The organism is Pantoea alhagi (genome assembly GCF_002101395.1).
GTDB lineage: Bacteria > Pseudomonadota > Gammaproteobacteria > Enterobacterales > Enterobacteriaceae > Mixta > Mixta alhagi.
The window spans coordinates 1,896,068-2,011,410 of record NZ_CP019706.1; the positions used below are offsets into that span (position 1 = coordinate 1,896,068).

The window sequence follows — 115,343 nt, forward strand, 5'->3', positions numbered from 1 at the left end:
CGAAAGAAGCTGAGCGTGTTTATCGCGCTGGCCTGGCCGAGCTGCATGCGCGCGTTAAAGTGCGTATCACTGAATACGAAAAAAATGAGCAGGGCGATTTCATCCCGAAAACCAGCATTATCGATACCACTATCGGTCGTGCGATTCTGTGGATGATCGTACCGCAAGGTCTGCCGTACTCCATCGTCAACCAGGCGCTGGGTAAAAAGGCGATCTCCAAAATGCTGAACACCTGTTACCGCATTCTGGGCCTGAAGCCGACCGTTATCTTTGCTGACCAGACCATGTACACCGGTTTTGCCTACGCAGCCCGTTCAGGCGCTTCCGTTGGTATCGATGATATGGTTATTCCAGCGAAGAAAGTGGAAATCATCACCGAAGCGGAAGCGGAAGTGGCTGAGATTCAGGAACAGTTCCAGTCTGGTCTGGTAACAGCTGGCGAGCGCTATAACAAGGTTATCGATATCTGGGCCGCGGCAAACGAACGTGTTGCTAAGGCGATGATGGAAAACCTCTCTACCGAAACGGTTATTAACCGTGACGGCGAAGAGGAAAAACAGGTTTCCTTTAACAGCATCTTTATGATGGCCGACTCTGGTGCGCGTGGTTCCGCCGCTCAGATTCGTCAGCTGGCTGGTATGCGTGGTCTGATGGCGAAGCCGGATGGCTCCATCATCGAAACGCCGATCACCGCGAACTTCCGTGAAGGTCTGAACGTACTCCAGTACTTCATCTCCACGCACGGTGCGCGTAAAGGTCTGGCGGATACCGCACTGAAAACGGCAAACTCCGGTTATCTGACCCGTCGTCTGGTTGACGTGGCGCAGGACCTGGTAGTAACCGAAGATGACTGTGGTACGCATGAAGGCATCATGATGACGCCGGTTATCGAAGGTGGCGACGTTAAAGAGCCGCTGCGTGAGCGCGTTCTTGGCCGTGTAACGGCAGAAGACGTACTGAAGCCGGGCACCGCTGACATTCTGGTATCACGTAACACGCTGCTTGATGAGCACTGGTGTGACGTACTGGAGCAGAACTCTGTCGACAGCGTTAAAGTTCGCTCTGTTGTTGCCTGTGAAACCGACTTCGGTGTGTGTGCACACTGCTACGGTCGTGACCTGGCGCGTGGCCACATCATCAACAACGGTGAGGCTATCGGCGTTATCGCGGCACAGTCAATCGGTGAGCCGGGTACACAGCTGACGATGCGTACCTTCCACATCGGTGGTGCGGCATCGCGTGCGGCTGCTGAATCCAGCATCCAGGTGAAGAACAAAGGTACTATCAAGCTGACCAACGCCAAGTCGGTTACCAACTCCGCTGGCAAGCTGGTTATTACCTCCCGTAACGTTGAACTGAAAATGATCGACGAATTCGGGCGCACCAAAGAAAGCTATAAAGTGCCTTACGGTGCGACCATGGCGAAAGGTGACGGTGAGCAGGTCAATGCCGGTGAAACGGTAGCGAACTGGGATCCACACACCATGCCGGTTATCACTGAAGTGAGCGGTTTCATCCGTTTCACCGACATGATCGACGGCCAGACCATTACCCGTCAAACTGACGAGCTGACCGGTCTGTCTTCGCTGGTGGTACTGGATACCGCAGAACGTACCACAGGTGGTAAAGATCTGCGTCCGGCACTGAAAATCGTTGATGCTAACGGTAACGATGTACTGATCCCGGGCACTGATATGCCGGCACAGTACTTCCTGCCGGGCAAAGCGATTGTTCAGCTGGAAGATGGTGTGAAGATCAGCTCTGGTGATACGCTGGCGCGTGTGCCGCAGGAATCTGGCGGTACTAAAGATATTACCGGTGGTCTGCCGCGCGTTGCTGACCTGTTTGAAGCGCGTCGTCCGAAAGAACCTGCGATTCTGGCTGAAATCAGCGGTATCGTCTCCTTCGGTAAAGAGACCAAAGGCAAGCGTCGTCTGGTGATCACGCCGATCGACGGTAGCGATCACTACGAAGAGATGATCCCGAAATGGCGTCAGCTCAACGTGTTTGAAGGTGAGCGCGTAGAACGTGGTGACGTTATCTCCGATGGTCCGGAATCACCGCATGACATTCTGCGTCTGCGTGGCGTTCAGGCTGTGACCCGTTATATCGTTAACGAAGTGCAGGACGTATACCGTCTGCAGGGCGTTAAGATTAACGATAAACACATCGAAGTTATCGTGCGTCAGATGCTGCGTAAAGCAACCATCGCTAACGCGGGCAGCTCCGAGTTCCTGGAAGGCGAGCAGGTAGAATACTCACGCGTGAAGATTGCCAACCGCGATCTGGAAACCAACGGCAAAGTGGGCGCAACTTACGCTCGCGATCTGTTGGGTATTACCAAAGCGTCACTGGCAACCGAATCGTTCATCTCTGCAGCATCGTTCCAGGAAACCACACGTGTCCTGACCGAAGCCGCAGTAGCAGGCAAGCGTGATGAACTGCGCGGCCTGAAAGAGAACGTGATCGTGGGTCGTCTGATCCCGGCTGGTACCGGTTACGCGTACCATCAGGATCGTATGCGTCGCCGCCAGTCTGGCGAGCCGACCGTGGCGCCTCAGGTGAGCGCGGAAGAAGCAACGGCCAGCCTGGCCGAGCTGCTGAACGCCGGTCTCGGTGGCAGCGACGACGAGTAATCGTCAGACGTAGCGCCATTAGAGCCATAAATAAAAAACCCTGCTTCGGCAGGGTTTTTTTATGGGCATTCAAATCACATATAAGCTTCTTTGGTAATATTTTTATCTGTGTGAAAAAGCGATATTGTGTGGGAAAGAATAAGATAGACGTGCGTAACGTTGTGGCCATCAGGCGCAGGCAAAAGTGCGCTTATCTATCCGCTTACTGCATATCAAGGGAATCCAGGCATGAACTTATCTGGCAAGGCTCTGCTGTTATTAATGCTGTCTGGTGGGCTACCCACCGCAATGGCTATCGCCGAGCCGCCGGGAGAGCCGGTACAGCGTTTTTTTAAAGGGTGGCAGGTAACCTGCAACAACCTTAACGATTGCGATATCCGTAACGTGGATGAAAATATGCGTATCGTGATCCGTCATCAGGCGGGACCTGAAGGTACTGCCTCGCTGGATATTATGAGCTTTGATGCCGGGAAAGCGGAGGGTGTCTGGCTGGATGGAAAACGTTGGAACCATGCCATAAACCTTTCAGATGCTGATGCGAATAATGATTACGCTAATGCACACAGCGACAGCTTAAGCGATATTCAGGCGCTGGTGACAGCGGCTAAAAATGCCATGACGATTTCCCTGACGTCTGATAATGAGATTACCGGTTCATTAAGCGGCCTGAATGCGGCGCTGCTGTTTGTTGATGAGCGGCAGGGGCGTCTCGGTAATCAAACGGCGCTGTTTAAAACCGGTACTGAGCCAGCCGGGAGCGTGCCATCGCGCGCCTCCGTAGTGCCTTCGTTACCACCTGTGCCGCCCGTTGTGCCATTAGATAACGCCCAGGCGCTGCTTCAAAAAGTGATCGCCAGCCAGCAGCCGGTACTGAAAAGGGAGGAGTGCGAACCTGCTGAAGAGGATATCGCACGCAGCGAGGCGCAACCGCTGGACGCGCAGCATGCTTTAGTGATGATTAACTGCGGCATGGGTGCCTATCAATCTTCCAGCGTACTGTTTATTACGCCGCGCGCCGCACCTGAAAAAGCGCAGCAGCTGGTGTTACCGTTACCGTTACATAACGCGGAAGGCAAGCCCAATAGCGTAAGCTGGTTTACCGAAGTCAGCTACGATCCGCACAGCGGCCAGCTGTTTCATGCTTCGCGTGGTCGCGGCATCGCTGATTGTGGTGAAAGCGCAGCCTGGCGCTATGACGGCAATATATTCCATTTGATGAGCTATAACAGTCAGCCGGGCTGCGACGGTGGTGAACCGGGAGACTGGCCTTCGGTATGGGCTACGCCAGGTTATACCGACAGCGAAAACAGCCGGTAATTGCCCTGTCTCATTGCCGGGTTAGGGAAGGGCAGGGTCAGCAGAGTGAATAAAAAACTGACCCTGGTCAGCGCGTTATTGCCTGACGCCATTACTGTAATTCGTGCAGCCAGCAAGGCAAAGCGCGCCCGTTTAACACTGGAGAATCTCTTCCAAAAAAGATCGGCAACGTGTCATCCGTTACCTTTTATTACGGCGAGCGTCCCAGCCAGCTGTCCCAGTCTTTCCATACCGGCTGTAATCCTGCCCGCGTAAGCGCCGTCGCCACTTCTTGCGGGGTACGGTGATCGTCTGGTGAAAACTGCTCCAGCTGCGGATCGTGATCGGCATAGCCGCCGGGCTGTGTTTTGGAAAAAGCGCTAATGCTGTTGATGGCCAGCGGTACCACACTGTCGCGAAACGCAGGAGATTCCCGCGTCGATAACGTAAGCTCTACTTCCGGCGCAAACAGGCGGAAAGCGCAAATAGTCTGTACCAGTTGGGCTTCGCTCATCAAGGATGCAGGCTCAATCCCGCCAGCACAGGGACGCAGACGCGGGAAAGCAATGGAATAACGGCTCTGCCAGTAAGTTTTTTGCAACCACAGCAAATGCTCCGCCAGCATAAAACAGTCAGTTCGCCAGCTGTCGGAAAGGCCGATCAGCGCGCCAAGTCCGATCTTGTCGATCCCGGCGCGGCCCAGCCGATCCGGTGTTTCCAGCCGAAAGAAAAAGTCCTGCTTATTTCCTTTCAAATGATGTTGCTGATAAATTTTTGGATGGTAGGTTTCCTGATAAACCAGCACGCCATCCAGCCCGATATGTTTCAGCCCCACATATTCCGCTTCCGATAAAGGCTGCACTTCCATCATCAGCGAACTGAAATGTCGCCGGATCTGCGGCAGGTGCTGGTGGAAGTATTCAACGCCTACTTTGGTCTGATGCTCGCCAGTAACCAGCAGCAGATGATCAAAGCCCATGGCGCGGATCGCCTGACATTCGCGTTCGATCTCATCCGCATCGAGCGTTTTACGCTTAATACGGTTACTCATTGAAAAACCGCAATAGGTACAGTCGTTAGCGCACAGATTCGAAAGATAAAGCGGTACGTAAAAACTGACCGTATTACCGAACCGCTGACGCGTCAGGCGTTGAGCTTTCTGCGCCATTGGCTCAAGAAAAGCCGCCGCCGCCGGAGAGAGCAATGCCATGAGATCGTCGCGATCCGGGCACGAGGCGTTTAGCGCCTGCTGCACATCGGCGGCGGTTTTGCTGTGAATACGCAGGCGGATATCATCCCAGTCAAGCTGTCGCCAGCGTTCGATAAAATCCTTCATTGGGCGCCCTCCGATTGACTGAGAAAAGCGGTCAGCGGACTGGATGGCGCTGCCTGTGGCTGGCTGGCACCAAGGCCGCTTTGGTGTGCAATGCGGCCGGCTTCAACAGCGAGACGAAATGCCCGCGCCATTTCTACCGGGGAACGCGCCACGGCAATCGCTGTATTTACCAACACCGCATCCGCACCCATTTCCAGCGCTTCACTGGCATGACTGGGCGCGCCGATTCCGGCATCAATAACCACTGGCACTTTCGCCTGTTCGATAATAATGGCCAGCAGGTCGCGGGTTTTTAACCCCTGATTGCTACCGATAGGTGCCCCCAGCGGCATGACAGCGGCGCATCCCACCTCTTCCAGCCTTTTGCACAACACCGGATCGGCGCTGCAGTAGGGCAGCACGGTAAAACCTTCTCTGACCAGCTGCTGCGCCGCCTTCAGCGTTTCAATCGCGTCCGGCAGCAGATAACGCGCATCGGGGTGGATTTCCAGCTTCAGCCAGTGGGTACCAAGCGCTTCGCGCGCCAGGCGGGCGGCAAATATGGCTTCTTCTGCGGTTTTCGCTCCTGAGGTATTTGGCAACAGCTGTACGCCCAGCGCCTGCAGCGGCGCAAGAATGCCATCATCGCCGCCGCGTAAGTCGAGACGTTTCATTGCCATGGTCACCAGCTGTGAGCCAGAGGCGCGAATTGCCTCAAGCATCAATGTGGGCGTGGCGAATTTTCCGGTACCGGTAAACAGGCGAGAAGAAAATTGTTTATCTGCTATCTGTAACATATCAGCCTCCGGCTATTGCCTGAAAAATCACCACAACATCCCCTTCGCATAACGTATGCTGTGACCAACTGCCACGCGGTATTATCTGTTGATTAACCGCCAGCGCAGTGCCAGCAGGCTGGCACGCCAGCTGATCCAACAGTTGATCCAGCGTAAGCGGGGAGTCCAGCGTCAGCGCCTCATCATTAACGACGATTTTCATTTATCGCCTCCGCAAACCGGACAATGCGGATCGGGAGTGAGGCTCAGGGTACGCCAGGTTTGTTGACGACCATCAAACAGACGCAGTTGCCCATCCAGCGCGGAGGAGAGGCCAGCCAGCATTTTCAGCGCCTCAAGCGCCTGTAACGTTCCGATTGTGCCCACGACCGGGCCAAGTACGCCGGCGGTACGGCAGTTACGCTGAGGTTCGCTGTTGTCTGGCCAGAGACAGCGATAGCAGCCATGTCGCCAGGGCGGTGAGATCACCAGCAGCTGTCCGCTGAAACCAACGGCGCTTCCGCTGATCAGCGGCGTATTGGCCGCGACGCAGGCGGCATTAACCGCATGACGGGTGGTCATATTATCACTACAGTCCAGCACCAGATTCACCTGCGGCACCCAGTGTGCCAGCTGTTCAGCATCCATTCTTTCCTGCAGGGCGATAGTTTCCACTTGTGGATTAAGGGATTGCAGTTGATACTGGGCCAGTGACGCTTTCGCTTTACCGCAGTCGGCGCTGCGATAGAGGATTTGTCGCTGTAAGTTGCTGATATGCAAAATATCATCATCAGCCAGCAGCAGCTTGCCAACGCCCGCCGCCGCCAGCCATAGCGCGGCAGGCGCGCCAAGACCGCCAAGGCCGACAATCAGTACGCTGGCCTGTTGCAGCTTCTGTTGGCCCTCTACGCCAAATTCTTCCAGCAAAAGCTGGCGGCTGTAACGCAGGAAATCGCGATCGTTAATCATCATCCTCGTCTCCCGCACCAGCCAGCGCCAGCAATTTTTGGGTGGCGTCGCGCCAGTCGGCAGCCTGTGTAATTGCGCTGACCACCGCTATGCTGCCGACGCCGCAGGCCAGCACAGCAGGCGCGCGTTCAAGGCTAATGCCGCCGATGGCGACGGTAGGGATGTTTTCCAGCCGTGCCAGATGGCGTTTTAACTGCTCCAGGCCCTGAGGAGAAGAGGGCATTAGCTTGGTTTGCGTTGGGAAAATATGGCCCAGGGCAATATAGGAGGGCTTCACGGCCAGTGCCCGATCGATTTCCTCGTCATCATGCGTAGAAATGCCAAGACGCAGGCCAGCGTGACGAATTGCCTGCAAATCGGCGACATCCAGATCTTCCTGTCCCAGATGAACGCCGTAAGCATGGTGTTTAATCGCCAACTGCCAGTAATCATTAATAAACAGCCGCGCCTGGTACGTTTTGCCTAACGCGATAGCCTGTTGCACAATTGGCTCTACTTCGGCGTCAGGCTGGTCTTTGATGCGTAGCTGTAAGGTACGCACGCCCGCATCCAACAGACGCGCTATCCATTCCAGACTATCGACAACAGGATAGAGACCAAGCCGGTGGGGCGTTGCAGGAAAAGGCTGGATCATGCTTTTTCCTCCGGGCGGAGCGCATCAGCAGGATGATAAAGCTCACTGCCACGCTGACGAAATGCCTGTGACATCTCAGCCATGCCCACTTCAATCGGCTGCGCCTCAGCCTGCTGTTTTGCCGCGTAATCGCGCACTTCCTGCGTGATTTTCATTGAGCAGAATTTCGGACCGCACATCGAACAGAAATGTGCGACCTTGCCCGATTCCTGCGGCAGTGTTTCATCGTGATAAGCGCGAGCGGTATGCGGATCGAGTGCAAGATTAAACTGATCTTCCCAACGGAATTCAAAACGCGCTTTTGACATGGCGTTATCGCGGATCTGCGCGCCGGGATGACCTTTCGCCAGATCGGCGGCGTGTGCGGCGATCTTATAGGTAATCAGGCCTTGCTTAACATCCTCTTTATTCGGCAGGCCCAGATGCTCTTTCGGCGTGACGTAGCAGAGCATCGCACAGCCAAACCAGCCAATCATGGCGGCGCCGATACCGGAGGTGAAATGGTCATAGCCGGGGGCGATATCGGTGGTCAACGGGCCGAGCGTGTAAAAAGGCGCTTCGTGGCAGTGCTCCAGCTGCTCGGTCATATTGCGTCGGATCATCTGCATTGGCACATGTCCCGGTCCTTCAATCATCACCTGAACGTCATACTCCCAGGCAATTTTGGTCAGCTCGCCCAGCGTATGCAGTTCGGCAAACTGCGCTTCATCATTGGCATCCTGGATCGAGCCGGGACGTAGCCCATCGCCCAGCGACAGAGAAACATCATAGGCGGCACAAATTTCACAGATTTCGCGGAAGTGCTCATACAGAAAGCTCTCCTGATGATGGGAGAGGCACCACTTAGCCATAATCGAGCCGCCGCGCGAAACGATACCGGTCAGACGTTTTGCCGTCATTGGCACATAGCGCAACAGCACCCCCGCGTGGATAGTAAAATAGTCCACGCCCTGTTCCGCCTGCTCCAGCAGGGTATCGCGGAACAGTTCCCAGGTCAGGTTTTCCGCAATGCCGTTGACCTTTTCCAGTGCCTGATAAATTGGAACCGTACCAATCGGCACCGGGCTGTTACGCAAGATCCATTCGCGCGTTTCATGAATATAACGTCCGGTAGAGAGATCCATCACGGTATCCGCGCCCCAGCGGGTGGACCAAACCAGCTTTTCAACCTCTTCTTCAATAGAGGAGCTGACGGCAGAGTTGCCGATATTGGCATTCACCTTAACCAAAAAGTTACGGCCAATAATCATTGGCTCTGCTTCGGGATGGTTGATATTGGCAGGGATAATCGCGCGGCCTGCGGCAACCTCCTGGCGCACAAATTCCGGTGTGATGTTTTCCGGCAGCTGAGCGCCAAAGCTGTGGCCAGGATGCTGCTGGAGCAGAACTTCGCTACGAATACGTTCGCGGCCCATGTTTTCCCGCAGGGCGATAAATTCCATTTCCGGCGTGATGATACCCTGACGGGCATAGTGCAGTTGGGTAACACGGCGGCCAGCTTGCGCGCGGCGCGGACGCGGCAGGTTATCAAAGCGCAAATGATCAAGCCCTTCATCTTTCAGGCGCAGCTGGCTGTAGCTGGAGCTAAGTTCTGTCTGTTCGGTATCAGCACGTTGCTCAATCCAGGCGCTGCGCAGGCGCGGCAACCCCTTGTGCACATCGATAGTTGCTTCGGGATCGCCATACGGGCCAGCCGTATCGTAAACCGGAACCGGCTCGTTATCTTCATAGACTGGCGCGGTTTTATCACCGCCGATCAACGTTGGGCTCAACTGGATTTCACGCATCGGTACGCGAATGTCGGGGCGGCTGCCCTGGATCCAGATACGCTTTGAATTAGGAAATGCGGTTCCCTGCAGAGAGGCAATAAATTGTTGCGCCTGGGCGCGCTGTTCACGACGGTTTGGTTTAGCAGACATAGCAAACTCCAGATAAAGGAACATTGCTTGTCCGGAGCTCGGAAGGAGTAACGACACGGCGTCAATACGGATTGACGCCGTGAGATGATCTGTACTCTTGTTCCCTTCGCAGGTTCTAACCTGATCAGGTTCCGCGGATCCCGAATTAACGGTCTCAGCCTAAAAGGCACTCCGACAAGAAGAAAATCGCGCTGCAGACAGGCTGCTGGCGACACCTCGCACGCGTTATGTTGCGACAAGGTTATAAAAAAGCCCCTTCAGCATAAAGGGGCGTTGGCAAAACTACAAGAGGTATACCCGTCATACTTCACGTTGCTGGTGCGTTGGCTTTCCTCGCTCGCCCCAGTCACTTACCGGTGTAAGCTTCTGGGGACTCACTGCGTCGCTACCTGCCCGCAACGCGAATTATTTAGGGTATACCCGTCATACTTCACGTTGCTGGTGCGTTGGCTTTCCTCGCTCACCCCAGTCACTTACCGGTGTAAGCTCCTGGGGACTCACTGCGTCGCTGCCTGCCCGCAACGCGAATTATTTAGGGTATAAAAAATGATTAACGGTTACGCCGGACGTGCCAGCGCCTGATCGTTAGCCGCAGCCAGCGCAGCTAAATTGTTCTCAAAGGCCAGTTGGATCAGTTTATCTTCCAGCGTGAAGCGCGCTTCCAGCGCTTCGCCCACTTCAGATAGCGCCTGCTGGAACTCCATGCAGTTATCATGATCGATAGCTGCTTCAAAATGGGTATCGTAAAGCTGCATGATTTGTTCAGTATTACCCTGCAGCGCAGGATAGATTTGTGCAGCAGCCAGCAACGGGCTGTCGCCAGTCATCTCTTCGATAATGCGTTCATAAACATTGAAATGGCCGGTAGAAAGATAGTCCACCAGATTCTGACAAAAATTGTCGAGCGCCTTTTCATCAAGGGCGGTGAGAGACTCTTTGTTCGGTTTGATGCCAACAACCTGATAATAAGCAACCAAAAGCTGCCTGCGCGCATTAAGCCAAAGGTCTACCAGTTCATTACTGCCACCTACGCGCTCGGTCAGAACGTCTAACTGGTTAAGCATGTTTGTCTCCGTGAGTTATAGTCTTACCGCTACTTATACTTAACATCAGTACAGAGGCTGTGTCCCGTATCCGTTCCACTTTTAAGAATAATTACGGCCCCAGTCACAAAAGTGCTGAAGCAAAGGATGACTTTTTTATGGAACGTGCGATCAAAAGCGTAGACGCTGGCTGGTGGGTTGTCAGCCACGAACAAAAAATTTGGTTGCCAAACGGTGAATTACCGTACGGTACGGCAGAAAATTGTGGTCTGGTGGGATCGCAGGGCGCGATTATCGGCGAATGGCAGGGCGACCCGGTCTGGTTGATCCGTGAGAACCGTCACGATCAGATGGGATCGATACGACAAATTATCGATATCGATAGCGGGCTGTTTCAGTTGGCAGGTCGCGGCGTACAGCTGGCTGAGTTTATTCGTTCACATCGTTATTGCGGCTACTGCGGTCATGAAATGCATCTCAGCAGTCGTGAAAATGCCTGCCTCTGCGGCCATTGCCGACAGCGTTACTATCCGCAAATCGCTCCCTGCATTATTGTCGCCATCCGGCGTGACGATAAAATTTTGCTGGCGCAGCATGCAAGCCATCGCAACAGTATTTACACCGTGCTGGCGGGGTTTGTTGAAGTTGGCGAAACGCTGGAGCAGGCGGTGGCGCGTGAAGTTATGGAGGAGAGCAGCGTGCGGGTGAAAAATCTGCGCTATGTCACCTCTCAGCCCTGGCCCTTTCCTCATTCGCTGATGATGGCGTTTATGGCGGAATATGAAGGAGGCGAACTGCAAATCGATAATAACGAGCTGATCGATGCCGACTGGTTTCGTTATGACGCTCTGCCGCAGTTGCCTCCAGCTGGCACCGTTGCCCGCCGCCTGATTGAAGATACGGTAGCGCTCTGTCGCGCAGCGGATGAATAGTTGTGTTTGATATCAATCAGGCAGGCGGAAACTTTACGCAGAAATTGTAAACGATGAACGTCCGCTATGAGCGAAAAGCGGACGTTGAATGCTCGAAGATTGATTGCATCCTTCTGGTTTACCTGTGCAGGCATACCGTAAACGAATTATCACAAGATGAGCCATTGCCAGATAAACATATCTGAATTAATGAATATATGATTGACTCACAGATTGCAGGCAGCGAGAATGTCTTCAATTCCGGACTCAGGAGTCATCATGCCTCAATTTCAGCCTCTTCAGCTTTTCAAAAATCTCTCTGATGAAACACGACTCAGTCTGGTGCTGCTGTTGCGCGAAAAAGGAGAGCTTTGCGTCTGTGAACTCACGTCAATGCTGAAAGAAAGTCAGCCTAAAATTTCCCGGCATCTGGCGTTACTCAGAGACGCCGGTCTGCTTATCGACAGGCGTGACGGCAAGTGGATTTATTATCGGTTATCACCACACATGCCCGCCTGGGCTGCTGCGGTGATTGAGCAGGCTTACCTGTGTCAGCGCGATGACATTCTGCAACTCAGTCAGCAGGCTGAAAGGAATAACGCGACCACCAACGGCAAGCCTGTCTGCATTTAAAAATTTACCCAAACACATATGATTTTTCATACTTGTTGGCAGGGCTATCTTTAGTCCGGTTTGCAGGCTTTATATCCAAAGGAGAAAGTATGTTTCTGGCAGGCGCTATATTCGTCCTGACACTGGTGCTGGTTATCTGGCAGCCAAAGGGACTCAGTATTGGCTGGAGTGCGGTTATCGGGGCCGCGCTGGCGCTGCTGACCGGCGTGGTGCATATCGGTGATATTCCGGTTGTCTGGCAGATTGTCTGGAACGCCACGGCCACGTTTATCGCGGTTATTATCATCAGCCTGCTGCTTGATGAGTCTGGCTTTTTTGAGTGGGCTGCACTGCACGTTTCCCACTGGGGAAGCGGCAGAGGCAGGCTGCTTTTTACGTATATTGTTCTGCTGGGCGCAACGGTAGCGGCACTGTTCGCCAATGATGGAGCGGCGCTTATCCTGACGCCAATCGTCATTGCTATGCTGCTGGCGTTGGGCTTTAGCCCCGGCGCCACGCTGGCGTTTGTGATGGCGGCAGGCTTTATCGCGGACACATCCAGCCTGCCGCTCATCGTATCGAACCTGGTCAACATCGTGACGGCGGACTTTTTTAAGTTGGGGTTCAGCGAATATGCATCTGTCATGGTGCCGGTAAATATCGCGTCCGTGGCGGTCACGCTGGTTATGCTTCACCTCTTCTTCCGTAAAGACCTCCCGGTCACTTATGACCTGGCGAAACTGAAGGTGCCACGGGAAGCCATTCGTGACATGCGAACTTTTAAAGCCGGATGGCTGGTCCTGCTCCTGCTGCTGGCCGGTTTTTTTGCCCTGGAGCCGCTCGGCGTTCCGGTCAGTCTGGTGGCTGCGGTGGCGGCATTTATTCTGTGGCTTGTTGCCCGGAAAGGGCACGTAATTGACACCCGTTAATTGACACCCGTAAAGTGCTGAAGGGCGCGCCCTGGCAGATCGTCATCTTCTCGCTGGGTATGTATCTCGTGGTGTATGGCCTGCGCAACGCCGGGCTGACGGATTACCTCTCAGCCATCCTGAACCGGTTTGCAGAGCACGGCGTCTGGGGTGCCACGCTCGGCACCGGTTTTTTGACGGCCTTTCTGTCATCGGTGATGAACAACATGCCTACCGTCCTGGTCGGTGCCCTGTCCATTGATGGCAGCACGGCTCAGGGCGCGGTGAAGGAGGCGATGATTTACGCCAACATCATCGGCTGCGATCTCGGCCCGAAAATCACACCCATCGGCAGCCTGGCGACCCTGCTGTGGCTGCACGTTCTGGCGCAGAAAAACATCACCGTCAGCTGGGGCTACTACTTCCGCGTGGGCATTGTGATGACCCTGCCGGTGCTTTTTGTGACGCTGGCCGCGCTGGCCCTGCGCCTGTCTGTTTAACCTTAACCCCGGGGCTGCGTCTGCGCAGCCCCGTAACGGAGTACCGTTTATGACTGATATCACTATTTACCACAACCCGGCCTGCGGAACGTCCCGTAATACTCTGGCGCTTATCCGCAACAGTGGCGTGGAGCCAACAGTGATTTTGTATCTGGAGACGCCACCATCCCGCGACGAGCTTAAAAAGCTGATAGCTGATATGGGTATCAGCGCACGCGCCCTGCTGCGTAAAAATACAGAGCCGTATGAGCATCTGGGGCTGGCAGAAGACCGGTTCAGCGATGATGAACTGCTGAATGCGATGCTGGCTCACCCCATCCTCATCAACCGCCCGGTGGTCGTGACGCCGCTCGGCACAAGGCTCTGTCGTCCGTCTGAAGCGGTTCTGGACATTCTGCCTGACCGGCAGCAGAAAGCGTTTACGAAAGAGGACGGCGAAAAAGTCATTGATGAACACGGAAACCGGATCAGCCACTAATTTTTCAGCGTGCTGCCGACAGGAAGGGAGACGCAAAAACAGAAGCCGGCAGATGCCGGCTTTTTTCATATACTGCGCTGATTAACCCGCTCAGACAGCTGCGCGGCACTCTCTTTCCTTTCGCTGTAGCGATCGGTCAGGTAGTCACTGCGCCCGCGCGTCAGCAGAGTGAACTTCATCAGCTCCTCCATTACGTCCACGATGCGGTCGTAGTAAGGCGAAGGCTTCATGCGACCATCTTCATCAAATTCGGCCCAGGCTTTTGCCACGGATGACTGATTCGGGATAGTGATCATACGCATCCAGCGCCCCAGAATGCGCATCTGGTTAACGGCGTTGAAAGACTGCGAGCCGCCGCTGACCTGCATGACGGCCAGGGTTTTCCCCTGCGTCGGGCGGACCGCCCCTGACGTCAGCGGTATCCAGTCAATCTGCGCCTTCATGATGCCGGTCATGGCGCCGTGACGCTCCGGTGAGCACCAGACCATGCCTTCCGACCAGAGAACCAGCTCGCGCAGCTCCTCAACTTTCGGGTGCGTCTCCGGAGCGTCGTCGGGCAGCGGCAGGCCGGACGGGTTAAAAATTTTCACTTCGGTACCCATTGCCGTCAGCAGCCGGGCCGCCTCTTCCGTGGTGAGACGGCTGTATGAGCGTTCCCGCAGCGAGCCGTAGAGCATCAGAATGCGGGGCGGGTGTGCTACTTCTTTGGCACGCAGTTTCTCTTCCGTCAGCGGCGCGTCCAGAAGCGCGAGGTCAATGTTTTTCAGGGTATCTTTGATGTTGTTCACAATGAGGTCTCTTCGTGAGTCGTCGCGGGTGACAGCCTGCAGCTGCCGCCTGCGCAGCATTCTTCTGTAAGAAAGGCCATCAGCTGTTCAAGCTGCGCATAGCACGGTCTGCAGAACAGGGTGCGGCTCTGCCGTTCCTGGTTGATCAGGCCGGCGGACATCAGCGCAGAAAGGTGATGGCTGAGCGTGGAGGCCGGAATGCCGAGGCGCTTCTGCAGTTCGCCGACCGGCAGGCCATCATGGCCCGCCTTAACCAGCTCCCGATAAATGCTCAGGCGCGTTGGGTGTCCTAACTCACGGAGTGCATTTGCTGCAGTGTTTAAATCCATATCTCCTCCAAAACTATACTTCCAGAATAATAGAAATAATGATGGAGTCAAACAGGCGCGAAATCTTTGTATTTGAGCAATCGTCAAGGCTGATTGTCCGCTTATGGCACATAGCGGACATTAGTATCAGTATCCTGATGGCCCCTCCGGCTCTCTGCCGTTACGGATCGTTGAGCCTCACTCCGCTAACCTGCAAAGTCGGTATCAACGTTGAATATTCCCTGACGTGGAGCCACCCGGCGGGAAAGGAACAATTGTAATTCCCCATCCTTTCCTGCTCAAAGAATAACCTCCCTCGCTTTCAGCGAAATATCAGAGACTGATGAGCGGCGGCGCCTGTGCGCGCGCCGTCGCCGACGGCAATGGCCACGTTGCCTGCGGCAACCGCCGCATCCCCGCAGGCAAATACGCCGGGAACGTTCGTTTCGCGCATCGCATCCACCTTAATAAACTCTCCGGTTGGCCCTGCTTCCAGCTCACATCCGAGCTGAACGGCTAAAGGAGAACTCAGGCGTGTCCGGGGCTGAATAAACAGCCCGGCAAGCCTGATTATTCGCCCGCTGGCGAGGGTGATATCAGCCTGATCTTCCCCGATGGACAAAACCGGCTCGGCTTCTACCGTTACGCCACGTCGGGCCAGCTGGGCGAGCTGCGCGGCATCCGGTGTGTAGGCCTCATTGAGGAACAGCGTGGTTGGCCCCCAGTCCGGCAGCATCAACGCCTGATGGATAGCCAGCGGCGATGATGCCAGCACGCCGATCATTCCGCCGTTCAGTTCATACCCGTGGCAATAGGGACAGTGAAAAACCTTCTTTCCCCACAGCGCGGTCAGGCCAGGGAGGGCCGGCAGCTCATCCTTCACACCCGTCGCCAGAATCAGGCGGCGCGCCGCAAAAGACTGCCCGGATCCGACAACGATGGCATAGCCCTCTTGCTCCGCTTTTGCATGGATGGCGGTGTCCGTCACCCATTCGACCGTGGGATAGGCCATCAGCTGCTCGCGCGCCTTACTGGCTATCGCGCCGGGATGCTCTCCGTCCTGCCCCAGAAAGCCGTGCGAGCTGTAAGCAAAGCGGTTGCGGCGTTGCCCTGCATCGATGATCAAAATCTGCCGGCGCGCCCGTGCGAGCTGCAGGCCTGCGGAAATACCGGCGTAGCTGCCGCCGACGATAATCGTGTCATAAACCATTTTGCTCTCCTGAGATCTGCAACGGCCGGGTGAGTTTCGATACAACATAAGTTACTTGATAATGGGGTGTCAATACTTTCGTAACTTATACTGTTTCGAGTTATGCTCATCGCCCGTTCTTCAGGAAGCGATCGACATGAGAAATGACACCCGTCTCTCCCGCATGCTGCACGTATTGATCCACATGTCCCGGCATGACCGGCCCGCCACGTCGGATACCATCGCGGAGATGCTTAATACCAACCCAGTGGTGGTGCGGCGCACCATGGCGCTGCTGAAAGAAAAGGGCTATGTGCGTTCGGAAAAAGGCCATCGGGGTGGCTGGACGCTAGCGAAGCCGCTGGCGGATATCACCCTGCTGGACATTCATAAGGCGCTGGGCTCCTCTTCACTGTTCGCGATCGGCTTGTCGACCGATCATCCGGAGTGCCTGGTCGAGCAGGCGGTGAACGCCGCGTTAACCGAAGCGTTCGACGCGGCGCAGGCGCTGCTGTTGAAACGACTCGAAAGCGTCACCCTGGCAGAGTTAGCCGGCGATTTTGAACGCCGCTATCTGACGCGTTGAGTGTGTCTGCGGGAGCGGGCTGAGGACCTGTTGATGTCTGCTCCTGACCTGAACCGGTCAGAACCCCTGTTTCCCCGTGCGCCAGCCGTTTTAACTGAACGCCGTGAATCAGGATCGATGGCCCTGGACAGCATCTGGCTGTACGGACGGGCCGGATCGCCAATCCGGCGAAAAAACCGTCCGCCGAGCAGGGCGGCGTGGCTGCCAGCGGCTGAAGATAACGGACTGAAACGCCGCCATGCAGGCTGCGGCTATCTGGCCAGGGGGCTTTTATCCACCAGCGCATCCGGCAGCGTGCTGCGCTGCCGGAACCACGCCGCGAAAAAGCCGATAATAATGCAGAATTCGGCGATATCGCCGCCGTAATACATCCACTGCGCGGCCGCCTGTATCTCTGCAAGGCTGGCAGCGGTGCCGTGCGGGTAGCCGTAGCCGTACATCAGTTTACCGAGAATGGCATGCGCGGCCGTGGCCAGGAAGATGACCAAAAGCCGTACCGATCTCGGCGGACGATGGGGCGCAGGATCAGGCCCGGCGACCGACCAGGTAAACAGGTAGCCAGAGAGGACAAAATGCAGATGAAGAAAAACAAACAGGACAGGACTGGCCATACTCAGCGCGTAAAAGGGGGTGAGATAAAGCAGATACATCCCGCCAATATCTAAAAAGGCAGCGGTAACCGGATGGATTAAAAATCGCACCGGCTGGGTACGCAGGATAGTCATGATGCTGCGTGCCCGCTGCGCGGATACGCTGCGCAGCAAAAGCGAGCCAGGTGCGCCAAATACCAGTCCAAGCGGCCCAAACATCCCCAGACAGAGATGCTGCAGCATGTGACCCCGTAAATCGTGATGCGCCCAGTCAGCCAGAGGCGGCAACACAGCTGCCACGATCACAAGTGTGCCGGCCGTAAAGCTGGCCAGGTGCCAGAGGCTCCATCGGGCGGTGCGGCGCAGCCGCACCGCGGCCAGCAGATAAAAGCAGAGCAGGATGAGAGGCAGGATGCCCAGAAGCAGCCACAGCGCGGCTGAAGGGTGTCCTCCTGAATGATGCATCATCGGATCCACTGGCTACCTTCCCGTCTCAAGACGCGCTGCCGCCCGCGCGCGGCGATAAAGGAGAATGCCCGCCGCGATGAACAGCAGACCAAACGCGTTCCAGACAAGGTCGTAGAGCCATAGGTTATCGACATAGCGGATCTGATGCAGTTTGAGCAGCTTATGGTCGACAATACCGTCAAACAGCTGAAAAGCGCCCAGGCCCAAAATGAAGCCCGCCCATGCTGCGGTGAGATCAAGTCGTCTGCGGCTGCGTAGATCGGCAAACATAAAAAAGCCGAGTACAAAAAAGATCAGCTCGCCTGAATGCAGCAGGCCGTCCGAAAGCAGGCTGAACGCTGGCGTGCCCCAGTCAAAAAAGTGATGCCAGGCAAGGATCTGATGAAAAATGATTTCATCAATCGCCGCCATCATGCCGATGCCAAGCGGAAGAGTGGCGATGAAAGAACGTTTCAGGTCGGACTGCGGAACGGGAATCGAAGGCGGCACGGTGCTCTCCTGAGAAAATCAAAACGCCGGAACAGGAAGCGTAGCTGAAATTCACCGATACCCGATCGGTTGCCCTGAGCCGCCACGCGGTTGCCGCTGGCGCAGGCTACGGCCAGGCACCTAATCTGGCCGACGATTAACTGACTGAATTGCAAAAGACGTGGCTAAATAAGGCATCATTCCTCCGCAGTAGGTTGAGTGATTTAATTTTAGGCTCAATTCAGTCTGGTTAATTAAGCTACTCTCGTTTGACTAATACAAAGGGATTAGGGACATGTCCGTTTCTGGCACGAAGCGGACATTAGCTCCAGTCCCCAGCACCAGTTGCAAGCATTCGTTTATAACGTCAATTTTTAAGGCGACAAAGATTCTGATTAAAGATCGGCTGCCCTAAGGTCTGCTCGGGTTGTAGCGCACAGCCGAAAGTACAGACATATACAACATTGAACGGATATCAGATCGACTGCCCCATATCATTTTGCGCCCGCTGAAACTCCCACTATCCCTGGAGTAAGGACATAACCTAATAAGAGCACTTATCTTACGACGATCAAGCGTTCCCGGTTCAGGCATCTGAGTCAGTAATGCGCCATGGCAAACTTGCTTAACCGGTGAGAATAACTGCTACACTAGGCGCCTGTATTTGAGAGAGCCTTATGATGAGCGAATTAAAAAACGATCGTTACCTGCGTGCCCTGTTACGCCAGCCGGTAGATGTAACGCCGGTATGGATGATGCGTCAGGCTGGACGCTATCTGCCGGAATACAAAGCCACGCGCGCGCAGGCTGGCGATTTTATGTCGCTGTGCAAGAATGCCGAGCTGGCCTGTGAAGTGACTCTGCAGCCGCTGCGTCGCTATCCTCTGGATGCGGCGATTCTCTTTTCTGACATCTTAACGATTCCCGATGCGATGGGGTTAGGGCTGTTTTTTGAAGCGGGCGAAGGTCCGCGCTTTGCCTCCCCGATCACCTGCCGTGCCGATGTGGATAAATTGCCGGTGCCCGATCCGGAACAGGAACTGGGCTATGTGATGAATGCGGTACGCACCATCCGTAAAAATCTACAGGGTGCGGTGCCATTGATCGGCTTCTCCGGCAGCCCGTGGACGCTGGCTACCTATATGGTGGAAGGCGGCAGCAGCAAAGCCTTTACGAAAATCAAAAAAATGATGTATGCCGAGCCGGCAACGCTGCATGCCATGCTGGATAAGCTGGCGGACAGCGTTACGCTCTACCTTAATGCGCAAATTCGTGCCGGTGCCCAGTCGGTAATGATTTTTGACTCCTGGGGCGGCGTATTGACCGGCGCGGATTACCAGGAATTTTCGCTGCACTACATGCATAAGATTGTTGACGGCCTGATCCGTGAAAATGACGGACGTCGCGTGCCGGTAACCCTGTTTACCAAGGGCGGCGGTCAATGGCTGGAAGCGATGGTGGCTACCGGCTGTGATGCGCTGGGACTGGACTGGACCATTGATATTGCCGATGCGCGTCGTCGCGTCGGAGACAAAGTGGCGCTGCAGGGCAATATGGATCCGTCTATGCTTTATGCATCGCCTGCACGTATTGAGCAGGAAGTGGCCGCAATCCTTGCTGGTTTTGGAGAGGGTAACGGGCACGTATTTAATTTAGGACATGGCATCCATCAGGATGTGCCGCCTGAGCATGCAGGCGCATTTGTGGAGGCGGTGCATCGGCTGTCACGTCCTTATCACAAGGAGTAGATATGGATATACAGGCATTACGAGCCGAACAGCTACAGCACGCCGCAGAAGTGGTGCGTCATGATGATTTCGATGTGATGCCGCCGCGCCTGATTGGCGGCGCGGACGTTGGGTTTGAGCAGGGTGGCGACGTTACGCGCGCTGCCATGGTTATACTTGAATATCCTTCGCTAAAGCTTATCGAATATAAGGTGGCGCGCATCGCCACCATCATGCCTTATATCCCAGGCTTCCTTTCTTTCCGCGAATATCCGGCGCTGCTGGCAGCATGGGAACTGCTGGAGCAGAAACCCGATCTGCTGTTTGTCGATGGTCATGGTATTTCGCATCCACGGCGGCTCGGCGTAGCCAGCCACTTCGGCATGCTGGTGGATGTACCGACCATCGGCGTGGCCAAACGTCGCCTGTGCGGACGCTTTGAGCCGCTCGATGAAGAACCGGGCTCGCAGCAGCCGCTAATGGATAAAGGCGAGAAAATTGGTTGGGTCTGGCGCAGTAAAAAACGCTGCAATCCGCTGTTTGTGTCTACCGGCCATCGCGTCAGCATCGATACCGCTTTGCAGTGGGTGCAAAACTGTATGGCTGGCTACCGTCTGCCGGAGCCGACGCGCTGGGCTGACGCCGTTGCATCAGAGCGCACGGCCTTTCTACGCTGGCAGGAGGGTTAGCCGTGCCGGAAGGTTTCTTTTGCGTTACACTGCCGCCAGAATGATGCTAAAGAGACCTTATCATGTTACGTAACCCCATCCATCTGCGCCTCGAAAAGCTGGAAAGCTGGCAGCATGTTACCTTTATGGCCTGCCTGTGCGAGCGCCTCTATCCCAACTACTGGGCTTTTTGCCAGCAGACCCAGTTTGCTGACGCGCAGCTTTACCGACGCATTCTCGATCTGATCTGGGAATCGCTGACGGTAAAGGATGCCAAAATCAATTTCGACAGCCAGCTGGAAAAACTCGAAGAAGCGATTCCGCTGGCGGACGATTTCGAGGTGTACGGTGTTTATCCTGCGATTGACGCTTGCGTCGCGTTAAGCGAGCTGCTGCATTCGCGTTTGAGTGGGGAGACGCTGGTGCATGCGATTGAAGTTAGCGAGACCTCCATTACCACGGTAGCGATGCTGGAAATGACCCATGCTGGTCGCGAAATGACCGATGAAGAGCTGGGCGCGCTCCCGGCGATTGAAGAAGAATGGGACGAGCAGTGGGAGATTTTTCGCCTGCTGGCAGCCTGTGAAGAGCGAGACCTGGATCTGATAAAAGGACTGCGTTCTGACCTGCGAGAAGCAGCGATTAGCAACATTGGTATAAAAATAGAGCAATAACGCGATAAAACGTGACTTCACGCCTGAATTGTCGTGCCTAAAGGCTTCACATCCGCCCCCTGTCTGGTCTACATTTGGGGGGCTGAAAAATGTGGCTATCGGTGCGTGCAGGCTGAAGGGTGTCAGAATCTGGCTATTCCCTCGCACTCGATGCTTAGCAAGCGATAAATACACTGTAAGGATAACTTATGAACAAGACTCAACTGATTGATGTAATTGCAGAGAAAGCGGATCTCTCCAAGTCCCAGGCTAAAGCTGCGCTGGAATCCACCCTGGCTGCAATTACCGAGTCTCTGAAAGATGGTGATGCTGTACAACTGGTTGGTTTTGGTACTTTTAAAGTTAACCACCGTGCTGAGCGCACTGGCCGCAACCCGCAGACTGGTAATGAAATCAAAATTGCTGCTGCTAACGTACCGGCATTCGTATCTGGTAAAGCACTGAAAGACGCCGTTAAGTAATCGCGTTGCAGTGAAAGGTTTAACGAGGGCGGCAATTATTGTCGCCCTTTTGTTTTTTTGTCGTCTGTTGTAAACACGGAGCATCATGAAGCGGCTATTTGCACTTCTGACGTTACTGCTGGCAGGCTGTAGCTCACAGCCCTCGCTGCCTGACTTTACCGCCAGCGGCTATCTGGCCGATCGCGGCGCGGTACGCATCTGGCGTAAGAATCATCAGGATAGTGTGCATATGCTGACGGTCTTTAAGCCGTTTCAGGAAGGCGCTACCGTCTTTACCCGCTATGGGTGGCAGGATGGCAATCTTATCAGTATTGAACGCCATCTTAAGGATGCCCGGCCAGATGATGTGACGTTGCGTTTTGACGGCGATGGCAGCCTGAGCTTTATGCAGCGACAGCTGGCGGGACGCCGCGAGGCGGTCAGCGAACAAGCCGTTGAACTCTATAAATTTGATGCGCAGCGCATGTTAAAGATTAGCGATGCGCTGCTGGCCGGGCGTGTACTGTTGAAGCAGGGACGCTGGCAGGGTAACGACACGCTGCAAACCTGTCAGGGCGAGCAGGTCAAGCCGATGCTGGATGAGAACGAATGGCGAAGAATAGAGCAGCTTCAGCATCAGACAGGAGCTAAGGTCAGCGTCGCCTGGCTGGAAGCGCCTGCGGGCACGCAGCTGTTGGAGGTGTCAACGGAGGATGACTGCCAGTGGGAACCGCAAGAAGCGGACTTTTAGTCAGGCGTGAAGCGCGGCTCCGCCGGAACAGCGGAACCGCAGCAGAGATTATTTCCGTCCGATAGCGCGATAGCCGATATCACGACGGCAGAAGCTACCATCCCATGAAACAGACGTTGCCAGCTCATAGGCGCGACGCTGTGCCGCAGCGACATCGGCACCAAGCGCCGTTACGCAAAGTACGCGCCCGCCGTTGGTGGTAACCAGATCATTTTCCAGACGCGTTCCGGCATGGAAAATTTTACCATCGGCTACTTCTTCCAATGGCAGGCCGTGGATCACATCGCCGGTGCGGTAGTCGCCAGGATAACCGCCAGCGGCCAATACCACGCCCAGCGCCGGACGCTCATCCCACAGCGACTCTGTTTCATCCAGTTTGCCTTCGCAGGCAGCCAGACAGAGCTCAACCAGGTCTGACTGCAGGCGCAGCATGATTGGCTGCGTTTCCGGATCGCCAAAGCGGCAGTTAAATTCAATGACTTTCGGCTGACCATCCTGGCCAATCATCAACCCGGCATACAGGAAACCGGTATAGACATTGCCTTCTGCAGCCATGCCGCGCACGGTTGGCCAGATAACCTCATCCATCACGCGCTGGTGGATGTCCGCCGTAACGACCGGAGCAGGGGAGTAAGCGCCCATGCCGCCAGTATTGGGGCCGGTATCGCCATCGCCTACACGTTTATGATCCTGGCTGGTCGCCATTGGCAAGACATGCTCACCATCCACCATCACGATAAAGCTGGCCTCTTCGCCATCAAGAAACTCTTCTACCACGATACGGTGCCCGGCATCGCCAAAGGCATTGCCCGCCAGCATATCCCGCACTGCGGCTTCCGCTTCTTCCAGCGTCATGGCAACGATCACGCCTTTACCGGCTGCCAGACCGTCCGCTTTAATCACAATCGGCGCGCCTTTAGCGTGGACATACTGCAGCGCCAGCTCAACGTCGGTAAAGTTTTGGTATTCCGCTGTAGGGATCTGGTGACGCGCCAGGAAATCTTTAGTAAAAGCTTTAGAGCCTTCCAGTTGGGCGGCCGCTTTCGTGGGGCCAAAAATTTTCAGTCCCGCTTTACGGAAAGCATCGACCACGCCTTTTACCAGCGGCGCTTCAGGGCCAACGATGGTTAAATCTATTTTTTCGCTCTGCGCGAAAGCGAGTAAGGCCGGGATATCGGTAGCTGCGATATCAATATTCTGTAGCGCAGGCTCCAAAGCGGTACCCGCGTTGCCCGGCGCGACAAAGACGCGATCCGCCAGGGGAGACTGAGCCGCTTTCCATGCCAGCGCATGCTCGCGGCCGCCGTTACCAATGATCAAGATATTCATTTATGACTCTCCAGGCGATTAATGACGGAAATGACGCATATCGGTAAAGATCATCGCGATACCGTGTTCGTCTGCGGCGGCAATCACTTCATCATCGCGAATTGAGCCGCCCGGCTGGATAACGCAACTAACGCCAACGGCGGCAGCGGCATCAATGCCGTCACGGAACGGGAAGAAAGCATCAGAGGCCATAGCGGAACCTTTTACTTCCAGCCCTTCGTCTCCAGCTTTGATACCGGCAATCCTGGCGGAATAGACGCGGCTCATCTGACCGGCGCCAATGCCGATGGTCATATTGTCGCGCGCATATACGATGGCGTTGGATTTAACAAACTTGGCGACTTTCCAGCAGAACAGGGCATCACGCAGCTCCTGTTCTGTTGGCTGACGTTTAGAGACCACGCGCAGCTGGCTACGGTCTACCATGCCTAAATCGCGATCCTGTACCAGCAGGCCGCCATTAACGCGTTTGAAATCCAGGCCGCCTACACGCTGCTGCCAGGTACCGCAGGTCAGTACACGAACGTTCTGTTTTGCCGCTGTGATCTGCAGGGCCGCGTCGCTGGCAGAAGGCGCAATAATCACTTCAACAAACTGACGGCTAATAATTGCCTGTGCAGTCGCTTCGTCCAGTTCGCGGTTAAAGGCGATAATGCCGCCAAAAGCGGAGGTAGGATCGGTTTTGAACGCGCGCTCGTAGGCTTCCAGCAGAGAGCCGCCGACCGCCACGCCACAGGGGTTGGCATGCTTAACGATAACGCAGGCAGGTTCGTCAAACTCTTTCACGCACTCCAGTGCGGCATCGGTATCGGCAATATTATTATAGGAGAGCGCTTTGCCCTGCAATTGATGAGCAGTAGCGACGGAAGCTTCCTTAATCTCTTCTTCAATATAGAAAGCGGCCTGCTGATGGCTGTTCTCGCCGTAGCGCATGTCCTGCTTTTTAATGAAGTTCAGATTTAAGGTGCGCGGGAAGCGGCCTGAAGGCGCATTGGTCTCGCCATGATAAGCCGGTACCAGGCAACCGAAGTAGTTAGCAATCATACTGTCATAGGCAGCGGTATGTTCAAATGCCTTGATAGCGAGATCGAAGCGGGTAGCAAAGGTTAATGCATTTTCGTTAGCATCCAGCTCGGCAACGATCGCCTGATAGTCGCTGCTTTTAACGACGATCGCCACGTCCTTATGGTTCTTGGCCGCCGAGCGCACCATGGTCGGCCCGCCAATATCGATATTTTCTACCGCATCTTCCAGCGTACAGCCTTCACGCGCGACGGTCTGAGCAAAGGGATAAAGATTAACCACGACCATATCAATTGGCGCGATCTGATGCTGACTCATGATCTCATCATCCTGCCCGCGACGTCCGAGAATGCCACCGTGTACTTTCGGATGCAGAGTTTTAACGCGTCCATCCATCATTTCCGGGAAACCGGTGTAATCAGAAACTTCGGTAACCGGCAGGCCAGCGTCAGCCAGCAGGCGAGCGGTGCCGCCAGTGGAGAGAAGCTCGACGCCTCTTTGAGAAAGAGCCTGAGCGAATTCGACGATACCGGCTTTATCAGACACGCTGAGCAGAGCGCGGCGTACAGGACGACGTTGTTGCATGGTGGTTTTATCCCTTGGCTTTGGTTCGCAAGTAAAGAGCGTTACATCAAGCTTAACAGGCCTTTTATAAAGGTAAGCTTCAGGTAACGCCCCATCAGGGGCATTAATAACGTCGGCTGGCATTGTAGCGAAAACGTTTGCGCGATGCTCGCCTAAATTAGAATCCAGCTGCTACGTGCATAAATCTGTGGATAACTGCGTATAAACCGGGCTTTTGCTGGGGATTGCAGCAAACAGTCATTTTTTTGCAATTTAGCGGTTGCAGGCAGCGGAGAACTCCCTATAATGCGCCTCCATCGACACGGCACAACGGCTTACGCCACGCGGTGTTGAGCGGTTCAGCGAAGTCTGAATCGCCGGAGAAAAACTTCTGAAAAAAGGGGTTGACTCTGAAAGAGGAAAGCGTAATATACGCCACCTCGCGACAACGGCACGAAGCGCCGGTCGCACTGCTCTTTAACAATTTATCAGACAATCTGTGTGGGCACTCACGGACGGGATATCGCAAAAACTATTGCAGTATCAAGTCTCAGAGTGAACACGTAATTCATTACGACGTTTTTCTTTGAGCATCAGACTTTTAAATTGAAGAGTTTGATCATGGCTCAGATTGAACGCTGGCGGCAGGCCTAACACATGCAAGTCGAACGGTAACAGAGAGCAGCTTGCTGCTCTGCTGACGAGTGGCGGACGGGTGAGTAATGTCTGGGGATCTGCCCGATGGAGGGGGATAACCACTGGAAACGGTGGCTAATACCGCATAACGTCGCAAGACCAAAGTGGGGGACCTTCGGGCCTCACACCATCGGATGAACCCAGATGGGATTAGCTAGTAGGTGGGGTAACGGCTCACCTAGGCGACGATCCCTAGCTGGTCTGAGAGGATGACCAGCCACACTGGAACTGAGACACGGTCCAGACTCCTACGGGAGGCAGCAGTGGGGAATATTGCACAATGGGCGCAAGCCTGATGCAGCCATGCCGCGTGTATGAAGAAGGCCTTCGGGTTGTAAAGTACTTTCAGCGGGGAGGAAGGGAGCGAGGTTAATAACCTGGTTCATTGACGTTACCCGCAGAAGAAGCACCGGCTAACTCCGTGCCAGCAGCCGCGGTAATACGGAGGGTGCAAGCGTTAATCGGAATTACTGGGCGTAAAGCGCACGCAGGCGGTCTGTCAAGTCGGATGTGAAATCCCCGGGCTCAACCCGGGAACTGCATTCGAAACTGGCAGGCTAGAGTCTTGTAGAGGGGGGTAGAATTCCAGGTGTAGCGGTGAAATGCGTAGAGATCTGGAGGAATACCGGTGGCGAAGGCGGCCCCCTGGACAAAGACTGACGCTCAGGTGCGAAAGCGTGGGGAGCAAACAGGATTAGATACCCTGGTAGTCCACGCCGTAAACGATGTCGACTTGGAGGCTGTGAGCTTGACTCGTGGCTTCCGGAGCTAACGCGTTAAGTCGACCGCCTGGGGAGTACGGCCGCAAGGTTAAAACTCAAATGAATTGACGGGGGCCCGCACAAGCGGTGGAGCATGTGGTTTAATTCGATGCAACGCGAAGAACCTTACCTGGCCTTGACATCCACGGAATTCTGCAGAGATGCGGAAGTGCCTTCGGGAACCGTGAGACAGGTGCTGCATGGCTGTCGTCAGCTCGTGTTGTGAAATGTTGGGTTAAGTCCCGCAACGAGCGCAACCCTTATCCTTTGTTGCCAGCGATTCGGTCGGGAACTCAAGGGAGACTGCCGGTGATAAACCGGAGGAAGGTGGGGATGACGTCAAGTCATCATGGCCCTTACGGCCAGGGCTACACACGTGCTACAATGGCGCATACAAAGAGAAGCGACCTCGCGAGAGCAAGCGGACCTCATAAAGTGCGTCGTAGTCCGGATCGGAGTCTGCAACTCGACTCCGTGAAGTCGGAATCGCTAGTAATCGTGGATCAGAATGCCACGGTGAATACGTTCCCGGGCCTTGTACACACCGCCCGTCACACCATGGGAGTGGGTTGCAAAAGAAGTAGGTAGCTTAACCTTCGGGAGGGCGCTTACCACTTTGTGATTCATGACTGGGGTGAAGTCGTAACAAGGTAACCGTAGGGGAACCTGCGGTTGGATCACCTCCTTACCATGCTGAATCCCGGCCGTGAAGTGCTCACACAGATTGTCTGATGAAATGTACGAGCAAGGCGTCTTGCGAAGCAGACTCAGTGTCCCCTTCGTCTAGAGGCCCAGGACACCGCCCTTTCACGGCGGTAACAGGGGTTCGAATCCCCTAGGGGACGCCACTTGCTGGTCTGTGAGTGAAAGTCACCTGCCAAATTATCTTAAAACTGACTTACGAGTCGGCTTTAAGATATTGCTCTTTAACAATCCGGAAACAAGCTGAAAATTGAAAACGGAACAACTTTAATCCAGTTGTTCACGATTCTCTCAATTCTCGCACTCACGAGTGTCGCAAGACGCTTGCGGGTTGTGAGGTTAAGCGAATAAGCGTACACGGTGGATGCCCTGGCAGTCAGAGGCGATGAAGGGCGTGCTAATCTGCGATAAGCGCCGGTAAGGTGATATGAACCGCTATTAACCGGCGATACCCGAATGGGGAAACCCAGTGCAATCCGTTGCACTATCATGTCATGAATACATAGTGGCATGAGGCGAACCGGGGGAACTGAAACATCTAAGTACCCCGAGGAAAAGAAATCAACCGAGATTCCCTGAGTAGCGGCGAGCGAACGGGGAACAGCCCAGAGCCTGAATCAGCATGTGTGTCAGTGGAAGCGTCTGGAAAGGCGCACGGTACAGGGTGACAGTCCCGTACACGAAGATGCATGTGTTGTGAGCTCGATGAGTAGGGCGGGACACGTGGTATCCTGTCTGAATATGGGGGGACCATCCTCCAAGGCTAAATACTCCTGACTGACCGATAGTGAACCAGTACCGTGAGGGAAAGGCGAAAAGAACCCCGGCGAGGGGAGTGAAACAGAACCTGAAACCGTGTACGTACAAGCAGTGGGAGCCTCTTTATGGGGTGACTGCGTACCTTTTGTATAATGGGTCAGCGACTTATATTCTGTAGCAAGGTTAACCGTATAGGGGAGCCGTAGGGAAACCGAGTCTTAACCGGGCGCTAAGTTGCAGGGTATAGACCCGAAACCCGGTGATCTAGCCATGGGCAGGTTGAAGGTTGGGTAACACTAACTGGAGGACCGAACCGACTAATGTTGAAAAATTAGCGGATGACCTGTGGCTGGGGGTGAAAGGCCAATCAAACCGGGAGATAGCTGGTTCTCCCCGAAAGCTATTTAGGTAGCGCCTCGTGAACTCATCTCCGGGGGTAGAGCACTGTTTCGGCTAGGGGGCCATCCCGGCTTACCAACCCGATGCAAACTGCGAATACCGGAGAATGTTATCACGGGAGACACACGGCGGGTGCTAACGTCCGTCGTGAAGAGGGAAACAACCCAGACCGCCAGCTAAGGTCCCAAAGTCATGGTTAAGTGGGAAACGATGTGGGAAGGCCCAGACAGCCAGGATGTTGGCTTAGAAGCAGCCATCATTTAAAGAAAGCGTAATAGCTCACTGGTCGAGTCGGCCTGCGCGGAAGATGTAACGGGGCTAAACCATGCACCGAAGCTGCGGCAGCGACACGTAAGTGTTGTTGGGTAGGGGAGCGTTCTGTAAGCCGCTGAAGGTGGACTGTGAGGTCTGCTGGAGGTATCAGAAGTGCGAATGCTGACATAAGTAACGATAAAGCGGGTGAAAAGCCCGCTCGCCGGAAGACCAAGGGTTCCTGTCCAACGTTAATCGGGGCAGGGTGAGTCGACCCCTAAGGCGAGGCCGAAAGGCGTAGTCGATGGGAAACGGGTTAATATTCCCGTACTCGGTGTTACTGCGAAGGGGGGACGGAGAAGGCTATGTTGGCCGGGCGACGGTTGTCCCGGTTTAAGCGTGTAGGCTGACTTTCCAGGCAAATCCGGAAAGTTAAGGCTGAGGCGTGATGACGAGGCACTACGGTGCTGAAGCAACAAATGCCCTGCTTCCAGGAAAAGCCTCTAAGCATCAGGTAACAACGAATCGTACCCCAAACCGACACAGGTGGTCAGGTAGAGAATACCAAGGCGCTTGAGAGAACTCGGGTGAAGGAACTAGGCAAAATGGTGCCGTAACTTCGGGAGAAGGCACGCTGGCGCGTAGGTGGAGGGACTTGCTCCCCGAGCCGAAGCCAGTCGAAGATACCAGCTGGCTGCAACTGTTTATTAAAAACACAGCACTGTGCAAACACGAAAGTGGACGTATACGGTGTGACGCCTGCCCGGTGCCGGAAGGTTAATTGATGGGGTTAAGGGCAACCTGAAGCTCCTGATCGAAGCCCCGGTAAACGGCGGCCGTAACTATAACGGTCCTAAGGTAGCGAAATTCCTTGTCGGGTAAGTTCCGACCTGCACGAATGGCGTAATGATGGCCAGGCTGTCTCCACCCGAGACTCAGTGAAATTGAACTCGCTGTGAAGATGCAGTGTACCCGCGGCAAGACGGAAAGACCCCGTGAACCTTTACTACAGCTTGACACTGAACATTGAGCCTTGATGTGCAGGATAGGTGGGAGGCAGTGAAGTGCGGACGCCAGTTCGCACGGAGCCATCCTTGAAATACCACCCTTTAATGTTTGATGTTCTAACCTGGCGCCATAATCTGGCGTGGGGACAGTGTCTGGTGGGTAGTTTGACTGGGGCGGTCTCCTCCCAAAGTGTAACGGAGGAGTACGAAGGTCAGCTAATCACGGTCGGACATCGTGAGGTTAGTGCAATGGCATAAGCTGGCTTGACTGCGAGAGTGACGGTTCGAGCAGGTGCGAAAGCAGGTCATAGTGATCCGGTGGTTCTGAATGGAAGGGCCATCGCTCAACGGATAAAAGGTACTCCGGGGATAACAGGCTGATACCGCCCAAGAGTTCATATCGACGGCGGTGTTTGGCACCTCGATGTCGGCTCATCACATCCTGGGGCTGAAGTAGGTCCCAAGGGTATGGCTGTTCGCCATTTAAAGTGGTACGCGAGCTGGGTTTAGAACGTCGTGAGACAGTTCGGTCCCTATCTGCCGTGGGCGCTGGAAGACTGAGAGGGGTTGCTCCTAGTACGAGAGGACCGGAGTGAACGCACCGCTGGTGTTCGGGTTGTCATGCCAATGGCACTGCCCGGTAGCTAAGTGCGGAAGAGATAAGTGCTGAAAGCATCTAAGCACGAAACTTGCCTCGAGATGAGTCTTCCCTGGGGCCCTGAGCCCCCTGAAGGGACGTTGAAGACGACGACGTTGATAGGCCGGGTGTGTAAGCGCAGCGATGCGTTGAGCTAACCGGTACTAATGACCCGTGAGGCTTAACCTTACAACGCCGGAAGCGTTTTGGGGAACTGAGAGTATTTTCAGCCTTGTTGACGGATACGCGTGCGTGGCCCTGCGGGCGGCGTGCGGAAACAGAATTTGCCTGGCGGCGAGAGCGCGGTGGTCCCACCTGACCCCATGCCGAACTCAGAAGTGAAACGCCGCAGCGCCGATGGTAGTGTGGGGCCTCCCCATGCGAGAGTAGGGAACTGCCAGGCATCAAAACAACGACGGAGCCTCAGCGAAAGCTGAGGCTTTTTCGCGTCTGGCGATCTCTTATTACCTGCTGTTGTACCTCACCTATCCCTTCTGCGTTATAACCATTTTTTATTTTTCCCTGTGCCTTCATAGTTTTTTTGATTTCCTGAATGAAACATTTTCAATTACTGGCTGAAGTCTCGACATTCTGGCTCTGGCACGCTATCTTCGGGCATCTGGATGTCTAAACGTATAAACGTATATAGTGAGGAAGAAAGGCTATGCCAATTCGGGTACCTGATGAATTACCAGCCGTAAACTGTTTACGCCAGGAGAATGTCTTTGTTATGACGCATTCTCGTGCCAGCGTTCAGGAAATCCGACCGCTTAAAGTGCTGGTACTGAATCTGATGCCAAAAAAGATCGAGACGGAAAATCAGTTTTTGCGTCTGCTCTCGAACTCCCCGCTACAAATAGATATTCAGCTGTTACGCATTGATAGCCGGGAATCCCGTAACACGCCGATGGAGCATCTCAATAATTTTTACTGCAACTTTGAAGACATAGAACATGATAACTATGATGGTTTGATTGTTACCGGTGCGCCGCTGGGGTTGGTCGATTTTCAGGATGTGGCTTACTGGCCGCAAATAGAGCGTGTATTGCACTGGGCGAAAGAGCATGTCACTTCCACCCTGTTTGTCTGTTGGGCGGTGCAGGCGGCACTTAATATTCTGTATGGCCTGCCAAAACAAACCCGTTCTACCAAACTGTCAGGCGTTTATGAACATCAAACTTTGCATCCGCATGCCTTATTAACGCGCGGTTTTGACGATACTTTCCTTGCGCCGCACTCCCGCTATGCCGACTTTCCCGCTCAGCTCATTCGTGACTACACCGATCTGGAGATCTTCGCAGAATCTGAGCAGGCCGGCCCCTATCTGCTGGGTAGTAAAGATAAGCGGCTGGCCTTTGTTACCGGCCACCCTGAATATGATGCGCTAACGCTGGCAGGAGAATTTCAACGCGATAGCGAAGCGGGATTAAACCCGGTGATCCCTTATAACTACTTTCCGCATAACGACCCGACGCAGACGCCACGCGCCAGCTGGCGCAGCCATGGAAACCTGCTGTTTTCCAACTGGCTCAACTATTACGTTTATCAAATAACGCCTTACGACTTACGCCATATGAACCCTACTCTGGAGTAATGGATATCAGCTGCCTTTGCATCAATTAAGAACGCGGCTGATCTGAATCCTGCTCCAGAGGCAGCTTTGAGTCGTACAAAAATTATGCCAGACTGTGCCGTAGACGGTATTAAAAATAATCAAAACAGGTGAAGCAAGAGTGACAGACAGAATCGACGCGCTGCATCGGCAGCTGGCACAGCGCATCATGGTGCTGGACGGCGGAATGGGCACTATGATCCAGAGCTACCGTCTGGAAGAGCAGGATTACCGGGGCGAGCGCTTCGCAGAGTGGCGTAGCGATCTGAAAGGCAACAACGATCTGTTGGTGCTGACGCAGCCGGAGATTATCCGCGCCATCCACAATGCCTACCTTGAAGCGGGCGCCGACATTCTGGAAACCAACACCTTTAACGCCACCACTATTGCGATGGCGGATTACCATATGGAAGCGCTGTCGGCAGAGATCAACTATGAAGCAGCCAGACTGGCTCGCGCCTGCGCCGATGAATGGAGTGCAAAAACGCCGGAGCGGCCACGCTATGTCGCCGGCGTGTTGGGCCCGACCAACCGTACCTGCTCAATTTCTCCTGATGTAAACGATCCTGCGTTCCGTAATGTTACTTTCAATGAACTGGTTATTGCCTACCGCGAATCAACACGCGCGCTGATTGAAGGTGGCGTAGATATCATCATGATCGAAACCATTTTCGACACGTTGAACGCAAAAGCCGCCGTATTTGCTATCCAGAGCGAGTTTGACGCGCTGGGTGTTTCATTGCCGCTGATGATCTCCGGCACCATCACTGATGCCTCAGGCCGTACCCTTTCCGGACAGACAACCGAAGCATTTTATAACTCGCTGCGCCATGCCGAACCGCTCTCTTTTGGGCTGAACTGCGCGTTGGGGCCGGACGAACTGCGTCAGTACGTAGCCGAAATGTCGCGTCTTGCCGAATGTTACGTCACCGCCCATCCGAATGCCGGTCTGCCTAACGCTTTTGGCGAATACGATCTGGATGCTGCGGTGATGGCGGAGCAGATTGCCGAGTGGGCGCATGCCGGTTTTTTAAATATCGTCGGCGGCTGCTGTGGAACCACGCCAGCGCATATCGCCGCGATGGCACAGGCGATCGAAGGCGTGGCGCCGCGCAAGCTGCCGACGTTGCCGGTTGCCTGTCGCCTGTCCGGTCTGGAACCGCTGAACATAGGTGCCGATTCGCTGTTTGTTAACGTGGGTGAACGTACTAACGTTACCGGATCAGCAAAATTTAAGCGATTAATTAAAGAAGAGAAATACAACGAGGCGCTGGATGTCGCACGTCAGCAGGTAGAGAGCGGTGCGCAAATCATCGATATCAATATGGATGAGGGAATGCTCGACGCTGAAGCGGCGATGGTGCGTTTCCTTAATCTGATTGCCGGTGAACCAGACATTGCGCGCGTGCCGATCATGATTGACTCCTCAAAATGGGATGTGATCGAAAAAGGGCTGCAATGCATCCAGGGCAAAGGCATCGTTAACTCTGTATCGATGAAAGAGGGTGAGGAAGCCTTTATCCATCATGCGCGACTGGTACGCCGTTACGGTGCGGCGGTGGTGGTAATGGCATTTGATGAGGTCGGGCAGGCGGATACGCGGGCGCGTAAGATCGAAATTTGTCGACGCGCTTATCGCATTCTGACGGAAGAGGTTGGCTTCCCGCCGGAAGATATCATCTTCGACCCAAATATTTTTGCCGTCGCGACCGGGATTGATGAACATAATAACTACGCGATGGACTTTATCGGTGCCTGTGAGGATATCAAACGGGAGTTGCCACACGCGCTAATCTCCGGCGGCGTCTCTAACGTTTCCTTCTCGTTTCGTGGCAACGATCCGGTACGTGAAGCGATTCACGCCGTATTCCTCTATTACGCTATCCGCAACGGCATGGATATGGGGATTGTTAACGCCGGTCAGCTGGCGATTTATGACGATCTGCCCGCCGAACTACGCGATGCGGTAGAAGATGTCGTTTTAAACCGCCGCGATGACGGTACCGAACGCCTGCTGGAGCTGGCGGAAAAATATCGCGGCAGCAAAGCGGCAGATGACAGCACCAAACCGCAGGCGGAATGGCGCAGCTGGGATGTGGCGAAGCGGCTAGAATATTCGCTGGTGAAGGGCATCACTGAATTTATCGAAGAAGATACCGAAGAGGCGCGTCTGCAGGCGGATCGTCCCATTGAGGTGATTGAAGGGCCGCTGATGGCCGGTATGAATGTGGTTGGCGATCTGTTTGGCGAAGGAAAGATGTTCCTGCCGCAGGTGGTGAAGTCGGCACGCGTTATGAAGCAGGCGGTGGCCTGGCTGGAACCTTATATTCAGGCCAGTAAGGCGGTCGGCAGCACCAACGGTAAAATTGTGCTGGCCACGGTAAAAGGCGATGTGCATGACATCGGTAAAAATATTGTTGGCGTAGTGCTGCAGTGCAATAACTACGAAATTATCGATCTTGGCGTCATGGTGCCGACGGAGAAAATCCTTAAAACCGCGCGTGAAGAACGGGCGGATATTATTGGCCTGTCAGGACTGATTACTCCGTCGCTGGATGAGATGGTCAACGTGGCGAAAGAGATGGAGCGTCAGGGCTTTACCCTGCCGCTGTTGATTGGCGGAGCCACCACCTCTAAAGCGCATACCGCAGTAAAAATCGAACAGAACTACAGCGGCCCGACGGTTTACGTGCAGAACGCCTCGCGTACCGTTGGCGTGGTTTCTGCGCTGCTGTCGCCTGAGCAGTATGATGGTTTTGTGGCCCGTACGCGTAAAGAGTATGAAACAGTGCGTATTCAGCACGGACGTAAAAAGCCGCGCACGCCGCCGGTTACCTTACAGGCCGCGCGCGATAATGATTTCGCCTTTGACTGGGAGCAATACACGCCGCCTGGTGCACACCGGTTGGGCGTCAGCGAGGTGAAAGCATCAATTGAGACTCTGCGCCACTACATTGACTGGACGCCATTCTTTATGACCTGGTCGCTGGCAGGAAAATATCCGCGCATCCTTGAGGATGAGGTAGTCGGCGAAGAGGCTCAGCGCCTGTTTGCCGATGCGAATGCCATGCTCGATCGGCTGAGTGCTGACGGCAGCCTGACGCCACGGGGCGTGGTGGGGATTTTTCCGGCGAACCGCGTCGGCGACGACATTGAAATCTATCAGGATGAGTCGCGATCGCATGTGATTGCCGTCAGCCACCATTTACGCCAGCAAACGGAGAAGGTGGGTTTCGCGAACTATTGTCTGGCAGATTTTGTTGCGCCGAAGGCGAGCGGAAAAGCGGACTACCTGGGAGCGTTTGCCGTGACCGGCGGGCTGGAAGAGGATGCGCTGGCGGAAGCCTGGGATCGCAAACATGACGACTACAACAAGATAATGGTTAAGGCACTGTCCGATCGTCTGGCCGAGGCCTTTGCTGAATATCTGCATGAACGGGTACGTAAGGTGATCTGGGGTTATGCCGCCAATGAAAACCTCAGCAATGAAGAGCTGATCCGTGAAAACTATCAGGGGATTCGACCTGCGCCAGGTTATCCGGCCTGCCCGGAACATACCGAGAAAGCCACCATCTGGCAGCTGCTGGATGTGGAGCGTCATACCGGCATGAAGCTGACCGAGTCCTTCGCCATGTGGCCTGGCGCTTCTGTCTCCGGCTGGTACTTTAGCCATCCTGACAGTCGTTACTTTGCCGTGGCGCAGCTGCAGCGCGATCAGATTGAAGATTACGCTGCACGTAAGGGGATGACGATAAGCGAAGTAGAGCGCTGGCTGGCACCCCATCTTGGTTACGACGCCGACTGATAAACAGATAGCCGGCCCTTCTCTGGGCCGGTAACTTCTGTAACGTTGCCCAGCCAGGGCGTATATCCCTGCATAACGCCCATTAACTTTCCCGCCTGCCCGTCCCGTCTGGTCTACATTTAATAGATTAATCCCCGCGTGTACCGCCTGAAAAATACCCTAAAAACAGGATCCTGCGGAGCGTGTAAGGAGACTTTTTTTCATTTACTGCATTCCCGCCGGGCGGGCTGTAAATGCGGTTGTAGCCCGGCATAAAGGAGTCAGATAGCCGTGTTAACCCTGCTTAATTTACTTTCTGCGGTGGCGCTGCTGGTATGGGGAACCCATATTGTGCGCACCGGCATTATGCGCGTTTACGGCGCCGATCTGCGGCGCGTGCTCAGCCGCAGCGTAGAAAAGAAACCTATGGCCTTTGTTGCCGGGATTGGCGTTACGGCGCTGGTGCAGAGCAGCAATGCCACCACGCTGCTGGTGACCTCATTTGTGGCGCAAAACCTGGTCGGCCTGACGCCGGCACTGGTGATTATTCTTGGTGCTGATGTGGGTACGGCAATCATGGCGCGCGTGCTGACCTTCGATCTCTCCTGGCTGTCGCCGCTGTTTATCTTTTTTGGCGTGGTTTTCTTTCTTGGTCGTAAGCAAACGCGCGCAGGCCAACTGGGGCGAGCCAGTATCGGTCTTGGCTTGATTTTGCTGGCGCTGCAGCTGGTGGTGGAGGCGGCCCGGCCAATCACGCAGGCTTCCGGCGTTCAGGTGCTGTTCTCGTCGCTGACCGGCGATATTATGTTGGATGCGCTGATCGGCGCGGTGTTCGCTATTATCAGCTACTCCAGCCTGGCAGCGGTTCTGTTAACAGCAACGCTGACGGCGACCGGCGTTATCTCGTTTCAGGTAGCTCTTTGCCTGGTGATCGGCGCTAACCTCGGCAGCGGGCTGTTGGCGATGCTGAATAACAGCGGCTCCAACGCAGCCGGTAAGCGGGTAGCGCTCGGCAGCCTGCTGTTTAAGGTCATTGGTTGTGTTTTAGTGCTGCCTTTTGTCCATGTGCTGTCGCCGTGGCTGGATAAATTGCCGGTGCCCGATGAAGAGCTGGTGATCTTCTTCCATGTTTTTTACAACCTGATCCGCTGTCTGGTTATGGTGCCTTTTGCCGATCCTATGGCGCGGCTCTGTAAGCGGATGATCCGCGATGATCAGGAAAACGATGCGCGTCTGAAACCAAAACATCTCGATCGCAGCGCGCTGGATACGCCAGCGCTGGCGCTGGCTAACGCCGCGCGTGAAACCCTGCGCATGGGCGATGTGCTGGAAATGATGATGGATAATTTCTATAAGGTGATGCACGGCGAGCCGCGCCAGGAGCGTGAAATTCGGCGACTCGATGATGATGTGGATGTGCTTTATACCGCCATCAAACTCTATCTGGCACGCATGCCGAAAGAGGATCTGCCAGAGGAAGATTCACGCCGCTGGGCCGAAATTATCGAAACGGCGCTAAACCTGGAGCAGGCGGGCGATATTATCGAACGCATGAGCGGCGACGTGGCGGATAAGTCGCTGGCCGCGCGCCGCGCTTTCTCGCCGGAAGGGTTAAGAGAGCTGGAGCAACTGCATGAACAGCTGCTGAATAATCTGCGGCTGGCGCTGTCGGTATTTCTGTCGCGTGATATCGCCAGCGCGAAACGTCTGCGCCGGGCTAAACACCGTTTTCGCATTATGAACCGCCGCTTTTCGCATGAGCATGTTGATCGCCTGCATCAGAAAAACGTGCAGAGCATTGAAACCAGCTCGCTGCATCTGGGATTGCTGGGTGATATGAAGCGGCTTAACTCGCTGTTTTGCGCGATAGCCTATAGCGTGCTGGAACAGCCGGACGACGAACGGGATAAAGAGTAAAGATATGCCAGCCTTTCAGGCTGGCATATCTCCCGGGCTTATTTTTTATTAACCGGTTTGCCGGACCAGTAACCCGCCAGCAGCGAACCGGAAAGGTTATGCCAGACGGAAAACAGCGCGCCGGGCAGGGCTGCCAGCGGCGAGAAATAAAGTTTGCCCAGCGTGGCCGCCAGCCCGGAGTTTTGCATTCCCACCTCCAGTGCCAGCGTACGGCAGGTTGACTCATCAAAGCCAAACAGCTTGCCACCCCAGTAGCCGCCTAACAGCCCGATGGCATTGTGCAGAATGACTGCCGCAATCACTACCAGGCCCACCGAACCGATAAAGCCCTGGCTACCGGCCACCACCGCACTGATGATCAGCAAAATGCATACCATGGAAAATGCGGGCAACCAAGGTTCCACGCGCTTTACCACGCGATTCATGGTGTGATGAACAATCAGACCGAGGCCGATAGGGATCACCACGATTTTTATAATGCTCAACAGCATGCCGACCACATCCACTTCAATATGCGTATCGACATAAAAACGCGTCAGCAGGGGTGTCGCAAACACGCCTACCAGCGCGGAAACGGAAGAAATAGTTACCGACAGCGCCACATCGCCTTTCGCCAGATAAATCATAACGTTAGACGCTGTTCCGCTGGCTACGCTGCCCACCAGAATCATGCCTGCGGCCAGATCGGGCGGCATCTGAAACAGCCTGGCCAGCAGCCAGGCAGCCAGCGGCATCACCAGATAATGTAAAAAGGTACCGGCGATAACCGGAGCCGGACGCACCAGCACACGCTTAAAATCATCGATATGCAAGGTAACGCCCATCCCGAACATAATCAGCATCAGCAAATAAGAAACCCAGGGGCCGATGCCGGTAAAGGTGCCGGGAGAAAAATAGGCGGCCACTGAAAGCAACATCGCCCACAGTGGGAACAGCCGAGTGATCCTGGTAAGCATAGCCAGATATCCTTATAAAAATGCCAGGCGTTTGCTGTCAGGTTACGTTTACCTTAAATCCGCGCGCTGACAGCATTAAACATTAGCTCTTAAACAGATTGCGATGCAGGGTGCGCACTATTTGCTCGGCATCGTTGCCTGGTACCAGGAAACAGAGGTTATAGCTGCTGGCGCCATAGCAGATCATGCGCAGGTTAAAAGGCTCCAGTACGCCGAAGACCTCTTTGCCAACGCCGCATGCCTGCGACAGCTTATTGCCAATCAGGGCGATAAGCGCCAGATTCTCTTCTACCTCTACCCGACAGAGTGAGGAGAGCTCGGTCAGCAGCGCCTGGGTTAACAGACTGTCGCCGGTAGAAGTTGAGCCAGTGGTATCCAGCGTTAGCGCCACGCTCACTTCGGAGGTGGTAATCAAATCGACAGAAATATGATGGCGCGCCAGAATAGCAAACACCTCAGCCAGGAAGCCGCGCGCATGAAGCATATTCAGGCTATGCAACGTCAGCAGCGTTTGCTTGCGACGCAACGCCAGCGCACGGAATAAAGGCGGGTTTTCGGTCTCATTGCAGACCAGCGTGCCGCCTGCGGCAGGATCTTTGCTGGAGCCGACAAAAACCGGGATATCATTGCGCACTGCAGGCATCAGCGTTGCCGGATGAAGTACTTTGGCGCCAAAGGTGGCCATTTCGGCCGCCTCTTCAAAGGTAATTTTATCGATACGCTGCGCCGTCGGAACGATACGCGGATCGGTGGTATAGATGCCGGGAACATCGGTCCAGATATCGATGCGCTGCGCCTGCAACGCCTCGCCCAGTAGCGCGGCAGTATAATCGCTGCCGCCCCGGCCCAGCGTAGTAGTGCGGCCTTTCGCTTCGCTGCCGATAAAGCCCTGGGTAATCACCAGTGCCTGTTCCAGCCTTGGGCGCAACAGCTGGTGGCTTAACTCAGCCAGTGTGCTGACATCCGGCTCGGCGCGGCCAAAGCGATCGTCGGTGCGCATGATCTTACGCACGTCAAACCATTCGGCATTCACTTCACGCTCCCGCAGGATTTCTACAAACAGCAGAGTGGAGATCAGCTCGCCGTGGCTCACCAGCTCATCGGTCAGCGCCGCCGAAGAGGCAAGTGCCGCCGCATCGGCCAGCATGGCAATATTCTCCAGCATGCGGTCGATCTCCTCGCGGATCACTTCCGGCTGCTGCAGCCGATCGACAATAGCGTATTGAATACGGCGAAGTTCATCCAGCAGCGCATAGCGCTGTGTGGGTTCATGGCCTTCGGCCAGGGCCACCAGCAGGTTGGTGACGCCGGCGGAAGCGGATAGCACCACCAGGCGCACATTAGCATCGCCCAGCACCACATCGGCGCTGCGGTTCATGGCGGTAAAATCCGCTACGCTGGTGCCGCCAAACTTGGCAACGATTAATTCAGATTGCAACATAGATACCCCGTGTCAGGTTCAATTCCATCAGCCTTGGCACAAGGGAAGAGCAGAAACGGGGCAGACGTAGAGGGGGAACAACTACGATCACCCAGAAGCGCCCCACCTTGCGGCGCGTCCGACTGTCGCACGCGCCTGGTGACAACCCAGAGGATTCAGCCTCTGCAGTCGACAACATCTCTGCCGTGGAGATATTGCCTCGGCGTCGCTCCCCCTGATGTGTCTTCACCGGATACGGCTCCTCTGACACACTGCCTGGGCGACGCGCCTCTTCTGGCTTGCGCATCGCTGCGCAACTAACCGTTTACAAATATCGGGTTCTGTCGCCGCTGTCAATCACTGCTATTTGAAGAATTCTCAACTTGTACCAGCGCAATCAGCGTACAGGGCACTTCCGGCGGCGCAGCGTTGCTTATAATCATCAGCTGTCCGTTCTCTTGTAGCGCAAAGAGTGGGATTGCGACCGGGTGCGTTGCCAGGTAATCCTGCCAACCGAAATTCTCCGTTAGCTGGGTTGCTTTGATGGTTGCGCCTTTCGCTAACAGTGCGCTGAGATGGCTCCAGGTTTGCTCCGCGCCAAAAAGCGTCTCATGCCGACGGAAGCGCGGACTTTCAGTATCACGACGACCTGTCAGCGACGATCCGGAACGCACCGAAGCCACCTTCGCCGCGCCGAAGATATGGCTAAAATGATAAACCGCCAGCGCGTTTTGATGCCGGTTGGGTGACAGCGCCAGTACCTGAGCAATATCACTAAGATCGAGGTAGTTCTCCGCATGTTCTGACCAGGCATTACCGTAATAGGCAGGGATGCCTTCCATTCTGGCCTGACGATAAGATTCCCAGCTGCTGTCGGTAAGCATCACCGGAATATCCAGCCGCTGCCGCGCCAGCGCTAACGCCCGTGCGACGGCGTTAGCGCCGATAATCAACACGCCGCGCGGACGCTGCTGCTGAACGCGCAGCCAGCGAGCAAGTGGGGCGCTGGTCAGGCTTTGCAAAACGACGGTGCCGATAATCACCGCAAATACTACTGTTACCAGCCGGTCGGCCTGGGCATACCCGCTGCGCGCCAGCGTCAGGGCAAAAAGCGCGCTGACCGCCGCGGCCACAATGCCGCGCGGCGCGATCCAGCTCAGCAGCACGCGATCGCGCCAGTGCAGGGAGGATCCCCAGGTAGAGAGCGCGATACAGAGCGGTCGGGCGATAAACTGAACCACCAGCAGCACCGCCACCAGCGGCCAGCCCAGCGTCAGCAGCGCGCCAATATCCAGCCGGGCGGCAAGGATAATAAACAGGCCGGAAATCAGCAGCGCCGACAACTCCTCTTTAAAGGCGATGATGTCGCGCAGATCCACATCCCGCATATTGGCCAGCCAGATGCCCATTACGGTCACGGTTAGCAGGCCCGACTCATCGGCCAGCGCGTTGGAAACGCCGAAGGCGGTTAACACTATCGCCAGTACGCCAAAGTTTTGCAGATAACCGGGTAGCCAGACGCGTTTCAGGGCGATACCCAGTAACCAGCCGGCCAGCGCGCCAATGCTCAGGCCCACCGCTGCGGTAACGCCCAGCGTCCAGAACAGATGCGATAACGATTCGGCATGCTGACGCAGCACAATGAATTCAAAGACCAGCAGAGTAAAAATAGCGCCTACCGGATCGATAACGATGCCTTCCCAGCGCAGCACCTGATTAATCGCGGTATTGGGACGCACCACGCGCATCAGCGGCGCAATCACCGTTGGACCGGTCACCACCGTGACCGCGCCGACCAGCGCCGCCAGTTCGGGCGGGAAGTTCAGCAGCAGCCAGCAGGCGAGGCTAATAACAGTAAACGTAACCGGCATGCCGATAACGATCAGATTACGTACCACGCCGCCGAGACCGCGAATTTCATCGACGCGCAGCGTAAGCGCGCCTTCAAACAGAATGATGGCGACCGACAGTGAAACCAGCGGAAACAACAGATCGCCAAACAGCGCATCAGGCTGCAAGACATGCGTTATCGGACCCAGTACGATTCCGAAAACCAACAGCGGTAAAATCGCTGGAAGCCGCAGTAACCAGGCGATCCACTGGGCCATCAGCGAACTGAAGCCAATGATCACCAGCAGTAATGGAGCAGAGAGCGGCATAAAAATTTTTCCTTTCAACGGTAAGAATCGTCATACTGAAATACCTTGCGGCTACGGTCACCGCAGCCTGAATTATAATGAGTCCCGGGCAAAGGGTGAGAAAAAGCTAGCGAGTGCTCACCGCTACAATAGTCGTAACCTGTTGCAGGAAAAGGAAAGTGAGTCACGGTCAACAGGTAAGATGACGTCCGGTCAGAATTACGGTTGTTAAAACATAAGAGTGTTGCCATGAAAAATATCAATCCGACGCAAACCGCTGCCTGGCAGGCCCTGCAGCAGCATTACCAACAGATGAAAGACGTACGCATTGCCGACCTGTTTGCCCAGGACAGCGATCGTTTTGCGAAATTCTCCGCTTCCTTTGATGACCAGATGCTGGTGGATTTCTCAAAAAACCGTATCACTACGGAAACCCTGGAAAAATTACAGGCGCTGGCAAAAGAGACCGATCTGGCAGGTGCGATTAAGTCGATGTTCTCGGGTGAGAAGATCAACCGCACTGAAGATCGCGCCGTGCTGCATGTTGCGCTGCGCAACCGCAGCAATACGCCGATCCTGGTAGATGGCAAAGATGTCATGCCGGAAGTGAATGCGGTGCTGGAGAAGATGAAATCTTTTTCTGAGCGCATCATCAGCGGCGAATGGAAAGGTTATACCGGCAAGCCTATCACCGATGTGGTTAACATCGGTATCGGCGGCTCCGACCTTGGTCCCTATATGGTGACCGAGGCGCTGCGTCCTTACAAAAATCATCTGAACATGCACTTTGTTTCCAACGTGGACGGCACGCACATCGCTGAAACGCTGAAAAAAGTGAGCCCGGAAACCACGCTGTTCCTGGTAGCATCAAAAACCTTTACCACCCAGGAAACCATGACCAACGCCCACAGCGCGCGTGACTGGTTCCTGAAAGCAGCGGGCGACGAGCAGCAGGTAGCGAAACACTTTGCCGCGCTCTCTACCAATGCCAAAGAAGTGACCAGGTTCGGTATCGATACCGCCAATATGTTTGAGTTCTGGGACTGGGTTGGCGGCCGCTACTCACTGTGGTCAGCGATTGGTCTCTCTATCATCCTGTCTGTGGGCTTCGATAATTTTGAGCAGCTGCTGAGCGGCGCCCATGCGATGGATAAGCACTTTGCGGAAACCCCGGCGGAGCAGAACCTGCCGGTACTGCTGGCGCTGATCGGCATCTGGTACAACAATTTCTTCGGCGCTGAAACCGAAGCTATCCTGCCGTATGACCAGTATATGCATCGCTTTGCGGCTTACTTCCAGCAGGGCAATATGGAGTCCAACGGTAAGTATGTCGATCGCAACGGTAATCCGGTTTCTTACCAGACAGGCCCAATTATCTGGGGCGAACCGGGCACCAACGGACAGCACGCGTTCTATCAGCTGATTCATCAGGGCACCAAGCTGGTTCCTTGCGACTTTATCGCACCGGCCATTACCCATAATCCGCTGGGCGACCATCACGCAAAACTGCTTTCTAACTTCTTTGCTCAGACCGAAGCGTTAGCCTTTGGTAAGTCACGTGAAGTGGTGGAAAAAGAGTTTGCCGATGCGGGCAAAGATGCGAAATCCGTGGAGCATGTCGCGCCGTTTAAAGTGTTTGAGGGCAACCGTCCGACAAACTCTATTTTGCTGCGTGAGATTACGCCGTACAGCCTGGGCGCGTTGATTGCGCTCTATGAGCATAAAATCTTTACCCAGGGCGTTATCCTTAATATCTTCACTTTCGATCAGTGGGGCGTTGAGCTGGGCAAACAGCTGGCTAACCGTATTCTGCCTGAGCTGGAAAATGGCGAGGAAGTAACCAGCCATGACAGCTCTACCAATGGCCTGATCAATCTGTATAAAGCCTGGCGTTAATCGCTGGCCTGAATCGCAAAGGCGCCCTGTACGGCGCCTTTTTTATTCTTCCGCGTGATTTCAGGCGTGAAAACGTATTTTTGCGATCGATACATCATTTCCTGACAGCAAAGATGGCGAAATTGGCTTTTTTGCTCTAAGCATTTTCTTAAAATATTGATTAGAGCCGAAAATTAACGCAGGATTAGTCCTAAACTGCTCTGGTTAAAAATGGTGCTAAACAGGCGCGGATATTCGCTTATTACGCTGAAATAAAAAGATTAATGTATAAGAGTTTATTAAAAAATAAATGAAGTTGACTGGTTTTTAATCAAATTAAGGCCTTTATTTAAATATCCTGGAACTTGGCTTTTAACTGGTTTTAACTGCTGTATGTTTCGTATTTAATTAATTTAAAATATCAAAAATGGCTTTTGTTCTGGCTTTTAATGCTATTTCCTCTGGCTGTTATCCTCAACCCGCCACGCCCTAATTTCTGGTAATTTGTTGCCCTATACTGGAGCCGCCTGGAACCATCCAGGCAAATCATCCATTCATTTCATGAAGGGAAATTCAGTATGAAAAAAATAGTATGTGCCACGGCAGTTGCGCTGTATCTGGCATCCGGTTCGGCCGCCTTTGCCGCTCCGGTTGAAGCCGGTGCGGCAGCAGGCGCTGAAGCGGGAGCCATTTCCGCAGGCAGCACCACTGCAGTAGGTATCGGTGCTCTGGGCGCGCTGGTAGGCGTTGGCCTGGCGGCATCCGGCGGTGGGGATGGAACCAATACCGGAACCACCACCACAACCACGACCAGCACGACCCGCTAACGCGGTTTTTAATCATAACCACACGCCCGTGTGGTTATTTTCTGACTTTGCCGAACTCACACAGGGATAGACAGGTGCGCCATATTCCATTGCTGTTTCTTTGTCTGTTGTTACAGGCGTGTACACAAACGCAACAGGGGCTGGTTGATACCGCGAAGCTGGCGGTAATGGGCCCGGACGATGTCACCGTATCGGATGAAAAAATAGAATCACTGCCTTACGCCAGCATGTATTTGCGTATCAACGGCGGTCAGCGCATCTTCCTGGTGCTGGGCTATGCCGAACAAGGCCAACAGAAATGGGTAACGCAGGATCGGGCGATGCTGGTCACGCAGCAGGGCCGTCTGGTGAAAACCCTGGGCCTGAGCGACAACCTGCTGGAAGTGGATAATTTACAGCAGGATCCTTTAGCGCATCCACTGCAGATTCGTGAGGGCGAAAGCTGGACGCGCATCATGAGCTGGACAGAGAACGGTCAGCTGCGCGCGAGTAGCGCGACTTCACGTTTTAGCCGTGGTCATGATGAAGTACTGACGCTGGCGGGTCAAAAGATCCCCTGCCGGGTCTGGCATGAAGAGGTGACCATCGCCGCGAACGGTACGGAATGGAAAAACACTTTCTGGGTTGATGCCATCAGCGGCGAGGTGCGTCAGAGCGCACAGCAGGTGGGAGCGGATACGCTGCCGGTCGAGATCACCATTCTGAAGCCAGCAAAATCATGAAAAACATCCTTGCCTTAGCCAGCCTGCTTGGCGGCCTCGCATTTAACGCGCTGGCGGATAGCCAGGTAACGATTTATTACCCCAACGCATCGCAAACCGCCGTGGTCAGTGATGCACAAACGCTTTCTCAATTACTTGCCAGTCCGGCGGTGAAGGATCGAAGCTGGTGGCCCGGTACGGTCATTGCGGAGTCGCTGGCAACGGCGGCGGCGCAGCAGCATTACCAACAGACGCTGGCAAGATTACAACGCTGGGCGGCAAGCGAAGAGGGCGAACGCGCTGCGGCGATCAATGCTGTGTTGCAACAATTAAAAACGGTGCGGGTAACCGGCAGACAATTCACCTCGCTCGATCCTGACTGGATACGGCTACGTCCGGAGGCCAACCGGCGTCTGGAAGGAGAGTACAGCCTCTACACCCTGCAACGCCCCACCAGCATTACGCTGGCCGGCGCCATTGCCGGCAGCGGCAAAGTGGTCTGGCAGCCGGGGCGCGATACGCGTGATTACCTTGTCGGTCATGCGCGCCTGAGCGGCGCAGAGCGCAATGTGGCAACGGTTATTGCTCCAGACGGCGCTACCCGGGAAGTGCCGGTAGCCTACTGGAATCATCGTCATGTCGAAGTCGCGCCGGGCAGCATCATCTATCTCGGCTTCTCTTCCTGGGCGCTGCCGGACGAATACCACGACCTTAACCAGCAAATCATCTCTGTTTTGACGCACCGGATCCCTGACTGATGAAAACAAACATGCTTCTCAGCCTGCTCGCTGTTTGCGTAGCGGCTGCCTGCCAGGCGCAGGCGGCAACGTGGGGCGAACCCATTGGCCCGTCACAGTCAGATTTCGGCGGCGTTGGCCTGATGCAGGTGCCAACGGCGCGAATGGCTAAAGAGGGCGAATTCAGCCTCAACTATCGGGATAACGATCAGTATCGCTTCTATTCCGCTTCGCTGATGCTGTTTCCCTGGCTGGAAACCACCGTACGCTACACCGATGTGCGCACGCGGCTATACAGCCGGGTGGAAGGCTTTAGCGGCGATCAAAGTTATAAAGATAAGGCTTTTGATATCAAGCTGCGGCTATGGCAGGAAGGTTTTTGGCTGCCGGAAGTGGCAGTGGGGACGCGCGATTTAGGCGGCACCGGGCTGTTCGACAGCGAATATCTGGTGGCGACCAAGGCCTGGGGACCGCTCGACTTTACCCTGGGCATTGGCTGGGGCTATCTCGGCAACAGCGGCAATATTAAAAACCCCTTCTGTTCCTATGACGATAAATTCTGCCATCGCCGTGAAGGCTTTGGCTCAGCAGGCTCGGTCAACGGCGACGAACTGTTTAAGGGACCGGCATCGATCTTCGGCGGCATTGAATATCAGACGCCGTGGCAGCCGCTACGTCTGAAGCTGGAGTATGAGGGCAACGACTATCAGGGCGACTATGCCGGACGGCTGGAGCAGCGCAGCAAAGTCAACGTCGGCGCTGTCTATCGTCTGACGGACTGGGCCGATATCAACGCCAGCTATGAGCGCGGCAACACCTTCACCTTTGGCTTTACCCTGCACAGCAATTTCAATGCGTTAAGCACGCGCCATCTCGACAGCCGCAAGCCGGGCTATCGTCCGCAGCCGCAGCCGGAAATCCTTCAGCATACGGCGGTAGCTAATCAGCTGACGCAGCTGAAATATAATGCCGGACTGGATGCGCCGAATCTGCAGGTGAAAGGGCGTACCCTCTATGTTACGGGCGAGCAGGTAAAATATCGGGATACGCAGCAGGGCGTCGATCGTGCCAACATTATTCTGATGAATGATTTGCCGGAAAATATCGATACGCTGCGCGTAACCCAAACGCGCTATAACCTGCCGCAGGTCACCACGGAAACCAACGTCAGTAGCCTGCGTCAGCAGCTGGAAGGCTACCCGCTGGGGCATGAGCAGCCGCTGGCGCAGCGCCGCGTGGATCCGGTCGATCCGGGTAAAACCGAGCAGGGGTACTATATTGAGAAAGGGCGCTTGAGCTATGGCCTTTCCCCGGTACTGAATCAGTCGGTTGGCGGTCCCGAGAGCTTTTATATGTATCAGGCGGGCATTAATGCCAACGCCGATTACTGGCTGACGCAGCATCTGCTGGTAGGCGGCGGCCTCTTTGCCAACCTCGCCAACAACTACAACAAGTTTAATTACGATGGTCGGCCGATCGACTCCTCGCTGCCGCGTGTGCGTACCCATATTCGCGACTATGTCGAAAACAACGTCTATGTTAATAACCTACAGGCGAACTGGTTCCAGTACTTTGGCAACGGCTTTTATGGCCAGATGTATGGCGGTTATCTGGAGACCATGTATGGCGGCGTAGGTGCAGAGGTACTCTATCGTCCACTTGATGCCAGTTGGGCGGTTGGCGTAGACGCGAACTACGTTAAACAGCGCGACTGGGACAACATGATGAAATTCACCGACTACAAAGCGCCGACCGGTCATCTGACCGCTTACTGGCAGCCGTGGTTTATGAATCATGTGCTGGTGAAAATGAGCGTGGGCGAATATCTGGCGAAGGATAAAGGCGGCACGATTGACGTCTCAAAACGCTTCGACAGCGGCGTGACGGTGGGCGCTTACGCTACCTTAACCAACGTCTCCGGTGACGAATATGGCGAGGGCGATTTCACCAAAGGGTTCTATATTTCTGTGCCGATGGATCTGTTTACCGTTACCCACAACCGTGGCCGCGCTCAGGTTAACTGGACGCCGCTGACGCGCGATGGCGGACAGATGCTGGGCCGTAAATATCAGCTGTATGACATGACCAGCGACCGTGATATTCACTTCCGCTGATTAGCGCTGCTGTTCAGCGTTGCTGATAACGCTCTGGCTCTGGTCAGGGCGTTTTTTTATGTGCGATATAATGTGATGTTGGTCACATTCTGTCATGATGTCAGCTCGGCAGATGCCGGTTACCACGCAAGTAAAAGGACATAACAATAAGTAGTGAGAAAATGATAGCCACCGTCCTGCAATGGATATTGAACATCGGTCTGCTGTTTCTGGGCCTTATTCTGATCGTCTTTCTGGGCAAAGAGACTATCCACCTGGCGAATGTATTACTGAATACCGGCGAAGCCGCCTCGGCCTACTTGCTGGTGGAAGGCATTGTCATCTGGTTTCTCTATTTCGAATTTATCGCCCTGATCGTTAAATATTTCCAGTCGGGCTACCATTTCCCGCTGCGCTACTTTATTTATATCGGTATAACGGCCATTATCCGGCTGATTGTGGTCGACCATAAAGATCCTTTCGACACGCTCTGCTATTCTGCCGCTATCCTGATTCTGGTTATTACGCTGTGGCTGGCTAACAGCAACCGGCTGAGGCGCGAATAAAAAAAAGGCGGCCAACAGGCCGCCTGAATATACACAGGACACAACTTAGCAGTGGCAATAACAACAAAGGCAACAGTGGCAATAAAAATCGTTAACCCTTCACGCCGCCAGCGGTCAAGCCGCTAACCAGCCAGCGCTGCGCCAGCAGGAACACCAGGGTAATCGGCAGTGCAGACAACACCGCTGCCGCGGCAAAATCTCCCCACAAATAGTTCTGCGGATTCAGATACTGCTGCATACCCACCGCCAGCGTATAGCTGTTTACATCACGCAACAGCAGCGAGGCGACGGGCACTTCCGTCACGGCAGCGATAAAAGACAGAATGAACACCACGGCAAGAATAGGCACAGAAAGCGGCAGTAAAATTAAGCGGAAAGCCTGCCATGGCGTTGCGCCGTCCAGCGCCGCTGCTTCTTCCAGCGAACCATCAATGGTTTCAAAATAGCCTTTAATCGTCCAGACGTGTAAGGCGATACCGCCGAGGTAGGCAAAAATCAGCCCGGCATGGGTATTCAGGCCGATAAAGGGAATATACTGTCCCAAACGGTCGAACAGAGCATAAAGCGCTACCAGCGAAAGTACAGCGGGAAACATCTGAAATATAAGCATTCCTTTCAGCAGCGTTGTCTTACCGCGGAATCGCATACGCGCAAAAGCATAGGCACAGGTTGTGGAAAGCGCAACAATCCCAACGGCAGTTATCGCGGCAACTTTTACTGAATTCCACAGCCACAACAGCACCGGAAAAGGCGGCGGGGTAACGCTGCCATTTTCGTGCGTGACGGTGAAACCCAGCGCCAGCTTCCAGTGGTCCCAGGAGATATGTTCCGGCAACAGACTGCCGATCGCATAGTTGCCGGGACGCAGCGAAATCGCCAGCACCATCATCAGCGGATACATAATCAGTACAATAAAGCCGAGCAGCAACAGATGCGTCAGCGCCAGCCGCAGCTTCTGTGATTTGGGTTGAACCATCGCCATCTCTCGCTCCTTAATCTGTCTTAATGCGGGTGAATCGCAGGTTAAACAGCGCCAGCGCGCCGACCAGCAGGAAAATCAGGGTGGCGATAGCGGCTGCCAGGCCGAAATCCTGACCGCCGCCGCCTTCAAAGGCGATGCGCCAGGTGTAGCTCACCAGCAGGTCGGTATAGCCTGCTGGCGTGGTCGTGCCGAGCCGGTCGGGGCCGCCGTCGGTAAGCAGCAAAATCAGCACGAAGTTATTAAAGTTAAAGGCGAAGCTGGCAATCATCAGCGGCGTCAGCGGCTTAACCAGCAGCGGCAGCGTAATGCGGAAAAAGTTTTGCATCGGCGTGGCGCCGTCCAGCGCTGAGGCTTCATACAGGTCGTCGGGAATCGCTTTGAGCAGCCCCATACACAGAATCATCATGTAGGGATAGCCAAGCCAGGTATTCACAATTACCAGCATGGTACGCGCCATTGCCGGATCGCTGAACCAGGCGGGTTTGATGCCGAACAGACCGTCAAGCATCATATTGATCTCGCCAAAGCTCTGGTTAAACAGCCCTTTGAAGATCAGAATGGAGATAAAGGCCGGAACCGCATAGGGCAGGATCAGCAGCAGACGATACACCGCACGTCCTTTTAACGCTTCCCACTGCATCAGGCAGGCCAGCACCATGCCTACCGCCACGGTCAGCAATACCGTGAGCGCGGCGAAAATTACCGTCCAGATAAAAATAGCGATAAAAGGCTGCTGAATTCCCTTATCGGTCAATACGCGCAGGAAGTTATCCCAGCCCACCGCCACCGTATAGCCGGGGCTGAGTTTTTCACTGGTCCACTGCTGACTGGCATCTTTGGTCTGCCAGAAGCCGGTATCGTCATTGGCATACCAGACTTTGCCGGTCTGTTTGTCGGTCAGCGAGTTATCTTCGCCGAGGCGGTAGCGCGGCTGAGTGCCAGAGAACTGACGCAGCGAACTCATACGCAGCTGCGTACCGTCCGGTAAATGTGCCGTTAGCTGTGAAAGTGCCTGACGATTTTGAGTGATATCACGCAGCATGGCGCGCTCACCTGCCGGTTCTTGCCGGGTTTCGGTAAGAGTAAGCGTTTGCTCACCTTTTCCAGAGAGGGAAAAGGGCGGGGTAATAAACTGTTTATTTTCCGGGCTTTTCAGCAGCAAGCGCCACGTTTTATCCGTGGTTGACCAGAGGGAGAATGCGTAGCTGTCACCCGCCTGGAACTGACGATCCAGCAGTACCTGACGCGCCCGCTCAAAAGAGAGCTGGTTAGTGCTGCTGTAGTTGGTAAACGCGATAGCGATGGTACAGGCCAGCGGAAACAGCACAAACAGCACCATGCCTGCCAGCCCGGGCCAGACATAGCGCCACGCCTGAGCCCGGCGGCGGAAGAAAATAATCAGGCCGCTGCTGAGCAGAATCAACGTGACAATAGCGAACAGGTATTCGCCCTGGGCATACATCAGAACAACCAGATAGCCGGTTATCATCACACACAGGGCAAGAACCAGCCACTTCAGGGCGTCACGCTGCCACCACAATGCGGATTTTGCCATTTCAGGTTCCTTCTGCAACTGATGAAAAGAGGGGCGAGCCGCAGCATCGGGCCACCTGACGAACAGAGCCGCAGGTGGCCGGGAGCAAAACGATAGCAAGCCCTTACTTGGTTAAGCGGTTTTCCGCATCTTTCAGCGCGGCTTCCACCGTCTGGCGACCATTGATCGCATTCAGCACCGCGTTACGCTCGGCGTACCAGAAGGCGGACATTTGCGGCACGTTCGGCATGATCTCGCCGTTCTGCGAGTTTTCCATGGTGGCGGCAATCTTTTCATCCTTTGCCAGCTTATCCTGATACGATTTCAGCGCCACGGCACCCAGCGGCTTGTCCGCGTTCATTTTCGCCAGGCCGTCATCGGTCAGCAGATAGTTTTCCAGGAACTCTTTCGCCAGCTCTTTGTTCGGGCTGGCAGCGTTAATGCCCGCGCTCAGGACGCCAACGAATGGCTTTGACGGCTGGCCTTTAAAGGTGGGAAGCAGGGTGACGCCATAATTGATTTTGGCGCTTTCGATATTATTCCATGCCCAGGGACCGTTAATGGTCATCGCGGTTTCGCCTTTATTAAAGGCCGCTTCGGCAATGGCGTAATCGGTATCCGCATTCAGATGTTTATTTTTAATCAGGTCGATCAGGAATTGCAGACCCTGCTGTGAGCCCTGATTATTAACGCCAACCTTTTTCACGTTATAGCTGCCGTTCTCTTTCTCGAAGGCGTAACCGCCGTTGGCAGCAATAAGCGGCCAGGTAAAATAGGGTTCCTGCAGGTTAAACATCAGCGCGCTTTTGCCTTTGGCGCGCAGCGCCTTGTCCAGTGCCGGGATCTCTTCCCAGCTTTTAGGCGGATTGGGCAGCAGATCTTTGTTATAAATCAACGATAGCGACTCTACCGCCACCGGATAACCGATCAACTTGCCGTTAAAACGCACCGCGTCCCAGGTAAAGGGATAGATTTTGTCCTGCAGCGCTTTGTCTGGTGACACTTCTGCCAGCAGGCCCGATTGCGCATAGCCGCCAAAGCGATCGTGCGCCCAGAAAATAATGTCCGGGCCATCGCCGGTGGCCGCAACCTGCGGATATTTCTCTTCCAGCTTATCAGGATGCTCAACGGTAACTTTAATGCCGGTATCCTGCTCAAACTTTTTGCCGACTTCCGCCAGGCCGTTGTAGCCCTTATCGCCATTAATCCAGATGACCAGCTTGCCTTCTTCGATCTTCGCCAGCGCAGCGCCCGGTAACAACGCGGCGCTCATGGCGCATAACAACAGCGTTTTGCTATTAAGTTTGAACTTTGACATTTCCCTTACCTCTAAACGTGAGTGGTTGTCGTTAGGCAGGAGTCTGCTGATAAGCGACGGCTGACTCATCCTCCCTGTTCCTACGCCCCACCGGCCAGAAGTGTGATCCCTTTAGCTTTTTTGTCGCTTTCTGCGTGCCAGCACACAAAAAACAGCCCCTTTTCCTGCCGTTTCGATCACGAAAAAGCGTGACGGGTCAGTCAGATCCCCCTTTCCGCTACAAACTCATCCTCCTGCCTCCTCCCCCGTAAAAAAGCGGATGGTGGAGGATTTTTCCTCCCCCGCCTTCGCGCACACTTCCTGCCATTCAAAGGAAGTCCTGGAGATGGGAGAGGCCAATGACGAATGTGGTGCTGAAAGAGGTCACCAAATCCTGGGGCGATGTGGTGGTATCAAAAGATATCAACCTGTCCATTGCCGAGGGGGAGTTCGTGGTGTTTGTCGGGCCGTCAGGCTGCGGCAAATCAACGCTGCTGCGCATGATTGCCGGACTGGAAGAGATCACTTCCGGCGAGCTGACTATTGGCGGTAAACGCATGAATGAAGTGCCGCCAGCCGAGCGCGGCGTGGGAATGGTCTTTCAGTCTTATGCGCTTTATCCCCATCTGACGGTGGCGGATAACATGTCATTCGGCCTCAAACTGGCCGGTACCCATAAAAAAGAGATCCAACAGCGCGTTTCGCAGGTAGCGGAAGTGCTACAGCTGGCGCACCTGCTGGATCGCCAGCCGAAGGCGCTCTCCGGCGGGCAGCGCCAGCGTGTGGCGATTGGCCGTACGCTGGTGGCGGAACCGCAGGTATTCCTGCTGGACGAACCGCTCTCTAACCTGGATGCCGCGCTGCGCGTGCAGATGCGCATCGAGATTTCCCGTCTGCATAAGCGCCTGAAGCGCACCATGATTTACGTCACTCATGACCAGGTCGAAGCGATGACGCTGGCAGACAAGATTGTGGTGCTGGAAGGTGGACGTATCGCCCAGATCGGCAAACCGCTGGAGCTGTATCACTATCCCGCTAACCGTTTTGTCGCCGGTTTTATCGGCTCGCCAAAAATGAACTTCCTGCCGGTAAAAGTTACCGCGACCGCCATCGATCAGGTGCAGGTAGAGCTGCCTAATCGTCAGCAAATCTGGCTGCCGGTAGACAGCACCGATGTAACGGTCGGCGCCAATATGTCGCTGGGCATTCGCCCCGAACACTTGCTGCCCAGCGAAGTGGCAGACGTCACGCTGCAGGGCACCGTGCAGGTTGTCGAGCAGCTCGGCCAGGAAACGCAAATCCATATCCAAATCCCTGCGCTGCGTCAGAACCTGGTTTACCGCCAGAACGACGTGGTGCTGGTTGAAGAAGGTGCCCAATACGCCATCGGATTGCCGCCACAGCGTTGCCATCTTTTCCGTGAAGATGGACGCGCCTGCCGTCGGTTACACAGCGAACCCGGCGTAGAAGCACACATAACAGTAAAATCATAACAGGAGAACAGCGATGTTAACGCGCTCTAAGTACCCTCTGGCCGTGGCAGTGGCCCTCGCAGTGGTAGCACCGCACGCCAGCGCGGTGGATTTCAAAGGTTATGCCCGTTCCGGCATCGGCTGGACCGGCAGCGGCGGTGAGCAGCAGTGCTTCCAGGCAACCGGCGCTAACTCTAAGTACCGTCTTGGCAACGAATGTGAAACCTATGCGGAAGTTGAACTCGGCCAGGAAGTGTGGAAAGAGGGCGAGAAAAGCTTCTATGTCGATACCATGATCGGCTACAGCGTATCGCAGCAGAACGACTATGAAGAAGATTCCCCTGCGGTACGTCAGATGAACGTGGTGGGTAAAAACCTGTTTGATGCGCTGCCGGGTGCCAATATCTGGGCCGGTAAACGTTACTACAAGCGCCATGATGTCCATATGATCGACTTCTACTACTGGGACATCTCCGGTCCTGGCGGCGGTATTGAAGATATCGATCTTGGCTTCGGTAAGCTGTCGCTGGCCGCTACCCGCAGCAGCGAAGCAGGCGGTTCCTCAGTCTTTGTTACTGGCAATACGCGCGGCACGGCTAAAGATCGCGCCAACGATATTTTTGACGTGCGTTTAGGCGGTATGGAAGTGAATCCTGGCGGCTCGCTGGAGCTGGGCTTTGACTACGGCAGCGCGAACGATACCGAAGGCTACAGCCCGAATGTTGAAGATGCCTCTGACGATGGCTGGATGGCCACTCTGGAGCATACCCAGACCTTCTACGGCACCAGTCTGAATAAATTCGTTGTGCAGTACGCCACCGACGCGATGACTCAGAACCGCAATGGCCGCCCGGGCACCGCTGAGAATAACAACGGCTCGATGATCCGTGTGATCGACCACGGCGCGATTGACTTCAACGATACCTGGAGCCTGATGTATGTGGGTATGTACCAGGACGTGGATCGCGATAACGATAACGGCACCACCTGGTACACCGTAGGCGTGCGCCCGATGTACAAATGGACGCCGATCATGAGCACCCTGCTGGAAGCGGGCTACGATAACGTGAAGTCCCAGCGCACCGGCGACCGCAACAGCCAGTACAAAATTACCCTGGCTCAGCAGTGGCAGGCAGGCAACAGCATTTGGTCACGTCCGGCGATTCGCGTGTTCGCTACCTACGCCAAGTGGGATGAGAAATGGGGTTACTCGTCCAGTGATACCAGCAGTGACAACTATGTTGCAGGCGTCGCTAACAATACCGCTTTTAGCGATACCAGCGCCCGTACCTTCAGCCGTGGCGACAATGATGAAGTTTCCTTCGGTATTCAGATGGAAGCCTGGTGGTAATAAGACAACCTGACAGGGCATAGTCAGCCCTGAGTCCTGCCTTAGCCCGCCTCCCTATTGCCTGAGAGAGGCGGGTTTCTCTTGAGGATAACAAAATGAAAAAACATCTACTCGCGCTCTGCCTGTTTCCGGCCCTGAGTTTTACCGTGCTGCCAGTTGTCGCCGCCAGCACCAGCCTTAATCCGCAGAATGTGGCTACCGCGCCGTCGATCGCCCCGGAAAAACTGCAGCGCCTCTCCTGGCTGCCGCTGGCACCGCCGGTGAGCCAGGACATTGCACTGAATACCGCCTCGGCCAGCCTGAATGAAGGCGATATCAGCGGGCCGGTTGCCGCCGTTGCGCTGCCCGCCGATCAGGGATCGCTGGAAGTCACACTGGCCAGCATCATGAAAGATCAACGTGTTTATGCGCCGAACGTACTGGTGCTGGATAGCCAGTTGCAGCCTGCGGCCTTTTTCCCCAGCAGCTATTTCACCTACCAAAAGCCAGGCATTGTTGCCACTAACCGGCTGGAAGGCACCATGAAGCTGACGCCGGTGCTGGGACAAAAACAGATTTACCTGTTGATCTACACTACCACGCGCGATCTGGCGCAAACCTCCACTATGATCAACCCGGCAAAACTTTATGCGGAAGGGGCAAGCAATGCCATTCCTGACGTGCCGGATCCGGTGGTACGGCACGTTAATACCGGCACGCTGTCGCTAAAAGTGAAAAGTGAGCAGAACAGCGGCAATATTATGATCGGCAAGTTGTTCGGCTCTGGTGAGTCGAAACCTGTGGTGGTGGGCAGCGCCAATGCCTCTACGGGATCGGCTCAGCCGACCATCAGCACGCCGGCACCGATGGCCGCGCCTGCGCCAGCCGCGCCGGCTGCGAAGTCTGAGCCGATGCTGAACGACACCGAAAAATATTTTAACGACGGTATCCGTAAGGCGGCAAAAGCGGGTGATATTGATAAAGCGCTGAAGCTAATGAACGAGGCGGAACGTCTTGGCTCCACATCGGCACGCGCAACATTTATCAGTAGTGTGAAAGGCAAGGGATAACATCCCCATATTGCTGATCTTGCTGGACGATTGGTGCGCCGACGGCGCACCCTTTTTTGCCAGGTTTCCTGTTTAACTCAGTTGCTCTGCGTTGTTAAGAGCAGTTTATTAATCCCTCTGTTTTTTCACCTATATTGTGTTAGACCATATTTAGATTTGCGTTAAATAATAATGCCCGTGCTAACTTATTTACCCGCTAATTATTAATGGTGAAGTTATAAATTATACTGCCTCATTAAATTATTTATGGTAATGAACTATTTTAAATGATCATTTTATGGAAAGTGCTTTAGTTTAATATGCATAACGACTCCGAAAATGATGACAAAGGCGCAGCACAGCATAGTTACGTTCCACAAGTAATAAAATGGTTGCATCCAGGTCGTTAAACTTTCATCCTTACCATTAAAAAAGTCATATAGTTCATTATTCTTTTCAACGAAAAGAATTTTCTTTTTTCTTTTTAATCCAAGAAAAAAATAGATAACAGGTACAGCTCCAAAAAATCCAACAAGGCAGTGAAATGAGTAGGGCGCAGGAAAAATAGCCACCTGTATGTGAGCCAACAGCTGCGCATATAACACCTCCCGCTCCCGCTGTGACTATACCAATAGCAGCGCAAGCGGCCAAACCAGCAGTTGCTCCTATAGCCCCGGAACCAATGCTTGTTGCTGTGCTTAATGTGAATTTCGTATATTCTTTAAAAGCGCTTCTTCCGCACTCGTTTTCTCTTCCTGTCGAGCAGGCCTTCATCACATCATTGGTTATCCGCGTTGAGTTTCATAAACATGCTTAGTGCGCGGGCTCGCACCACAGAATTGAGTCATCTGGGAAAAGAGCAGAACTCGCGCGACACCAGGGGATTCACGATGCAGCAATATTAATAGCGGGCATCGCGCCCGCCGGCAAAGCTGACAATCAACGTTTTCGTTTGAAAATCTTATCACTAATAATGAAAGCAACTATCAAGAATATGAACGTGGTTACATGTGCATAATCTTCCCAATAGTTTGCCGCAACAATGAAGAACAAGATGGTAATGCCAATAGGCAAATGGATTCTAAAGATTAACCTGTGTAAATCATTCCAAAATACCTTAAGGATTCTCTTCATCGCACTAGTCTTATAATATCAGACACAATGTCTTGATCGCTTTTCATATATTGGTTATGTACATCAACTCTATCAATAACTGGTTCAATCAACCAGTATAACATTTCCAGATTATGGTTATAGAGATCTCTATAGTAGCGGGAGTGCTTATGTAAGAGCCGTCCGGCGGCTTGGGAAGCAACTTGCAGATATCCATAGGCACCAATGATAGCAACCCCTCTGGTAGCCCAGGCCGTTAAAGCCCCCTCAACTGAAACTTTCATCCCGAGACTTGTGGCTACCAGGGCAGATACAGAGTAAGCGACAGATAATCGTGTTAGTGTTGAAGAAGTAACAAACGTACCAGACATAGCAAGGATTCGAATGATATTTCGCATTCGTTGGTCTGAGAGATTTTCAAACATATAGTTAATATATATTTCAATCATCTCCCTGATAATATCATTATGTTTAATAAGCCTAAACACTGCTTTTGCAAACCTAATATCTTCTTGTTTTAGCTTGGTACATACATCCTGATAATTATCCATAAAACAGGATGAATACCATGTTGCCCGGGTAAAGCCACTATTAATTAATTGTGCCTGTTTAAATGCTTCTTTTTTTGTCGGCGGGGTTGGCCCTCACCTTCCCCCTACCGGGTTTGAACCAGCGACCAGGCGATTAAAGGAACCATTGAGGCTTCACGCCGAACCGGTTCGAAAGCGCCTTGATGTGTGAGATCGTCAGGGAGCGCTGGCCGGAGAGGATTTGGCTCACCAGCGATTTTGAGCCGATCTCATTCTTCAGGTCGGAGTAGGACAGCTTATGCTGGTCAATCAGCGTGCGCAGCAGCGCAACGCCCACCGGCATTTCTGCGACTTCTTTGTTGAACTCCGCAAAGCGTTCGCTGTTGTCTTCATAATCGGCGATTTTGGCCGCCAGGAAGTCGAGCAGCGGGTTTTCGTCGTCGTGGTCAATCAGGTAGTCCACCAGCGCCAGCGCGTCACGGTAGTCTTTCTCTGAGGTGCTGCCCCCCAGCAGGGGGACGGCAGCTACCAGTAGTTTCGTTGCTTCGATAGCTTTAGTGGTGTCGGCGATCATTCTTTGTTCTCCCGATAGTAGCGAGTCAGCTTATCGTATTCAGCGTGGGTGGCGTTGTGCTTCACGTAGAAGAGCTTATTCACGAAGTTGATGTAGGCGATTACTCGCAAATTGTTGCCCCCTACATCTAAAACCCACCATTTGTTACGGTACTTAAAATTGTCCAGGCTTGGCACGGCGGCGCGCAGTTCATCGGGCGTTTTGAAGTTTGTTTCGCGTACCAGACGATACAGCGCCTTGATGGCCGTGGCATCGTTAGGAAATGACCGCGCCGCTTGCTCAAATGGCTCTTTTGAAATGACGTGCATTAAGTGATTCCGTTCAGGCGTTCACATTATGTAAACACTATGATGCACTATAGCCCTGGCTGCAACAGGGATTACTATGCTGGTGTGGATGGAGTTTCGCCCGCCGCAGCGGGCATGTTTTACAGGTCGAAGAGAATGCTGGACTCGTCGCGGGATCGCTTGCTGGTGGGGTCTTCAATGCCGTGTTTGGATAGCAGTCGGCGCAGCCGGTAGATGGTAAGCGAATCCTCGCGCCGCAGCTTCTCCAGCTCGTTAATCTTGGTGGCCTGCTGTGTGTTCAGGCGCAGATAGGCGCGCTGCTCCTGTAGGAGCGCGTCCGGATCGCCGACTCGATGCAGCATGTACGCCAGCAGCCCGCGCTCTGCATCCATATCGGCTTCGTGCTGCCAGGTACTGCCGGAGAGCGGGTATTTCTAAAAAGTTGCCGGGCCTGAAAATCCAGCGTACCGGGTTGTTCAACGACACAATATCCTGGCGCAACATGACGCTTCATGCCTCCATCTTCCGTTGATGTTATGTGGTTTTACCGCGTTAATAATATGTATGCGGAAAAAATATAAAACAATATCCGGGTAATCATGGCTAACCTTGTAGGCATGCTATTGATTTTGCCATGAATATTCTCCTGTGAAAACCAGACCTTAAGCCAGACTTAAAGAGAGGAAAACGATGCGGTGAAAGATGCATTGCCATCTGTTTTCCATGTTGTTTTTCTGCTGCGTTGCGTGTTCTGCGTAAGGCTCTGCGCTACACTATGACACCTGTTTTTTACCGGAGATGCCGAATGTCCGATAACGCGCTTTCCCTGCTGCGCGCCATTGCCTGGCTTCCCACCTCATCGCCTGCGCTGTCCGCACCGCTGCTCGACTGGCTGCTGGAAGAAGATTCGATGACGAAGCGCTTTGAGCGCCACTGCGGGAAAGTTACCGTGGAGCCACAGTTTGAAGGTTTCGTCACTGCTGATGATATCGCTGAAGAGCTGCCGTTCCTGCCGCTGGAGCCGCGCTACTGGCTGCGCGAGATCATCTTATCGGGTGACGGCGTGCCCTGGCTGGCTGGCCGCACGGTGGTGCCGGAATCGACGCTGGAAGGGCCGGAAATGATGCTCAGCCAGCTGGGCACACGTCCGCTGGGCCGCTATCTCTTCTCTTCCTCCACGCTCACGCGTGATTTTATCGATCCCGGTATCTCTGCCGCGCTGTGGGGACGTCGCTCGCGTCTGCGTTTATCGGGCAAACCGCTGTTATTAACCGAACTGTTTTTACCTGCTGCGCCGCTTTATCAAAGCCTGTCTGGAGAACCAAGTGAGTAATATAGAGAAAGGGCTGACGCGCAATAAGCTGCAGGCTTACAGCCGACTGATGCGCATTGATAAACCGATTGGTTCGCTACTGCTGCTGTGGCCGACATTATGGGCGCTGTGGCTGGCGGGCGAAGCCGTGCCGCCGTTGCAGGTGCTGATCGTGTTCGTGCTGGGCGTCTTTTTTATGCGTGCGGCGGGTTGCGTAGTGAATGATTTTGCCGATCGCAAAATTGATGGTCACGTAAAGCGTACGCAAACGAGGCCGCTGGCCAGCGGCATGGTCAGTGAGAAAGAGGCAAAGGTGCTGTTTGTGGCGCTGGCGCTGGTCTCTTTTGCGCTGGTACTGACGATGAACGCCATTACCATCTGGCTGTCGTTTGCCGGGCTGGCGCTGGCCTGGATCTATCCTTTTATGAAGCGTTATACCCATCTGCCGCAGGTGGTATTGGGTGCCGCCTTCGGCTGGGCTATCCCAATGGGCTGGGCGGCAGTCAGCGGTCACGTGCCGCTGAACGGCTGGCTGCTGTTTTTCGCCAACATTTGCTGGACGGTGGCCTACGACACACAGTACGCCATGGTAGACAGGGATGATGATGTAAAAATTGGCGTAAAATCAACGGCTATTCTGTTTGGGCGTTTTGATAAGCTGATCATTGGCCTGTTGCAGCTGGCGACCCTGCTGTTGCTGATAATTGTTGGTCAGCGCATGGCGCTGGACGGCGCTTTTTACTGGTCACTGTTGATGGCCGCCGCGCTGTTTGCACATCAGCAGAAGCTGATTGCTGAACGCCAGCGGGATCGCTGTTTTCAGGCTTTTTTGAATAATAACTATGTGGGTCTGGTGATATTTGTCGGCATTGCGCTGAATATGCCGCCGTTCAGCCAGTGGTAAAGAGCCCGGCCATTAATCAATTAAACAGAAGCGAATAAAAAAGCGGGCGCCACTGGCGCCCGCTCTGTTTTACGCTTTAGACAGCCTTTAGCTGGGTGTAACGGCATTTTCAATCGTCTGACGTACGTCGCTGGTGATCAGCTCCGCCAGCATATGATAAGTGTTCTGCGTCTGCTCCAGCGCGGCGTCGCCGGTATCGCTGATATAGCCTTCGTCACGTAGCGTCAGCACCAGCGTTGAGAACACCGCCTTATCGAAAAACTCCGGCGCGTTGATGCCATGCAGCACCGACAAACGCTGCGCCAGCGTACGGCTCTCTTTCTCCAGCGAACCGCGGTTAATTGCCGGGTTAGCGCTGAGAATAGAGAAGGTGATGGCGTAGCGCTGCAGCGTTTCCCGCATACCTGCAGCCAGCAGCTGCAACGTACGGAAACGCACCGCGTTCAGACGCATCACATCGTTTTCAATGGTGATCAACTGCTGACGAGCCAGTTCGGCAACCAGTTGTTGCAGCAGCTGTGGCAGTTCTTCTTTATCCCAACGCAGGAACAGCTCGCTTTTTAGCAACGGATAAAGCACCGAGACCTGACGCAGCAGCTCGGCGGCGGAGATTTCACGATGCTGCTGCACGATCGCGGCAATCAGCGACGGCATCACCAGCATATGGTGCACATTATTGCGATAGTAGGTCATCAGCACGGCCTGTTCGCGCGGCAGGATAATGATATCGCCAATATTGTCTTTTTCCGTCTCGAACTTATTCATATTCAGCGCATGTTCCAGCAGCGCTTCCGGCGTCATATCCGGCACGGTGGCATCCGGCGAATAGGGAACATGGCGCAACAGATCGAGGTAGCACTCCAGCTGCTCGATAAGCTGTTCACGGGTGAGCGAGCGCTGACGTGAGGCGAGCAGTGCGGTAACGCACAGGTTCATCGCATTGGCGGCGCTGGCGTTGTTAATACGCACCATAATCTGCTGGGCGATATCGTTTACCGCTGGCGTCAGCCACTGTGGACGCTGCGCGACGATGGGATCGATCGAATCGCGCCACTCCGGCACCTGCTTGTTAAGATAATTGACCAGCGGCAGCGGCTCGCCAAAGTTGACATAACCCTGGCCCAGATTACGCAGCTTGCTCAGGCCGCGCAGCATTTGCATAAAGCCTTCTTTCTCTTTAGCCGCGCCGCGCAGTTCCTTGGCGTAAGTGCCCACTTCCATTACGTGCTCATAGCCGATATATACCGGCACCACGGTAATCGGACGGTTACCGCCACGCAGCATCGCCTGAATTGTCATCGCCAGCGTACCGGTTTTCGGATCGAGCAGACGGCCGGTGCGTGAACGTCCGCCTTCGACAAAATATTCAACCGAATAGCCGCGGCTGAACAGCTCGCCCAGATATTCGCGGAACACCGTGGAGTAGAGCTTGTTGCCCTTAAAGGTACGACGAATAAAGAACGCGCCGAGACGACGGAAAATCGGCCCGGCCGGCCAGAAGTTAAGGTTGATGCCGGCAGCAATATGCGGCGGTACCAGCCCCTGATGATAAAGCACATAGGAGAGCAGCAGATAATCCATATGGCTGCGGTGGCAGGGCACATAAACCAGCCCGTGACCATCCAGTGCCAGCTGACGAATACGTTCGCCGCCGCTGACGTTGATGCCCTGGTAGATTTTGCTCCATGTCCAGCCAATCACGCGGTCGGTAAGGCGGATCATCTCATAGGAAAAGTCAGCTGCGATCTCTTCCATCAGCTCGATAGCATTCTGCTGCGCTTTCTCCTGAGAGATTTTTTTGCTGCGCGCTTCATCTTCTACCGCTTTGGCAATGGCCTTCGACTGCAGCAGCTTATTAAACAGATCGTGGCGTACCGGCAGGCGCGGGCCTACGGCAGCCAGACGCTGACGGGCAAAATGAATGCGCGCCACGCGCGCCAGCTTCTGGGCAATGGTTTTATCGGTGCCGTGTTCTGTCGCCATACGACGCAGAGAAACCATCGGTGAGAAACGCACAAAGCTATCGCGCCCCAGCCACAGCACAGCAATAAATTTCTGTACGCCATTCAGCTCGCGCAGGTGAGGGGTTTGTTCGCCCTGCACCTCACGGCCCGGCGCACGGCCAAACATCACCGAAACCGGTACCATCTGCACGTCGAGGTTCGGGTTATTACGGTGCAAATCGAGGTAGTCGTGAAACAGTTTCACTGATTCCTGATTCGGCACAAAATAGGGGAACACGCGTGGGCCGTCATGAATAAAGACGTAACGCGGCAACAGCGCGCCGTCTATCTCCAGCGGATCAAGCGGATCGGGCAGATCGTGCAGGCGACACTGGGTGCGCAGCGCAAGGAGATCGGCCTTTGAATCATAAGGCAGCACATACATAATGGGACGCGACGTATCGATTCCCAGTTCTGATACCGGATCGCCCGGAATTGCCTTACTCTTAACTAAAAATGTTAGTGGTAAATTCAGTAACTTATAATAAAGTTTACGCCAACCTGACATAGACAACATGAAGCCTCTTGTTAGCAAAGCGCCGCAAGCATACCAGAAAGCGCATTGAAGATCTGTGGTGTTGCAATTAGTGCTGCACCCTGACATTGACGTTAAACATTGCAAAGGGTTCCCTGAAGATGGCAAATAACGTAACGGGCCTTACCCGCATCATTAAGGCGGCCGGATATTCCTGGAAAGGCCTGCGGGCAGCATGGCAGCATGAAGCGGCGTTTCGCCAGGAAACGCTGCTGGCGCTGGCGGCGGTGCTCATCGCTTGCTGGCTTGATGTTGATGCCATCACGCGCGTTTTGCTGATTGGCTCTGTGTTTCTCATTATTATCGTCGAAATCCTTAACAGCGCTATCGAAGCGGTGGTGGACCGCATCGGCAGTGAGCTTCATCCGCTGTCCGGACGGGCTAAAGATATGGGGTCAGCGGCGGTACTGCTCAGCATCATAATGGCCCTTTTTGTTTGGGTAACCCTGCTGTGGTCATATATTCGATAGGGTTTCCATAATGGATAAAGAGTTGTTTTTTACACAGCTTTCGGTTTCCATTCCACCAATACCTGTATATACTCACAGCGACTGTATAAACAACCAGGGGGCGGGATGAAAACCTTAACGGCTCGGCAGCAACAGGTTTATGACCTGATTCGCGATCACATTAATCAGACAGGTATGCCGCCAACACGTGCGGAAATCGCCGCCCAGTTAGGCTTTCGCTCCCCTAACGCCGCAGAGGAACATCTGAAAGCGCTGGCGCGTAAAGGCGTGATTGAAATGGTGTCTGGCGCTTCGCGCGGTATCCGTCTGATGGCCGAAGAAGAAAACGGCCTGCCGCTGATTGGCCGCGTTGCCGCCGGTGAACCGCTGCTGGCGCAGGAGCATATCGAAAGCCGCTTCCAGGTTGACCCTAATCTGTTTAAGCCTCACGCAGACTTTCTGCTGCGTGTCAGCGGTATGTCGATGAAAGATATCGGTATTGTGGATGGCGATCTGCTGGCAGTACATAAAACGCAGGATGTCCGTAACGGCCAGGTGGTCGTGGCGCGCATTGATGATGAAGTCACTGTGAAACGTCTGAAGCGTCAGGGCAATACTGTGCAGCTGCTGCCAGAAAACAATGATTTCCAGCCGATTGTGGTCGATCTGCAACAGCAGACGCTGACGATCGAAGGTCTGGCCGTTGGCGTTATTCGTAACGGCGACTGGCTGTAATGACTCAGTGGCGGCCTGCTGGCTGCCACTTACTTCCCCTGTAGTCCTGATTCCGGCGATAACCGCTGTGGCTTGTCGCCATATTTTTTCTGCGGATTGCCATGCACTTCTTTTCTGTGACCGATAAACACCTCTGGCGGCTGGCGCTGCCGATGATCCTCTCAAATATTACCGTCCCCCTGCTGGGTCTGGTGGATACCGCCGTTATTGGTCATCTCGACAGCCCCGTTTATCTTGGCGGCGTTGCCGTAGGCACTACGGCTACCAGCTTTGTTTTTATGTTGCTGCTTTTCTTACGAATGAGTACCACCGGGCTGACCGCACAGGCGTTTGGCGCCAACGATAAGCAGGCACTGGCTCGCGCCCTGATACAACCCTTATTCATTGCCATTATCGCCGGGATAATGTTTATCCTGCTGCGTGGGCCGCTAAGCGCTCTGGCGGCGCAGTTGGTTGGCGGCAGTCCGGCGGTGCTGGAACAGGCTCAGCGCTTTATTCATATTCGCTGGCTCAGCGCGCCTGCAACGCTGGCAAACCTGGTAATACTTGGCTGGCTGCTTGGCGTCCAGTATGCGCGCGCGCCTGTTATTCTGCTGATTGTCGGCAATTTGGTTAATATTTTGCTGGATTTGTGGTTTGTTATCGGCCTTGGCTGGGGCGTGACTGGAGCGGCGGCGGCTACCGCAATTGCAGAAGCGATAACGCTGTTGGTGGGGCTGGGTCTGGTATGGCATGTGCTGCGCCTGCGTCAGATCACCTTTGCGCACCTGAAAAATGGACTGAAAGGCGATGCGCGCCGGTTACTGCGGCTGAACCGCGACATTATGCTGCGTTCGCTATTGCTGCAGCTGTGTTTTGCCTCGGTGACGATTCTGGGTGCGCGCATGGGCAGCGAGGTCGTGGCGGTCAACGCGGTATTGCTGATGTTCCTCTCCTTTACCGCTTATGCGCTGGATGGCTTTGCCTATGCGGTTGAGGCGGTTTCAGGCGAGGCTTTTGGCGCACGCAACAGCGCTAAGCTACGTCAGGTATGGATTGCAGCCTGTCGTCAGGCGGGGCTGGTAGCGCTGTTATTTGCCGTGGGATATGCCCTTTGGGGCAGGGAGATTGTTTCGCTGCTTACCTCTCTGCCCCAGCTGCAAGTGCTGGCGGATCGCTATTTACCGTGGCAAATGCTGTTACCCGTTGTGGGCGTCTGGTGCTATCTGCTGGATGGCATGTTTATTGGCGCAACGCGTGGACGAGAAATGCGCAACAGCATGGCGCTGGCGGCGTTGGGGTTTGGCCTGACGCTGTTAACTGTTCCGCAACTGGGCAATCATGGTCTCTGGCTGGCTGTCACCGTTTTTTTACTGCTACGTGGGTTAACGCTGGGGTGGGTATGGCATCGTTACCAGCGACGGGGCGACTGGTTCACCCTTTGAAACATTTCTTACGGTTACGCTTATTAACTGAATTCGCTGGCTTTTCAGCATAATTGACGGCTCCTGGGACGTTTTTAAAGCGCATGCCCCGCTGTTTAACAGCAAAATCATGTGGTTCTACTACTATTAAAAGTGTCAAACACAGGGAATCAGCGTTTTTACCGAAGATAATTCCGCTGATAGCCAAAAGCTGTTAACACCCAAGGTAGAGGACAAAACGATGAACAGAGACGAAGCCGGCGGTAACTGGAAACAGTTTAAAGGTAAAATGAAGGAAAAATGGGGCAAGCTGACCGATGATGACATGACCGTTATTGAAGGTAAACGCGATCAGCTGGTCGGTAAAATTCAGGAACGCTACGGCTATGCAAAAGACGAAGCGGAAAAAGAAGTAAGCGATTGGGAAACCAATAACCGCGACCATCGCTGGTAAGCGCTTTTTTCAGGATGATGCTCCCACCCGCAGGCACATGGAATGTGCCATCCATTCCACTTTCCCGCCACAAGTTTGTGCCTCGTTATCGCCCGCGTTTTTTCTCGGTTACGCTGTGATCGTGCGTACAGTTTTCCGGATGCTGACAGTTTTCCACATCTTTACAGCCAGCACACAGCCCGTGAGCTTCAATCACGCTATTACGTAGCGAAAAGCCGCTCTGCTGAGAGAGCAACTGGAGAACGGTTTCCACTCCCTGCGCATGTTGTTCGCTGACGGTACCGCAGCGATCGCAAATCAACATCGCTGAAGTATGTCGAGGTTCCTCAAAATGATGACAAACCACGTAGCTGTTATTGGATTCAACGCGGTGAATAAACCCCTGCTCCAGTAGAAAATCGAGCGCACGATAAATAGTGGGCGGCTTGGCCTGTGGCTCAGAGGCGCGTAGCAGATCGAGCAGATCATAGGCGCTGATAGCTGTGTTTTGTTCAGCCATCAGACGCAACACCTCCAGACGCTGCGGCGTCAGGCGCACGTTGCGTTGCAGACAAATTTTTTCAGCCTGCGACAGAATCTGTTGTGAAGGTGATACGCTCATAATCTTTCTCCGGGCGATTGAAATGTTATTTTATCACACGGGTGTTAACAGACAAAATGATTGCCAAATCGCCAACAGCGTTATTCATCGGCTGCTTACCAGACAAACATTAGCTGGATAAAAGAGTACCCTTTCAAGTCGGTACAATGAGTCCGCCGCTTATAATTTGCTTTAGCCCACTTTATTCTTTCTTTAGCTGTAAACAGCCAGGTGCCTTTCTGATTTGACGCCTGAAAGGTATCTAAAAGCGCCAAAAAAACATAGATCTCCGCTACAGCGGGCTAACAACAGCCTGATAATCCTGGCGACTGCGTTAGCTTTTTTGGTGGCATCTAAAAAAGCGCTGTTTCCAGTTTGCAGTAGGAAAAAGATCCAGCTAATGTTCAATCAGGCTTAATAACTGCAGAAAAGCTAAACTGCTAATAATTCTAAAAGACAAATTAAGCTACTGATTGCTCAAAAAAGCAGCAATCCTCTGATAAGCCGGGGAAAAAGGCCTGAGTTCAGGTTAATAAAACAGGCAATTACTGGTCATCATTCATCCAGCGATTTCCTTCTTACTTTCAGCTTATTTGGGTGGCGTCTGATAATGACAAAGAAAAACATTCATTCCTTGAAGCTTTCTCCTGCGGCGGTATTAGTGCCGTTAATCTTTACCTCTTTTTCTTCCCTGGCGGCTGGCAGTTACTTTGATGCCCGTAATGATGCGATGGGCGGTACCGGCGTTGCCTCATCCAACTACACGACCGCACCGCTAACTAACCCGGCGCTGCTTACCAAAGGCCGTGCGGAAGATAACGTAAGCGTTATCCTGCCATCTGTTGGGGTGCAGATCAGCGATAAAGACAAGATGGTCGATAAGATCGATGATGTGACCGATACCGTTGATCGCTACCAAAATGTCTTTGATGATTTTGACGCGGGGGATCTGCTGACGGATCCTGCAGGCGCGCTTGATGTGATCAACAATGTGCGTTCCGCCTCTGGTGATTTGGCCAATCAACTGCGCGACCTGCGTGGTAATAAAGCTGACGGCTCAGCCGGTGCCGCTATTGTAGTTGCGGTGCCTAATGAAACGTTGCCGTTTGCCTTCGTGGCGAAAGCCTACGGCACGGTACATCTGCATACTGATGTGGCACAAAGCGATATCGACTATCTTGACGCTGTAGCCAATGGTACACGCTTTCCTCAGGCGGGCGATCAGTATCTGCTGCGTTCCAGCGCCACCGGCGTGGCGGCGATTGTTGCGGATTACGGCATTGCGGTAGCGCATGAGTTTAAAATCGGCGAGCAGGCAGTCTCGGTAGGTATTACGCCAAAGCTGCAGCAAACTCGCCTGTATAACTATCGCGCCTCGGTTTATAACTTCGATAAAGATAAAGTCACTGACAGCGAGTACCGTACCAACGATACCGGCTTTAACCTGGATGCCGGTCTCTCTACCGACGTGGGCGAGAACTGGACCTTTGGTCTGAGTGCGCAAAACCTGATTTCACGCGATATTGAGACGAAAGAGGTAAACGGCTATCGCGATACTTACCAGATTCGCCCGCTGGTGACTGCCGGTGCAGCCTGGCATACCGAAAAGCTGACTGCCAGCCTGGATGTGGATGCTACCCGTACCAAACGCTTTAAATCCCAGGCTGATAGCCAGTACGCGGGCGTCGGGGTGGAGTATCGCGTTCTTGACTGGTTGCAGCTGCGCGGCGGCTATCATGCCGATATGAAGTCTAACGACGTCAATGTCGTCAGTGCAGGTTTTGGTATTTCGCCGTTTAATAACCGTGTTCACCTTGATCTTGCCGGTTCCGTAGGGGAAGACGATACCTGGGGCGCGATGGCGCAGCTGGGCTTCTCTTTCTGATAAAACCAAACGAGCCGCGTCGGAAACGGCGCGGCTGGCTGAGAAGGCAGGGCTGTGCTTTAAGGCAACCCTGACTTTATCTGCTACGCTCTGAAACACATTATATTCCCGCCTTTTAACGCCTTGATTATTGCTGAATAAAATTAACGTAAGCAGTTATCGGAAAGTGCGTCAGCCTGCCAGCGGTAAAAAAACCACTGCCAGAATAGAGATCAGGGCGGGGAATTATCAGCCCGAAAAAAATCAAAATCTGAAACTTACCTCTTATCTTATGAACCCTGTGACCTGGTATGAAGGTAAATATGCCACGATGGTAGGTTATCTATCACAGTGGAAAAAACCTATTCTGCCGGTGGGGATAAGCTTAATTCCGATACCTAAGTAAATAAAAGGCGACCTGGTTTAATTGCAAAAATCGTCTGAGGCAGCAGCCATTTTGTAAGGCTCTCAATAACAGGAGCTTTAATATATCTAACGGTCTGTTATTTCCCGTCGCGTACGAAAGGCTATTTTTTCTCGTTGCGATAATATCCGTGACACTGGAAAGCAGAGTTGCAGGCCGTGCACTGACTCTGCGCTATGTTATAATAGGCTATCTTTTATTCTACTCTTTCCTCCGTGCCTGCTGCAGACTGGCAGGGAACGGAAACATCAAAAAGTTAAAAAATGCCTCAAAATTCAGAAATATCAACGGCTCTGCCCGACAGCGTCGCTAAAAACAGCGCTCTTTTCTCCTCCCAGCGTTTTTCTATCGCGCCGATGCTCGACTGGACCGATCGTCACTGCCGTTATTTTCATCGTCAGCTGACGCGTAATACGCTGCTCTATACCGAAATGGTTACCACCGGCGCCATTATTCATGGCAAAGGCGACTATCTGGCCTATAACGAGGCAGAACATCCGGTTGCCCTGCAACTGGGCGGCAGCGATCCGGCGGCGCTGGCGCAGTGCGCGCAACTGGCGCAGGCGCGCGGCTACGACGAGATCAACCTGAACGTGGGTTGTCCTTCCGATCGCGTGCAGAACGGACGCTTCGGTGCCTGTTTGATGGGGGAGGCGGCGCTGGTTGCCGATTGTATTAAGGCGATGCGTGACGTGGTTTCTATCCCGGTCACGGTTAAAACCCGCATCGGTATTGACGATCGGGATAGCTATGAATTTCTCTGCGATTTTATCGGCACGGTAGCCCAGCAGGGCGGCTGCGATACTTTTATTATCCATGCGCGCAAAGCCTGGCTCTCTGGCCTTAGCCCGAAAGAGAACCGTGAAATTCCTCCGCTTGATTACCCGCGCGTGTATCAGCTCAAGCGTGACTTCCCCGGGCTAACAATGGCAATTAACGGCGGCGTGAAAACGCTGGAGGAAGCGCAGGAGCATTTACGTCATCTGGATGGCGTAATGATGGGGCGCGAAGCCTATCAGAACCCCGGTCTGCTGGCGCAGGTCGATCGCGTACTGTTTGGCAGCACCGCGCCGGATGCCGATCCGGTTGCTGTGGTCCGCGCCATGTATCCTTATATTGAGCACGAACTGGCGCAGGGAACTTATCTGGGTCATGTTACGCGCCATATGCTGGGTCTGTTCCAGGGGATTCCCGGCGCGCGACAGTGGCGTCGTTATTTAAGCGAGAATGCGCATAAGCCCGGAGCAGGGATAGAGGTCGTTGAAAAAGCGCTGTCGCTGGTCGCAGATAAGATGACCGCCGAGGTCTGATTTGTTTTGCTTATGTTAAAACCCGTGCGGCTGCCGTACGGGCTTTTTATTTCCACGCTTACGCGTGCTATCAGAATAAGACCTTTAGTGTGCTAATTATCAATAAGTTAGCTATATAAATACGACTAATATGAGGCATAGATCACAGAGTGACATTTTGCTTCGTTATTTTTCGCAATTAAACATATTTTTTACTTATGAATTCTGCGAGACTATTTCTCGTTGAGTCGAAACACATTATCGTTGCTGTACCCTACAACAGTGCGAACTAAAAAAAGCAAAAGGGCTTCCTTCGGGAAGCCCTTATTGTTTGTACTTCCGGCGGCTCAGGGGATCAGCAGGCTGGAACCTTGCGTTGCGCGGTTTTCCAGCTGCGTATGCGCGCGCTGCGCCTCGCGTAAGGGGAAGCGCTGGCTTTCCGGAACGTCCACCTTAATCGCGCCGCTGGCAAGCATCGAAAACAGATCGTTACTGGCGCGCTGCAGCTCATCCCGCGTGGTGATATAACCGTTAAGTGAAGGGCGCGTCAGGTAAAGCGACCCTTTCTGGTTCAGAATCGCCAGGTTAACGCCGGTCACCGGACCGGATGCATTACCGAAACTGACCATCAGGCCACGTCGCTGCAGGCAGTTAAGCGAGGCTTCCCAGGTTGCCTTGCCTACCGAATCGTAAACCACGCGTACCTTCTTACCATCGGTCAGCTCGCTAACGCGCTGCGCGATATCCTCTTCACGATAGTTGATTGTTGCCCAGGCCCCGCGATCTTTAGCCAGCCGCGCTTTTTCCGCAGAGCCAACCGTCCCGATCAAATGCGCGCCCAGCGCCTTTGCCCACTGACAGGCGATCAGTCCTACACCGCCAGCCGCTGCGTGAAACAGAAAGATCTCATCTGCCTGCACTTCATACGTTTGCCGTAGCAGATAGTGTACGGTAAGCCCCTTCAGAAACGAGGCCGCCGCTTGTTCAAAAGAGATGGCATCAGGCAACAGCGCAATCTTATCCTGATGCACATTATGAATTTCACTGTAGGCGCCCAGCGCAGACTGTGCGTAAACCACGCGATCGCCGGGCTTGATCGCCGTAACCCTGTTGCCAACTTTTGTTACCATGCCTGCGGCTTCGGTGCCGATACCGGAAGGCAGCTCAGGCACAGGATAAAGTCCGGAGCGTACGTAGGTATCGATATAATTGATGCCGATAGCTTTGTTCTCTACCTGCACTTCATCGTCATCAGGGTCGGAGGGATTGAAGTCGATCCATTGCAGCGTTTCCGGGCCGCCATACTGGGCGATTTGAATACGTTTTGCCATTACCACTCCTGCTGGTTTCCAGTTACGACATGACGTCAAGCAGGCGAAAAACGGGTATACTTGCGCGTCACTCACACACTCGGTATTGCATTCACTATGGCAGGAAATAAACCCACCAACAAATCCAACGAGGTTCGCGATCGCCAGGTAGAAGGGCTGAAATTGCCGCCCCATTCGCTGGAAGCGGAGCAGTCGGTGCTGGGCGGGTTGATGCTGGACAACGAGCGCTGGGATAACGTCTCAGAGCGCGTGGTGGCCGAAGACTTCTACAGTCGCCCTCATCGTCTGATATTCAGTGAAATGCAGCGGCTACTGGAAGCCAGCCAGCCCATCGACCTGATTACGCTTTCTGATTCGCTGGAGCAGCGCGGCGAGCTGGATATGGTCGGCGGCTTCGCCTATCTGGCGGAGCTGTCAAAAAATACCCCCAGCGCGGCAAACATCAATGCCTACGCCGATATTGTTCGCGAGCGAGCGGTGGTGCGCGAAATGATCGCGGTAGCGAACCAGATCGCCGATGCCGGTTATGATCCGCAGGGGCGCAGCAGCGAAGATCTGCTGGATTTCGCTGAGTCGAACGTCTTTAAAATCGCCGAACAGCGCGCGAATAAAGATGAAGGCCCGAAAAATATTGAGCAGATTCTTGAAGCGACCGTTTCACGCATCGAGTCGCTGTATCAGAAGCCGCATGACGGCGTAACCGGCGTAGATACCGGTTATCAGGATCTCAATAAAAAAACCGCCGGTTTGCAGGGTTCCGACCTGATTATCGTGGCGGCGCGTCCGTCAATGGGTAAAACCACCTTCGCCATGAACCTGTGCGAAAACGCCGCGATGCTGCATGAAAAACCGGTGTTGATCTTCAGCCTGGAGATGCCCAGCGAGCAGATTATGATGCGTATGCTGGCGTCGCTGTCACGCGTCGACCAGACACGCATTCGTACCGGCCAGCTGGATGATGAGGACTGGGCGCGTATTTCCGGCACCATGGGCATCCTGCTGGAGAAAAAGAACATCTATATTGATGACTCCTCTGGCCTGACGCCAACGGAAGTGCGCTCGCGTGCGCGACGCATATTCCGTGAGAATAACGGCTTAAGCCTGATTATGATCGATTACCTGCAGCTGATGCGCGTACCGTCACTTTCTGACAACCGTACGCTGGAGATCGCTGAGATTTCCCGCTCGCTGAAGGCGCTGGCAAAGGAGCTGAATGTGCCGGTGGTGGCGCTGTCGCAGCTTAACCGCTCGCTGGAACAGCGCGCGGATAAACGTCCGGTAAACTCCGATCTGCGTGAATCTGGCTCGATCGAGCAGGATGCTGACCTGATCATGTTTATCTATCGTGATGAGGTTTACCACGAGAACAGCGATATGAAAGGGATCGCTGAGATCATTATCGGTAAACAGCGTAACGGTCCGATCGGCACGGTACGTCTGACCTTTAATGGTCAGTGGTCGCGTTTTGACAACTATGCCGGGCCGCAATACGATGACGAATAGCATGCACGTTTTGTGCATCTCATTGGGTCATCAAAAAATTGTGTTGGACATTTGCCGCTTAATTGCGCTTATCTGTAACGATTTAAGCGCTAAGAGCGGCAAACCAAGATGGCACAGCTTGACGATTACGATCTGAAAATTCTGACCTTACTCCAGGCCAACGGACGCTTAACCAATCAGGAACTGAGCGACCTGGTCGGCCTGTCCGCCTCGCAGTGTTCCCGCCGCCGCATCATCCTTGAGCAGGGAAATCTTATTCTGGGCTACCATGCGCGCGTCTCACCTGACGCCGTTGGGTTGGGTATGATTGGCCTGATTGAGGTGCGCCTGATTAATCACACTTCCGATTACGTAGAGAGCTTTCACCGCATGGTGGCAGAGCAAAGCGCCATTGTGGACGCTTATAAAACCACTGGCGATGCGGATTATCTCCTGAAGGTAGCCGTTAACAGCCTGGCTGAGCTAAGCGCATTAATCAGCGAGCTGGTGGCGGGGCATCGCAGCGTATCGCACGTTAAAACCTCTGTGGTGCTAAACCGGCTGAAAGAGAACGGTCTGACCATTGCCGCGCCCGCGCCGCTGCACCAAAAAAGTGCCTGATGCACAGTTAGAGTGCATTCGGCGTAGTTAAGTGCGCAGCTTGTGCATAAATAGCGCTCAGGGTGCGTAACTTAAGCATCATAAGGCTAACGAGAGCATGTAACGTGCAGTTAAATTATTTATTTAATCAGGTGCTTACTGGCAAAGCATCAATTTATGCCGCTAAAGCCTGCCGTTATGGTGCGATTCTTGCTGGGCGTTATCTTTTTCTTCGGTAAACAGCCCTATGGATAATATCGTTCAACCCGCCCGCGTTCCGCACACGCTGCTGGAAGATGCGCTGGCGCTGCTGTTCGGCACGCTGATGGTATCGTTTGGTGTGGTCATGTTAAAGCAGGCCGGCGCACTGACCGGTAGTACGGCAGGCATCGCTTTCCTGATCAGCTATCTGACCTCTTTTTCCTTTGGCACGCTGTTTTTTGTTATTAACCTGCCGTTCTACTGGCTGGCGGTAAAGCGCATGGGGTGGGCATTTACCACCAAAACTTTCTGCGCCGTCGCGCTGGTTTCACTCTTTACCCGGCTGCATCCACTTTTCATTCATTTTGACGCGCTTAACCCGTTTTATGCGACAGTGTTCGGTAACATTATTATGGGCGTTGGGTTTATTGTGTTGTTTCGTCATAAGGCCAGCCTGGGCGGCATCAATATTCTTGCCCTGTGGTTGCAGGATCGCTTTGGCATTCGTGCCGGTAAGCTGCAAATGGCGGTAGACAGCTGCGTGGTTTTGGCCTCATTGTTTGTGGTTTCGCTGCCGATGCTGGCGGCGTCAATCGCTGGCGCGCTGATGCTGAATTTGATTATCGCGATGAACCATCGGCCCGGGCGTTATGAAGTTTGAGCTGATAAAAGAGACTATCACTAGGGAGATTTACCGTGTTTCAGAAAGTTGATGCCTACGCTGGCGATCCGATTCTTACGTTAATGGAGACCTTCAGGCAGGATCCGCGCCCGCATAAGGTTAACCTGAGTATTGGCCTCTATTACAATGAGCAGGGCATTATTCCGCAACTCCAGGCGGTAGCCGAAGCGGAAGCGCGTCTGAATGCCCAACCGCAACAGGCATCACTCTATCTGCCGATGGATGGGCTGGCCAGCTATCGCCAGGCGATTGCACCGTTGCTGTTTGGCGCGCAGCACGCGGCGCTACAGGAAAAACGCATTGCAACGATTCAAACCGTGGGCGGTTCCGGCGCACTGAAAGTGGGGGCGGATTTCCTGAAGCGCTATTTCCCGCAGTCGCAGGTTTGGGTCAGCGATCCGACATGGGAAAACCATGTGGCGATCTTCGCGGGTGCCGGTTTTGATGTGCATACCTATCCCTGGTATGACGCGCAAACCAACGGCGTTAAGTTTGATGATTTTCTTGCCACGCTGAAGTCGCTTCCCGCTCAGAGCGTGGTGCTGCTGCATCCCTGCTGCCATAACCCGACCGGTGCCGATCTGACCAATGCGCAGTGGGATCGCGTTGTTGAAGCGTTGCAGGCGCAGCAGCTGATCCCTTTCCTGGATATTGCCTATCAGGGCTTCGGGGCCGGTATGGAAGAGGATGCCTATGCTATTCGCGCCATCGCCGCTGCGGGGATTTCGGCGCTGGTCAGCAACTCTTTCTCAAAAATCTTTTCGCTATACGGCGAACGCGTCGGCGGCCTGTCGGTGGTCTGTGCGGATACGGAAGAGGCGGCGCGGGTTCAGGGGCAGCTTAAGGCCACGGTGCGCCGCAACTACTCTTCACCGCCAAACTTTGGCGCTCAGGTCGTGGCCTGTGTGTTGAATGACGAAGCGCTGAAGGCCAACTGGCTGGCGGAAGTGGAAGCGATGCGTCTGCGTATTCTGGATATGCGCCAGGCGCTGGTAACGGCACTGAGCGCCGCGCTGCCCGGCAAAAACTTCGATTATCTGCTGAAACAGCGCGGCATGTTCAGCTATACCGGACTGAGCGCTCAGCAGGTCGATCGTCTGCGTGAAGAATTTGGCATTTACCTGATTCACAGCGGACGCATGTGCGTAGCGGGCCTGAATCGTAACAATGTTCATCAGGTCGCAGAAGCTTTCGCGGCAGTGATGTAAGCGCAGTAGTAAAAGGCGGTGCCAGCCGCCTTTTATCATTATTCCGTTGCCAGACTCCCCGCTTACCCGGCCATCGGGAAATGTAGCCTCTTCAGTACAGCATATTCCTCTTAAACACGCGCAATAACGAGGCGGCTAAAGCGAACCGTAACGTCCAGGCCATTAATAATTTTTATCTTTTGCAGGTTTACCTTTGCGCCACATGCTGCACACTTAACGGAGTCTTTTAAAAAGGAGTATGGCGTTATGTGGCACCAACAGACCCTGTCGCTGAGCGCAAAAGCGCGCGGCTTTCACCTGATTACCGATGAGATTATCGAACAATTGCCGGTAATGCGTGAAATCAATACCGGGCTACTGCATCTGCTGCTACAGCATACTTCCGCCTCACTAACGTTAAATGAGAATTGCGACCCCACAGTACGCAGCGATATGGAGCAGCATTTTATGCGGCAGGTGCCGGAAAATGCGCCTTACCAGCATGACTATGAGGGCGTGGATGATATGCCTGCGCACATTAAATCATCGCTGCTTGGCGTTTCGCTATTGCTGCCGGTTAACCGTGGGCGCCTGGTGTTAGGTACGTGGCAGGGCATCTGGCTGGGGGAACATCGCATACAGGGCGGTTCACGCCGCATTATCGCCACGCTGCAAGGAGAGTAAAAATGAATACGTCAGATCTGCTGTCATATTGTATGAGTAAAGCGGGCGCGGAACAGCGCGTCCACAGCGACTGGAAGGCAACGCAAATCCTGGCGGACGGCGTGCTATTTGCCATGGTGCATGAGCCAGAAGGGCGGCCGGCCGTATCGCTAAAAACCTCTCCGGCGCTGGCCGATCTACTGCGGCAGCAGCATGCCGACGTTTTTCCCAGTGCGCATTTGAACAAATCTCACTGGAGCACGCTTTATCTGGATGGCGGTTTGAAAGATTCGCAAATTTACTATCTGGTGGATGCGTCGCTACAGCAGGCGCTGGCGACCAAAGCGGCGGGAAATCATTAAACTGTCGCTGCGGACTGGCCGCAGCGACAAGATTTTTAGGCGGCAGATTCCTGACGCAGCGTATCAATATCGATAACAAAGCGGTATTTCACATCGCTTTTCAGCATACGTTCATAGGCTTCGTTAATCTGGTTCATGGCAATCAGCTCAATATCGGAAGTGATATTGTGCTTGCCGCAGAAATCGAGCATCTCCTGAGTTTCAGCGATGCCGCCAATCAGTGAGCCCGCCACGCTGCGACGTTTGAAAATCAGATCAAACACGTGTGGTGCCGGATGATCGTTTTCCGGTGCGCCAACCAGCGTCATATTACCATCGCGCTTCAGCAGGTTGATAAACGGATTAAGGTCGTGCTGCGCCGCAACGGTGTTCAGAATAAAGTCGAAGCTGTTAGCGTGCTGCGCCATCTGCTGTGGATCTTTAGAAATCACCACCTCATCAGCGCCCAGACGCTTGCCGTCTTCGATTTTAGACGGCGAAGTGGTAAACAGCACCACATGCGCGCCCAGGGCATGTGCCAGCTTTACGCCCATATGACCCAGACCGCCAAGGCCAACGATACCGACTTTTTTACCCGGACCCACGTTCCAGTGGCGCAGCGGGGACCAGGTGGTAATGCCAGCACACAGCAGTGGTGCTACGCCTGCCGGATCGAGGTTTTCCGGTACGCGCAGCACGAAATCTTCATGCACAACGAGGCTGGTGGAGTAACCGCCGTAGGTCACTTCCTGCGTTTCGCGGTCCTGGCCGTTATAGGTAGGCACCATACCGTTTTCGCAATACTGCTCCAGACCTTCCTGGCAGCTGGGACAGGTGCGGCAGGAATCAACCATACAGCCCACGCCAACCAGATCGCCTACGCGATATTTTTGCGTATGAGCGCCTGTTGCGGTAACACGTCCGACAATTTCATGACCCGGCACGACGGGGAAAATGGTGTTATGCCATTCATCGCGCGCCTGATGCAGGTCTGAATGGCAAACGCCGCAGAATAACACTTCAATTTGTACATCATGTGCGCGCAGTTCACGCGGCTTATAGTCAAAAGGCGCGAGTCTGGATTTCGCATCCTGGGCAGCATAAGCGTGCGTAATATTCATGGTGTCTCCTGTTATTGAAGCCGTTGTAAAACTGGGGAAAAGCAGTCCGCTCCGGTTAAACCGGGCGTTTCGCAGCAAGTGCGATAAGAGCTAATAAGGATAGCAGCGTGGGGAAGAGCAACCAGACCTGAAAGTGTCTAAATCTTGCCTGATCCTGCATGAATGCCCGGGAAAGAGGCAAGGCGAGTGAAAAGCCCCTGAGACAGAGCGCATCAGGGGCGGAGAACATCCGTTTAGCGCTGTTCTAACAGCGGCTTCAGGAAGCGGGCGGTATGTGACTCTTCACATTTGGCGACGGTTTCCGGTGTACCGGCTACCAGAATCTGTCCGCCTCCGCTGCCACCTTCCGGGCCAAGATCGACAATCCAGTCGGCGGTTTTCACCACATCAAGGTTATGTTCAATCACCACGATGGTATTGCCCTGATCGCGCAACTGATGCAGCACCGTCAGCAACAGCTGAATATCAGCAAAGTGCAGGCCGGTAGTCGGCTCATCAAGAATATAGAGCGTCTGACCGGTGCCGCGTTTCGACAGCTCGCGCGCCAGCTTCACGCGTTGCGCCTCACCGCCTGACAGCGTTGTCGCAGACTGACCCAGACGAATATAGGAGAGGCCCACATCCATCAGCGTTTGCAGCTTACGCGCCAGCGCAGGCACGGCATCAAAAAATTCACGTGCCTCTTCGATGGTCATATCCAGCACTTCGTGAATGTTTTTGCCTTTATATTTAATCTCCAGCGTCTCGCGGTTATAGCGCTTGCCTTTACACTGATCGCACGGCACATAAATATCGGGCAGGAAGTGCATCTCTACGCGCAGCACGCCGTCGCCCTGACAGGCTTCGCAGCGTCCACCGCGCACGTTGAAGCTGAATCGGCCCGGATTATAACCGCGTGAACGCGACTCCGGCACGCCAGCAAACAGCTCACGAATCGGCGTAAAAATGCCGGTGTAGGTGGCCGGGTTAGAGCGCGGCGTACGACCAATCGGACTTTGATCGATATCGATGACCTTATCGAAGTTCTCCATGCCGGTAACTTCACGATAAGGCGCAGGCTCGGCAATGGTCGCTCCGTTCAGCTGGCGCTGAGCAATAGGGAACAGCGTATCGTTGATCAGCGTGGATTTACCGGAGCCGGACACACCGGTGATGCAGGTAAACAGCCCGACCGGCAGCGTTAGCGTCACATCTTTCAGGTTATTGCCACGCGCGCCGCTCAGCTTCAGCACTTTAGTGGGATCGGCCGGTACGCGCTGCTCCGGCACGGCGATTTTTCGCTTGCCGCTCAGATACTGACCGGTGAGCGAGGCTTCTACCTGCATAATCTCTTCGGCGGTGCCTTCCGCCACTATCTGACCACCATGCACGCCTGCGCCTGGGCCGATATCGATAATATGGTCAGCGGCGCGAATGGCATCCTCGTCGTGCTCAACCACAATCACCGTATTGCCGAGATCACGCAGATGAATCAGCGTGTCCAGCAGGCGTTCGTTATCACGCTGATGCAGACCGATAGAAGGCTCATCCAGCACATACATCACGCCAACCAGCCCTGCGCCGATCTGACTGGCCAGACGAATACGCTGTGCCTCGCCGCCGGAGAGGGTCTCCGCCGAGCGCGACATAGAAAGATAGTTCAGGCCGACGTTCACCAGGAAGCTCAGGCGATCGCCAATCTCTTTCAGCACTTTTTCAGCAATTTTTGCCCGCTGACCGCTTAACTTCAGGTTGCGGAAGAAATCCATCGCATGGCCAATGCTCATATCAGAAATGGTCGGCAACGTGGTGTTTTCTACGTAAACGTGGCGCGCTTCGCGACGCAGACGCGTACCTTCACAGGTGGCACAGGCGCGGTTACTGATAAATTTCGCCAGATCTTCACGTACCGCACTCGACTCCGTCTCTTTATAGCGACGCTCCATATTATGCAGCACGCCTTCAAACGGATGACGGCGCACCGAGGTATCGCCACGATCGTTAATATATTTAAATTCGATGCTCTCTTTGCCGGAGCCATACAGGATCACCTGTTGTGCTTTCTCGCTCAGGGTATTAAAGGGCGCTTCGACATCGAACTTCAGGTGTTCCGCCAGTGACCGGAGCATCTGGAAATAGTAAAAATTACGGCGATCCCAGCCGCGGATCGCACCGCCAGCCAGCGACAGCTCCGCATTTTGCACCACGCGATCCGGATCGAAATATTGCTGTACGCCGAGGCCGTCGCAGGTAGGGCATGCGCCCGCCGGATTGTTGAATGAGAACAGGCGCGGCTCCAGCTCGCTCATGCTGTAGCCGCAAACCGGACAGGCGAAGTTGGCAGAGAACAGCAGTTCCTCTGCATCAGCATCATCCATATCGGCCACGATCGCCGTACCGCCGGAAAGCTCCAGCGCGGTCTCAAACGATTCCGCCAGCCGCGTCGCCAGATCTTCACGTACCTTAAAGCGATCGATAACCACTTCGATGGTATGTTTCTTTTGCAGTTCCAGCTTCGGCGGATCGGAGAGATCGCACACTTCGCCGTCGATACGGGCGCGGATATAACCCTGCGTTGCCAGATTCTCCAGCGTTTTGGTGTGCTCGCCTTTACGATCTTTCACTACCGGCGCCAGCAGCATCAGACGTGTGCCTTCCGGCTGAGCCAGCACATTATCGACCATCTGGCTAACGGTTTGCGCCGCCAGCGTTACGTCATGATCGGGACAGCGCGGCTCGCCAACGCGTGCGAACAGCAGGCGCAGGTAGTCATGAATTTCGGTGATGGTGCCCACGGTCGATCGCGGGTTATGGGAGGTTGATTTCTGCTCGATCGAAATCGCTGGCGACAGGCCTTCGATATGATCGACATCCGGTTTTTCCATCAGCGAAAGAAACTGACGCGCGTAAGCGGAAAGCGATTCCACATAGCGGCGTTGACCCTCAGCATAGAGCGTATCGAACGCCAGTGAGGATTTACCGGAACCTGACAGGCCGGTGACAACGATCAGTTTGTCGCGAGGGATGATCAGGTTGATGTTTTTCAGGTTGTGGGTGCGAGCACCCCGGACTTCAATCTTATCCATTCACATTTCCCGGATTAGCGCAGACTCACCATGCCCGTAACGATACGGCAGGACTAAACAGGTCATTATGGCACAAAAAATAACTGAATGTATATCCAGTAGTCAGTTGCAACCCTGCAAAAAGATCTTCATTATTGGAAGCTTGCTCGGAAGTATGATCGGGCAGCCTGGCGTGATAGAATTTACCGTTTAGACTTAATGAATACTCATCGGGAGACGCGAACATGGCCAGCAGAGGCGTTAACAAAGTGATTCTTGTCGGGAATCTGGGTCAGGATCCGGAAGTGCGTTATATGCCTAATGGTGGAGCCGTAGCGAATATTACGCTGGCTACCTCCGAAAGCTGGCGTGACAAGCAGACCGGAGAGACCAAAGAGAAAACGGAATGGCACCGTGTCGTGCTGTTCGGCAAACTGGCGGAAGTGGCGGGCGAATACCTGCGTAAAGGTTCTCAGGTTTATATCGAAGGTTCTCTGCAAACGCGTAAATGGCAGGACCAGGGCGGCCAGGAGCGTTATACCACGGAAGTGGTGGTTAACGTTGGCGGCACCATGCAAATGCTGGGCGGTCGTCAGGGCGGCGGTGCAGGCGGCGCTATGGGCGGCAACAGCAACAATAATGGTTGGGGCCAGCCTCAGCAGCCGCAGGGCGGTAGCCAGTTCAGTGGCGGCGGTCAGGCGCCTGCGCGTCCGCAGCAGCAAAGCGCTCCGGCTAACAATGAACCGCCGATGGATTTCGACGACGACATTCCGTTCTGAGTCTGTGGTCCGTTTGCTATTAGTGATATTAAGCCCCGCGTTAGCGCTGAGGAATCCCCAGTAGCGGGCGGGTAAAAAAAGACAGGCATAGAGTTTTGTGATCTACTGATTGTTCCACCAATTCAATGGGATCACCTCTATGCCTGCCCGCTCAGTATGCCAGAAGTTTTCCGCAACGCTTTAGCCCCATTCCATCAGTCCCGACAAAATGCTTTGATTGATACCACCGCCGCGCTGATGCAGGGAGCTTCCCTGATCCTGACCAGTATTGGACGTTATCTTCCCGACCCCGCCCAGGTTAAAAACAAAATAAAGCGGGTCGCTCGCCTGCTGGGTAAAGTGGCACGGCAGGGCGGCTTCTGGTACTGAGCCTGCTGACGACGCTGGCAACGGCAGTGCTGTGGCTGCTGGGGTATCACGCTGAAAATAAAGGATTACATCTGCGGCATCAGGCAAACAGCCTGAAATCACGGCGGGTTATATCTTATCTGACATTAGCGGAGAATGTCTTACGACACTCCCCGCTAATTTTAAAACGAACGGAGCTAAGCACCGTTCTTAATCACCTCGCCAAAACCTACCGAAATATGGTGTTGGTTTATTAGCACTGATTTAGTGGGGATCCCTCAGGGCCTAAGCCGGTTTACGTGGGGATATTATCTGGCAGCCAACCTGTCTGGTTGTACTCATGGCAACGTTTGAAACGGTATAATGGTCAGCGCTGTTCCATAAGAGACTGGCAAACCCTAAATCAGCCAAAAGGTCAGGCCGATAACGATAAGAGCAAAAATGGCCGTTGATCCCCAGGCTACAGACGGCCAGAACGTCACCGCCAGCATTCCGAAGCCGATGATTAGCACCGCAGGAATGAGGGTACTGGCAAAAAATCGGAGCTGCCGGCGCAGCCAGGTTCTGAAATAATTACTCATCTGATTATCCGCATGATGGCGTCAGCGATCTCATCTTCTGATGACGGGAAGGTATGGAGGTGGGCATTTCTGGTGATAAGTGGCTCGATGATGAAATAGAGCATTTCCAGCTTGATGGCGTAAAGTGCCTGGTAGAAAACGGGGATCTGCTGCCTGAGCCTGTGCGCTGCATCAGCCGCTTCCTGAACATAGCCGTAGTAGCTGACAATGGTTACGGACGCCGCTGAAATCTTGGCAAGCTTCGTATCCATCGCAATGGTAGCCCCAAAGCTGTAGCCTATGGCGGCGACTATGGCCGAACTGAAAGCCTGACTCGTCAGGGAAGAGGTGGCGATGTTCGCGCCTTTCTTTATGAGTGCCTGCTGAATGTGCCGGATACGATTCTGCTCCTGGCTGTTGCGCAGCAGCAGATCCACGTAAATCTTCAGCATCCTTTCGATGACGTGAGGATGTTTTACCAACTGCACCAGCGCTTCCAGAAAGCGCACGTCTTCGGTTTTCTGGCCTGAGCATACGCCCTGATAGTTGACGGTGAAACAGGAAGTGTAATACACAAGCCGCGTTGCACCTTGCTGCATACGGGTTGCCTGCTCCAGTATCGCGTCTTTTACGCCACCGAGCGCCTTCTCCATCCGCACGGCCAGCAACTGATCGGCCTGCATTTTAGTGATAAGGGTAGTATTGGTGATCATCTCTTCGGGTGTCCTTTTCCTGCCGGATAACGGCATCATCCTCATTAATACACGGTGCAAGACTACCTGATAATACCTGCACGGAAAACCGGCCTGTGCCCTGAGGAATGCCCAGTAACGGGCGGGTAAAAAAAGACAGATATAGAGTTTTGTGATCTACTGATTGTTCCACCAATTCAATGGGATCACCTCTATGCCTGCCCGCTCAGTATGCCAGAAGTTTTCCGCAACGCTTTAGCCCCATTCCATCAGTCCCGACAAAATGCTTTGATTGATACCACCGCCGCGCTGATGCAGGGAGCTTCCCTGATCCTGACCAGTATTGGACGTTATCTTCCCGACCCCGCCCAGGTTAAAAACAAAATAAAGCGGGTCGATCGCCTGCTCGCCAAAACCTACCGAAATATGGTGTTGGTTTATTAGCGCTGATTTAGTGGGGATCCCTCAGCGCGTTAGCAGGTTTTTTATAGTTTGAATTTGTCCGGCAACCCCTTTGTTGCGTGGAAGGCGCTACGGCATTAGTCTTGTAGTTCGAGGAAGCGATGTTTCCAGCCAGTGATATTATGGATGAATTTATGCTTTATATTGCGGTTATTAACGTTACACTAGCTGACTGAAACAAAACCTATATCAATAGAAAAACATTTGGTAAATCAGTATCCTGCGCGCCGTTTAAATAAGCACAAGGTATTTTATTAAGGACGATTATGCATAAAGTACATCCTTACTTTTTTCTAATAAATAGTCGCTTTCAGGAAAAGATAGTTAATAAGCTTAGCCAGCATGAACAACAGCAATTACTTGAGCTGGGGATAGGACTTATTCAGCATGATGAATCATTAAGTAAAAAGGCGCATAGCTATGATAACGTAAAGGAGCTTTTATCCTATATCTCCTTTATCTGTTCTTCAGATGATGCGCTTTCAGAACAAATTATCGAGCGGTTTATAGTAGGTAAAGTACCTGAAGAAAACAGTCCTGGCCCGGTAATGTCGCAGAATAAAACTATAACCAGACGGAAGGCAACCAGAAAAACGCGCTCCAAAATACCGGGTCTTGCTATAAATCCTGATAATCAACAGACGGAAATTATTAACCACTGTCATCAAGGAATTCAGGTTGATGCTTTTGCCGGTGCGGGTAAATCTACCGTTTCAAAGTTGATGATTGATGAGTTGGGTAATAATAAAACTCTCTATACCGCTTTTTTGCGTGAAAATATCACCGAGGCGAAACTGAGGATTACCGAACAAGCCTATACACAGGATGCATTAGCCCATCGATATGCTTTAAAATACGCTCCCTTTAAATCCATTTTTAATAATAAGCATGCTCCGGATCCCTATTCACTGCAACATATTGTGGGGTTTGATGCTTCGCTGGATCTGGGACGCAATAAGGTCAAGCTTCATACTGTTGCACGGTTGATTACCCAAACGATAAGTCGATTCTGTACCTCAACGGATCTACAACTGGCTGAAGTACACCTTCCTGTTGCGATATTTTCTCCTGTCGCCCGGAAAAAGGTTTTAGCCTGGGCGACAAGCTACTGGGACTACCTTACTTCAGGACGCGCAACTCTGGAACAGGGGGCTACCTATGAGCATCTGATGAAATATTGGTCGTTAACGGCCTCGATCACTTTACCTGACGACTATGAAAATATTATCGTCGATGAGGCTCAGGATATAAGCGGCGCATTTTTTAATGTATTACGTAATCATACCGATCGTAATATTGTTATTGTAGGAGATACCTACCAGCAGTTGTTCAAATGGCGCGGCGCAGTTAATTCCATGGGGCTGTTCGATAAGCCGCGTTTTCCTTTAACTACCAGCTACCGTTTTGGTGAAGCGATCGGCGATTGCTCAAATCGGGTGCTTGCCAGGCACAGCCAACCGCCGCAGCATCTATTGTGTGGTCAGCAAAACCTGCGCTCGCAGGTAATTTTTTATGATGAGTCCCAAAACCTGCCGGATATGACCGGTGCTATTTTAACCAGAACCCGAAGCCAGATAATTTTTATCGCCGATAATGAGCTACGTGCCGGACATAAAATACATATCAAAACTGAAATAAACGCTTTAAAATTTATCATTAATAATATCATATGCTTATCTCGGGGTGAGTTAGATAAAATAACGCATCCCTATATTTTAAAATGCCCAAACGTTGCTTTTTTGGAAAGCGACCTGATAGATAATCCAGAGCCAGACATCTATTTTGCATGGAAATTATTCAAGAAATATGGTGCTCACACCTCCGATGTCATTGATAAAATTGCACAAAATAATTACCCAGTGGAACAGGCGGTTAAGGTAATATCAACCACCCATGCTATTAAAGGACAGGAATGGGATAATATTGTTATTGCCCCCGACTATGCTGTCGTGCTTGATAACCCTAACGCAGATATAGATAGTGAGCTTTCGGTGCTTTATGTTGCGATCACCCGCGCAAAACATAGAGTATTTATACCTGAAAGTTTGAAAAACTATTTTTAGTTTTTGGCAAAGGCTTAACTCAGATGTGGCCAAATCCTTTCTTAATCATAGCGTCCTGCATGTACGTAGTGGGCTTTCAATATAAGTTGCTTTAAACCGGTGCTGGAAGCGCAGCTGGCGAAGTCCGTTGCGGCGATTCTGTAATGCAGCAGGGCGGCCACTGGCCGCCCTGTTTTGCTCTGTCAGCGGTTAACAATTTTCCTGATAATGTTGTTCGCAGCGCTCTTTTGCCTCCTGGCGTAAATCACGCAGGTCCGGCATGCTGTCGCCAGAGCCATAACCCATCGTGCCGCTTGTGGCTTCCTGCTTCTCTTCCGCTACTGCAAACTCAAGTTTGCCATCCTGTTGCCAGTCATCGCTATCGCTCTGACGGATAAAGATAAGCGCATATTCCGGCGTCGATTCATCAGCGCCATAAATTTCATATTTATAGGCCGCAGCATCTTCATCGCCCAGTTCCAGCGTATCAATCAGTTGTAAGTCCGCCATCGGTGCCTCCTGTTAACTAAAAGCAAAGTATAGATAATTTATCGTTATCTGAAGGAAAGGAACCGCACTGACGATGCACTGGCCTGCCGGGACCGTACGCTAAAGGTGTATAAACAGCATAAACAACAGGGCGGAAATCAAAATTGAGACCGGCAGCGTCAGCACCCAGGCGATCAGCAGATTGCGCAACGTCGCCATTTGCAGACCGGAGCGGTTAGCCGCCATGGTGCCTGCCACGCCGGACGACAGAACATGCGTGGTAGAGACCGGCAGACCAAAGGCGTCAGCTGCGCCGATGGTGGCGACCGTGACCAGCTCTGCGCTGGCGCCCTGTGCATAGCTCAAATGGGTTTTGCCGATCCGCTCGCCGACGGTAATCACAATGCGGCGCCAGCCCACCATGGTGCCCAGGCCAAGCGCCAGCGCCACCACGACTTTTACCCAAAGTGGAATAAAGCGGGTCGCATTATCCAGCTCGCTTTTCATCGCGTTAAGGTTGTTCTGCATCTCCGCCGGGAACGGCGCTTTTGCCGCCTTTAGCTGCTTAATGCTTTCCGCCGCCAGATACATATCATTACGGGTATTGGCCACCAGCTGTGCCGGAATATTCTCCATCGAACCATATTGCTTGATCTGTCGGCCAATTTTATCCAGCAGCGCGCCCAGCGCTGGCGCAACCTGCGGGCTGTTTTCGCCGCTGCGCATAAACTCCATCAGCACGTCACGCGGCGCATACTGCGGCGGCAGCGTATGCTCTGCCGTCAGCTGCTGACTGGTAATCTGCGCCAGTGCCGCCACGCGCGGGATCTGATCGGGCGGGACAGAGCGGTTAAGAGCGTAGGCAATCGGCATCGCGCCCACCAGAATCAACATAATCAGCCCCATGCCTTTTTGTCCGTCGTTAGATCCATGGGCAAAAGAGACGCCGGTGCAGGTGAGGATCAACAACGCGCGGATCCAGCCCGGCGGCGGCTGCTGTCCTTCTGGCGCGCTGTAGAGCTGGCGATTGCGCAGCCATTTTTTCATCACCAGCAACAGCAGCGCAGCGCTGGCAAAGCCAACAAGCGGCGAAAACAGCAGCGCGTAAGCAACATTAAGCGCCTGATCCCAGTTAACGCCTTCCATGCCGCTACGCCCGTTATTGATAGCGTTAGCCACCCCGACGCCAATAATTGAGCCAATCAGCGTATGGGAAGAAGAGGAGGGCAAACCCAGATACCAGGTGCCGAGATTCCAGGTTATCGCAGAAAAGAGCAGGGCATAGATCATGGCGAAGCCATTACCGCTGCTGGCCTGTAGCATTAACTCCATGGGTAGCAATGAAATAATGCCGAAGGCCACCGCGCCGCTGGAAAGCAGCACGCCGCTGAAGTTACATAAGCCGGACCAGAGGATCGCCGCGCCGGGCGGTAGTGAATGGGTATAAATCACTGTGGCTACCGCATTGGCGGTGTCATGAAAGCCGTTAACAAACTCGAACGCCAGCGCAATCACCAGCGCCAGGCCTAACAGCACAAAAGGAAAGTAGCTGGTAACGACTTGCCCGGACTCTTCCACATCGGCAAACAGGTTTACCCCGGCAAAAACAAGTCCGGCAATGATCAGTACGATCACGGCCAGGGCGGTTTTTTTACTGTGTTTACTGCTCAGATCGGGACGCGCCGACGCAGGCGATGACGCGGCGTGCCAGGTTTGATTCTCGCTCATGACGGGCCTCGCTAAAGAAGTAATATCGCAGCTCTGGAGTGTTACTTGCCTGATATGACAGTGCGATGACCCTAACGGTAAAAAGCCTCTATTACAGATAATGCCTGGCGACGCGCGATCAGGCGCTGCGCCATTTCAGCCGTGCCGGCAGATGGCGCTGCAGATTTTCCGGTGTTTCGCCTTCCATTAAGGCTGATACGATTTCGAAGCAGTTCCACGCCAGCATTCGCTCATCCTGTACCACCGTATCGATTTTCACCGACAGCGCATCATAGAGATAGTGATCGTCAAAGCTGCACAGGCGGATTGGCTGATCCAGCAGGCCATGCTGGCTAAGATAGCGCAGCACGCCCTCCTGCAGACCGCAGGCGGCACAGAACAGCGCCTGCGGCACGCGGCCCAGACGCATATAAAGCTCGGCGAACATCTCATAACCGGAGCTGGCATGGTAATGACCGTGAATAATCCACTCCGGCTTTAACGCCATGCCGGCCCGCGCCAGCCCCTGACGGAAACCCTCCAGCCGATCGCGGGTTGGTGAAATACGCGGCTGGCCGCCGAAGAAATAGAATTCGTCAAAGCCTTCCCGGGCAACGCTTTCAACCAGACTGGCAGTGGGCTCCACCGCCTCGGTAATCACCAGCGGCAGTGAAGATTCGCCCAGATGACGGTCGAACAGCACCACTGGGATCTGCTGATTAATCTTCTGGTATTCCGCATCGTTCAGCATGCTGGATGCCACGATTAAACCATCGACCTGGCGCTGGATCAGGTTATTCACCGCCAGCGTTTCCTGACTGGCGTTCTCATCGGTACAGGCGATCAGCAGCTGTAGTCCGGCATCGCGGCACAGGGTTTCCAGCGCATGGGAAAAGGTGGCAAAGCCCTGGTTGGTCATTTCCGGCACGACCAGACCCACGGTATGGCTGCGGGAAGAGTTTAATGCGCGGGCATGAATGCTGGGCTGATAATGTGCCTGGCGAGCAATATCCATTACCCGCTCGCGCGTCGCTTCCGACACACGCAGTTCCTTGCCTCGTCCGCTGAGAACCAGGCTGGCGGTAGACTTGGAGACGCCCGCCAGCTGGGCGATATCTTTAATCGTGACGCGTTTTGGTTTATTCACTGTCGGCTACATCAGGATGATTTGATGGCGGTTATACTATCATGCCCGCTTCCAGTCGCCAGTAATGCAGCCTGACATTCGTCTCGCCTTCCAGCCGCAACTGCGGCGTTACCGTGGGAAAATAGCGGCTGGACATCACCGCCTCACCATCGTTGATAAAAATCTCGATGCTGGAGCGGTCGCAAAAAATATGCAGGCGGGCAAGGCTGCCGTGCCAGTAACGATGCTCTTCAACGCCGCTACGCGGGTTGCGCCGCGACAGTTGTAGTTCTTTTCCATCCCAGCTTAAGCGGAGCGCATCGGCGAAATGCAGCGTTAGCACGCCCTCTGGCTGTATCAACAGTTCGGCGCTGCTGATATCAAGCGGCTCCAGCTGTTGCGCTGCGCCCTGTAATGTCAGCGGTGAACGGCGCAGCTGCTGCAGCTCACGCGCCGGGCGTTGCCGCAGGCTGCCCTGTTCCAGCGTCAGCTCGCGTGGGCAGGTCATTTGATGGATCCAGCCGTAAGCGAGGGTGGGCTGGTAAAACTCATCGCCATCGGGAATGCCCATCCAGCCAAACAGCAGCCTTCTTCCGTCACTGCTGGCGGTGGTTTGCGGAGCATAAAACTCAAAGCCAAGGTCGAGTTCATGGAATTCGCCATGCGGGAAACGGGCATGCTGATAATCCAGTTCACCAATAAAATAGCCGCTCTGAAAGGTATTGAGCCAGCGTTTCGGCTGAGGGGCCAGTCCCTGCGGGCAGGTAATCAGAATATCATGGTTGCCCAGACGGAAGAGATCCGGGCACTCCCACATATAGCCAAAATCGCCCAGCCCGTTAAGCTGGCTGCCGGCGATTTCGCCCAGTAGTTGCCAGCTATGCAGATCCCCGCTGCGCAGCAGCAGCACTTTGCCTTCGCCTGCCAGGTTTTGCGCGCCCAGTACCATATACCACTGCCCGTCGTCATGCCGCCATACTTTCGGGTCACGCACATGGCCGCTGTAACCCTCAGGCAGAGCCAGAACCGGGCCCAGCTTACGACAACTGCCATCTTCTTCCAGCGTGGCCAGGCATTGCCAGGCGGTGCGGCCTTCCGCAAACTTGACGTTGCCGGTATAGATCAGCGTCAGCACGCCATCATTATCTACCGCAGAACCCGAGTAACAGCCGTGGCTTTCATACTCTTCCGACGGCACCAGCGCGATCGGCTCATGCTGCCAGTGGACCAAATCGGCGGAACGCCAGTGACCCCAAAATTTTGCGCCGTGCGCGCAGGCCAGCGGGTTCCATTGATAAAAAAGATGAAAATCGCCATCAAACTGAATAAAGCCGTTTGGGTCATTCAGCAGGCCCACCGATGGGGCCAGATGCCAGGCCGGGCGATGAGGATCCTGAGCGGCGCGGAGCTGTCCCTGCATCAGCGCCTTTACGGTTTGTTTCAGAAGTGCTGCCTCTTTCATGCGCTGGCCTCAACTTTATATTTCAGCATCAGGGAGAGCAGGAAGCCGATGCCAAAGGCGATCGCCATACCGATAATGTAGTTCACCAGCGAGCTGGCCTGCACAATGGCCATGCCCGGTAGCGCCGTCAGCCCAACCGCCGTCATATTAACGTGACTCATTACCACCCAGGCTCCTGCCGCCGCACCGCCAACGATACCGGCGATAAAGGGTTTCATATAACGCAGATTCACACCGAAAATGGCCGCTTCAGTAATACCGAGCATGCCGGAAAAAGCAGAGGGCAGCACAATACTGCGCACCTTAACATCACGGGTTTTAAACCAGACTGCCAGACAGGCACCCGCCTGCGCCACGTTGGCCATCGACCAGATCGGTAAAAGGAAGTTAACGCCGATCGAGGGATTGCCCAACAGACCTGCTTCGATGGCATGGAAGCTGTGATGAATACCGGTGACCACAATCACTGAATAGAGTCCGCCGAACAGCAACCCTGCCAGCCAGCCCGCATGAGCGATCAGCGTACTCAGCACCAGAGAAATGCCATCGCCCAGCGCCCGTCCCGCCGGACCGATGATCAGCATGGCGACAAAACCGGAAATGATTACCGTCAGGAATGGTGTCAGAATAATATCCAGCGCGTCCGGAATAACCCGACGCAGACGCTTCTCCAGCAGGCTCATAAACCAGACGGCCAGCAGCACCGGGAATACCGTGCCCTGATAACCGATCATTGCCACGTCCAGACCAAAAAAATCCATGGTTTTAAAACCGCCCGCCACGCCCCAGGCGTTGGTCAGCGCCGGATGGGTAAGAATCCCGCCCAGCGTTGCGCCAAGATAAGGGTTGCCGCCAAATTCGCGTGCGGCGGTAAAGCCAATCAGGATCGGTAAAATAATAAAGGCCGCCGAACTGAACATATCCAGCATGACAAACAGTGCGCTGTCCGGATTGACCCAGCCGTAGGTCTTCATCATGCCGAGCAGGCCCATAAGCACGCCCGATGCGACAATCGCCGGGATAATCGGCACAAAAATGTTCGACAGCAGTCGGGCGACGCGCTGCGCCGGATTCAGTTTTTGCGTTGCTGCCTGCGCCGTTTCGCCTTTGCTGGCTTCGCTGATGCCTGCCGCCTGAATAAAGGCGGCATAAACCTTATTCACCACGCCGGTGCCGAAAATAATCTGCATTTGTCCGGCATTACGAAAGCAGCCCTTTACGCCATCCAGTTTATCGATAGCATCTTTATCTGCCTTAGCGTCATCCACCAGTACCAGACGCAGACGCGTGGCGCAGTGCGCGGCCGATGCAATATTTTCCCTGCCGCCCAATAGCGGTAAAAGCTGCTGTGCAACCTTATTAAAATCCATACTGCCCCCTGTCAGGTTTTTTTTGTCTGGTATCAGAACCAGGTTTCCATCTGCACGCCAATATTCCACTCGCCGCCGGAAGAGAAGCCGCTGCTGCCAAAGGCGTCGTCGCTGGCATAGTTATCCAGCGAGCTGTCCCAGTTCATCCAGCTGGCGAAAAAACGAATTTCCGGTCGGGTAAAGAAGTCGCCGATATCGCCGACCTTGAAGGTTGGTGCCAGCGTCAGCTTGTAAAAACCACCGCTAACGCTCTGACGATTTTTAAAGCCCTGCGGATCGAGATCCATATATTGATAGCTGCCCTCCCAGGCCAGCGCGAAGTTCTGATTAATTTCCTGGATAAAGCGGGCATTGAACGTCAGCCAGCGATAGTCATCGCCCCGCACATAGCGGTCGCGGCTTTGCTGCGCCAGCAGCGCCGGAGCAAAGCTCCAGGTGCTATTAATCGCGGTGGTGCCGTAGCTGGCCAGACGCCAGGTGTTGGCGTTTTGCGTCAGGTTGCCATCCGAACCAATGCCTTTGACCTCTGCGCCCAGACCGTGGCCGTACAACAGGGCGCTTTTAGCCTGACCGGCACGCAGTCCGTAAAAGCTGTCGTTATGCAGCGCCGCCATGGCATGAAAACCGCTATCACCGGCATTATCATTGCGAACGCCATTATTGACGCGCTCTTCATTGTCTTTGGCGCGCAGCCCGCTGAGCATAAACTGGAACGGTCCGACAAAGTTATTGGCGGTCACGATATAGTTTTGGATGGTGTTATCCACCGTTTCAATATCGCCAAAGTTGCGGCCGTAAAGAGAAAAGTTGCTGCGTAGCCGATCGTTCCAGCGCACGTCATAAATTCCGCCGCCGGTTCCGGCAAGAAACACCACATCCGAGTCCAGCCAGTGAATATCAAAGTTATCGCGATCGAAGCGCTTGCCCGCCCATAGCGTGCTGTTATGGAAGGCGCCGGTAAAGGTCGGCAGACTGCCTAACTCAACGAAAGCCTGACGCAGATTCAGGCTGCTGGTATCTGCCGTCCAGTCGTTATAGCTTTGCTGACCATCTGCCAGCATCGCTTTAAAACGGGTTGTAGCGCCGTTAGCCAGGCGGGTTTTATGTTCCAGGTTAAGTTCGACATAGGTGTTATTTTCATTGCCGAGCCTTCCTACTGCGCCGCCGGTTTCGCCCGCGGGCGTCAGATAAGGACCGCTTTGCGTGCTGGTGGCGGCATCATTCATGATCAGGCCGGACCGTGCATAGCCGTGAAATTCAAACCCTTCGGCGAGCTCTGGCGTTTGCGCCGGCACGCTGACCGGCGTGCCTGGCACGGCAGCGGTGGTCATTGGTGATGAAGAAGGCGATGGTGAGGCGGCTGAGGACGCCGAAGAGGCAGATACAGAGTTTGCTGCAGCTGGCGGCGCAGTGTTCGTCAATGCTACCTGCTGAGACTTGTCACGCTGCTGTTCAATTCCGGCAACGCGCAGTTCTGCCTGGCGGGCGCGTTTTTCTGCATCGGCTGCGCGCTGTTCAGCAGCCTGCAGACGCGCTTCCATGGCGGCAAGACGAGCGGCAAGTTGATCTACGCTGGTATCGGCAAAGGCTAACGGCGTGGTGATCAGGGTAAAAGCAGCAACGCCAGCCAAAGGGGTCAGGATGTTCAATGAGGTTATTCTCCAGAGGATTAACAATTATGCTAAACCGGTTCGACAGGAGGATATTGAAATTGGATCCAATAGATCAATAAAACTTGCTAACCCGGTTTAGTAATTGTGACCAGGCCAGCAATTTTCTGTTTTTAGTGGGGATCCTGATAAGGCAGGGCGGTCATGGCACCGCGCGCCGTGGTCGCCAGTGCGCCGCAGCGCTGGGCGCTGGCGATCGCCTGCGGAAGATCAACAGGTGAAAGGGGATTAGGATCGCGGATCAGAGCGGCCAGCAGACCGGCAACAAACGCATCGCCTGCGCCGGTGGTATCAACTACTTTAACCTGCGGGGCTGAATAGTGACTCAGTTCGCCATTCTGCCAGAGCGTCACGCCCGCCTTGCCCTGGGTAACCAACAGCAGAGCGGGACGATAATGCGCGCTGAAGCGGGCAATGCCGTCATGCAGCTCGTTGCTGTCGGTGAGAAAATAAAGCTCTTCCAGCGAAAGCTTTATCACATCTGCCTTCAGCAGCGCCTGAGCGACAACGTCGCGCATTTCCTGTGGATCTGACCAGAGGTCTTGCCGCAGGTTAGGATCGAAACTCACCCAGCCGCCAGCCTGATGGATACAATCGATGGCGCTGAAAGCTGCGCTGCGTGATGGCTCGGCGCTGAGGGCAATCGAACAAAGATGCAGACCTTCGCCTTTCTGAAACACAGGGAGATCGGCCGGGGTCAAAAACAGATCGGCACCCGGACGTACCATAAAGGTAAAAGTGCGTTCACCTTCGTCGTCCAGGCCGACCAGCACCGTTGAGGTGCGTTGGTCTGGCAGTGCACGCATATAACCGGTATCCACATTTTCCTGCTGAAGCGTTTTCCGCAGCAGCTGACCAAAGGGATCCTCTCCTGTACAGCCAATAAAGGCGCTGTTTCCGCCCAGTCGGGCGATGCCGACCGCCACATTTGCCGGCGCGCCGCCGGGACAGACGATCAAACGCTGCTCGCCTTCCGGTAGCAGATCCACTACGGCGTCACCCAATACCCAGATACGTTTTGTCATCGCTTCCTCTTAGCTAATCATGCTAAACCGATTTAGCTAATCATGGCACATTTTTCAATGCGAGTGATAGCCCTGCGTAAACGAGCTTTAAAGGAAAAAGAATTGCGTAGCGCCAGTCAGCACGGTTTGCATACTGGTAATTCTGGCTGCCTGCGCATCACCGGGCAAAGTTGTTGCGGATGATGCCTGCGGGAACAGGCGTACGGCAGATAGTGCCCGGCACGCCGTATAAGTTACGTTTAAGCTTTTCGTGCGAAGGATCAATGAAAAGCGCAATAAAGAGAGAAAAACAGTGCATTGCACGCATGAACATATAAGAGATTTCTGACTATGGCCGATAAAGAGTACACCGCTTTTATTCTGAGATCCCTTTAATGACTATCAAACGTTCTTCGCTTGTTATTCTGATCGCCTTACTGGCCATTTTTCTGTTCAGTTCCGTGACTAATGCTTTCCTGTTTGTACGCAGCAATAACTCGCTCGACAGTGTAAATAAGGAAATTCGCGTGGTGTTGTCCATCATCGATCCCATCAATCACAGCCGTAACCTCCGTGTGCATCTGATGGAGTATATGAAGCAGCTGGAGAAAGGCGATATTGAGAGTGCCAACGCCAGAATGGCGGGTGTGGAAACGCTGGTGCAAAAAATGGATGATGCCTTTGCCGCCTATGTAAAAGCGCCGCGCCTGAAAGATGAAGATGTGCTGCTGGCCGAGTATCAGCGTGCCTGGCTGGCCTATAAGCAACAGGGGATCGAACCGCTGATCGCCGCCGCACATAGCGGCGACCAGGCCGGATTCACCAGCCAGCTCACCCAGGTAGCTAAACTGGACCGCCAGTATGAAATTGCGCTGGATCAGGTGCTGGCGTTGCACGAAGCCTACGCGAAACAGCTCAACGCTACCGCTCAGCAGAACTTTAACTTCTCAGTGATCATGCTGGTGCTGTTTGCCGTGGTGTTTGTTTTCATTATTGGCCTGATCTATTTCCTGTTGAAAAAATACCTGCTTGATTCACTGCTGGCAGCGAAAGAGCAGTGCAGCAAAATTGCCGAGGGGCAGCTGCAGCATACTGTGCCGGTTAGCGCGACTTCACGCACTGAAATTTCTGAAGTGATGCGCTCTATTGAGCAGATGCGTCTGGCACTGATTCAGATCATTAGCCAGGTACGCGACTCTTGTCACTCAGTGGCCAACGCGTCGCAGGAAATTGCCGCCGGTAATATCGATCTCTCTTCGCGTACTGAGCAACAGGCGTCAGCGCTGACGCAAACCGCAGCCAGCATGGAAGAGCTGAGTGCAACGGTAAAACAGAATACCGATAACGTTTATCAGGCAACGCGCCTGACGCAGGAAGCGGTAAAGGCGGCTCAAAGCGGTGACGAAGTCTCGAAAGCCGTGATCACCACCATGAGCGGCATCACGCAGAGCTCACGGAAAATTGAAGAAATCACCACCGTGATTAACAGCATCGCCTTCCAGACTAACATTCTGGCATTGAACGCTGCGGTAGAAGCAGCACGAGCCGGGGAGCAGGGACGGGGCTTCGCGGTAGTGGCCGGTGAAGTGCGTAATCTGGCAAGCCGTAGCGCCGCCGCCGCGCGCGAAATCGAAGAGTTGATTAAAGATTCCGTTACCAGTATCAGCCAGGGATCGCAGCAGGTTACCAAAACCGGCGAGGCGATCGCGAATATCATCGATTCCGTTACGCGCGTTAATGCACTGATGCAGGAGGTTTCTACCGCGTCCGATGAGCAGAGCCGTGGCATTATGCAGATTGAACAGGCGGTAACGGAGATGGATGGCGTGACGCAGCAAAACGCCGCGTTAGTGCAGGAATCTGCTTCTGCGGCTTCTTCACTGGAAGAACAGGTTAACTACCTGAAAAATACCGTTTCGGCGTTCCAGCTACCCGCGCATTAATCAGGCCAACAAGGGCGATAACGTAGCGTCGCCCTTTTCCAGCCTGTTTCACAGAAATTGCTGGCAGATCATAGCCATCTTTTGCGTTATTCACACGTAGCTGCCATGCTCTGCTTTCTCTCTTCTTCCTCTCAGGAGTTTAGTGTGCAAGGTGTGCCGCAACAGTTTCCCAGTGAAAAGGATCGCGCCCAGTTTCTTCAGCTTAGCGAACTGCCCGGCGTCGAACTTTATCAGGCGCATATATCACGCTATGCCTTTGAGCCTCATACCCATGAAGCATTTGGGATCGGCGCGATTGATTTCGGCGCGGAGCGCTTTCGTTATCGCGGCGCCAGCCATATTGCGGCGGCACAATCGCTGGTAATGATGAATCCGGACGAACTCCATACCGGCGAATCGCTGGGAGAAGAGGGCTGGCGTTACCGTATGATCTATATCGATCCTGAAACGCTGGAGACGCTGACGGGCGAGCGCGGCTGGTGGTTTACCGAGGTAGTAAAAGAGGATCCTGTGATTGCTTGCCAGCTTTCGCAGGCGATAGCCGCGCTGTGGCAGGCACCTGATGCACTGACCGCCCACGGTCAGATGCTACAGATTGTGGATCTGTTCCGGCCTTACGCCCGTATCGCGGATAAAGCACCGCAGGAGAAGATGCACCGTTTTGATAAGGTGCGCGACTATTTGCGTGCCAGCTATGCCCAGTCGGTCAATCTGGCGGAACTGGCGGAACTGGTTTCGCTCAGTCCTTTTCATTTTTTGCGTCAGTTTAAACATCACTTTCATGTCACGCCGCACCAGATGCTGATGGCTTTTCGTCTGTTTGAGGCCAAGCGCCTGTTGGCGCAGGGTTACAGCGCCGCCGATGTTGCTCTTAGCGTGGGGTTAACCGATCAGGCGCATCTGACACGCGCGTTTGCTCATCGTTATGGCATAACCCCCGTTCGCTATCAGAAGCAGATAGCTGGCTGCTAAAGGTAGCCGGCCAGCGCCGGTGATACTCTCCAGCGCCGATCGCAATCTCCTACAATATTTTCCGCACAACCTGCGCCACAATGGTCGCCCATATACTTGTTAATGAGACAGCTATGCTTGCAGGAGTACTTTTTGCGCTGGCCGCTGGCCTGCTGTGGGGCCTGATTTTTGTTAGCCCGCTACTGGTGCCGGAATATCCCGCCACAATGCTTTCCGCTGGCCGCTATCTGGCTTTCGGAATGATCGCCCTGGCGTTAGCCTGGCACGATCGGCACCGTTTGAAACGGTTATCACGAGGCGACTGGGCAGAAGCTTTCCGTCTGACGCTGATAGGCAATCTTCTTTATTACAGCTGTCTCGCCGCCGCTATTCAGCGTACCGGCGCACCCGTATCAACCATGCTGATCGGAACGCTGCCGGTGGTGATAACCATCACTTCAAACTTGTTATATGGTCGTGAGGAGGGGCGCTTAGCCTGGGGCAAGTTGATGCCTGCACTGCTGCTGATCATTGTCGGTTTAGCCTGCGTAAATGTGGCTGAGTTACGCGGCGCGCCGCAACACATTGAATGGGATCGTTATCTGAGCGGTATTGCCCTGGCGATTATGGCGGTGATCTGTTGGACCTGGTATCCGCTGCGCAACGCCCGCTGGCTACGCGCTAACCCCGATAAAAAACCGGGGACCTGGGCTACGGCACAGGGCGTGGCAACGCTGCCGCTGGCACTGCTGGCCTGGCTGCTGGTAGCCCTGATGATGAACTGGACCATACCGGGCTTTGTATTGCCTTTCGGCCCCCGGCCTGAGGTCTTTATTCCCCTGATGCTGGCGATTGGGCTGTTTTGTTCATGGATAGGGGCACTGTGCTGGAATGAAGCCTGTCAGCGTTTGCCGACGGTGCTGGTTGGGCCGCTGATCGTTTTCGAAACGCTGGCGGGGCTGGCCTATACTTTCATGCTGCGCCAGAGCTGGCCGCCGCTGCTCACGCTGACGGGAATTGCCTGTTTAATTATTGGCGTATTGATTGCTATTCGCATTAAACCCGAGCCAATAGTCGCCCCATTGGATATTTCTCCATAATTTCCTTAGAAAAAGCGTCCGGTTTAAATAGCTGACCGGACGTTTTTAAGAAAACCCTCAGCGGCTTTTCACCGTTTTTGTTTTGATTTGCGTTAAGTGGCAACGTTTACGTAAAAAAAGCCCGTCCGGGAAATAAAAATTTTGCTGAAAGAGAGCTAATATTGCAGTAGATAAAAATTGGCCCTGATATTAAGATAATACTTAACCTGATAACGGCGATAACCTGGGTCATTTCTCAACTAACTATCTGATTGTCTTGCCATAAGTGTCCCCCCTGGCGCTATCGGATTTTTCGCTAAAACGTTTCAACCCAGACGCATAAATGTCAAAGTTTACTACTGTATCGCTAATGTGTTGTACATCACATTATGGTAAAAATCGCGATCCAAAAATTGCTTGAGTTACCCTCAGTAAGCGAAGCGGTAAGTAAAGATCCTCTTACAAAATTCATTAGAAATCTGAAAGTGAAACCGGCAAAGACCATCTTTTGAGCGCATTATAACGTGCTAAGCATTAACCCTGCTTAATGACTGCGCGGCGATACTGCTATGAGTAGGGTACGGCAAGGAGGTAAATCAGCCCCCGATTTGCCATAAAAGGCATGGACAAACCGATACAGATTTATCTGGAAAATATAAGGCAGATTGAAGGGATTTGGACCGCTACAGAGAAGATTATTAAGAGGGATGAAGTGCTTCCCGGCCACCTTTCCTGCATAAGTAAAGAAAGGTAAGCCGGGAAATACCTGAAATAAAGGGTTTTAATGTGAGTGTGATAAAAGAAAGCCTAAAAAACAATCGTGCCCAAACTGAAACAGTTCAGGAAAAAATGGTACGAATGGCTTATTCTTAAAATTTTAATTAATTTCACACATCTTTGCTTATCAGATTTATCCTGAGCGTATGCATTATTATTTAATCAGTGATTATCACACTGCCCGGATGGATAGTGATAAACGCTGCGGCTAATATCAAGCAGACGGCAGCTACGGCGCGTACCTATCTCGAAAGTATCCTGTAAATAATTAACTGCTTGCCGCTTATCATTGGTCGTAAAGAAGTTTTTGACCACGCTTTGCAGCATCGCTTTATCAGAACTCAGGATTTGCAGTTCGCGGTTTAGTGCCTGTAGTCTCTCCTCTAACTCTTTGATTTTTCTACCTTCCTCAGAAGATAACCCAGCGTACTTCTTCTTCCAGCTATAAAAGGTCGCTTCAGAAATCCCCAAATCTTCACAGATATCTTTGACCTTAACGCCACACTCAGAAGCTTTAATCGCATTGGTGATTTGCTCTTCGGTGTATCGTGACTTTCTCATAAATGCTGTTACCTTTCTAATCAATTAATGGATGAGAAAAGCTGCAATAATAAATGGATCTAATCCCCTGGAATATTAAAGCAGCGTTTTAAAGTGCGCGATTTGAATGGCAAGCAATAAGTTAAGTTATCCTGTAGAAATATCATCATGGGATTTCTCTTATTTTATCTTTGGCTTAAACCCATACCTTTCTCAGCACCCAGTTTTGTTATAAATTCACTTCCCGTCAGGTGAACGATTTTGACAATGCTGGCACTCCACTGGAAACTTGCGTAACGGTAAATTTGTGCCAGGGTAGCTTTCAAAAAAAATAATTTTTATGAAATCGTTTACACGAAATTGAAAAGACCATTTTCTACCAGATAGCCTATGAGAAAAATCTCATGAAAAGGCAAGTGACCGTTATTTAGATAACCGGTATTAAGATGTGGTTTTTAATCTTGTGTCGCCAGAGTTCACTGTGCGTAATTGTACGTTTAAAACACGGACGTCTTTTTCATATGTGAGAAGTGAGAAATACAAAGGATGCGTCGATGAAATACAGTGTGATGTCCAACGCCGCCTGGATGATATCTGAAAAATTTGTTTCCATATTTGGCGTAATTTTTGTCACGTCTTATGTAGCAAAATCTTTTGGACCCACGGTATTTGGTCAGATGTCTTTTTCAACATCGCTGTTCTCAGTGGTACAAACTATTGCAATTTTTGGCACTGAAACCCTTCTGTTCAAGCGCATCAGTAAAAGCGCACAGAAAGGGATGCGTCTGATGACCATCGCCAAAAAGCTGCGTTTGGCTTTACTGTTGCTGCTTTCCTTGCCGCTTTTGGTTTGGATGTACTACCACATGCGCGAGAACTATCTCGCCTTTGCGTTGGCTTCGTTTGTAGCAGCGCTGTTTGTTACGCAGGACACCTTTAGCGTTTTTAACAATGCCCAACTGGCGTCGCGCTTTAATACGATTGCCAATACTGTGGGCATGTTGCTGGGCTTTGCTATTAGCTTTAGCGTTGCCTGGCTGAAGTTAAGCCCGCTGTGGTTGACGTTGTCGATTGTCGCCGTCACGCTGGTACCATACATGATTAAACGGTATAGCTTTTATCAGCGTTACAGCGATGAAGAACCGCCGCGAGGTAAAAGCGGCAGTTATCTGCGTTACTTAATATATGCCGGACTGCCTTTAGCGATTTCGAGCATATTTATTTCAATTCAGATAAAAATGGCGCAATTCTTCCTGGTCAGCGTAGGGACGGCAAGGGATGTTGGGTTATTTAACGCAGCGAATATCATTTCTGCATCATGGATATTTATTCCTGCGGCAATTATTACCTCAAGCTTTACTGAAATATTCAGAGAGCAGTCAGAAAAAGCTTTAAAGCTGACTGCACGGTTGAATGGCTATGTCATGGTTATTTCACTATTGATGCTGCTTATCGTATCCCTTTACGGTGAGAAGATCATTATTACCCTGTATGGGGAAGATTACACACAATCAGGAAGTATCGTTACGTTGTTGTCATTAGCAACTTGCTTTTCGTCAATGGGGACGGTCGCATATCGTTATATGGTCAAAGAAGGAGGTTTTAATTATCTGTTGAAGAAAATTCTCTGTCTGATGTTAATCAGCATACCGCTGGCATGGTTATTAATAACCTGCTTTGGTTTGGTTGGCGCAGCCTGGAGCGTTTTAATCACAGAAATTCTGTCCCTGACCGTAATGAATTACTTCTTTAAGCATGGCGTCATTCGCAAGATCCACGTTTCCTCACTCAACTACAAAACTTACAAATGAGGTTAAAATGTCTAAGTTTAAAGATGAATTAAGAAGAAGCGTTCTTTATTTTGTTAAGAAAATGCCGTGGGCATATCAGGACCGCATTCACTATTTTCGTAAATTTAAAAGACTACCCAACATCCGTGAACCCAAGCTGTTTAATGAGAAGGTTCTGTATCGTAAGTTTGTCAACGGCGACTATGCCCGTTACGGCAAGCTTTCCGATAAGTTCACGGTACGCGATTATATTGCTGAAGCGATTGGCGAAGAGTATCTGATCCCACTGGTGCATGAGACCAGCGATCCGACGACGCTGCTGAGTTTGCCTGGCCTGAAGAACACGGTGGTTAAGCCTAACCACGGCTCTAACATGGTAGAAATTTTGTTAGAAGAGCCTGACAGCCTGCAAAAGCAGCTGATCATTAATCGTTGCCAGGAATGGCTGCGTAAAGACTTTTCTGAAGAAGCGCGTGAAATTCATTACCGTTATATTAAACCGCGCATTCTGGTTGAGCAGTATATCGGCGATGGGAAAAGTGCGCCGATCGATTATAAGTTCCACATGTTCAATAAAAAGGACGGTAATTTTGAATATGTGCTGCAGGTGATCTACAACCGCGGCAATCCGGCGTTGTCGATGAACTTTTACGTTAACAACCTAAAAGAAGCCTGGTACAAAATTCGCGATACCGGACTTGACCTTAATGGAGTGATGCCGAAGCTGGAGCACGCATTAGCGTTAAGTAAAACCCTGGCGAAAGATTTCGATTATGTTCGTGTGGACTGGTATATCCATGAAGAGCAGGTGTGGTTTGGTGAATTAACCTTTACGCCAGGTGCAGGATTGGTTACCGGCCTCGACCGTGGACTGAATCGGATGATGGGTGAAATGTGGTTGCAGGATCATATCACGCAGCCAACGCCTGGCGCTTCGCCGGATGTGACCGACGTAACGCTGCCGGCGATACTAAAAAAAGTATAGCGGTATTCGGCTGGGTGAATAATAAAAAAGCGAGCCAGCCAGCTCGCTTTTTTATCAGGCAATTAATCAGGGCATCGGCCATGCAGGTGGCGTCTGGCTCATGATATTAATAAATGCCTCTTTGGTGATGTTCAGGAAATTATTGAAATTTTCCATACTGAACGTCATCCCCAGTAGACCGGCAACAAACCAGCAGGTCAGGCCCACGCCAATGCCGCTAAAAACAAAGGCCATTACCGGATGGCTTGTCTGACGACATTTTGTTTTAAAAGTGCTGGCGAAAAACATCAGTACGGCGCTCAGCAATTCCCAACGCATTACAACAAGGCTGGCGGTAAGCGTAGCCATAATATGCAACCCCTGTGTCTTATCAACCCTGACGTCTGGAAGGAAAAGACGGCGATAAAGATGTCAGGAAGTCTTTATCGGTCATGAATGTAAAGCAATAAAGTGTGACTTGAGTCACATTATATCATTAGTTTTTAAAATTTGAACAAAATTTACACCGGCAAAAACGGCTGTTAGCCGTTTAAAAATTAATCGCAGACCAGCATAAGCGGCACCCAGGATGAGTCCTAATCAGACACATTATTAACGGGCATAAAGAATATAAATAATTGTTTTATCGGCGAATTAAAGACAGCACACCTGCTTTGAGATGAATCTGACCGTCCGCCTTATTGTACCGGGCATGGCATTCAGTCAGTCTTTTTCGAAAATGCGGATGCTTCCGCTTCGCCCTTTTTATGCACGTCGCTAGTGCTGCGTCTGCCCTTATTATTCAGGACCTATTTATGACCAGGTTGCTTTCTGCTGCTGACATCGGTCTCAGGCATCGCCCGCAGCCCAGCTCATCGTTTCCCTGCCTCTGTTACGGAGGACGATGTGATTAAATCTCACCCTCACTTTTCTGAGGCCGTTCCGGCGATCGCGCGTCCGACACTGCGCAAATCGTTGCAGCGTATTCATTTGATTATTATCGTTGTTTCCATGACGATTTCCTGTATCTCTTTATCCACGCTTTCCCTTATTGCGTTACGTAACTATGCGGAAAATAACCTGGAGCTATTGGCCTCAACGTTAAGCTATACGGTGCAGTCGGCAGTAATAAAAGGCGACGGAGAGATTATCCGCGAAGCGCTGGCGGAAATTGGCGGGCGTGGCTGTCTGGCCGACGGGCGGGTGTATGACGGACAGGGGCGGTTATTAGCCAGCTGGCATGAAGCTTCGCATCAGAACAAAAACAGCCTGGAACGCCTGATTGCGCGCTGGTTTTTTCCGCAGCCGATGAGTATACCGGTGATGCATGGTGAGAAAGAGATTGGACAGATCTGGCTTATCGGTAACGCCAGCCAGGTTATCCAGTATATCTATAAAACGCTCGCCTGGCTGGCTGCCAGCCTGCTGACCACGGCGACGCTGGCTTCACTGCTGTCGCGGCGGATGCATGCCGGGATTATACAGGCGCTGCAAAGTATTACTCTGGTAACCCAGGATGTACGGCAGCGTCGCGCTTTTGGTCGCCGGGTTCCTGCCGCTGAAATCGCTGAGCTACAGGCGCTCAGTCATGATTTTAACTGCCTGCTGGCGGAGCTGGACGAATGGCAAAGCCATATGAAGCGTGAACATGACTATCTGACGCATCAGGCCAGTCATGACAGCCTGACCGGCTTAATGAATCGTATCGCATTTGAACGGGCCCTGACTCAGGCTTTTGCCGATAACGCGCAGCGACAAAGGCTGGCAGTGCTGTTTATTGATGGCGATCGCTTTAAGCAGATCAATGATACATGGGGACATGCGGCAGGCGATGCCATTATTACCGCCACCGCACAGCGGCTGCGCGCGCAGGTAAGAAAAACGGATATCGTGGCGCGCCTCGGCGGCGATGAATTTGCGGTTCTGCTGCGTAATATCACTGAGCCGGAGGAGATAGCCACGGTAGTTGAGCATCTGATGATCAGCATGGAAAGTCCGCTGCTTTTGCCGGACGGCGAGCCAATTATCTGGTCGGTGAGCATTGGCGCAGCGATGGGGAAAAATGCGCGATCCACAGAAGGATTACTGGCTCAGGCAGATGCCGCTATGTATCACATCAAATCGCTGGGCGGCGGATGGTACTTATCGCCGCTGCTACAAAGCCATCCACGGGCTGAAATAGCCTGAAAGCGGCCCGGCAAACGCGCCGGGCTTACGCTTTTAACCGCTGACCGGGCAGCAGATGCCGGTGGTACGCTGGGCATAACTGCCGCTAACATCGTTACGAGCATAATTAACGGAACGCTGACGCAGCGCGCTTTGACGACGCATGCTGTGGCGATAGGCCGTGGGCGTTTGCGAAAACTGACGACGGAATACGCGCGAAAAAGTTTGCTGCGAGTCAAAACCATACTGCATCGCAATATCAAATACCGGACGCTGCGTCAGAGTGAGAGCTTCCGCCGCCAGCGTCAGCCGACGCTCGCGAATATAGCTGCCCAACGTCTGTTTCGTTACGGTACGGAACATACGTTGCAGGTGCCATTTTGAGTAGCCTGCTTTGGCGGCGACTTCATCGATGGACAAGTTTTTATCTAAGTTCTGATCAATCCAGTCAGTCAGAGAATGAATAATGTCGTTATGCATCATGACTACGTCCTTCTGATGAGATTTTAAGCGTTGCGGGTTAATGGGGTGGGAGTATAATTCCTCAAGTTAACTTGAGGTAAAGCGCAAAATGAAAAAAAACAGTTCTCCCAAACCGGTGCTGACGCCAGGCGAAGTGGCGAAACGTAGTGGGGTAGCGGTTTCCGCGCTGCATTTTTATGAGGCGAAAGGGCTGATTGCCAGCACGCGCAATGGTGGAAATCAGCGGCGCTACAGCCGCGATGTGCTGCGTCGCGTGGCAATCATTAAAATTGCCCAGCGCATCGGCATCCCTCTGGCAACGGTCAGCGAAAGCCTGGCGCATATGCCGGTCGAAAAGCGTATTTCTCCTAAAGCCTGGGAAGAACTCACAGAGCAGTGGCGCGCCGAGCTAACGAAACGGATCGAGACCCTCACGCACCTGCGTGACGATCTTGATGGTTGCATCGGCTGCGGCTGTTTATCGATGCGCGACTGTCCGCTGCGTAATCCGGGCGACCGGCTGGCAGAGAAGGGCACCGGCGCGATCCTGCTTGATCCGCAGCGCGAAGAGGAGTAGCCGCTATACTGGAGGCTGGCGCTTAACCACAGGAATCGGTCATGATCGTTGTCCATCATCTCAACAACTCCCGTTCTCAGCGCATCCTCTGGTTACTGGAAGAGCTGGAGCTGCCCTATGAAATCCGGCGCTATCAGCGCCAGGCAAATATGCTGGCACCGGAGGCGCTGAAGCAGGTGCATCCGTTGGGGAAAGCGCCGGTTATCAGCGACGGCGTTCGCGTAGTGGCTGAATCGGGCGCGATTCTGGAATATCTGGCGGGCCGCTACGATGCCCAACAGCGGTTAACGCCGCAGAATGAAGAGCAAGCGTTGCAGAGCCGTTACTGGCTGCACTATGCGGAAGGGTCGCTGATGCCGCTGGTGGTTATGCGTCTGATCTTCAGCAGAATGGGCAAGCCGCCGGTGCCCTGGCTGTTGCGTCCCATCGGCGCAGCCTTCGGTAACGGCGTGCGCAAAGGCTTTATTGATAAGCAGCTGGCCACGCATCGTCAGTTTATCGAGCGACATCTGACCACCCATAGCTGGTTCGCTGGCGAACGGCTTACGCTGGCGGATTTTCAAATGAGCTTTCCTGTTCAGGGGCTGGCGGCGCGCGGCGGGTTGAATAATATGCCGGCAACGCAGGCCTGGCTGGCTAACGTTATGCGTCGTCCCGCCTGGCAGCGCGCCATTCAGCAGGGCGGCGAGCTCGATCTGGCGGCGGAATAGCCGGATAAAGAAGCCGTAACGCCTCTTCTCTGGGAATTATCCTGGTTCAGGCATAAACAGCAGTTGAAAATATGCCCGTAAAGGCAGGATAATCGTTTGCCTTTTTACAGGCCACTATTGCGGCCTAATTCGCGCGGCGAAGTAATCGTTTGCTTTTTTTTTACTGGCGTCTTCTGTTCATTTCACGCCAGCATCGATCCAGGGATATAAAAAACGGTGCGTTTTGTCGCCGCGCAGGCTGTTATCCAAAAATAATGAGGTTTTTCATGTCGACTCCAACACAACCCGCGCGTCGCTCGCTTGATAGCTGGTTCCAAATTTCTGCGCGCGGCAGCAGCGTACGTCAGGAGATCCTGGCGGGTTTAACCACCTTCCTGGCGATGGTCTATTCGGTGATCGTGGTACCGGGAATGCTGGGTAAGGCGGGCTTTCCGCCCGCTGCGGTGTTCGTTTCCACCTGTCTGGTGGCCAGTTTTGGTTCCATTATTATGGGGCTGTGGGCAAACCTGCCGATGGCTATCGGCTGCGCCATCTCGCTGACCGCGTTTACCGCGTTTAGCCTGGTACTGGGGCAGCAAATCACCATTCCGGTTGCGCTGGGCGCCGTTTTCCTGATGGGCGTGCTGTTTACCCTGATCTCCGCCACCGGCATTCGCGCCTGGATTTTGCGTAATCTGCCCATGGGCGTGGCGCACGGTACCGGCGTTGGTATTGGCCTGTTTTTGCTGTTAATCGCTGCGGACGGCGTTGGTCTGGTGGTAAAAAATCCTGCTCCCGGCCTGCCGGTGGCGCTGGGAGATTTTACCTCCTTCCCGGTTATGATGAGCCTGCTGGGTCTGGCGGTGATTTTCGGTCTGGAAAAACGCCGTGTGCCGGGCGGCATTCTGCTGACAATCATTGCCATCTCTTTGATTGGTCTGGCGGTGGATCCGGCGGTCAGCTTTAAAGGGTTGTTTGCCATGCCCAGCCTGCGCGACGCAAATGGTCAGTCGCTGCTGTTTAGCCTGGATATTGGCGGCGCGTTGCAGGCGGCGGTACTGCCAAGCGTACTGGCGCTGGTGATGACGGCGGTATTCGATGCCACCGGCACGATCCGCGCCGTAGCCGGACAGGCTAACCTGCTGGACAAAGACGGGCAGATCATCAGCGGCGGCAAAGCGCTTACCACCGATTCGGTTAGCAGTATTTTTGCCGGTCTGGTCGGGGCGTCACCGGCGGCGGTTTATATCGAATCGGCAGCCGGAACCGCAGCGGGCGGTAAAACCGGCCTGACGGCGATTGTGGTCGGTCTGCTGTTCTTGTTGATCCTGTTTATGTCGCCGCTGGCCTATCTGGTTCCGGCCTACGCCACCGCTCCGGCGCTGATGTATGTCGGGCTGTTGATGTTAAGCAACGTTGCGAAAATCGACTTTAATGATTTTGTCGATGCGATGTCCGGCCTGCTGACGGCCGTGTTTATCGTGCTGACCTGTAACATTGTCACCGGCATTATGCTGGGCTTCGGCGCGTTGGTGATTGGTCGTATATTTGCTGGCGAATGGCGTCGGCTGAATATCGGCACCGTGATTATCGCTATCGCTCTGGTGATCTTCTATGCCGGAGGTTGGGCGCTTTGATCGTCCTGGCGCGGCCGCAGTGCCGCGCTTTCCTTTCTCTTTCCGTCACTTTCCCCTGATTTCTTTCATCTACAGAGAAATATCCTGAAGTGTAAACGATCGCACGCCATGTTTTTAACAGCCCAATCGTTTTGTTTTACACTGCTACGGGGTAACCCCCAGGGTAATCGATTCACATATGCCTGTTGGAAGAGGCTATAAGGAAAGCATGGAAATCTTTTTTACTATTCTCATTATGACGCTGGTGGTGTCGCTATCCGGCGTTGCCGCCCGTATTATCCCGTTCCAGATCCCTCTGCCGCTGGTGCAAATCGCCGCCGGTGCGCTATTGGCATGGCCAACCTTTGGCCTGCATGTGGATTTCGATCCGGAACTGTTCCTGGTACTGTTTATTCCGCCGCTGCTGTTTGCCGACGGCTGGAAAACGCCGGTCAATGAGTTCCTGCAGCATGGTCGGGAAATCATGGGGCTGGCCTTAATGCTGGTACTGATTACGGTTGTGGGTATTGGCTATCTGATCTACTGGATGGTGCCAGGCATTCCGTTAGTGCCCGCCTTTGCGCTGGCAGCGGTGCTGTCGCCGACCGATGCCGTGGCCCTTTCCGGTATTGTTGGCGAAGGCCGTATTCCCAAGAAGATTATGTCGATACTGCAGGGTGAAGCGCTAATGAATGACGCTTCCGGCCTGGTATCGCTGAAATTTGCCGTCGCGGTGGCGATGGGAACCATGGTCTTTACCGTCTCCGGCGCGACAGTGGAATTTTTTAAAGTCGCGATCGGTGGCCTGCTGGCGGGCGCTGCGGTCTGCTGGATATTCGGTAAATCGCTGCGTCTGTTCAGCCGCCTGAGCGGTGACGATCCCGCAACGCAAACCGTACTGCTGCTGCTGCTGCCGTTTGCCTCTTATCTGATTGCGGAGCATCTGGGCGTATCGGGTATTCTGGCGGCTGTGGCGGCCGGTATGATGATCACCCGTTCCGGTATTATGCGCCGTGCGCCGCTGGCGATGCGTCTGCGCGCCAACAGCGTCTGGCAGATGCTGGAATTTGTGTTTAACGGCATGGTGTTTTTGATGCTGGGCCTGCAGTTGCCGGGCATTCTGGAAACCTCCATTACCGAAGCCAACGCCGATCCTAACGTTGAGCTGTGGATGCTGTTTACCGACATCCTGCTGGTTTACGCCGCCTTGATGCTGGTGCGTTTCGGCTGGCTGTGGGTCATGCAGCGCATCAGCAAGCGTTTCCTGAGCAAAAAGCCAATGGAGTTCAGCAATTACAGCTCGCGTGAACTGCTGATCGCCTCCGTAGCGGGAGTTCGCGGTGCGATTACGCTGGCTGGCGTGCTGTCGATTCCGCTATTTCTGCCTAACGGCGAGGCGTTTCCGGGACGTTATGAACTGGTATTCCTCGCAACCGGCGTTATTCTGTTCTCGCTGTTCGTGGGTGTGATTGTTCTGCCATTGCTGCTGCGCGGGATTGATGGCATCGACAAGTCCGTACATCGCCGTGAGCTACAGCAGGCGCGGGCGATCATGGCGGGCGTGGCGATTGACAGCCTGTATAAGATGGAAGAGCGGCTGGCGCACGACACGGAAGAAAACGTGGATAACGAGCTGCTTAAAGAGGTGAGCTCGCGCGTGATCGGTAATCTGCGTCGTCGTGCTGACGGGCAGGGCGATCTGGATAATGCCCATATCGCCGAAGAGCTGGAACGCCGCTTCCGTCTTACTGCGCTGCGCGCCGAACGCGCCGAGCTTTATCATCTGCGCGCCACGCAGCAGATCAGCAATGAAACCATGCAACAACTGTTGCGCGATCTGGATCTGCTGGAAGCGCTGCTGGTAGAGAAAGATCATTAAAAGCGGCAGGCGGGCACCTTTGCCCGCCTATACCCACAGGGTCGGCGCATCGCCCGGCCAGTATTCACGGCAGCAGTCAATCCACGCCTGCGCGCTGCGGGAAAGATAGCTGCCTTCTCGCCAGATCAATCCCAGCGTCCACGCCAGTTCCGACTCCAGCGGCAGCCACAGCAGCGATTGCTTATCCAGCCGCTGACAGATCGGCTCCGGTAAAATCGCCACGCCCATTCCCGCCTGCACCATCGATGCCAGAAAATCCCATTGTCCACTGCGTACTGCGATATGCGGCGTCAGGCCTTCTCGCTGAAAAGCCTGCTTTAGCTGCCGGTTAAGCGAAAACTCTTCGTTAAAAATCAGCAGCGGATGCCGGGTGATCTCCGCCAGCGAGACGCTGGTACGCTCCAGCCAGAGCGCGGCGTGCGGCACCAGTACGCACAGCGGATGGCGCATCAGCGTCAGCGTGTTGAGCGGTAGCTGATCATCTATCGGCAGGGCGGTAAGCGCTAAATCCAGGCTGCCGGAGAGAACCGCTTCCTGCACCGTCAGCCCGCCGGACTCAACGATTTTTAACGTGATGCCGGGATAACGCTGACGAAATGCAGAGACAGAACCGGCAATTTGCATACCCACCATAGGCGGCACGCCCAGCCGCAGCTCACCGGTTTTCAGCTGATTGATATCGCCAATTTCCTGCTCCAGCTGTTTGAACTCCTGCAATATCATCAGGCCGCGTTGATAAACCACCTGACCGCTGTCGGTCAGGTGCAGCCGACGGCCTTCGCGCAGCAGCAGCGTGCAGTTCAGCTCATCCTCCAGCTGACGTACCATTTTGCTGATGGTCGGCTGCGTCACGAATAGCGCTTCAGCCGCGCGGGTAAAGCTTTGCTGACGCACCACCTCAACAAAGTAGCGTAACGCCCGAACATCCATCAACTATTCCTTTTATGCATACTTTGAATAATTTTAATTCATTTTTTTCACCCTTTGCCAGCGCCGTATACTGACAGCTATCACAGAAACAGGGGAGAAAACCACTATGGCTCTGGCCTTAAGCCCGCAGAAAACGGGATGGTTGCAACGTTTACAGGTGCCTGTACAGGTCGCTATTTATGTCGGCCTGTTTATTTGCGCGCAGCAGCTGGTGAGTTGGCTGCATCTGCCGCTACCCGCCAATATTGTTGGCATGCTGCTGCTGCTGGCGTTACTGGCGTTGCGCATTATGCCGTTGAAATGGGTCAGGGCGGGCGGCAACTGGCTGCTGGCAGAGATGCTGCTGTTCTTTGTCCCGGCGGTGGTCGCGGTGGTCAACTATGGCGATCTGCTAAAAACGGAAGGCTGGCGTATCTGCGTAGTGATTGCGCTAAGCACCCTGATGGTGTTAGCGGCGACGGCGCTGGTGGTGGACAGAGTTTACCGGCTGGAGATCTGGCTGGCGCAACGTAAGCAGGCGCGCCATGAATAATTTTATTATTAGCCTGCTCTGTTTTATCGCCACGCTATGCATCTACTTTCTTAATAAACGACTCTACCGCCGCTGGCGCAAACTGCTGCTGATGCCGCTGGTGCTGACGCCGCTGCTGCTGGTAGGCATGCTGCTGGTGATGCATATCTCCTGGCAAAACTATATCAGCGAGAGCCGCTGGCTGCTGTGGTTACTTGGCCCGGCGACCCTGGCCTTTGCGGTGCCGGTCTATGAAAACCAGAACATTATCCGCCAGCACTGGCTTTCGCTGTCGGTTGGCGTGGTAACCGCCACGCTGGTGGCCGTATGCAGTTCCGTCTGGCTGGCGCGTCTGCTGGCGCTGCCGGAAATTATCCAGCGCAGCCTGGCGATACGCTCCATCACTACCCCTTTTGCGCTGGCGGCGGCAAAGCAGGTAGGCGGACAGCCCGATCTGGTGGCGCTGTTTGTGGTGCTGACCGGCGTATTCGGTATGGCGGTCGGCGACGTACTATTTCTGCGGCTGGCGGTAAAGCAGGGCATGGCCAAAGGTGCAGGTTTTGGTGCCGCATCACACGGTGCCGGTACCGCGCGTGCTTATGAACTGGGGCAGCAGGAAGGCGTGGTCTCCAGCCTGGTCATGATGCTCTCTGGCGTGGTAACGGTGCTCATCGCGCCGCTAATGGGTCAACTGATGTGGGCCGCAGCCCGGTAGCAGACGGGCGTAACGGCGAGGCCGAATAAAAACAGGGCCCGCAGGCCCTGTTGTAAAGGATGATAAAGTTGGAGCGTGACGATCAGTGCGCCTTGCCCTGATCGATACCCAGCCCGGTTTGTGAACGAACAAACTGCGAGTGGAAAAGCTGACGCTCCTGCGCGCCTTGCGCCGAATGGTCGGTGACAGAGAACAGCCAGGTGCCGATAAAGGCCGCCAGCATCGAGAACAGCGCCGGATACTCATACGGGAACACCGGAGATTCATGTCCCATCACCTGAACCCACACGGTAGGGCCGAGGATCATTAATATCACCGCCGTCAGCAGACCCAGCCAGCCGCCCACCATCGCACCGCGCGTGGTTAGCTTCGACCAGTACATCGAAAGCAGGATAATCGGGAAGTTACAGCTGGCGGCGATAGAAAAGGCCAGCCCCACCATAAAGGCGATATTCTGCTTCTCAAACAAAATACCCAGGGCAATAGCCACTACACCCAGCACCAGCACGGTGATTTTCGATACGCGTAGCTCCTCGCGTTCGTTGGCCTGCCCCTTACGCCATACGCTGGCATAAAGATCGTGCGAAACCGCAGAGGCGCCTGCCAGCGTCAGCCCGGCGACCACCGCCAGAATAGTGGCGAACGCCACCGCAGAAATAAAGCCAAGGAAGGTGTTGCCGCCGACCGCATTCGCCAGATGCACTGCTGCCATGTTGTTGCCGCCAATTAGCGCACCGGTGGCGTCTTTAAACATCGGGTTAGCGCCCACCAGCAGGATCGCGCCGAAACCGATAATAAAGGTCAGGAAATAGAAGTAGCCCATAAAACCCGTGGCCCAGAACACGCTTTTACGCGCCTCGCGGGCATCGCTCACGGTAAAGAAGCGCATCAGGATATGTGGCAGCCCGGCGGTACCGAACATCAGTCCCAGCCCCAGCGACAGGGCTGAAATCGGATCGTTTACCAGCCCGCCGGGACGCATAATTGCCTGGCCGTTAGGATGTACCGCCATCGCTTCGGTAAACAGCGTATTGAAGCTGAAACCGACCGTTTTCATCACCATAATTGCCATAAACGACGCGCCGAACAGCAGCAGCACCGCTTTGATAATCTGTACCCAGGTGGTGGCCAGCATGCCGCCGAACAGCACATAGAGCACCATCAGAATGCCCACCAGTACCACGGCAACGTGATAATCCAGGCCAAACAGCAGCTGGATCAGTTTGCCCGCACCCACCATCTGGGCAATCAGGTACAGCGCCACCACCACCAGCGAACCGCAGGCGGAAAGCGTGCGGATCGGTTTCTGCTGTAAGCGGTAAGAGGCCACGTCGGCAAAGGTATAGCGCCCGAGATTACGCAGCCGTTCGGCAATCAGAAACAGAATGATCGGCCAGCCGACCAGGAAGCCCAGCGAGTAGATCAGACCATCATAGCCGGAGGTGTAGACCAGCGCGGAGATGCCCAGAAACGAGGCGGCGGACATAAAGTCGCCGGCGATCGCCAGCCCATTCTGAAAACCGGTAATATTGCCGCCGGCGGTATAGTAGTCGCTGCGCGATCGGGTGCGTTTCGACGCCCACCAGGTGATCCCCAGCGTACCGGCGACAAACACCAGAAACATGATAATCGCCTGGTAGTTCGTTCCCTGTTTTTGCACTGCGCCAGTCAGCGCGTCGGCAGCCAGCAGCGGCAGCGGAAACAGCAGAGCGAGCCCCGCCGTAAAGCGTTTTAGCCCGTTCATTATTTCACCTCATCAAGGATCTGTTTGGTCAGACGATCGAACTCGCCGTTGGCGCGCCAGACATAAACGCCGGTGAGCAGAAAGGAGATCACAATCAGGCCGACGCCGATGGGAATAC

97 protein-coding genes, 1 tRNA gene, 3 rRNA genes, 4 pseudogenes and 2 riboswitches (2 of these 107 running past the window's edge) are annotated in these 115,343 nt (G+C 53.8%); of the genes and pseudogenes, 59 read left to right on the forward strand and 46 right to left on the reverse strand.

The genetic code is table 11. From position 1 onward, the window contains the following. Positions 1-2,636, forward strand: partial view of a DNA-directed RNA polymerase subunit beta' gene (rpoC, locus tag B1H58_RS08900; RefSeq protein WP_085069549.1) — the 3' portion only. Its footprint begins 1,588 nt before the window's first position; the window shows 2,636 of its 4,224 coding nt (coding positions 1,589-4,224); its start codon lies beyond the left edge, outside the window; it ends in the stop codon at positions 2,634-2,636. 228 nt (positions 2,637-2,864) lie between these two features. Then, a complete protein-coding gene (locus B1H58_RS08905; protein WP_085069551.1) occupies positions 2,865-3,953 on the forward strand; it encodes a DUF1176 domain-containing protein in 1,089 nt (362 codons plus the stop codon). Between the two features lie 190 nt (positions 3,954-4,143). Here B1H58_RS08905 and thiH read toward each other — a convergent pair whose 3' ends face one another. The 7 genes from thiH to rsd all read right to left on the reverse strand — a co-directional run bounded on the left by thiH (position 4,144) and on the right by rsd (position 10,609). Further along, positions 4,144-5,268, reverse strand: coding sequence for a 2-iminoacetate synthase ThiH (gene thiH / locus B1H58_RS08910; RefSeq protein WP_085069553.1), 1,125 nt, complete (start codon positions 5,266-5,268; stop codon positions 4,144-4,146). Then, positions 5,265-6,044, reverse strand: a complete 780-nt coding sequence (locus tag B1H58_RS08915) for a thiazole synthase (RefSeq protein WP_085069555.1) — start codon at positions 6,042-6,044, stop codon at positions 5,265-5,267. Before B1H58_RS08915 ends, thiH begins: the two co-directional genes overlap by 4 nt. A gap of 1 nt (position 6,045) precedes the next feature. Continuing rightward, positions 6,046-6,246 carry a sulfur carrier protein ThiS gene (gene thiS, locus B1H58_RS08920; RefSeq protein WP_085069557.1) on the reverse strand — a complete coding sequence of 67 codons (201 nt, stop codon included), beginning with the start codon at positions 6,244-6,246 and terminating at the stop codon, positions 6,046-6,048. Further along, positions 6,243-6,992: a HesA/MoeB/ThiF family protein gene (locus B1H58_RS08925; protein ID WP_085072267.1), complete on the reverse strand. Its 750-nt coding sequence runs from the start codon at positions 6,990-6,992 to the stop codon at positions 6,243-6,245. Before B1H58_RS08925 ends, thiS begins: the two co-directional genes overlap by 4 nt. Next, positions 6,985-7,626: a thiamine phosphate synthase gene (gene thiE, locus B1H58_RS08930; RefSeq protein WP_085069559.1), complete on the reverse strand. Its 642-nt coding sequence runs from the start codon at positions 7,624-7,626 to the stop codon at positions 6,985-6,987. Before thiE ends, B1H58_RS08925 begins: the two co-directional genes overlap by 8 nt. After that, positions 7,623-9,545 (reverse strand): phosphomethylpyrimidine synthase ThiC, encoded by a 1,923-nt coding sequence (thiC, locus tag B1H58_RS08935; RefSeq protein ID WP_085072268.1) that lies wholly within the window; start codon positions 9,543-9,545, stop codon positions 7,623-7,625. The genes thiE and thiC overlap by 4 nt, the downstream gene beginning before the upstream one ends. A gap of 84 nt (positions 9,546-9,629) precedes the next feature. Beyond that, positions 9,630-9,729: riboswitch (TPP riboswitch) on the reverse strand. 373 nt (positions 9,730-10,102) lie between these two features. Next, positions 10,103-10,609 (reverse strand): sigma D regulator, encoded by a 507-nt coding sequence (gene rsd, locus B1H58_RS08945; protein ID WP_085069563.1) that lies wholly within the window; start codon positions 10,607-10,609, stop codon positions 10,103-10,105. A 137-nt stretch (positions 10,610-10,746) separates the two neighbouring features. Here rsd and nudC point away from each other — a divergent pair, with 137 nt between their 5' ends. The 4 genes and pseudogenes from nudC (at position 10,747) to arsC (ending at position 13,997) form a co-directional block, all read left to right on the forward strand. Then, entirely contained in the window at positions 10,747-11,520 is a 774-nt protein-coding gene (nudC, locus tag B1H58_RS08950; protein ID WP_085069565.1) for an NAD(+) diphosphatase, read from the forward strand. 258 nt (positions 11,521-11,778) lie between these two features. Then, a complete protein-coding gene (locus B1H58_RS08955; protein ID WP_007749371.1) occupies positions 11,779-12,132 on the forward strand; it encodes a metalloregulator ArsR/SmtB family transcription factor in 354 nt (117 codons plus the stop codon). 89 nt (positions 12,133-12,221) lie between these two features. Further along, a pseudogene (locus B1H58_RS08960) lies at positions 12,222-13,519 on the forward strand (arsenic transporter). A gap of 49 nt (positions 13,520-13,568) precedes the next feature. After that, a complete protein-coding gene (gene arsC / locus B1H58_RS08965) occupies positions 13,569-13,997 on the forward strand; it encodes a glutaredoxin-dependent arsenate reductase (RefSeq protein WP_085069567.1) in 429 nt (142 codons plus the stop codon). A 65-nt stretch (positions 13,998-14,062) separates the two neighbouring features. On the opposite strand, the gene arsH is transcribed toward arsC, so the two are convergent. The 3 genes from arsH to B1H58_RS08980 all read right to left on the reverse strand — a co-directional run bounded on the left by arsH (position 14,063) and on the right by B1H58_RS08980 (position 16,303). Further along, complete coding sequence (gene arsH / locus B1H58_RS08970; protein ID WP_237172486.1) at positions 14,063-14,755, reverse strand: arsenical resistance protein ArsH; 693 nt, start codon at positions 14,753-14,755, stop codon at positions 14,063-14,065. 26 nt (positions 14,756-14,781) lie between these two features. Continuing rightward, positions 14,782-15,114, reverse strand: coding sequence for an ArsR/SmtB family transcription factor (locus tag B1H58_RS08975; protein ID WP_085069570.1), 333 nt, complete (start codon positions 15,112-15,114; stop codon positions 14,782-14,784). A gap of 301 nt (positions 15,115-15,415) precedes the next feature. Further along, the gene (locus B1H58_RS08980; protein WP_085069572.1) at positions 15,416-16,303 is read right to left on the reverse strand and encodes an NAD(P)/FAD-dependent oxidoreductase; all 888 of its coding nucleotides are present in this window, start codon (positions 16,301-16,303) and stop codon (positions 15,416-15,418) included. A gap of 136 nt (positions 16,304-16,439) precedes the next feature. Between B1H58_RS08980 and B1H58_RS08985 the strand changes: the two genes are divergently transcribed. Further along, positions 16,440-16,868, forward strand: a complete 429-nt coding sequence (locus B1H58_RS08985) for an Rrf2 family transcriptional regulator (RefSeq protein WP_085069573.1) — start codon at positions 16,440-16,442, stop codon at positions 16,866-16,868. Between the two features lie 251 nt (positions 16,869-17,119). Here the strand turns inward: B1H58_RS08985 and B1H58_RS08990 are convergent, their stop codons facing one another. From B1H58_RS08990 to B1H58_RS09000, 3 genes are all read right to left on the reverse strand, one after another. Further along, positions 17,120-17,926, reverse strand: a complete 807-nt coding sequence (locus B1H58_RS08990; RefSeq protein ID WP_237172464.1) for a cytochrome c oxidase assembly protein — start codon at positions 17,924-17,926, stop codon at positions 17,120-17,122. A 12-nt stretch (positions 17,927-17,938) separates the two neighbouring features. Further along, positions 17,939-18,415, reverse strand: a complete 477-nt coding sequence (locus tag B1H58_RS08995; protein WP_237172465.1) for a DUF2243 domain-containing protein — start codon at positions 18,413-18,415, stop codon at positions 17,939-17,941. A 390-nt stretch (positions 18,416-18,805) separates the two neighbouring features. Next, positions 18,806-18,997: an IS110 family transposase gene (locus tag B1H58_RS09000; RefSeq protein ID WP_257788826.1), complete on the reverse strand. Its 192-nt coding sequence runs from the start codon at positions 18,995-18,997 to the stop codon at positions 18,806-18,808. Positions 18,998-19,074: 77 nt separating this feature from the next. Between B1H58_RS09000 and hemE the strand changes: the two genes are divergently transcribed. The 5 genes from hemE to B1H58_RS09025 all read left to right on the forward strand — a co-directional run bounded on the left by hemE (position 19,075) and on the right by B1H58_RS09025 (position 22,654). Then, a complete protein-coding gene (gene hemE / locus B1H58_RS09005) occupies positions 19,075-20,142 on the forward strand; it encodes a uroporphyrinogen decarboxylase (protein ID WP_085072270.1) in 1,068 nt (355 codons plus the stop codon). 2 nt (positions 20,143-20,144) lie between these two features. Further along, the gene (gene nfi, locus B1H58_RS09010; protein ID WP_085069577.1) at positions 20,145-20,810 is read left to right on the forward strand and encodes a deoxyribonuclease V; all 666 of its coding nucleotides are present in this window, start codon (positions 20,145-20,147) and stop codon (positions 20,808-20,810) included. Positions 20,811-20,872: 62 nt separating this feature from the next. Continuing rightward, the gene (locus tag B1H58_RS09015; RefSeq protein WP_085069579.1) at positions 20,873-21,463 is read left to right on the forward strand and encodes a YjaG family protein; all 591 of its coding nucleotides are present in this window, start codon (positions 20,873-20,875) and stop codon (positions 21,461-21,463) included. Between the two features lie 188 nt (positions 21,464-21,651). Beyond that, positions 21,652-21,924 (forward strand): nucleoid-associated protein HU-alpha, encoded by a 273-nt coding sequence (gene hupA / locus B1H58_RS09020; protein WP_085069581.1) that lies wholly within the window; start codon positions 21,652-21,654, stop codon positions 21,922-21,924. An 85-nt stretch (positions 21,925-22,009) separates the two neighbouring features. Further along, positions 22,010-22,654, forward strand: a complete 645-nt coding sequence (locus B1H58_RS09025; RefSeq protein ID WP_085069583.1) for a DUF1481 domain-containing protein — start codon at positions 22,010-22,012, stop codon at positions 22,652-22,654. A 48-nt stretch (positions 22,655-22,702) separates the two neighbouring features. On the opposite strand, the gene purD is transcribed toward B1H58_RS09025, so the two are convergent. Continuing rightward, positions 22,703-23,983 carry a phosphoribosylamine--glycine ligase gene (purD, locus tag B1H58_RS09030; protein WP_085069585.1) on the reverse strand — a complete coding sequence of 427 codons (1,281 nt, stop codon included), beginning with the start codon at positions 23,981-23,983 and terminating at the stop codon, positions 22,703-22,705. Between the two features lie 18 nt (positions 23,984-24,001). Then, a complete protein-coding gene (gene purH / locus B1H58_RS09035; RefSeq protein ID WP_085069587.1) occupies positions 24,002-25,591 on the reverse strand; it encodes a bifunctional phosphoribosylaminoimidazolecarboxamide formyltransferase/IMP cyclohydrolase in 1,590 nt (529 codons plus the stop codon). A gap of 582 nt (positions 25,592-26,173) precedes the next feature. Between purH and B1H58_RS09045 the strand changes: the two genes are divergently transcribed. The 7 genes from B1H58_RS09045 to B1H58_RS09075 all read left to right on the forward strand — a co-directional run bounded on the left by B1H58_RS09045 (position 26,174) and on the right by B1H58_RS09075 (position 38,096). Then, positions 26,174-27,715: ribosomal RNA gene (locus tag B1H58_RS09045) — 16S ribosomal RNA — on the forward strand. 84 nt (positions 27,716-27,799) lie between these two features. Then, positions 27,800-27,875: transfer RNA gene (locus tag B1H58_RS09050), tRNA-Glu, on the forward strand. A 191-nt stretch (positions 27,876-28,066) separates the two neighbouring features. Continuing rightward, positions 28,067-30,972 (forward strand): 23S ribosomal RNA (locus B1H58_RS09055). Positions 30,973-31,070: 98 nt separating this feature from the next. Next, a 5S ribosomal RNA gene (rrf, locus tag B1H58_RS09060) occupies positions 31,071-31,186 on the forward strand. Together the 16S, 23S and 5S rRNA genes with 1 tRNA gene alongside form the textbook arrangement of a ribosomal RNA operon. A gap of 261 nt (positions 31,187-31,447) precedes the next feature. Further along, complete coding sequence (gene metA / locus B1H58_RS09065) at positions 31,448-32,377, forward strand: homoserine O-acetyltransferase MetA (RefSeq protein ID WP_085069591.1); 930 nt, start codon at positions 31,448-31,450, stop codon at positions 32,375-32,377. A gap of 139 nt (positions 32,378-32,516) precedes the next feature. After that, positions 32,517-36,200: a methionine synthase gene (gene metH, locus B1H58_RS09070; protein ID WP_085069593.1), complete on the forward strand. Its 3,684-nt coding sequence runs from the start codon at positions 32,517-32,519 to the stop codon at positions 36,198-36,200. A gap of 270 nt (positions 36,201-36,470) precedes the next feature. Beyond that, on the forward strand, positions 36,471-38,096 hold the full coding sequence (locus tag B1H58_RS09075) for a Na/Pi cotransporter family protein (RefSeq protein ID WP_085069595.1): 1,626 nt from the start codon (positions 36,471-36,473) through the stop codon (positions 38,094-38,096). Positions 38,097-38,134: 38 nt separating this feature from the next. Here the strand turns inward: B1H58_RS09075 and panS are convergent, their stop codons facing one another. From panS to B1H58_RS09090, 3 genes are all read right to left on the reverse strand, one after another. Further along, positions 38,135-39,052 carry a ketopantoate/pantoate/pantothenate transporter PanS gene (gene panS, locus B1H58_RS09080; RefSeq protein ID WP_085069597.1) on the reverse strand — a complete coding sequence of 306 codons (918 nt, stop codon included), beginning with the start codon at positions 39,050-39,052 and terminating at the stop codon, positions 38,135-38,137. A gap of 82 nt (positions 39,053-39,134) precedes the next feature. After that, entirely contained in the window at positions 39,135-40,493 is a 1,359-nt protein-coding gene (gene lysC, locus B1H58_RS09085; protein WP_085069599.1) for a lysine-sensitive aspartokinase 3, read from the reverse strand. An 87-nt stretch (positions 40,494-40,580) separates the two neighbouring features. Beyond that, positions 40,581-40,774, reverse strand: a riboswitch (Lysine riboswitch). Positions 40,775-40,825: 51 nt separating this feature from the next. Continuing rightward, positions 40,826-42,631, reverse strand: coding sequence for a cation:proton antiporter (locus B1H58_RS09090; RefSeq protein ID WP_085069601.1), 1,806 nt, complete (start codon positions 42,629-42,631; stop codon positions 40,826-40,828). A gap of 228 nt (positions 42,632-42,859) precedes the next feature. Here B1H58_RS09090 and pgi point away from each other — a divergent pair, with 228 nt between their 5' ends. The 6 genes from pgi (at position 42,860) to psiE (ending at position 49,409) form a co-directional block, all read left to right on the forward strand. Further along, on the forward strand, positions 42,860-44,506 hold the full coding sequence (gene pgi, locus B1H58_RS09095; RefSeq protein ID WP_085069603.1) for a glucose-6-phosphate isomerase: 1,647 nt from the start codon (positions 42,860-42,862) through the stop codon (positions 44,504-44,506). Positions 44,507-45,063: 557 nt separating this feature from the next. Continuing rightward, positions 45,064-45,312, forward strand: coding sequence for an exopolysaccharide production protein YjbE (yjbE, locus tag B1H58_RS09100; protein ID WP_085069605.1), 249 nt, complete (start codon positions 45,064-45,066; stop codon positions 45,310-45,312). Between the two features lie 74 nt (positions 45,313-45,386). After that, positions 45,387-46,034 carry a YjbF family lipoprotein gene (locus B1H58_RS09105; RefSeq protein WP_085069607.1) on the forward strand — a complete coding sequence of 216 codons (648 nt, stop codon included), beginning with the start codon at positions 45,387-45,389 and terminating at the stop codon, positions 46,032-46,034. Beyond that, the gene (locus B1H58_RS09110) at positions 46,031-46,771 is read left to right on the forward strand and encodes a capsule biosynthesis GfcC D2 domain-containing protein (protein ID WP_085069609.1); all 741 of its coding nucleotides are present in this window, start codon (positions 46,031-46,033) and stop codon (positions 46,769-46,771) included. The genes B1H58_RS09105 and B1H58_RS09110 overlap by 4 nt, the downstream gene beginning before the upstream one ends. Then, a complete protein-coding gene (locus B1H58_RS09115) occupies positions 46,771-48,864 on the forward strand; it encodes a YjbH domain-containing protein (RefSeq protein WP_085069611.1) in 2,094 nt (697 codons plus the stop codon). The genes B1H58_RS09110 and B1H58_RS09115 overlap by 1 nt, the downstream gene beginning before the upstream one ends. 161 nt (positions 48,865-49,025) lie before the next feature. Further along, positions 49,026-49,409, forward strand: a complete 384-nt coding sequence (psiE, locus tag B1H58_RS09120; protein WP_085069613.1) for a phosphate-starvation-inducible protein PsiE — start codon at positions 49,026-49,028, stop codon at positions 49,407-49,409. A gap of 91 nt (positions 49,410-49,500) precedes the next feature. Here psiE and malG read toward each other — a convergent pair whose 3' ends face one another. The 3 genes from malG to malE all read right to left on the reverse strand — a co-directional run bounded on the left by malG (position 49,501) and on the right by malE (position 53,243). Further along, positions 49,501-50,391 (reverse strand): maltose ABC transporter permease MalG, encoded by an 891-nt coding sequence (malG, locus tag B1H58_RS09125; RefSeq protein WP_085069615.1) that lies wholly within the window; start codon positions 50,389-50,391, stop codon positions 49,501-49,503. Positions 50,392-50,401: 10 nt separating this feature from the next. Continuing rightward, the gene (malF, locus tag B1H58_RS09130; protein WP_085069617.1) at positions 50,402-51,946 is read right to left on the reverse strand and encodes a maltose ABC transporter permease MalF; all 1,545 of its coding nucleotides are present in this window, start codon (positions 51,944-51,946) and stop codon (positions 50,402-50,404) included. A gap of 103 nt (positions 51,947-52,049) precedes the next feature. Next, positions 52,050-53,243 (reverse strand): maltose/maltodextrin ABC transporter substrate-binding protein MalE, encoded by a 1,194-nt coding sequence (malE, locus tag B1H58_RS09135; RefSeq protein ID WP_085069619.1) that lies wholly within the window; start codon positions 53,241-53,243, stop codon positions 52,050-52,052. A gap of 338 nt (positions 53,244-53,581) precedes the next feature. Between malE and malK the strand changes: the two genes are divergently transcribed. The 3 genes from malK (at position 53,582) to malM (ending at position 57,094) form a co-directional block, all read left to right on the forward strand. After that, complete coding sequence (malK, locus tag B1H58_RS09140; RefSeq protein ID WP_085069620.1) at positions 53,582-54,715, forward strand: maltose/maltodextrin ABC transporter ATP-binding protein MalK; 1,134 nt, start codon at positions 53,582-53,584, stop codon at positions 54,713-54,715. Between the two features lie 13 nt (positions 54,716-54,728). Beyond that, positions 54,729-56,045, forward strand: a complete 1,317-nt coding sequence (locus tag B1H58_RS09145; protein ID WP_085069622.1) for a maltoporin — start codon at positions 54,729-54,731, stop codon at positions 56,043-56,045. Positions 56,046-56,140: 95 nt separating this feature from the next. After that, on the forward strand, positions 56,141-57,094 hold the full coding sequence (gene malM / locus B1H58_RS09150) for a maltose operon protein MalM (RefSeq protein WP_085069624.1): 954 nt from the start codon (positions 56,141-56,143) through the stop codon (positions 57,092-57,094). A 275-nt stretch (positions 57,095-57,369) separates the two neighbouring features. Here malM and B1H58_RS20595 read toward each other — a convergent pair whose 3' ends face one another. From B1H58_RS20595 to B1H58_RS20600, 5 genes are all read right to left on the reverse strand, one after another. Then, a complete protein-coding gene (locus tag B1H58_RS20595) occupies positions 57,370-57,678 on the reverse strand; it encodes a hypothetical protein (protein ID WP_157130160.1) in 309 nt (102 codons plus the stop codon). A 525-nt stretch (positions 57,679-58,203) separates the two neighbouring features. Next, positions 58,204-58,737, reverse strand: coding sequence for a hypothetical protein (locus B1H58_RS09165; RefSeq protein WP_085069627.1), 534 nt, complete (start codon positions 58,735-58,737; stop codon positions 58,204-58,206). A gap of 133 nt (positions 58,738-58,870) precedes the next feature. Then, positions 58,871-59,290, reverse strand: a complete 420-nt coding sequence (locus B1H58_RS09170) for a helix-turn-helix domain-containing protein (protein ID WP_085069629.1) — start codon at positions 59,288-59,290, stop codon at positions 58,871-58,873. After that, a complete protein-coding gene (locus tag B1H58_RS09175) occupies positions 59,287-59,598 on the reverse strand; it encodes a type II toxin-antitoxin system HigB family toxin (protein WP_085069630.1) in 312 nt (103 codons plus the stop codon). The genes B1H58_RS09170 and B1H58_RS09175 overlap by 4 nt, the downstream gene beginning before the upstream one ends. Positions 59,599-59,717: 119 nt before the next feature. After that, positions 59,718-59,969, reverse strand: a complete 252-nt coding sequence (locus tag B1H58_RS20600) for a hypothetical protein (protein WP_157130161.1) — start codon at positions 59,967-59,969, stop codon at positions 59,718-59,720. Between the two features lie 413 nt (positions 59,970-60,382). On the opposite strand from B1H58_RS20600, the gene ubiC reads away from it, so the two are divergent. Beyond that, entirely contained in the window at positions 60,383-60,910 is a 528-nt protein-coding gene (ubiC, locus tag B1H58_RS09185; protein WP_085069635.1) for a chorismate lyase, read from the forward strand. Between the two features lies 1 nt (position 60,911). Further along, complete coding sequence (ubiA, locus tag B1H58_RS09190; protein ID WP_085072271.1) at positions 60,912-61,793, forward strand: 4-hydroxybenzoate octaprenyltransferase; 882 nt, start codon at positions 60,912-60,914, stop codon at positions 61,791-61,793. Positions 61,794-61,880: 87 nt separating this feature from the next. Here ubiA and plsB read toward each other — a convergent pair whose 3' ends face one another. After that, positions 61,881-64,304 carry a glycerol-3-phosphate 1-O-acyltransferase PlsB gene (gene plsB, locus B1H58_RS09195; RefSeq protein WP_085069637.1) on the reverse strand — a complete coding sequence of 808 codons (2,424 nt, stop codon included), beginning with the start codon at positions 64,302-64,304 and terminating at the stop codon, positions 61,881-61,883. Positions 64,305-64,432: 128 nt separating this feature from the next. Here plsB and B1H58_RS09200 point away from each other — a divergent pair, with 128 nt between their 5' ends. The 4 genes from B1H58_RS09200 (at position 64,433) to B1H58_RS09215 (ending at position 67,372) form a co-directional block, all read left to right on the forward strand. Beyond that, a complete protein-coding gene (locus tag B1H58_RS09200) occupies positions 64,433-64,801 on the forward strand; it encodes a diacylglycerol kinase (RefSeq protein WP_085069639.1) in 369 nt (122 codons plus the stop codon). A 105-nt stretch (positions 64,802-64,906) separates the two neighbouring features. Beyond that, positions 64,907-65,515 carry a transcriptional repressor LexA gene (lexA, locus tag B1H58_RS09205; protein ID WP_085069641.1) on the forward strand — a complete coding sequence of 203 codons (609 nt, stop codon included), beginning with the start codon at positions 64,907-64,909 and terminating at the stop codon, positions 65,513-65,515. A 101-nt stretch (positions 65,516-65,616) separates the two neighbouring features. After that, positions 65,617-66,939, forward strand: coding sequence for an MATE family efflux transporter DinF (gene dinF, locus B1H58_RS09210; RefSeq protein WP_085069643.1), 1,323 nt, complete (start codon positions 65,617-65,619; stop codon positions 66,937-66,939). Positions 66,940-67,159: 220 nt separating this feature from the next. Then, positions 67,160-67,372, forward strand: a complete 213-nt coding sequence (locus tag B1H58_RS09215; protein ID WP_085069645.1) for a CsbD family protein — start codon at positions 67,160-67,162, stop codon at positions 67,370-67,372. A gap of 85 nt (positions 67,373-67,457) precedes the next feature. On the opposite strand, the gene zur is transcribed toward B1H58_RS09215, so the two are convergent. Next, positions 67,458-67,973, reverse strand: a complete 516-nt coding sequence (gene zur / locus B1H58_RS09220) for a zinc uptake transcriptional repressor Zur (RefSeq protein ID WP_085069647.1) — start codon at positions 67,971-67,973, stop codon at positions 67,458-67,460. Between the two features lie 589 nt (positions 67,974-68,562). On the opposite strand from zur, the gene B1H58_RS09225 reads away from it, so the two are divergent. Then, positions 68,563-69,837 (forward strand): conjugal transfer protein TraF, encoded by a 1,275-nt coding sequence (locus tag B1H58_RS09225; RefSeq protein ID WP_085069649.1) that lies wholly within the window; start codon positions 68,563-68,565, stop codon positions 69,835-69,837. Between the two features lie 666 nt (positions 69,838-70,503). Continuing rightward, complete coding sequence (gene dusA / locus B1H58_RS09235; protein ID WP_085069653.1) at positions 70,504-71,550, forward strand: tRNA dihydrouridine(20/20a) synthase DusA; 1,047 nt, start codon at positions 70,504-70,506, stop codon at positions 71,548-71,550. A 326-nt stretch (positions 71,551-71,876) separates the two neighbouring features. Here the strand turns inward: dusA and B1H58_RS09240 are convergent, their stop codons facing one another. Then, positions 71,877-72,860 (reverse strand): quinone oxidoreductase, encoded by a 984-nt coding sequence (locus tag B1H58_RS09240; protein WP_085069655.1) that lies wholly within the window; start codon positions 72,858-72,860, stop codon positions 71,877-71,879. 96 nt (positions 72,861-72,956) lie between these two features. On the opposite strand from B1H58_RS09240, the gene dnaB reads away from it, so the two are divergent. From dnaB to B1H58_RS09270, 6 genes are all read left to right on the forward strand, one after another. Then, the gene (gene dnaB, locus B1H58_RS09245; RefSeq protein WP_085069657.1) at positions 72,957-74,363 is read left to right on the forward strand and encodes a replicative DNA helicase; all 1,407 of its coding nucleotides are present in this window, start codon (positions 72,957-72,959) and stop codon (positions 74,361-74,363) included. A gap of 108 nt (positions 74,364-74,471) precedes the next feature. Next, a complete protein-coding gene (locus B1H58_RS09250; protein ID WP_085069659.1) occupies positions 74,472-74,963 on the forward strand; it encodes an Lrp/AsnC family transcriptional regulator in 492 nt (163 codons plus the stop codon). A 226-nt stretch (positions 74,964-75,189) separates the two neighbouring features. Further along, positions 75,190-75,804, forward strand: a complete 615-nt coding sequence (locus tag B1H58_RS09255; protein ID WP_085069661.1) for a YitT family protein — start codon at positions 75,190-75,192, stop codon at positions 75,802-75,804. 35 nt (positions 75,805-75,839) lie between these two features. After that, on the forward strand, positions 75,840-77,033 hold the full coding sequence (locus B1H58_RS09260; RefSeq protein ID WP_085069663.1) for an amino acid aminotransferase: 1,194 nt from the start codon (positions 75,840-75,842) through the stop codon (positions 77,031-77,033). A gap of 246 nt (positions 77,034-77,279) precedes the next feature. Next, positions 77,280-77,696, forward strand: a complete 417-nt coding sequence (locus tag B1H58_RS09265) for a secondary thiamine-phosphate synthase enzyme YjbQ (protein WP_085069665.1) — start codon at positions 77,280-77,282, stop codon at positions 77,694-77,696. Between the two features lie 2 nt (positions 77,697-77,698). Further along, positions 77,699-78,037, forward strand: coding sequence for an MmcQ/YjbR family DNA-binding protein (locus tag B1H58_RS09270; protein WP_085069667.1), 339 nt, complete (start codon positions 77,699-77,701; stop codon positions 78,035-78,037). 35 nt (positions 78,038-78,072) lie between these two features. Here the strand turns inward: B1H58_RS09270 and B1H58_RS09275 are convergent, their stop codons facing one another. After that, the gene (locus tag B1H58_RS09275) at positions 78,073-79,137 is read right to left on the reverse strand and encodes an NAD(P)-dependent alcohol dehydrogenase (protein WP_085069669.1); all 1,065 of its coding nucleotides are present in this window, start codon (positions 79,135-79,137) and stop codon (positions 78,073-78,075) included. Between the two features lie 233 nt (positions 79,138-79,370). Further along, a complete protein-coding gene (gene uvrA / locus B1H58_RS09280; RefSeq protein ID WP_085069671.1) occupies positions 79,371-82,202 on the reverse strand; it encodes an excinuclease ABC subunit UvrA in 2,832 nt (943 codons plus the stop codon). Positions 82,203-82,426: 224 nt separating this feature from the next. Between uvrA and B1H58_RS09285 the strand changes: the two genes are divergently transcribed. The 3 genes and pseudogenes from B1H58_RS09285 to B1H58_RS20610 all read left to right on the forward strand — a co-directional run. Then, the gene (locus B1H58_RS09285) at positions 82,427-82,960 is read left to right on the forward strand and encodes a single-stranded DNA-binding protein (protein ID WP_085069673.1); all 534 of its coding nucleotides are present in this window, start codon (positions 82,427-82,429) and stop codon (positions 82,958-82,960) included. Positions 82,961-83,099: 139 nt separating this feature from the next. Beyond that, a pseudogene (locus tag B1H58_RS21295) lies at positions 83,100-83,293 on the forward strand (IS4 family transposase); the annotation flags it as partial. A gap of 5 nt (positions 83,294-83,298) precedes the next feature. After that, a pseudogene (locus tag B1H58_RS20610) lies at positions 83,299-83,565 on the forward strand (IS4 family transposase); the annotation flags it as partial. A gap of 141 nt (positions 83,566-83,706) precedes the next feature. Here B1H58_RS20610 and B1H58_RS09295 read toward each other — a convergent pair. Both B1H58_RS09295 and B1H58_RS09300 read right to left on the reverse strand, forming a co-directional pair. Then, positions 83,707-83,889 (reverse strand): hypothetical protein, encoded by a 183-nt coding sequence (locus tag B1H58_RS09295; RefSeq protein WP_085069675.1) that lies wholly within the window; start codon positions 83,887-83,889, stop codon positions 83,707-83,709. Then, positions 83,886-84,581: a hypothetical protein gene (locus tag B1H58_RS09300; RefSeq protein ID WP_085072272.1), complete on the reverse strand. Its 696-nt coding sequence runs from the start codon at positions 84,579-84,581 to the stop codon at positions 83,886-83,888. The genes B1H58_RS09295 and B1H58_RS09300 overlap by 4 nt, the downstream gene beginning before the upstream one ends. A 193-nt stretch (positions 84,582-84,774) precedes the next feature. Here B1H58_RS09300 and B1H58_RS21010 point away from each other — a divergent pair. Further along, positions 84,775-84,968: pseudogene (locus tag B1H58_RS21010) on the forward strand (IS4 family transposase); the annotation flags it as partial. 320 nt (positions 84,969-85,288) lie between these two features. Beyond that, positions 85,289-87,085, forward strand: a complete 1,797-nt coding sequence (locus tag B1H58_RS09310) for a UvrD-helicase domain-containing protein (RefSeq protein WP_085069677.1) — start codon at positions 85,289-85,291, stop codon at positions 87,083-87,085. Between the two features lie 189 nt (positions 87,086-87,274). Here the strand turns inward: B1H58_RS09310 and B1H58_RS09315 are convergent, their stop codons facing one another. The 7 genes from B1H58_RS09315 to B1H58_RS09345 form a co-directional block, all read right to left on the reverse strand. Then, positions 87,275-87,574, reverse strand: coding sequence for a hypothetical protein (locus tag B1H58_RS09315; protein ID WP_085069679.1), 300 nt, complete (start codon positions 87,572-87,574; stop codon positions 87,275-87,277). A 99-nt stretch (positions 87,575-87,673) separates the two neighbouring features. Then, entirely contained in the window at positions 87,674-89,281 is a 1,608-nt protein-coding gene (locus B1H58_RS09320; protein ID WP_085069681.1) for an inorganic phosphate transporter, read from the reverse strand. Between the two features lie 118 nt (positions 89,282-89,399). Further along, a complete protein-coding gene (locus B1H58_RS09325) occupies positions 89,400-90,407 on the reverse strand; it encodes a LacI family DNA-binding transcriptional regulator (protein ID WP_085069683.1) in 1,008 nt (335 codons plus the stop codon). A gap of 31 nt (positions 90,408-90,438) precedes the next feature. Beyond that, positions 90,439-91,848, reverse strand: a complete 1,410-nt coding sequence (locus tag B1H58_RS09330) for a sucrose-6-phosphate hydrolase (protein WP_085069685.1) — start codon at positions 91,846-91,848, stop codon at positions 90,439-90,441. After that, the gene (locus B1H58_RS09335; protein WP_085069687.1) at positions 91,845-93,218 is read right to left on the reverse strand and encodes a sucrose-specific PTS transporter subunit IIBC; all 1,374 of its coding nucleotides are present in this window, start codon (positions 93,216-93,218) and stop codon (positions 91,845-91,847) included. The genes B1H58_RS09330 and B1H58_RS09335 overlap by 4 nt, the downstream gene beginning before the upstream one ends. Before the next feature lie 32 nt (positions 93,219-93,250). Beyond that, a complete protein-coding gene (locus B1H58_RS09340) occupies positions 93,251-94,759 on the reverse strand; it encodes a carbohydrate porin (RefSeq protein ID WP_418304151.1) in 1,509 nt (502 codons plus the stop codon). A gap of 242 nt (positions 94,760-95,001) precedes the next feature. Further along, positions 95,002-95,913, reverse strand: coding sequence for an aminoimidazole riboside kinase (locus B1H58_RS09345; RefSeq protein WP_085069689.1), 912 nt, complete (start codon positions 95,911-95,913; stop codon positions 95,002-95,004). A gap of 374 nt (positions 95,914-96,287) precedes the next feature. Here B1H58_RS09345 and B1H58_RS09350 point away from each other — a divergent pair, with 374 nt between their 5' ends. The 3 genes from B1H58_RS09350 to B1H58_RS09360 all read left to right on the forward strand — a co-directional run bounded on the left by B1H58_RS09350 (position 96,288) and on the right by B1H58_RS09360 (position 99,886). Continuing rightward, positions 96,288-97,835: a methyl-accepting chemotaxis protein gene (locus B1H58_RS09350; RefSeq protein WP_085069691.1), complete on the forward strand. Its 1,548-nt coding sequence runs from the start codon at positions 96,288-96,290 to the stop codon at positions 97,833-97,835. Positions 97,836-97,979: 144 nt separating this feature from the next. Further along, positions 97,980-98,807, forward strand: a complete 828-nt coding sequence (locus B1H58_RS09355) for a helix-turn-helix domain-containing protein (RefSeq protein WP_085069693.1) — start codon at positions 97,980-97,982, stop codon at positions 98,805-98,807. Between the two features lie 113 nt (positions 98,808-98,920). Then, positions 98,921-99,886: a DMT family transporter gene (locus B1H58_RS09360; RefSeq protein ID WP_085069695.1), complete on the forward strand. Its 966-nt coding sequence runs from the start codon at positions 98,921-98,923 to the stop codon at positions 99,884-99,886. 918 nt (positions 99,887-100,804) lie between these two features. On the opposite strand, the gene B1H58_RS09365 is transcribed toward B1H58_RS09360, so the two are convergent. Then, a complete protein-coding gene (locus B1H58_RS09365; RefSeq protein ID WP_085069697.1) occupies positions 100,805-101,203 on the reverse strand; it encodes a transposase in 399 nt (132 codons plus the stop codon). A gap of 533 nt (positions 101,204-101,736) precedes the next feature. Between B1H58_RS09365 and B1H58_RS09370 the strand changes: the two genes are divergently transcribed. Both B1H58_RS09370 and B1H58_RS09375 read left to right on the forward strand, forming a co-directional pair. Continuing rightward, positions 101,737-102,993 carry an oligosaccharide flippase family protein gene (locus B1H58_RS09370; protein WP_085069699.1) on the forward strand — a complete coding sequence of 419 codons (1,257 nt, stop codon included), beginning with the start codon at positions 101,737-101,739 and terminating at the stop codon, positions 102,991-102,993. Positions 102,994-103,000: 7 nt separating this feature from the next. Next, a complete protein-coding gene (locus B1H58_RS09375) occupies positions 103,001-103,957 on the forward strand; it encodes an ATP-grasp fold amidoligase family protein (RefSeq protein ID WP_085069701.1) in 957 nt (318 codons plus the stop codon). Between the two features lie 66 nt (positions 103,958-104,023). Here the strand turns inward: B1H58_RS09375 and B1H58_RS09380 are convergent, their stop codons facing one another. Then, on the reverse strand, positions 104,024-104,305 hold the full coding sequence (locus B1H58_RS09380) for a YjcB family protein (RefSeq protein ID WP_085069703.1): 282 nt from the start codon (positions 104,303-104,305) through the stop codon (positions 104,024-104,026). 537 nt (positions 104,306-104,842) lie between these two features. On the opposite strand from B1H58_RS09380, the gene dgcN reads away from it, so the two are divergent. Next, positions 104,843-106,123 carry a diguanylate cyclase DgcN/YfiN gene (dgcN, locus tag B1H58_RS09385; RefSeq protein ID WP_085069705.1) on the forward strand — a complete coding sequence of 427 codons (1,281 nt, stop codon included), beginning with the start codon at positions 104,843-104,845 and terminating at the stop codon, positions 106,121-106,123. 33 nt (positions 106,124-106,156) lie between these two features. Here dgcN and soxS read toward each other — a convergent pair whose 3' ends face one another. Then, positions 106,157-106,585, reverse strand: a complete 429-nt coding sequence (soxS, locus tag B1H58_RS09390; protein ID WP_085069707.1) for a superoxide response transcriptional regulator SoxS — start codon at positions 106,583-106,585, stop codon at positions 106,157-106,159. Between the two features lie 88 nt (positions 106,586-106,673). Here soxS and soxR point away from each other — a divergent pair, with 88 nt between their 5' ends. From soxR to B1H58_RS09410, 4 genes are all read left to right on the forward strand, one after another. After that, the gene (gene soxR / locus B1H58_RS09395; protein ID WP_085069709.1) at positions 106,674-107,141 is read left to right on the forward strand and encodes a redox-sensitive transcriptional activator SoxR; all 468 of its coding nucleotides are present in this window, start codon (positions 106,674-106,676) and stop codon (positions 107,139-107,141) included. 41 nt (positions 107,142-107,182) lie between these two features. Continuing rightward, the gene (locus B1H58_RS09400; protein WP_085069711.1) at positions 107,183-107,851 is read left to right on the forward strand and encodes a glutathione S-transferase; all 669 of its coding nucleotides are present in this window, start codon (positions 107,183-107,185) and stop codon (positions 107,849-107,851) included. A gap of 266 nt (positions 107,852-108,117) precedes the next feature. After that, entirely contained in the window at positions 108,118-109,467 is a 1,350-nt protein-coding gene (locus B1H58_RS09405; protein ID WP_085069713.1) for an NCS2 family permease, read from the forward strand. A gap of 208 nt (positions 109,468-109,675) precedes the next feature. Next, a complete protein-coding gene (locus tag B1H58_RS09410; RefSeq protein WP_085069715.1) occupies positions 109,676-111,325 on the forward strand; it encodes a Na+/H+ antiporter in 1,650 nt (549 codons plus the stop codon). Between the two features lie 27 nt (positions 111,326-111,352). Here B1H58_RS09410 and B1H58_RS09415 read toward each other — a convergent pair whose 3' ends face one another. Then, positions 111,353-112,255, reverse strand: a complete 903-nt coding sequence (locus B1H58_RS09415; protein ID WP_085069717.1) for a LysR family transcriptional regulator — start codon at positions 112,253-112,255, stop codon at positions 111,353-111,355. Positions 112,256-112,361: 106 nt separating this feature from the next. Here B1H58_RS09415 and B1H58_RS09420 point away from each other — a divergent pair, with 106 nt between their 5' ends. Both B1H58_RS09420 and B1H58_RS09425 read left to right on the forward strand, forming a co-directional pair. Continuing rightward, the gene (locus tag B1H58_RS09420; RefSeq protein WP_085069719.1) at positions 112,362-112,787 is read left to right on the forward strand and encodes a CidA/LrgA family protein; all 426 of its coding nucleotides are present in this window, start codon (positions 112,362-112,364) and stop codon (positions 112,785-112,787) included. Next, positions 112,780-113,481 carry an LrgB family protein gene (locus tag B1H58_RS09425; RefSeq protein WP_085069721.1) on the forward strand — a complete coding sequence of 234 codons (702 nt, stop codon included), beginning with the start codon at positions 112,780-112,782 and terminating at the stop codon, positions 113,479-113,481. Before B1H58_RS09420 ends, B1H58_RS09425 begins: the two co-directional genes overlap by 8 nt. An 82-nt stretch (positions 113,482-113,563) precedes the next feature. On the opposite strand, the gene actP is transcribed toward B1H58_RS09425, so the two are convergent. Further along, complete coding sequence (actP, locus tag B1H58_RS09430) at positions 113,564-115,225, reverse strand: cation/acetate symporter ActP (protein WP_085069723.1); 1,662 nt, start codon at positions 115,223-115,225, stop codon at positions 113,564-113,566. Next, on the reverse strand, positions 115,225-115,343 hold the 3' portion of the coding sequence (locus B1H58_RS09435) for a DUF485 domain-containing protein (protein ID WP_085069725.1). The gene runs 190 nt beyond the window's last position; 119 of the gene's 309 nt are visible here — the last part of the coding sequence; its start codon lies off the right edge, out of view; it ends in the stop codon at positions 115,225-115,227. Before B1H58_RS09435 ends, actP begins: the two co-directional genes overlap by 1 nt.

What these genes read in the sequence shown, in the direction of transcription:
- B1H58_RS08905 (WP_085069551.1), top strand. Translation starts at nt 2,865, where the DNA reads ATGAACTTATCTGGCAAGGCTCTGCTGTTATTAATGCTGTCTGGTGGG.
- thiH (WP_085069553.1), bottom strand. Translation starts at nt 5,268, where the DNA reads ATGAAGGATTTTATCGAACGCTGGCGACAGCTTGACTGGGATGATATC.
- B1H58_RS08915 (WP_085069555.1), bottom strand. Translation starts at nt 6,044, where the DNA reads ATGTTACAGATAGCAGATAAACAATTTTCTTCTCGCCTGTTTACCGGT.
- thiS (WP_085069557.1), bottom strand. Translation starts at nt 6,246, where the DNA reads ATGAAAATCGTCGTTAATGATGAGGCGCTGACGCTGGACTCCCCGCTT.
- B1H58_RS08925 (WP_085072267.1), bottom strand. Translation starts at nt 6,992, where the DNA reads ATGATTAACGATCGCGATTTCCTGCGTTACAGCCGCCAGCTTTTGCTG.
- thiE (WP_085069559.1), bottom strand. Translation starts at nt 7,626, where the DNA reads ATGATCCAGCCTTTTCCTGCAACGCCCCACCGGCTTGGTCTCTATCCT.
- thiC (WP_085072268.1), bottom strand. Translation starts at nt 9,545, where the DNA reads ATGTCTGCTAAACCAAACCGTCGTGAACAGCGCGCCCAGGCGCAACAA.
- rsd (WP_085069563.1), bottom strand. Translation starts at nt 10,609, where the DNA reads ATGCTTAACCAGTTAGACGTTCTGACCGAGCGCGTAGGTGGCAGTAAT.
- nudC (WP_085069565.1), top strand. Translation starts at nt 10,747, where the DNA reads ATGGAACGTGCGATCAAAAGCGTAGACGCTGGCTGGTGGGTTGTCAGC.
- B1H58_RS08955 (WP_007749371.1), top strand. Translation starts at nt 11,779, where the DNA reads ATGCCTCAATTTCAGCCTCTTCAGCTTTTCAAAAATCTCTCTGATGAA.
- arsC (WP_085069567.1), top strand. Translation starts at nt 13,569, where the DNA reads ATGACTGATATCACTATTTACCACAACCCGGCCTGCGGAACGTCCCGT.
- B1H58_RS08975 (WP_085069570.1), bottom strand. Translation starts at nt 15,114, where the DNA reads ATGGATTTAAACACTGCAGCAAATGCACTCCGTGAGTTAGGACACCCA.
- B1H58_RS08980 (WP_085069572.1), bottom strand. Translation starts at nt 16,303, where the DNA reads ATGGTTTATGACACGATTATCGTCGGCGGCAGCTACGCCGGTATTTCC.
- B1H58_RS08985 (WP_085069573.1), top strand. Translation starts at nt 16,440, where the DNA reads ATGAGAAATGACACCCGTCTCTCCCGCATGCTGCACGTATTGATCCAC.
- B1H58_RS08990 (WP_237172464.1), bottom strand. Translation starts at nt 17,926, where the DNA reads ATGATGCATCATTCAGGAGGACACCCTTCAGCCGCGCTGTGGCTGCTT.
- hemE (WP_085072270.1), top strand. Translation starts at nt 19,075, where the DNA reads ATGAGCGAATTAAAAAACGATCGTTACCTGCGTGCCCTGTTACGCCAG.
- nfi (WP_085069577.1), top strand. Translation starts at nt 20,145, where the DNA reads ATGGATATACAGGCATTACGAGCCGAACAGCTACAGCACGCCGCAGAA.
- B1H58_RS09015 (WP_085069579.1), top strand. Translation starts at nt 20,873, where the DNA reads ATGTTACGTAACCCCATCCATCTGCGCCTCGAAAAGCTGGAAAGCTGG.
- hupA (WP_085069581.1), top strand. Translation starts at nt 21,652, where the DNA reads ATGAACAAGACTCAACTGATTGATGTAATTGCAGAGAAAGCGGATCTC.
- B1H58_RS09025 (WP_085069583.1), top strand. Translation starts at nt 22,010, where the DNA reads ATGAAGCGGCTATTTGCACTTCTGACGTTACTGCTGGCAGGCTGTAGC.
- purD (WP_085069585.1), bottom strand. Translation starts at nt 23,983, where the DNA reads ATGAATATCTTGATCATTGGTAACGGCGGCCGCGAGCATGCGCTGGCA.
- purH (WP_085069587.1), bottom strand. Translation starts at nt 25,591, where the DNA reads ATGCAACAACGTCGTCCTGTACGCCGCGCTCTGCTCAGCGTGTCTGAT.
- metA (WP_085069591.1), top strand. Translation starts at nt 31,448, where the DNA reads ATGCCAATTCGGGTACCTGATGAATTACCAGCCGTAAACTGTTTACGC.
- panS (WP_085069597.1), bottom strand. Translation starts at nt 39,052, where the DNA reads ATGCTTACCAGGATCACTCGGCTGTTCCCACTGTGGGCGATGTTGCTT.
- lysC (WP_085069599.1), bottom strand. Translation starts at nt 40,493, where the DNA reads ATGTTGCAATCTGAATTAATCGTTGCCAAGTTTGGCGGCACCAGCGTA.
- B1H58_RS09090 (WP_085069601.1), bottom strand. Translation starts at nt 42,631, where the DNA reads ATGCCGCTCTCTGCTCCATTACTGCTGGTGATCATTGGCTTCAGTTCG.
- pgi (WP_085069603.1), top strand. Translation starts at nt 42,860, where the DNA reads ATGAAAAATATCAATCCGACGCAAACCGCTGCCTGGCAGGCCCTGCAG.
- yjbE (WP_085069605.1), top strand. Translation starts at nt 45,064, where the DNA reads ATGAAAAAAATAGTATGTGCCACGGCAGTTGCGCTGTATCTGGCATCC.
- B1H58_RS09110 (WP_085069609.1), top strand. Translation starts at nt 46,031, where the DNA reads ATGAAAAACATCCTTGCCTTAGCCAGCCTGCTTGGCGGCCTCGCATTT.
- B1H58_RS09115 (WP_085069611.1), top strand. Translation starts at nt 46,771, where the DNA reads ATGAAAACAAACATGCTTCTCAGCCTGCTCGCTGTTTGCGTAGCGGCT.
- psiE (WP_085069613.1), top strand. Translation starts at nt 49,026, where the DNA reads ATGATAGCCACCGTCCTGCAATGGATATTGAACATCGGTCTGCTGTTT.
- malG (WP_085069615.1), bottom strand. Translation starts at nt 50,391, where the DNA reads ATGGCGATGGTTCAACCCAAATCACAGAAGCTGCGGCTGGCGCTGACG.
- malF (WP_085069617.1), bottom strand. Translation starts at nt 51,946, where the DNA reads ATGGCAAAATCCGCATTGTGGTGGCAGCGTGACGCCCTGAAGTGGCTG.
- malE (WP_085069619.1), bottom strand. Translation starts at nt 53,243, where the DNA reads ATGTCAAAGTTCAAACTTAATAGCAAAACGCTGTTGTTATGCGCCATG.
- malK (WP_085069620.1), top strand. Translation starts at nt 53,582, where the DNA reads ATGACGAATGTGGTGCTGAAAGAGGTCACCAAATCCTGGGGCGATGTG.
- B1H58_RS09145 (WP_085069622.1), top strand. Translation starts at nt 54,729, where the DNA reads ATGTTAACGCGCTCTAAGTACCCTCTGGCCGTGGCAGTGGCCCTCGCA.
- malM (WP_085069624.1), top strand. Translation starts at nt 56,141, where the DNA reads ATGAAAAAACATCTACTCGCGCTCTGCCTGTTTCCGGCCCTGAGTTTT.
- B1H58_RS09165 (WP_085069627.1), bottom strand. Translation starts at nt 58,737, where the DNA reads ATGGATAATTATCAGGATGTATGTACCAAGCTAAAACAAGAAGATATT.
- B1H58_RS09170 (WP_085069629.1), bottom strand. Translation starts at nt 59,290, where the DNA reads ATGATCGCCGACACCACTAAAGCTATCGAAGCAACGAAACTACTGGTA.
- B1H58_RS09175 (WP_085069630.1), bottom strand. Translation starts at nt 59,598, where the DNA reads ATGCACGTCATTTCAAAAGAGCCATTTGAGCAAGCGGCGCGGTCATTT.
- B1H58_RS20600 (WP_157130161.1), bottom strand. Translation starts at nt 59,969, where the DNA reads ATGGATGCAGAGCGCGGGCTGCTGGCGTACATGCTGCATCGAGTCGGC.
- ubiC (WP_085069635.1), top strand. Translation starts at nt 60,383, where the DNA reads ATGTCCGATAACGCGCTTTCCCTGCTGCGCGCCATTGCCTGGCTTCCC.
- plsB (WP_085069637.1), bottom strand. Translation starts at nt 64,304, where the DNA reads ATGTCAGGTTGGCGTAAACTTTATTATAAGTTACTGAATTTACCACTA.
- B1H58_RS09200 (WP_085069639.1), top strand. Translation starts at nt 64,433, where the DNA reads ATGGCAAATAACGTAACGGGCCTTACCCGCATCATTAAGGCGGCCGGA.
- lexA (WP_085069641.1), top strand. Translation starts at nt 64,907, where the DNA reads ATGAAAACCTTAACGGCTCGGCAGCAACAGGTTTATGACCTGATTCGC.
- dinF (WP_085069643.1), top strand. Translation starts at nt 65,617, where the DNA reads ATGCACTTCTTTTCTGTGACCGATAAACACCTCTGGCGGCTGGCGCTG.
- B1H58_RS09215 (WP_085069645.1), top strand. Translation starts at nt 67,160, where the DNA reads ATGAACAGAGACGAAGCCGGCGGTAACTGGAAACAGTTTAAAGGTAAA.
- zur (WP_085069647.1), bottom strand. Translation starts at nt 67,973, where the DNA reads ATGAGCGTATCACCTTCACAACAGATTCTGTCGCAGGCTGAAAAAATT.
- B1H58_RS09225 (WP_085069649.1), top strand. Translation starts at nt 68,563, where the DNA reads ATGACAAAGAAAAACATTCATTCCTTGAAGCTTTCTCCTGCGGCGGTA.
- dusA (WP_085069653.1), top strand. Translation starts at nt 70,504, where the DNA reads ATGCCTCAAAATTCAGAAATATCAACGGCTCTGCCCGACAGCGTCGCT.
- B1H58_RS09240 (WP_085069655.1), bottom strand. Translation starts at nt 72,860, where the DNA reads ATGGCAAAACGTATTCAAATCGCCCAGTATGGCGGCCCGGAAACGCTG.
- dnaB (WP_085069657.1), top strand. Translation starts at nt 72,957, where the DNA reads ATGGCAGGAAATAAACCCACCAACAAATCCAACGAGGTTCGCGATCGC.
- B1H58_RS09250 (WP_085069659.1), top strand. Translation starts at nt 74,472, where the DNA reads ATGGCACAGCTTGACGATTACGATCTGAAAATTCTGACCTTACTCCAG.
- B1H58_RS09255 (WP_085069661.1), top strand. Translation starts at nt 75,190, where the DNA reads ATGGATAATATCGTTCAACCCGCCCGCGTTCCGCACACGCTGCTGGAA.
- B1H58_RS09265 (WP_085069665.1), top strand. Translation starts at nt 77,280, where the DNA reads ATGTGGCACCAACAGACCCTGTCGCTGAGCGCAAAAGCGCGCGGCTTT.
- B1H58_RS09270 (WP_085069667.1), top strand. Translation starts at nt 77,699, where the DNA reads ATGAATACGTCAGATCTGCTGTCATATTGTATGAGTAAAGCGGGCGCG.
- B1H58_RS09275 (WP_085069669.1), bottom strand. Translation starts at nt 79,137, where the DNA reads ATGAATATTACGCACGCTTATGCTGCCCAGGATGCGAAATCCAGACTC.
- uvrA (WP_085069671.1), bottom strand. Translation starts at nt 82,202, where the DNA reads ATGGATAAGATTGAAGTCCGGGGTGCTCGCACCCACAACCTGAAAAAC.
- B1H58_RS09285 (WP_085069673.1), top strand. Translation starts at nt 82,427, where the DNA reads ATGGCCAGCAGAGGCGTTAACAAAGTGATTCTTGTCGGGAATCTGGGT.
- B1H58_RS09295 (WP_085069675.1), bottom strand. Translation starts at nt 83,889, where the DNA reads ATGAGTAATTATTTCAGAACCTGGCTGCGCCGGCAGCTCCGATTTTTT.
- B1H58_RS09300 (WP_085072272.1), bottom strand. Translation starts at nt 84,581, where the DNA reads ATGATCACCAATACTACCCTTATCACTAAAATGCAGGCCGATCAGTTG.
- B1H58_RS09310 (WP_085069677.1), top strand. Translation starts at nt 85,289, where the DNA reads ATGCATAAAGTACATCCTTACTTTTTTCTAATAAATAGTCGCTTTCAG.
- B1H58_RS09315 (WP_085069679.1), bottom strand. Translation starts at nt 87,574, where the DNA reads ATGGCGGACTTACAACTGATTGATACGCTGGAACTGGGCGATGAAGAT.
- B1H58_RS09320 (WP_085069681.1), bottom strand. Translation starts at nt 89,281, where the DNA reads ATGAGCGAGAATCAAACCTGGCACGCCGCGTCATCGCCTGCGTCGGCG.
- B1H58_RS09330 (WP_085069685.1), bottom strand. Translation starts at nt 91,848, where the DNA reads ATGAAAGAGGCAGCACTTCTGAAACAAACCGTAAAGGCGCTGATGCAG.
- B1H58_RS09335 (WP_085069687.1), bottom strand. Translation starts at nt 93,218, where the DNA reads ATGGATTTTAATAAGGTTGCACAGCAGCTTTTACCGCTATTGGGCGGC.
- B1H58_RS09340 (WP_418304151.1), bottom strand. Translation starts at nt 94,759, where the DNA reads ATGGAAGCGCGTCTGCAGGCTGCTGAACAGCGCGCAGCCGATGCAGAA.
- B1H58_RS09345 (WP_085069689.1), bottom strand. Translation starts at nt 95,913, where the DNA reads ATGACAAAACGTATCTGGGTATTGGGTGACGCCGTAGTGGATCTGCTA.
- B1H58_RS09350 (WP_085069691.1), top strand. Translation starts at nt 96,288, where the DNA reads ATGACTATCAAACGTTCTTCGCTTGTTATTCTGATCGCCTTACTGGCC.
- B1H58_RS09360 (WP_085069695.1), top strand. Translation starts at nt 98,921, where the DNA reads ATGCTTGCAGGAGTACTTTTTGCGCTGGCCGCTGGCCTGCTGTGGGGC.
- B1H58_RS09365 (WP_085069697.1), bottom strand. Translation starts at nt 101,203, where the DNA reads ATGAGAAAGTCACGATACACCGAAGAGCAAATCACCAATGCGATTAAA.
- B1H58_RS09370 (WP_085069699.1), top strand. Translation starts at nt 101,737, where the DNA reads ATGAAATACAGTGTGATGTCCAACGCCGCCTGGATGATATCTGAAAAA.
- B1H58_RS09375 (WP_085069701.1), top strand. Translation starts at nt 103,001, where the DNA reads ATGTCTAAGTTTAAAGATGAATTAAGAAGAAGCGTTCTTTATTTTGTT.
- B1H58_RS09380 (WP_085069703.1), bottom strand. Translation starts at nt 104,305, where the DNA reads ATGGCTACGCTTACCGCCAGCCTTGTTGTAATGCGTTGGGAATTGCTG.
- soxS (WP_085069707.1), bottom strand. Translation starts at nt 106,585, where the DNA reads ATGATGCATAACGACATTATTCATTCTCTGACTGACTGGATTGATCAG.
- soxR (WP_085069709.1), top strand. Translation starts at nt 106,674, where the DNA reads ATGAAAAAAAACAGTTCTCCCAAACCGGTGCTGACGCCAGGCGAAGTG.
- B1H58_RS09400 (WP_085069711.1), top strand. Translation starts at nt 107,183, where the DNA reads ATGATCGTTGTCCATCATCTCAACAACTCCCGTTCTCAGCGCATCCTC.
- B1H58_RS09405 (WP_085069713.1), top strand. Translation starts at nt 108,118, where the DNA reads ATGTCGACTCCAACACAACCCGCGCGTCGCTCGCTTGATAGCTGGTTC.
- B1H58_RS09410 (WP_085069715.1), top strand. Translation starts at nt 109,676, where the DNA reads ATGGAAATCTTTTTTACTATTCTCATTATGACGCTGGTGGTGTCGCTA.
- B1H58_RS09415 (WP_085069717.1), bottom strand. Translation starts at nt 112,255, where the DNA reads ATGGATGTTCGGGCGTTACGCTACTTTGTTGAGGTGGTGCGTCAGCAA.
- B1H58_RS09420 (WP_085069719.1), top strand. Translation starts at nt 112,362, where the DNA reads ATGGCTCTGGCCTTAAGCCCGCAGAAAACGGGATGGTTGCAACGTTTA.
- B1H58_RS09425 (WP_085069721.1), top strand. Translation starts at nt 112,780, where the DNA reads ATGAATAATTTTATTATTAGCCTGCTCTGTTTTATCGCCACGCTATGC.
- actP (WP_085069723.1), bottom strand. Translation starts at nt 115,225, where the DNA reads ATGAACGGGCTAAAACGCTTTACGGCGGGGCTCGCTCTGCTGTTTCCG.